99 protein-coding genes (1 of these 99 running past the window's edge) are annotated in these 112471 nt (G+C 44.4%); 45 read left to right on the plus strand and 54 right to left on the minus strand.

What is annotated here, in order from left to right; translation table 11 throughout:
* From OW491_RS08465 to OW491_RS08485, 5 genes are all read left to right on the plus strand, one after another.
* Window positions 1-906, plus strand: the final stretch of a protein-coding gene (locus OW491_RS08465; RefSeq protein ID WP_290035556.1) for an alpha/beta fold hydrolase. 921 nt of this gene lie to the left of the window's left edge; the window shows 906 of its 1827 coding nt (coding positions 922-1827); its start codon lies beyond the left edge, outside the window; it ends in the stop codon at window positions 904-906.
* 183 nt (window positions 907-1089) lie between these two features.
* Window positions 1090-1263: a hypothetical protein gene (locus OW491_RS08470; protein ID WP_170870329.1), complete on the plus strand. Its 174-nt coding sequence runs from the start codon at window positions 1090-1092 to the stop codon at window positions 1261-1263.
* A gap of 163 nt (window positions 1264-1426) precedes the next feature.
* Window positions 1427-2050, plus strand: coding sequence for a LysE family translocator (locus OW491_RS08475; RefSeq protein WP_075178894.1), 624 nt, complete (start codon window positions 1427-1429; stop codon window positions 2048-2050).
* Window positions 2051-2259: 209 nt separating this feature from the next.
* On the plus strand, window positions 2260-3549 hold the full coding sequence (locus OW491_RS08480) for an NAD(P)/FAD-dependent oxidoreductase (RefSeq protein WP_215151744.1): 1290 nt from the start codon (window positions 2260-2262) through the stop codon (window positions 3547-3549).
* A 36-nt stretch (window positions 3550-3585) separates the two neighbouring features.
* Window positions 3586-5421, plus strand: coding sequence for an ABC transporter ATP-binding protein (locus OW491_RS08485; RefSeq protein WP_075172203.1), 1836 nt, complete (start codon window positions 3586-3588; stop codon window positions 5419-5421).
* An 84-nt stretch (window positions 5422-5505) separates the two neighbouring features.
* Here the strand turns inward: OW491_RS08485 and OW491_RS08490 are convergent, their stop codons facing one another.
* The gene (locus OW491_RS08490) at window positions 5506-6105 is read right to left on the minus strand and encodes a DUF6515 family protein (RefSeq protein WP_290035558.1); all 600 of its coding nucleotides are present in this window, start codon (window positions 6103-6105) and stop codon (window positions 5506-5508) included.
* Between the two features lie 238 nt (window positions 6106-6343).
* Here OW491_RS08490 and OW491_RS08495 point away from each other — a divergent pair, with 238 nt between their 5' ends.
* A complete protein-coding gene (locus OW491_RS08495) occupies window positions 6344-8260 on the plus strand; it encodes a PhoX family phosphatase (protein WP_290035560.1) in 1917 nt (638 codons plus the stop codon).
* A 106-nt stretch (window positions 8261-8366) separates the two neighbouring features.
* Here the strand turns inward: OW491_RS08495 and cfa are convergent, their stop codons facing one another.
* Together cfa and metH are read right to left on the minus strand one after the other, a co-directional pair.
* Window positions 8367-9572, minus strand: coding sequence for a cyclopropane fatty acyl phospholipid synthase (gene cfa / locus OW491_RS08500; protein ID WP_215151741.1), 1206 nt, complete (start codon window positions 9570-9572; stop codon window positions 8367-8369).
* Window positions 9573-10126: 554 nt separating this feature from the next.
* The gene (gene metH, locus OW491_RS08505; protein WP_290035663.1) at window positions 10127-13825 is read right to left on the minus strand and encodes a methionine synthase; all 3699 of its coding nucleotides are present in this window, start codon (window positions 13823-13825) and stop codon (window positions 10127-10129) included.
* A 444-nt stretch (window positions 13826-14269) separates the two neighbouring features.
* Here metH and OW491_RS08510 point away from each other — a divergent pair, with 444 nt between their 5' ends.
* The 5 genes from OW491_RS08510 to ahpF all read left to right on the plus strand — a co-directional run bounded on the left by OW491_RS08510 (window position 14270) and on the right by ahpF (window position 22225).
* A complete protein-coding gene (locus OW491_RS08510; RefSeq protein ID WP_215151740.1) occupies window positions 14270-16162 on the plus strand; it encodes a propionyl-CoA synthetase in 1893 nt (630 codons plus the stop codon).
* A 196-nt stretch (window positions 16163-16358) separates the two neighbouring features.
* The gene (locus OW491_RS08515; protein WP_290035562.1) at window positions 16359-16955 is read left to right on the plus strand and encodes a hypothetical protein; all 597 of its coding nucleotides are present in this window, start codon (window positions 16359-16361) and stop codon (window positions 16953-16955) included.
* 80 nt (window positions 16956-17035) lie between these two features.
* Window positions 17036-19717: a M12 family metallo-peptidase gene (locus OW491_RS08520; protein WP_290035564.1), complete on the plus strand. Its 2682-nt coding sequence runs from the start codon at window positions 17036-17038 to the stop codon at window positions 19715-19717.
* A 248-nt stretch (window positions 19718-19965) separates the two neighbouring features.
* Window positions 19966-20523, plus strand: coding sequence for an alkyl hydroperoxide reductase subunit C (gene ahpC, locus OW491_RS08525; RefSeq protein ID WP_075172197.1), 558 nt, complete (start codon window positions 19966-19968; stop codon window positions 20521-20523).
* 124 nt (window positions 20524-20647) lie between these two features.
* Entirely contained in the window at window positions 20648-22225 is a 1578-nt protein-coding gene (gene ahpF / locus OW491_RS08530; protein ID WP_290035565.1) for an alkyl hydroperoxide reductase subunit F, read from the plus strand.
* 83 nt (window positions 22226-22308) lie between these two features.
* Here the strand turns inward: ahpF and OW491_RS08535 are convergent, their stop codons facing one another.
* The 7 genes from OW491_RS08535 to OW491_RS08565 form a co-directional block, all read right to left on the minus strand.
* The gene (locus OW491_RS08535) at window positions 22309-23073 is read right to left on the minus strand and encodes a DUF4197 domain-containing protein (protein WP_290035567.1); all 765 of its coding nucleotides are present in this window, start codon (window positions 23071-23073) and stop codon (window positions 22309-22311) included.
* A 207-nt stretch (window positions 23074-23280) separates the two neighbouring features.
* Window positions 23281-24645, minus strand: a complete 1365-nt coding sequence (purB, locus tag OW491_RS08540; protein ID WP_215151735.1) for an adenylosuccinate lyase — start codon at window positions 24643-24645, stop codon at window positions 23281-23283.
* 121 nt (window positions 24646-24766) lie between these two features.
* Entirely contained in the window at window positions 24767-27316 is a 2550-nt protein-coding gene (locus tag OW491_RS08545; protein WP_290035568.1) for an EAL domain-containing protein, read from the minus strand.
* Window positions 27317-27498: 182 nt separating this feature from the next.
* Window positions 27499-27966 carry a prepilin-type N-terminal cleavage/methylation domain-containing protein gene (locus OW491_RS08550; protein WP_075172192.1) on the minus strand — a complete coding sequence of 156 codons (468 nt, stop codon included), beginning with the start codon at window positions 27964-27966 and terminating at the stop codon, window positions 27499-27501.
* A 75-nt stretch (window positions 27967-28041) separates the two neighbouring features.
* A complete protein-coding gene (gene hflD, locus OW491_RS08555; protein ID WP_075172191.1) occupies window positions 28042-28704 on the minus strand; it encodes a high frequency lysogenization protein HflD in 663 nt (220 codons plus the stop codon).
* A gap of 3 nt (window positions 28705-28707) precedes the next feature.
* Window positions 28708-29811, minus strand: coding sequence for a tRNA 2-thiouridine(34) synthase MnmA (mnmA, locus tag OW491_RS08560; protein WP_290035570.1), 1104 nt, complete (start codon window positions 29809-29811; stop codon window positions 28708-28710).
* Window positions 29812-29838: 27 nt separating this feature from the next.
* On the minus strand, window positions 29839-30279 hold the full coding sequence (locus OW491_RS08565; RefSeq protein ID WP_290035571.1) for an NUDIX hydrolase: 441 nt from the start codon (window positions 30277-30279) through the stop codon (window positions 29839-29841).
* Between the two features lie 79 nt (window positions 30280-30358).
* On the opposite strand from OW491_RS08565, the gene OW491_RS08570 reads away from it, so the two are divergent.
* The gene (locus OW491_RS08570) at window positions 30359-30808 is read left to right on the plus strand and encodes a molybdenum cofactor biosynthesis protein MoaE (protein ID WP_075172188.1); all 450 of its coding nucleotides are present in this window, start codon (window positions 30359-30361) and stop codon (window positions 30806-30808) included.
* A gap of 16 nt (window positions 30809-30824) precedes the next feature.
* Here the strand turns inward: OW491_RS08570 and OW491_RS08575 are convergent, their stop codons facing one another.
* Window positions 30825-31493: a pseudouridine synthase gene (locus OW491_RS08575; protein WP_290035574.1), complete on the minus strand. Its 669-nt coding sequence runs from the start codon at window positions 31491-31493 to the stop codon at window positions 30825-30827.
* 230 nt (window positions 31494-31723) lie between these two features.
* Window positions 31724-31936 (minus strand): cold shock domain-containing protein, encoded by a 213-nt coding sequence (locus OW491_RS08580; RefSeq protein WP_075172186.1) that lies wholly within the window; start codon window positions 31934-31936, stop codon window positions 31724-31726.
* Window positions 31937-32160: 224 nt separating this feature from the next.
* Between OW491_RS08580 and clpS the strand changes: the two genes are divergently transcribed.
* Window positions 32161-32520, plus strand: coding sequence for an ATP-dependent Clp protease adapter ClpS (clpS, locus tag OW491_RS08585; protein ID WP_075178884.1), 360 nt, complete (start codon window positions 32161-32163; stop codon window positions 32518-32520).
* 13 nt (window positions 32521-32533) lie between these two features.
* Window positions 32534-34786, plus strand: a complete 2253-nt coding sequence (gene clpA, locus OW491_RS08590; RefSeq protein ID WP_290035576.1) for an ATP-dependent Clp protease ATP-binding subunit ClpA — start codon at window positions 32534-32536, stop codon at window positions 34784-34786.
* A gap of 54 nt (window positions 34787-34840) precedes the next feature.
* Here clpA and infA read toward each other — a convergent pair whose 3' ends face one another.
* The 4 genes from infA to trxB all read right to left on the minus strand — a co-directional run bounded on the left by infA (window position 34841) and on the right by trxB (window position 37687).
* The gene (gene infA / locus OW491_RS08595; protein WP_075172183.1) at window positions 34841-35059 is read right to left on the minus strand and encodes a translation initiation factor IF-1; all 219 of its coding nucleotides are present in this window, start codon (window positions 35057-35059) and stop codon (window positions 34841-34843) included.
* A gap of 106 nt (window positions 35060-35165) precedes the next feature.
* The gene (locus tag OW491_RS08600; RefSeq protein ID WP_075172182.1) at window positions 35166-35879 is read right to left on the minus strand and encodes an arginyltransferase; all 714 of its coding nucleotides are present in this window, start codon (window positions 35877-35879) and stop codon (window positions 35166-35168) included.
* A 27-nt stretch (window positions 35880-35906) separates the two neighbouring features.
* Window positions 35907-36599 (minus strand): leucyl/phenylalanyl-tRNA--protein transferase, encoded by a 693-nt coding sequence (gene aat, locus OW491_RS08605; protein WP_290035578.1) that lies wholly within the window; start codon window positions 36597-36599, stop codon window positions 35907-35909.
* A 131-nt stretch (window positions 36600-36730) separates the two neighbouring features.
* On the minus strand, window positions 36731-37687 hold the full coding sequence (trxB, locus tag OW491_RS08610; protein ID WP_075172180.1) for a thioredoxin-disulfide reductase: 957 nt from the start codon (window positions 37685-37687) through the stop codon (window positions 36731-36733).
* Window positions 37688-38079: 392 nt separating this feature from the next.
* On the opposite strand from trxB, the gene OW491_RS08615 reads away from it, so the two are divergent.
* The 8 genes from OW491_RS08615 to phaR all read left to right on the plus strand — a co-directional run bounded on the left by OW491_RS08615 (window position 38080) and on the right by phaR (window position 46704).
* Entirely contained in the window at window positions 38080-40773 is a 2694-nt protein-coding gene (locus OW491_RS08615; protein ID WP_290035664.1) for a DNA translocase FtsK, read from the plus strand.
* Between the two features lie 3 nt (window positions 40774-40776).
* Window positions 40777-41442 carry an outer membrane lipoprotein chaperone LolA gene (gene lolA / locus OW491_RS08620; protein WP_290035580.1) on the plus strand — a complete coding sequence of 222 codons (666 nt, stop codon included), beginning with the start codon at window positions 40777-40779 and terminating at the stop codon, window positions 41440-41442.
* Window positions 41442-42785, plus strand: coding sequence for a replication-associated recombination protein A (locus tag OW491_RS08625; protein ID WP_290035581.1), 1344 nt, complete (start codon window positions 41442-41444; stop codon window positions 42783-42785). The genes lolA and OW491_RS08625 overlap by 1 nt, the downstream gene beginning before the upstream one ends.
* Window positions 42786-42880: 95 nt before the next feature.
* Window positions 42881-43252 (plus strand): fluoride efflux transporter CrcB, encoded by a 372-nt coding sequence (crcB, locus tag OW491_RS08630; protein ID WP_075172177.1) that lies wholly within the window; start codon window positions 42881-42883, stop codon window positions 43250-43252.
* A gap of 18 nt (window positions 43253-43270) precedes the next feature.
* Window positions 43271-44545, plus strand: a complete 1275-nt coding sequence (serS, locus tag OW491_RS08635) for a serine--tRNA ligase (RefSeq protein WP_290035583.1) — start codon at window positions 43271-43273, stop codon at window positions 44543-44545.
* A 99-nt stretch (window positions 44546-44644) separates the two neighbouring features.
* A complete protein-coding gene (locus OW491_RS08640) occupies window positions 44645-45820 on the plus strand; it encodes an MFS transporter (RefSeq protein ID WP_290035584.1) in 1176 nt (391 codons plus the stop codon).
* A gap of 76 nt (window positions 45821-45896) precedes the next feature.
* Window positions 45897-46151 carry a DUF6489 family protein gene (locus OW491_RS08645; protein WP_075172175.1) on the plus strand — a complete coding sequence of 85 codons (255 nt, stop codon included), beginning with the start codon at window positions 45897-45899 and terminating at the stop codon, window positions 46149-46151.
* A gap of 28 nt (window positions 46152-46179) precedes the next feature.
* Window positions 46180-46704 (plus strand): polyhydroxyalkanoate synthesis repressor PhaR, encoded by a 525-nt coding sequence (gene phaR / locus OW491_RS08650; protein WP_290035586.1) that lies wholly within the window; start codon window positions 46180-46182, stop codon window positions 46702-46704.
* 58 nt (window positions 46705-46762) lie between these two features.
* Here phaR and phaC read toward each other — a convergent pair whose 3' ends face one another.
* The 10 genes from phaC to arsC all read right to left on the minus strand — a co-directional run bounded on the left by phaC (window position 46763) and on the right by arsC (window position 56243).
* Window positions 46763-47827: a class III poly(R)-hydroxyalkanoic acid synthase subunit PhaC gene (phaC, locus tag OW491_RS08655; RefSeq protein ID WP_290035587.1), complete on the minus strand. Its 1065-nt coding sequence runs from the start codon at window positions 47825-47827 to the stop codon at window positions 46763-46765.
* An 8-nt stretch (window positions 47828-47835) separates the two neighbouring features.
* Entirely contained in the window at window positions 47836-48756 is a 921-nt protein-coding gene (locus OW491_RS08660; RefSeq protein WP_290035589.1) for a poly(R)-hydroxyalkanoic acid synthase subunit PhaE, read from the minus strand.
* Window positions 48757-48839: 83 nt separating this feature from the next.
* On the minus strand, window positions 48840-49709 hold the full coding sequence (locus OW491_RS08665) for a LysR family transcriptional regulator (protein WP_290035590.1): 870 nt from the start codon (window positions 49707-49709) through the stop codon (window positions 48840-48842).
* Between the two features lie 54 nt (window positions 49710-49763).
* The gene (locus tag OW491_RS08670) at window positions 49764-50654 is read right to left on the minus strand and encodes a DMT family transporter (RefSeq protein WP_178968722.1); all 891 of its coding nucleotides are present in this window, start codon (window positions 50652-50654) and stop codon (window positions 49764-49766) included.
* A 31-nt stretch (window positions 50655-50685) separates the two neighbouring features.
* Window positions 50686-51885, minus strand: coding sequence for a YbfB/YjiJ family MFS transporter (locus OW491_RS08675; protein WP_075172170.1), 1200 nt, complete (start codon window positions 51883-51885; stop codon window positions 50686-50688).
* Between the two features lie 126 nt (window positions 51886-52011).
* Entirely contained in the window at window positions 52012-52962 is a 951-nt protein-coding gene (locus OW491_RS08680; protein ID WP_290035592.1) for a LysR family transcriptional regulator, read from the minus strand.
* 235 nt (window positions 52963-53197) lie between these two features.
* On the minus strand, window positions 53198-54895 hold the full coding sequence (locus tag OW491_RS08685) for a SufS family cysteine desulfurase (protein WP_290035593.1): 1698 nt from the start codon (window positions 54893-54895) through the stop codon (window positions 53198-53200).
* Between the two features lie 15 nt (window positions 54896-54910).
* The gene (locus OW491_RS08690; protein ID WP_290035595.1) at window positions 54911-55294 is read right to left on the minus strand and encodes a DUF2069 domain-containing protein; all 384 of its coding nucleotides are present in this window, start codon (window positions 55292-55294) and stop codon (window positions 54911-54913) included.
* Window positions 55291-55893: an NAD(P)H:quinone oxidoreductase gene (wrbA, locus tag OW491_RS08695; protein WP_290035596.1), complete on the minus strand. Its 603-nt coding sequence runs from the start codon at window positions 55891-55893 to the stop codon at window positions 55291-55293. Before wrbA ends, OW491_RS08690 begins: the two co-directional genes overlap by 4 nt.
* Window positions 55893-56243, minus strand: coding sequence for an arsenate reductase (glutaredoxin) (arsC, locus tag OW491_RS08700; RefSeq protein WP_075172165.1), 351 nt, complete (start codon window positions 56241-56243; stop codon window positions 55893-55895). The genes wrbA and arsC overlap by 1 nt, the downstream gene beginning before the upstream one ends.
* Before the next feature lie 132 nt (window positions 56244-56375).
* Here arsC and OW491_RS08705 point away from each other — a divergent pair, with 132 nt between their 5' ends.
* Window positions 56376-57599, plus strand: a complete 1224-nt coding sequence (locus OW491_RS08705) for a YihY family inner membrane protein (RefSeq protein WP_075172164.1) — start codon at window positions 56376-56378, stop codon at window positions 57597-57599.
* Between the two features lie 103 nt (window positions 57600-57702).
* On the opposite strand, the gene OW491_RS08710 is transcribed toward OW491_RS08705, so the two are convergent.
* Window positions 57703-59415, minus strand: a complete 1713-nt coding sequence (locus OW491_RS08710; protein ID WP_290035597.1) for a proline--tRNA ligase — start codon at window positions 59413-59415, stop codon at window positions 57703-57705.
* 261 nt (window positions 59416-59676) lie between these two features.
* Here OW491_RS08710 and OW491_RS08715 point away from each other — a divergent pair, with 261 nt between their 5' ends.
* Window positions 59677-60114 (plus strand): nucleoside deaminase, encoded by a 438-nt coding sequence (locus OW491_RS08715; protein WP_075178874.1) that lies wholly within the window; start codon window positions 59677-59679, stop codon window positions 60112-60114.
* A gap of 54 nt (window positions 60115-60168) precedes the next feature.
* A complete protein-coding gene (locus OW491_RS08720) occupies window positions 60169-61650 on the plus strand; it encodes an ATP-binding protein (RefSeq protein WP_290035599.1) in 1482 nt (493 codons plus the stop codon).
* Window positions 61651-61726: 76 nt separating this feature from the next.
* On the opposite strand, the gene OW491_RS08725 is transcribed toward OW491_RS08720, so the two are convergent.
* Entirely contained in the window at window positions 61727-62629 is a 903-nt protein-coding gene (locus OW491_RS08725) for a LysR family transcriptional regulator (RefSeq protein WP_290035601.1), read from the minus strand.
* 107 nt (window positions 62630-62736) lie between these two features.
* On the opposite strand from OW491_RS08725, the gene OW491_RS08730 reads away from it, so the two are divergent.
* The 10 genes from OW491_RS08730 (at window position 62737) to OW491_RS08775 (ending at window position 72898) form a co-directional block, all read left to right on the plus strand.
* The gene (locus tag OW491_RS08730; RefSeq protein WP_290035602.1) at window positions 62737-63855 is read left to right on the plus strand and encodes a muconate/chloromuconate family cycloisomerase; all 1119 of its coding nucleotides are present in this window, start codon (window positions 62737-62739) and stop codon (window positions 63853-63855) included.
* A gap of 54 nt (window positions 63856-63909) precedes the next feature.
* Window positions 63910-64200, plus strand: coding sequence for a muconolactone Delta-isomerase (catC, locus tag OW491_RS08735; protein ID WP_075172158.1), 291 nt, complete (start codon window positions 63910-63912; stop codon window positions 64198-64200).
* A gap of 122 nt (window positions 64201-64322) precedes the next feature.
* Window positions 64323-65255, plus strand: coding sequence for a catechol 1,2-dioxygenase (catA, locus tag OW491_RS08740; protein ID WP_075172157.1), 933 nt, complete (start codon window positions 64323-64325; stop codon window positions 65253-65255).
* Between the two features lie 140 nt (window positions 65256-65395).
* A complete protein-coding gene (locus tag OW491_RS08745) occupies window positions 65396-66772 on the plus strand; it encodes a Rieske 2Fe-2S domain-containing protein (protein WP_290035603.1) in 1377 nt (458 codons plus the stop codon).
* Entirely contained in the window at window positions 66769-67257 is a 489-nt protein-coding gene (gene benB, locus OW491_RS08750) for a benzoate 1,2-dioxygenase small subunit (RefSeq protein WP_290035604.1), read from the plus strand. Before OW491_RS08745 ends, benB begins: the two co-directional genes overlap by 4 nt.
* 19 nt (window positions 67258-67276) lie before the next feature.
* Complete coding sequence (gene benC, locus OW491_RS08755; protein ID WP_290035605.1) at window positions 67277-68302, plus strand: benzoate 1,2-dioxygenase electron transfer component BenC; 1026 nt, start codon at window positions 67277-67279, stop codon at window positions 68300-68302.
* The gene (gene benD / locus OW491_RS08760) at window positions 68299-69108 is read left to right on the plus strand and encodes a benzoate diol dehydrogenase BenD (protein ID WP_290035606.1); all 810 of its coding nucleotides are present in this window, start codon (window positions 68299-68301) and stop codon (window positions 69106-69108) included. Before benC ends, benD begins: the two co-directional genes overlap by 4 nt.
* A gap of 82 nt (window positions 69109-69190) precedes the next feature.
* The gene (locus tag OW491_RS08765) at window positions 69191-70531 is read left to right on the plus strand and encodes an MFS transporter (protein ID WP_290035607.1); all 1341 of its coding nucleotides are present in this window, start codon (window positions 69191-69193) and stop codon (window positions 70529-70531) included.
* A gap of 82 nt (window positions 70532-70613) precedes the next feature.
* Window positions 70614-71801 carry a benzoate/H(+) symporter BenE family transporter gene (locus OW491_RS08770; RefSeq protein WP_290035608.1) on the plus strand — a complete coding sequence of 396 codons (1188 nt, stop codon included), beginning with the start codon at window positions 70614-70616 and terminating at the stop codon, window positions 71799-71801.
* Between the two features lie 659 nt (window positions 71802-72460).
* Complete coding sequence (locus OW491_RS08775; RefSeq protein WP_290035609.1) at window positions 72461-72898, plus strand: hypothetical protein; 438 nt, start codon at window positions 72461-72463, stop codon at window positions 72896-72898.
* A 222-nt stretch (window positions 72899-73120) separates the two neighbouring features.
* Here the strand turns inward: OW491_RS08775 and madM are convergent, their stop codons facing one another.
* The 9 genes from madM to mdcA all read right to left on the minus strand — a co-directional run bounded on the left by madM (window position 73121) and on the right by mdcA (window position 80580).
* Window positions 73121-73885 carry a malonate transporter subunit MadM gene (madM, locus tag OW491_RS08780; RefSeq protein ID WP_290035610.1) on the minus strand — a complete coding sequence of 255 codons (765 nt, stop codon included), beginning with the start codon at window positions 73883-73885 and terminating at the stop codon, window positions 73121-73123.
* A gap of 5 nt (window positions 73886-73890) precedes the next feature.
* Window positions 73891-74316, minus strand: coding sequence for a malonate transporter subunit MadL (gene madL, locus OW491_RS08785; protein WP_075178865.1), 426 nt, complete (start codon window positions 74314-74316; stop codon window positions 73891-73893).
* 116 nt (window positions 74317-74432) lie between these two features.
* Window positions 74433-75350, minus strand: a complete 918-nt coding sequence (locus tag OW491_RS08790) for a malonate decarboxylase subunit epsilon (protein ID WP_290035612.1) — start codon at window positions 75348-75350, stop codon at window positions 74433-74435.
* Window positions 75351-76001, minus strand: coding sequence for a malonate decarboxylase holo-ACP synthase (locus OW491_RS08795; RefSeq protein ID WP_290035615.1), 651 nt, complete (start codon window positions 75999-76001; stop codon window positions 75351-75353).
* A 1-nt stretch (window position 76002) separates the two neighbouring features.
* The gene (mdcE, locus tag OW491_RS08800) at window positions 76003-76860 is read right to left on the minus strand and encodes a biotin-independent malonate decarboxylase subunit gamma (RefSeq protein ID WP_290035617.1); all 858 of its coding nucleotides are present in this window, start codon (window positions 76858-76860) and stop codon (window positions 76003-76005) included.
* Entirely contained in the window at window positions 76853-77710 is an 858-nt protein-coding gene (locus tag OW491_RS08805) for a biotin-independent malonate decarboxylase subunit beta (RefSeq protein WP_290035619.1), read from the minus strand. The genes mdcE and OW491_RS08805 overlap by 8 nt, the downstream gene beginning before the upstream one ends.
* Window positions 77703-78020, minus strand: coding sequence for a malonate decarboxylase acyl carrier protein (gene mdcC / locus OW491_RS08810; RefSeq protein WP_075178860.1), 318 nt, complete (start codon window positions 78018-78020; stop codon window positions 77703-77705). The genes OW491_RS08805 and mdcC overlap by 8 nt, the downstream gene beginning before the upstream one ends.
* A gap of 8 nt (window positions 78021-78028) precedes the next feature.
* Window positions 78029-78919: a triphosphoribosyl-dephospho-CoA synthase gene (locus OW491_RS08815; RefSeq protein WP_290035622.1), complete on the minus strand. Its 891-nt coding sequence runs from the start codon at window positions 78917-78919 to the stop codon at window positions 78029-78031.
* Complete coding sequence (gene mdcA / locus OW491_RS08820) at window positions 78919-80580, minus strand: malonate decarboxylase subunit alpha (protein WP_290035623.1); 1662 nt, start codon at window positions 80578-80580, stop codon at window positions 78919-78921. Before mdcA ends, OW491_RS08815 begins: the two co-directional genes overlap by 1 nt.
* Before the next feature lie 140 nt (window positions 80581-80720).
* Here mdcA and OW491_RS08825 point away from each other — a divergent pair, with 140 nt between their 5' ends.
* Window positions 80721-81626 (plus strand): LysR family transcriptional regulator, encoded by a 906-nt coding sequence (locus OW491_RS08825; RefSeq protein WP_178968701.1) that lies wholly within the window; start codon window positions 80721-80723, stop codon window positions 81624-81626.
* A gap of 50 nt (window positions 81627-81676) precedes the next feature.
* Here the strand turns inward: OW491_RS08825 and OW491_RS08830 are convergent, their stop codons facing one another.
* Together OW491_RS08830 and OW491_RS08835 are read right to left on the minus strand one after the other, a co-directional pair.
* Entirely contained in the window at window positions 81677-82216 is a 540-nt protein-coding gene (locus tag OW491_RS08830; RefSeq protein ID WP_290035626.1) for a redoxin domain-containing protein, read from the minus strand.
* 108 nt (window positions 82217-82324) lie between these two features.
* A complete protein-coding gene (locus OW491_RS08835; protein WP_290035628.1) occupies window positions 82325-83587 on the minus strand; it encodes a Y-family DNA polymerase in 1263 nt (420 codons plus the stop codon).
* Between the two features lie 165 nt (window positions 83588-83752).
* On the opposite strand from OW491_RS08835, the gene OW491_RS08840 reads away from it, so the two are divergent.
* Window positions 83753-85468 (plus strand): DUF4153 domain-containing protein, encoded by a 1716-nt coding sequence (locus OW491_RS08840; protein ID WP_290035629.1) that lies wholly within the window; start codon window positions 83753-83755, stop codon window positions 85466-85468.
* A gap of 69 nt (window positions 85469-85537) precedes the next feature.
* On the opposite strand, the gene OW491_RS08845 is transcribed toward OW491_RS08840, so the two are convergent.
* Window positions 85538-85945 carry a S24 family peptidase gene (locus OW491_RS08845; RefSeq protein WP_075172138.1) on the minus strand — a complete coding sequence of 136 codons (408 nt, stop codon included), beginning with the start codon at window positions 85943-85945 and terminating at the stop codon, window positions 85538-85540.
* A 555-nt stretch (window positions 85946-86500) separates the two neighbouring features.
* Here OW491_RS08845 and OW491_RS08850 point away from each other — a divergent pair.
* Entirely contained in the window at window positions 86501-87988 is a 1488-nt protein-coding gene (locus OW491_RS08850; RefSeq protein WP_075172137.1) for a SulP family inorganic anion transporter, read from the plus strand.
* A gap of 10 nt (window positions 87989-87998) precedes the next feature.
* On the plus strand, window positions 87999-88850 hold the full coding sequence (locus OW491_RS08855; RefSeq protein WP_075172136.1) for a universal stress protein: 852 nt from the start codon (window positions 87999-88001) through the stop codon (window positions 88848-88850).
* A gap of 66 nt (window positions 88851-88916) precedes the next feature.
* Here the strand turns inward: OW491_RS08855 and OW491_RS08860 are convergent, their stop codons facing one another.
* The 10 genes from OW491_RS08860 to OW491_RS08905 all read right to left on the minus strand — a co-directional run bounded on the left by OW491_RS08860 (window position 88917) and on the right by OW491_RS08905 (window position 98289).
* Window positions 88917-90143, minus strand: coding sequence for a site-specific integrase (locus OW491_RS08860; protein ID WP_290035630.1), 1227 nt, complete (start codon window positions 90141-90143; stop codon window positions 88917-88919).
* A 70-nt stretch (window positions 90144-90213) separates the two neighbouring features.
* Window positions 90214-90522, minus strand: coding sequence for a DUF1840 domain-containing protein (locus tag OW491_RS08865; RefSeq protein ID WP_290035631.1), 309 nt, complete (start codon window positions 90520-90522; stop codon window positions 90214-90216).
* Window positions 90523-91383: 861 nt separating this feature from the next.
* Window positions 91384-91662, minus strand: coding sequence for a hypothetical protein (locus OW491_RS08870; RefSeq protein WP_215151686.1), 279 nt, complete (start codon window positions 91660-91662; stop codon window positions 91384-91386).
* Window positions 91659-92321: a response regulator transcription factor gene (locus OW491_RS08875; protein ID WP_075172124.1), complete on the minus strand. Its 663-nt coding sequence runs from the start codon at window positions 92319-92321 to the stop codon at window positions 91659-91661. Before OW491_RS08875 ends, OW491_RS08870 begins: the two co-directional genes overlap by 4 nt.
* Window positions 92322-92370: 49 nt before the next feature.
* Window positions 92371-92814: a hypothetical protein gene (locus tag OW491_RS08880; protein WP_075172123.1), complete on the minus strand. Its 444-nt coding sequence runs from the start codon at window positions 92812-92814 to the stop codon at window positions 92371-92373.
* Between the two features lie 36 nt (window positions 92815-92850).
* On the minus strand, window positions 92851-93684 hold the full coding sequence (locus tag OW491_RS08885; RefSeq protein ID WP_290035634.1) for a DNA-binding protein: 834 nt from the start codon (window positions 93682-93684) through the stop codon (window positions 92851-92853).
* Between the two features lie 223 nt (window positions 93685-93907).
* Complete coding sequence (locus tag OW491_RS08890) at window positions 93908-95308, minus strand: APC family permease (RefSeq protein WP_290035636.1); 1401 nt, start codon at window positions 95306-95308, stop codon at window positions 93908-93910.
* A gap of 35 nt (window positions 95309-95343) precedes the next feature.
* Window positions 95344-96636 carry an FAD-binding oxidoreductase gene (locus OW491_RS08895; RefSeq protein ID WP_290035638.1) on the minus strand — a complete coding sequence of 431 codons (1293 nt, stop codon included), beginning with the start codon at window positions 96634-96636 and terminating at the stop codon, window positions 95344-95346.
* A gap of 17 nt (window positions 96637-96653) precedes the next feature.
* Window positions 96654-97079: a RidA family protein gene (locus OW491_RS08900; RefSeq protein WP_075178852.1), complete on the minus strand. Its 426-nt coding sequence runs from the start codon at window positions 97077-97079 to the stop codon at window positions 96654-96656.
* A gap of 70 nt (window positions 97080-97149) precedes the next feature.
* A complete protein-coding gene (locus tag OW491_RS08905) occupies window positions 97150-98289 on the minus strand; it encodes a tyramine oxidase subunit B (protein ID WP_290035641.1) in 1140 nt (379 codons plus the stop codon).
* A 293-nt stretch (window positions 98290-98582) separates the two neighbouring features.
* On the opposite strand from OW491_RS08905, the gene OW491_RS08910 reads away from it, so the two are divergent.
* Window positions 98583-99413: an AraC family transcriptional regulator gene (locus tag OW491_RS08910; protein ID WP_075173477.1), complete on the plus strand. Its 831-nt coding sequence runs from the start codon at window positions 98583-98585 to the stop codon at window positions 99411-99413.
* An 86-nt stretch (window positions 99414-99499) separates the two neighbouring features.
* Here OW491_RS08910 and OW491_RS08915 read toward each other — a convergent pair whose 3' ends face one another.
* Genes OW491_RS08915 through OW491_RS08925 form a run of 3 tightly spaced genes read right to left on the minus strand, consistent with a single transcriptional unit; the run spans window position 99500 to window position 104562 of the window.
* Complete coding sequence (locus tag OW491_RS08915; protein ID WP_290035642.1) at window positions 99500-102559, minus strand: SMC family ATPase; 3060 nt, start codon at window positions 102557-102559, stop codon at window positions 99500-99502.
* Between the two features lie 14 nt (window positions 102560-102573).
* On the minus strand, window positions 102574-103689 hold the full coding sequence (locus OW491_RS08920) for an exonuclease SbcCD subunit D (RefSeq protein ID WP_215151681.1): 1116 nt from the start codon (window positions 103687-103689) through the stop codon (window positions 102574-102576).
* A gap of 24 nt (window positions 103690-103713) precedes the next feature.
* Window positions 103714-104562: a hypothetical protein gene (locus OW491_RS08925; protein ID WP_290035644.1), complete on the minus strand. Its 849-nt coding sequence runs from the start codon at window positions 104560-104562 to the stop codon at window positions 103714-103716.
* Window positions 104563-104692: 130 nt separating this feature from the next.
* Between OW491_RS08925 and OW491_RS08930 the strand changes: the two genes are divergently transcribed.
* On the plus strand, window positions 104693-105568 hold the full coding sequence (locus OW491_RS08930; RefSeq protein ID WP_290035646.1) for an SDR family oxidoreductase: 876 nt from the start codon (window positions 104693-104695) through the stop codon (window positions 105566-105568).
* A gap of 108 nt (window positions 105569-105676) precedes the next feature.
* Window positions 105677-106069: a hypothetical protein gene (locus tag OW491_RS08935; protein ID WP_075172113.1), complete on the plus strand. Its 393-nt coding sequence runs from the start codon at window positions 105677-105679 to the stop codon at window positions 106067-106069.
* A gap of 44 nt (window positions 106070-106113) precedes the next feature.
* Here the strand turns inward: OW491_RS08935 and OW491_RS08940 are convergent, their stop codons facing one another.
* Window positions 106114-107808, minus strand: coding sequence for a GGDEF domain-containing protein (locus OW491_RS08940; protein WP_290035647.1), 1695 nt, complete (start codon window positions 107806-107808; stop codon window positions 106114-106116).
* 131 nt (window positions 107809-107939) lie between these two features.
* On the opposite strand from OW491_RS08940, the gene OW491_RS08945 reads away from it, so the two are divergent.
* From OW491_RS08945 to OW491_RS08955, 3 genes are all read left to right on the plus strand, one after another.
* Window positions 107940-108212, plus strand: coding sequence for an HlyU family transcriptional regulator (locus tag OW491_RS08945; protein ID WP_290035649.1), 273 nt, complete (start codon window positions 107940-107942; stop codon window positions 108210-108212).
* Window positions 108213-108278: 66 nt separating this feature from the next.
* The gene (locus tag OW491_RS08950; RefSeq protein ID WP_290035651.1) at window positions 108279-110081 is read left to right on the plus strand and encodes an autotransporter domain-containing protein; all 1803 of its coding nucleotides are present in this window, start codon (window positions 108279-108281) and stop codon (window positions 110079-110081) included.
* A 199-nt stretch (window positions 110082-110280) separates the two neighbouring features.
* Entirely contained in the window at window positions 110281-111651 is a 1371-nt protein-coding gene (locus tag OW491_RS08955) for a class II fumarate hydratase (protein WP_290035652.1), read from the plus strand.
* Window positions 111652-112471 lie beyond the last annotated feature (820 nt).

A 112471-nucleotide genomic window follows, 5' to 3' on the forward strand; every position in this document is an offset into this window, starting at 1 on the left:
CTTGAAATGATCGATTATCAAGAGCAAGGCGTCATGAAGGCGATTGATGCCATTAGCTCTCGATGCCCTGATACTAAAATTCATGCGGCCGGTTATTGTTTGGGGGGGACTTTGCTTTCTATTGCCGCCGCCACCATGGCACGAGATGGCGATGATCGACTTAAAAGCATGACGCATTTTGCTGCGCAAGTTGATTTTTCGGAGGCTGGCGAGCTTATGCTGTTTACCAACGAGAGTGAAATTTCCTATCTTGAGAAAATGATGTGGGACCAAGGCGTACTCGATGGCTCTCAAATGGCCGGAGCTTTTCAGATTTTAAGGTCTAACGATCTCATATGGTCAAGAATCGTGCACCAATATCTGTTAGGTGAACCATCGACCATGAATGACTTAATGGCATGGAATAGCGATTTAACGCGCATGCCTTATAAAATGCATTCCCAGTATCTTCGTCGGCTCTTCCTGAATAACGATCTGAGTTCTGGTCGCTATATTGTTGATGAAAAGCCGATCGCAATAAGTGATATTCATGTTCCAATCTTTTCCGTAGGTACGGAAAAAGATCATGTGGCGCCTTGGCAATCGGTTTATAAAATTCACTTAATCTCGGATAGCCCAGAAGTGACTTTTGTGCTGACGAGCGGGGGGCATAATGCGGGAATCGTTAGTGAACCAGGGCATAAGCATCGTCATTACCGCATTGCACGACAAAATGAAGCTGACAGGTATATCGACCCCGATTCTTGGATCAGCCAGAATAGTCCAGTTGAAGGCTCTTGGTGGCCGCGATGGCACACTTGGTTGGCAGAGCATTCCGCACCACAGCAAAACCATCAAAGTTTAAGCACTCAGTGGCACGACAGGGGGTTGTGTGATGCGCCAGGGACCTATGTCCTACAACGTTAAGGAGCACGACTGCATCAATTACCCTGTAAACAATGGGTACTAAAAAAGTACAAAATATCTATAAAAGATGTTGCGGCGCACAATAGACCTAAGTATAATACACTCATTGGCTTACTTGTGGGCCTGTTTGTAAACATTCCTTGATGTTGTTTGTACAACTCTCCGGGATTATTAGGTACTTTTATGGATTCGAAAATTCGTCAACCAGAAAACTGGTTGGAGCAGCAACAGTCTCTTTTAGATGCGTACATTGAGCGCGTATTCGAATCAGAGTCTATTGATGATTGGTTTGGGGCCGCGCATTGGTATGTCGACGCCATCTCAACACTGTTTGGTTCTAATCTTAAACGCACCTAGTTACCTCTCCATTTTGAACCTGCCAATTGGCAGGTTTTTTTTATTCAAAAAATAGCGTTCAAAGCAACGATGTATTGCTATTTCTTCAATGATTTAGGCTGACTTTGAGGTAGGGATTTGGTGTAAAGTAGCAGCCTATTAAATTCGGTATCGCGAGTAGGCCATGTTAGAAATATCCATATTAGCCGTTTTTATTCCAACATTTTTATTTGTATCGGCAACCCCAGGAATGTGTATGACACTGTCTATGACTATGGGTATGACGATTGGTGTTCGCCGCACAATGTGGATGATGCTAGGTGAACTGGTGGGTGTAGGACTAGTGGCAACATTAGCTGTCATAGGGGCCGCTGCCATGATGCTAAACTATCCATCAGTCTTTACAGTCTTTAAATACATTGGCGGTGCCTATTTATTTTATCTCGGTTACCAAATGTGGTGCTCACGAGGCAAAATGGCGATCCCTTCGGATATAGAGTCACAGCCACTGGTTAAGCGGTCCGCGTTGGTCTCGCAAGGGTTTATAACGGCCATTGCTAACCCCAAAGGCTGGGCATTTTTTATCTCGCTACTTCCACCGTTTATTAACCCAGATAAAGAAATGCCAACTCAGTTATTACTGTTAATTAGCCTAATACTGCTTATCGAATTTTTTTGTTTGCTAGGGTATGCCAGTGGTGGGCAAACATTACGTCGTTTTTTAATGAAGAGTGGGAATGTTCGTTTGATGAACCGAATAGCAGGTACGTTAATGATGGGTGTTGGTATTTGGTTGGCCTTTGGCTAAGAAAGAAGAAATACATATACATTCAGGACGAAAGTATTTATTGATTAAATAGGTTGTTTACTTGTTTTAAGCCATATAAGCCGTTAGTTTTCAGACATCGATCACATTATTAAAAGCGTTGAGGCAAACGTCTAATTCTTCTCAAATTTCTGTTTATAAATTGCTGAGACATGGATTGCGTTTTCCTGAATACATTTGAGGGTCAGATTATGGAAACCATCGTTGTTGTTGGCGGAGGAGCAGGCGGCTTAGAGCTTGTTACCAGCCTCAGTCACAAGTTAGGCAGGAAGAAAAAAGCTAAAATTATTTTGGTTGATAAGAATAGAACGCACATTTGGAAGCCTCTTTTACATGAAGTTGCCACTGGTGCTCTGGACACGAGTACCGACGAAGTTATTTATCGTGCTCATGCTAGTCGTCATCATTATGATTTTAAGCTAGGTACTATGACCTCAATGAATAATGAGGAAAAGTACATCACCTTAGCGCCTTTGGTTGATGAGAATAAAAAGCAAATTGTGGGCGAGCGTAAGCTCCACTTCGATAAGCTAGTACTCGCCGTTGGAAGTGTCAGTAACGATTTTGGCACGCCAGGCGTGTCTGATCATTGTTTTTTTCTTGATTCACAAAGCCAAGCTGAGAAGTTTCACAAAGCCTTATTGAACCAGTTTTTACGAATGGACCAAAGCCCTGACGATAGTTTGCTGCATTTAGCCATCGTAGGTGGTGGGGCAACAGGAGTAGAGTTAGCCGCAGAGATGTATCATGTGGCTGACTTGCTGAAAATTTATGGCTTACCGGCTATGACTAAACAACGCTTAAAGTTAACGCTTATCGAAGCCGGGCCTCGAATCCTTCCCGCATTACCAGAGCGCATTGCCGCTTCTGCTAAACAAGAGCTGGTTAAATTAGGCGTTAATGTACGAGAAAATACGAAAGTTACCAGTGCGACTGAACTGGGTTTTGCGGCAAATGAAGATGAGCATATTAATGCTGATATGATGGTATGGGCTGCAGGTGTTAAAGCGCCTGAATTCATAACCAAAATGGGTTTGTTTGAAACCAATAGAATGGGACAGATTCTAGTCAAACCAACGTTGCAAAGCACTATCAGCGATGATGTGTTTGTCATTGGTGATTGTTGTGGTTGCCAGCAAGCTGATGGAAAATGGGTCCCGCCACGGGCTCAATCAGCACATCAAATGGCAACCCAAGTACTCAAAAACTTAATTGCACAACAGCACAATAAACCGCTGAAAGACTATGTATATAAAGACCATGGCTCTTTGGTTAACTTAAGCCGTTACAGCACGGTTGGTAGCTTGATGGGCAATTTGAGTAAGGGGACTATGTTTGTTGAGGGGCGTTTAGCCCGTATTGTTTATGTCTCACTATACCGTATGCACCAATTTGCAGTTCATGGCTGGTTGCGTGCCTCTGCGATTATGTTGGCCCAAAAGATTGGCCGTACTGTTAAACCTAAAATGAAACTGCACTGATTGGCCCGTGTAGTAATTTTTTTGACTGAGTAATTTATGTTTTCATTTTTTGAGCGGTTAATTGCGCCGTTTCCTTCACACGAACCGACGCAACCGCCCAAAGGGCTGCTGGCTTTTTGTCGTCATTACACAAAAGGCGCAGAGCGTTACCTGATTTTAATGGCGTTGTTGTCTGGCGCTATCGCAATGACCGAAGTTGCATTATTTGGGTTTATGGGGGATTTGGTTGACTGGCTGATCGCTAAAAACCCGGATACGCTCTTGCAAGAAGAAAGCGGGCGTTTATGGGGAATGGCCTTTATGGTCATTATCTTCCTTCCAGCGCTTGTATTGCTTCATGGTTTGATCGTCCATCAGACGCTATTGGGCAATTACCCTATGCGGATCCGTTGGTTATCACACCGGTACTTATTGAAGCAAAGTGTTTCTTTTTACGGTAATGACTTTGCTGGCCGAATTTCTACCAAGGTCATGCAAACGTCGTTAGCTATCCGTGAAACCGTTATGAAATTGCTCGATGTACTGATGTTCATCGTGGTTTATTTTGTCTCTATTGTTTTTCTGGTAGCGCAATCTGACTGGCGATTAATCTTGCCAATGCTCCTTTGGTTAGTTTGCTATGTCTGTATCCAAGTTTACTTTGTGCCCAAGCTGCGCAAAGTCTCGACTGATCAAGCCGATGCTCGAAGCTTGATGACGGGGCGTATTGTAGATAGTTACACCAATATTCAAACGGTTAAGCTGTTTTCACATACTGATCGTGAATCTGACTATGCAGAAGAGGGGATGCGCGGCTTTCTAAAAACCGTTTACCATCAAATGCGGTTAGTAACCGGATTGAATTTCTTTGTTCAATTCATCAACTATTTATTAGCGTTTGTTGTTGCGGCCACCTCTGTATGGCTATGGACATTAAATGCAATAACGATTGGTGAAATAGCGGTAGCGATTAGTTTGGCGTTGCGTATTAATGGTATGGCGCAATGGATCATGTGGGAAATAAGTGCTTTGTTTGAAAATATAGGCACAGTAACGGATGGTATGGCTACGTTATCTAAGCCCCTAGAAGTACAAGATTTATCTGATGCTAAAACCTTACATGTGCAGCACGGCGCTGTAACCTTTGATCATGTTAAATTCCATTATGGAAAAGGTTCGGGTGTATTAGATAATTTAAACCTCTCTATAAAAGCCGGCGAAAAAATAGGCGTTGTTGGCCGCTCTGGTGCTGGTAAGTCAACATTGGTAAATCTGCTTATGCGTTTCTATGACGTTGAATCAGGCCGCATATTGATCGATGGGCAAGACATTAGCCAAATGTCACAAGAATCATTACGCCAGCAGATTGGTATGGTGACGCAAGACACGTCACTTTTACACCGATCAGTACGCGATAATATTTTATATGGCCGACCTGATGCCAATGAAGCGGATCTGCAAGATGCGTTGACACGAGCAGAAGCTGTTGATTTTGTGTCTACGCTGACAGACCCTCATGGTCGCGTAGGGCTGGACGCCCAAGTCGGTGAGCGCGGTGTTAAACTTTCGGGTGGCCAACGCCAACGAATAGCTATTGCACGTGTGCTTCTTAAAGACGCACCTATACTCGTACTCGACGAAGCGACCTCCGCTCTCGATTCTGAAGTAGAAGCCGCTATTCAGGCCAGTTTGTATCGTTTAATGGAAGGTAAAACGGTGATTGCTATTGCGCATCGACTATCGACCATCGCGGCTATGGACCGATTGATTGTAATGGATAAAGGACAAATTGTTGAGCAAGGCACGCACAGTGAATTGATCGCGAGTAAAGGGATATATGCTCAGCTTTGGGCACACCAAACCGGTGGCTTTTTAGGGTTAGACTCAGAGTAATGTGTCAAACAAATTAATGAACTCACCCTTATTAAAACGGCCCATGTGGGCCGTTTGTCGTTAGTGCGCGATCATTACATCACATTAATGTCTTTCCCCGTAAGATGAGTATTGACGGTTATCTTTTTGGAAGCCGCTTTTAGAGCGTGAGTCATTCCGGCCTTTCTCCTTGCGATCCTTGGCTGATTTTCCGTGGCCGTTCTTGCTGTTATTGTATGCATTTTTTTGGTGTTTATTCTTATCAGAATGATGTGCTTTCTGGTCTTTGAAGCCATTAGAGTCGCGTATTACGGTTTTGGTTGAATGGTTGATGACGCGATAGCCATTAGGGGTTTGTAAGTAGTAGACATTACCGTATTTAAAATGGTTTGCTTCTCGTTTATACCCTTTAGGCAGCACAGGTATCACGGCGCCGATTGGAGCTTCTACTAAGCGATAGCGTCCTTTGCCGGTAGGTCGGTAAAAGCTTCCCTCATAAAACCCATAAAGAAGATCACCTACCTGTATATTGACCATCGCGTTACTGAAAGGAATAGTAATGTTTGCTCCTACCTTGATGTCAGCCTTGGCAGTAGTGGCGGAAAAAGCGACAGCTAGTACGGAGGTAAAAGACAAGGCCAACATTGCCCGTTTGAGGGAAATCTTCTTCGTTTTTAATTGGCGGTTGGTTGTCATGTTAAACATAAGTAAGCCTCTCGAATCATGAAGTCGTCTATTCATAAACATTATGACCAGTAAAGAACTGATAAGTGCGTTACTGATGATTCCATCCTATTGAAGTAGGTCTTTTGCGACTAGGAGATCAAGGCAAAGTAATGTTAACAATTGTTAACTATCAAGTTTTTACAATCGGTTATTAGCGTGTAATTTTTTTGTCACCTAATTTGGGTAGGATTTGCGCAACTATAATGAGGTGATAGACATGAACCCAAATGACGTGAATGCGCAGCCAACAGATTCAATTGAAACAACCGATTTCGATACATTAGTCGATAAGGCTATTAGCCGTCGCAGCCTTCTGAAGGGTGCAATGGCAACAGGTATCGTTGGATTCTTTACTTTATCCCCAATGGCCAAAGCCGTAGCTGATACGATGGCTAGTAGTAAGCTTATTGGTTTTGAAGGCATACCGGCATCTACAGAAGATGCTATAAAGTTGCCGCAAGGTTACCGCCATACGGTGTTAATGGCTTGGGGTGATCCAGTATTGCCAGGAGCACCTGCTTTTGATCATTCGGGCAAGCAAACAGCTAAAGATCAAGCCATGCAGTTTGGTGATAACACCGACGGTATGACGTTGTTCCACTTAAAAGATGAAGCTGGCAATATTATCCCTGACCGTGCTGTGTTAGCGGTTAACAACGAATATACCAACAACAAGATTGTTATCTCGGCGGACGAAACAGGTTCGGCAGAAGACGTAGCCAAGTTGCAAGCTGCTCATGGTGTGACAATTGTCGAGCTTAAGCGTGATAGCAACCACCAATGGCACTATGTGAAAGACTCGAAAATGAACCGTCGTCTGCATGCCAACAGTGAGTTTGAGATCACAGGGCCCGCAGCTGGCCATGACTTGTTAAAAACGATGGCCGACAAAACAGGTACTAAAGCGCTCGGAACTATAAATAACTGTGCCAACGGTCAAACCCCTTGGGAAACGTACCTTACTTGTGAAGAGAACTTCCATAACTACTTTGGCGCCTCTGATGCAGAGAAACTACCCGCTGAGTTAGCCGAATTTTATGGCGCAAAAGCGGATGAAAGTAAAAACAAATGGTGGAAGTACGACGACCGCTTTGATTTGGCTAAGAACCCAAATGAAGCCAATCGCTTTGGCTGGGTGGTAGAAATAGATCCTTTTGATCCAACTTCAACACCTAAAAAGCGTACAGCTCTGGGCCGCATCAAGCATGAGAATGCTGAAGTTGTGGTCAACGGTGATGGCCATATTGTTGTATACATGGGTGATGATGAGCGCGGCGAACATATTTATCGCTTTGTTTCTAAGAACAAATATCAACCAAATAACCCGTCAGCTAATCGTGATTTATTAGACGAGGGTACATTATATGTAGCTAAGTTTAATGGTGAACTGGGTGAACATGACGGTAAAGGCGAATGGATCGCGTTAGTACATGGCCAGAACGGTCTGACTAAAGAAAATGGCTTTGCTGACCAAGCTTCTATCCTTGTGAATACGCGTAAAGCTGCAAAACATGTTAAAGCGACGACAATGGACCGTCCTGAGTGGATTACTCATAATCCTTCTACCGGACAAGTCTTCTGTACGTTAACTAACAACAAGCACCGTGGTAATAAAGAGAACCAGCCACTTAATGCGGCTAACCCTCGTCAAAGCAACCACTATGGTCAAATCATACGTTGGTCAGCTGCGGGTAATGATCATACAGCAGATACATTTGTATGGGATTTGTTCTTGCTTGCGGGTAACCCTACAGTTCATCCTGATACACTATATGCAGGCAGCAAAAATATCACAGCAGATAACATGTTCAATAGCCCTGATGGTATTGGCTTTGATAAAGGCGGCCGTTTATGGGTGCTTACTGATGGTGATATGAGCAATGAAGGTGATTTTGCTGGTCAAGGCAACAACCAAATGTTGTGTGCAGATCCTAGTACAGCTGAAATCAGACGCTTTTTGGTAGGGCCTGTTGGATGTGAGGTAACAGGTTTAACGTTTGCAGATGATAATCGAGCTATGTTTGTTGGCATTCAGCACCCAACAAAAGGTTTCCCAGATTACTTGGACGGCGGTAAGCCTCGTTCGAGTATCTTGGTGATCACACGTGAAGATGGCGGTGTTATTGGAGCTTAAGCACTTAAGCTTAAGCCATCATTGGCTTCATCTTAACGATGGTAACTAAGGGCAGAGCAATCTGCCCTTAGTTTTTTAAGGCTGCTAAAAGATCAGCGGTTTATCTCTAGCGTGGACTTTTATAGCGGTCCATTGGCGTTAAACGTTTACGAAGGACGACTTGGTATAACTGCAGAGATCGGCTGCGGAATGAGCCTGCACAGCATTTTAAGTAATAGCTCCACATCCGATAAAACCGATTATCATAAGCGGTAGATAGCATTGGCCAGGCGCGCTCAAAATTGTCATGCCACGCCATTAATGTACGGTCGTAATCCTGCCCAAAATTATGTACATCCTCGACGACAAAATAAGGCTCGCATGCTGCGCTTATCTGGCGTAATGAAGGTATGGCACCATTTCTAAAAATATATTTGTCGATCCAAGGATCTGTCCCTAAATCAGATTTATCTTTGCCAATTGTATGTAAAACAAAAATGCCCTCATCTTTCATTAGGCGATGAGCCGATCGCATATAGGTGTCGTAATTCTTTTGTCCAACATGTTCAAACATACCAATTGAAACAAGCTTGTCGTACAGGCCGTCATGGTGACGGTAATCTTGAAGCAATATGTCCACGGGCAGGTGGTTACATCGTTCATCGGCTAAACGTTTCTGTTCTTTCGATATGGTCAAGCCTGTTATTTTAGCTCCATAGCGGGTCGCTGCGAGTTCGGCGAAGCTTCCCCAACCGCATCCTATTTCTAAAACGGAATCATCCTGTTTGAGTTGAAGCTTTTGACAAACTAGATTTAATTTTGCCAGTTGCGCTTCATGCAAGCTGTTTGCTTCCTGCCAATAACCACATGAGTAGGCCATGGTTGGATCGAGCATGGCTGTATAAAGGTCGTTACCCGCATCATAGTGCTGTTCTCCAACTTGGAATGCACGTTTGATGGATTGACGGTTCATCAGGCGAGCAGCTAACCAGTGTTTAATGAACGTCCAGCGGCCTGTTAGCGTTTCATCAAGCTGTGCGGTCATGGCACGAGTCATGAGTTCATCAACTTGCTCGCAGTCCCACCAGCCATCCATATAGCTTTCGCCGATTCCTATCGAACCTTCGGATAGGACGCGATGAAAAACTTGTCGATTATGTATTTGTGGATCCCAAGGGTTTGAGCCGTTGAGAGTAATGCCCGCTTTATCCAGTTGTTTTGCTAACCAATATTCGGCCTTACGAGTGGAGTCTATAACCATTTCGCGATGGTTAGGAGTAGAGGGGCTGTTGGGCGAAAATTCCCGTGTTATACGATCAGCAGTCACTGCCATGGTAATCTCCTTGTTGTATCTGCATATCAAATACGTCTAAAAGAATAGGCTGGTATGCCGTTGGCAACCATATCAGTGCGCAGTGGTAAAGGATGGCTAAATGCTGGGCTTAAGCTCGTGTAAATAGCTGTATCAATGTCGGGGATTAATAAATAATCGGCATCTCCACTTATCACTGCAGTGAATGTTGTTGGTTTAGTCGCTTAAAAAAGCGTATTTAATGATCACATTTTTATCAAACTTATACACAAACATGATGAGTTTTGTGCGCTTGCGTAAACTTGTGATCCTTTAATTTACAACGAAGCCGGGAATAAATGCTGCTATGCAACAGATTGTTGCGCGTTTTTATAAAATTATTCCGTTGCTTTGACGTGGCGATTAGGTTGGGCTGTATTGAGAACGTGGATAAGTCCCCTCCGGTAAAAGAGGAGTGACTTGACGTAATAACTGCGGGGTAGTGGGCGATTGCAAATGCCCTTGGGTGGTTAGGTGTTTCATTAGCACCTCCTTGTGCTTAATGATGACCTTGTGTTGATGTGCCTAATGCTTAATTAGGTATCCTCTGGCTCGTACCCTAAGTTGGGAGCAAGCCATCGTTCAGCCTCTTGCTTATCCATCCCTGTTCGTTTGGCGTAACTATCTAGCTGGTCTTCGCCAATCTTAGCCACACCAAAATATTGCGCTTGCGGATGGCTAAAGTACCAACCGCTTACGGCAGCCGTTGGTAACATGGCGTATGATTCAGTAATTGTAATGCCGGTGCGGTTTTCAACATCCAGCAGCTTCCATAGTAACCCTTTTTCGGTGTGATCCGGGCAGGCTGGGTAGCCAGCAGCAGGACGAATGCCTTGATATTTTTCTTTTATCAGAGCTTGGTTATCTAGGTCTTCATCCGGTGCATATCCCCATGCTTCTTTACGAACAAAGCGGTGTAAATATTCTGCAAAAGCTTCGGCTAAACGATCCGCAAGCGCTTTAACCATAATGCTGTTGTAATCATCATGATCAGCTTCATACACGGCTACCAATTCATCAACACCGAGCCCAGCAGTTACAGCAAATGCGCCAAAGTAGTCTTTAACGCCTGAGTCTTTAGGGGCGATAAAATCCGTTAGACACATATTGGCTTTACCGGCGACTTTCTCTGTTTGCTGACGTAGGTGATGAAGCGTCATTAATACTTCGCTGCGAGACTCGTCGGTATATAGCTCTATGTCATCATGATCGACGCTATTAGCAGGGAATAAACCATACACGCCTTGGGCGCGGAGCTTCTTGTTTGAAATTAAGTCGTCTAGCATTTCTTGAGCATCTGCAAACAACTTAGTGGCTTCTTCGCCAACGACTTTGTCAGTGAGGATGCGTGGGTAGCTGCCTGCTAATTCCCAGGCGTGGAAAAAAGGACTCCAATCAATAAATTCACGCAGCAAATTAAGGTCTAGATTGTCAATAACCTGCACACCAAGTTGTGCAGGTTTAACCGGCGTGAAGTTATCCCAGTCGGCAACAAATTTATTAGTGCGAGCTGCTTCTAAACTGACGCGGCGCTTATCATTTTGACGAGCGGTGTGACGGTCACGTGCTTTCTGATAATCTTCTTGTATCTCTTTGATATAAATTGATTTTCTGTCTTTGGATAACAGGGCGGATGCAACGCCAACAGCACGTGAAGCGTTGGTTACGTGAACCACTTGATCTCGCTTGAAGGCCGGTTCTATTTTAACGGCTGTGTGAGCTTTGGATGTAGTAGCCCCACCAATCATTAACGGGATATCAAATCCTTGACGCTGCATTTCTTTGGCGACGTGTACCATCTCATCCAATGAAGGGGTAATCAATCCTGATAGGCCAATTAAATCCGCGTTTTCTTCTCTGGCAGTGGTAAGAATCTTCTCAGCTGGAACCATGACGCCTAGGTCTATTATTTCGAAGTTATTACATTGTAAAACTACGCCGACGATATTTTTTCCGATATCGTGAACGTCGCCTTTAACCGTGGCCATCACGACTTTACCGGCGGAGCTCGATTCATTTCCGCTTTTTTCTGCCTCAATAAATGGCATGAGGTAAGCTACTGCTTTTTTCATGACGCGAGCAGACTTAACCACTTGTGGAAGGAACATTTTACCCGAGCCGAATAAATCGCCCACAATACCCATGCCGTCCATGAGAGGACCTTCAATAACTTGTATAGGGCGCGGATAGTTTTGGCGGCATTCTTCTACATCGTCGTCGATAAATTCTGTTATCCCTTTTACAAGCGCATGTGATAAGCGTGCGTTGACTTCCCAGCTGCGCCATTCTTGAGCCTCTGGGGCGGCTTCAGCTGAGCCATCTCCACGGTAGCGCTCGGCTACGTCTAGCAATCGTTCGGTTGAGTCGTCGCGGCGGTTAAGGATGACATCTTCTACAAGATCTTTAAGTTCGGTTGGCAAATCGTCGTAAATGGCTAACTGGCCTGCGTTAACGATACCCATATCCATGCCTTGCTTGATGGCGTGGTATAAGAATACACAGTGGATGGCTTCACGCACTGGGTTGTTGCCACGAAACGAGAACGACACGTTAGATACACCGCCTGAGATTTTTGCATAAGGCAGGTTTTTCTTAATCCAGCCGGTAGCCTCAATAAAATCGACAGCGTAGTTGTTATGTTCTTCAATGCCTGTAGCTACAGCAAAAATGTTAGGGTCAAAGATGATGTCTTCAGGAGGGAAGCCAACTTCGTCTACTAAAATTCGGTAAGACTTTTCACATATTTCAATTTTGCGTTCACAGGTGTCTGCTTGGCCGATTTCATCGAATGCCATCACGATGACTGCTGCACCGTAACGGCGAACCAGTTTGGCTTGTTCGATAAACTTATCGACGCCTTCTTTCATGGAAATGGAGTTAACAATCCCTTTGCCTTGTATGCATTTAAGGCCGACCTCAATTACCTCCCACTTGGAGGAGTCGATCATAATTGGAACACGGGAAATATCCGGCTCAGAGGCGATGAGCTTTAAGAAACGCTCCATGGCAGCTTCAGCATCAAGCATGCCTTCATCCATGTTGATATCGATGATTTGTGCGCCGTTCTCTACCTGCTGGCGAGCAACATCTAAGGCTGTTTCGTAGTCACCTTCTTTAATAAGCCGCTTAAATGCCGCCGATCCTGTAACGTTAGTTCGTTCACCCACGTTAACGAACAAGGTATCTGCACCAATGTTCATCGGCTCTAAGCCCGCCAAACGCGCTTCTCGGGGAATATCAGGAACTACGCGAGGGGGAAATTTTTCAATAGCTTCACGTATAACGCGTATGTGCTCGGGTGTTGTTCCGCAGCAGCCACCTAGAATATTGAGATACCCTGACTCCGCCCATTCACTAATTTCGCGTGCCATTTCTTCTGGAGACTCATCGTATTCACCAAAAGCGTTAGGCAGACCGGCGTTAGGGTGCGCAGAGACAAAACAGTTAGCAACACGTGACAACTCTTGTACATATTGGCGCAGCTCTTTCGGGCCGAGTGCACAGTTTAAGCCAATGGAAATAGGGTTGGCATGACTAACTGAGTTCCAGAAAGCTTCGGTTGTTTGTCCAGATAGGGTCCGTCCAGAGGCATCCGTAATGGTGCCCGAAATCATAACGGGTAGCCGTACATTGTTCTCGTCAAAATATTTATCGACAGCAAAGATCGCGGCTTTTGCGTTGAGTGTGTCGAAAACAGTTTCGATAAGAATTAAATCGGAGCCTCCTTTTACTAAGCCATCAGTAGACTCGTAATAAGCATCGACAAGCTCATCAAAAGACACGTTTCGATAACCGGGATCATTGACGTCCGGTGATATCGAGCAGGTACGGTTAGTAGGGCCGAGAACGCCGGCCACAAAGCGCGGACGCTCAGGTGTTTGGGCGGTGATTTCGTCACAGGCTTGCCTGGCTAGCTGCGCCGCTACTAAGTTTATCTCATGGCTTAGCGATTCCATTTCGTAATCGGCCATGGCGATTTGCGTGGCATTAAAGGTATTGGTTTCTAAAATATCAGCACCGGCCAACAAGTAATTGCGGTGTATGTCTTTAATGATCTGCGGTTGAGAAAGTACTAAGAGGTCGTTGTTACCCTTTACATCGCATGGCCAGTCCGCAAAGCGCTCACCACGATAATCGGCTTCTTCAAGTTTGTAATCTTGAATCATAGTGCCCATACCGCCATCAAGGATCATGATGCGCTGTTTGAGGATGGAGTTTAGTTGATCGGTGATCATCTGAGACATGCAATTACTACCTGTTGGATGGCTAGCTAAATGGCGAAACGTAAAGGGGACATATAATAAAACATTTTAGGTATCAATTACCTGAGTTCATTTCAAGAATTGATGAAAAGCGTTCATTAAGTGAATAAAAGAGCGATTTTTGGGGAGTTGATATTTTTTTAGCGGTTATCACTTGTGCCGCTGTATTGAGTGAAAAAGGTCAATTCTACAATATTTAGGATTGATCCAAATCAGTAGATTGTCGACAATATTTTTGAGGCGGAGCTAGGATCTGCCTATTTTTGTCTAAAAAACGGCCTATTCGCCCAATGTCTTAGTTAAATTGTCGGCTAGTTTAGATACATTACTTAGGTACAGCGGGCCGACTGTCAACAATAATAATAAATCGGCTCACTTACGTAGTCCTGATAGATAACATAATAAAAGGGCCGTACGATGTCGTATCGAGCAGAATACTCACACTCAATAGAATCACCCGAAACTTTCTGGGAAGAGAAGTCAGAACTCATTCATTGGTTTAAAAAGCCAAAACAAGTGCTAAGTACGGATAGCAATGGTATCCACCGTTGGTTTGCTGATGGGGAGCTTAACACTGCCTACCTTGCATTAGATTATCACGTGGAAAATGGCCGGGCCGAACAAGACGCTATTATTTTTGACTCTCCGGTAACGGGAGTTAAGCGCCGCTATACCTATCAAGAACTGCGCGATGAGGTAGCTAAGTTTGCAGGTGTACTAAAAGAGCAAGGTGTAGAAAAAGGGGATAGGGTCGTTATTTATATGCCAATGGTTCCAGAGGCATTGATTGCCATGCTAGCCGTTGCGCGTTTGGGAGCTATTCATTCGGTTGTTTTTGGTGGCTTTGCACCAAAAGAGTTGGCTGTTCGTATTGATGATGCCGAGCCTAAAGTGGTGGTAACGGCTTCATGCGGCATCGAGATCAATCGGGTGATTGAATATAAACCTATGCTTGATGAAGCCATTGAACTGTCTGCGTTTAAGCCTGAGCGATGTATTGTATTGCAGCGGCCACAATGCACCGCAAGCATGGAGATAGGAAGAGATTTGGATTGGCAGCAAGCAATGGCAACAGCAGAGCCTGCAGGCTGTGTTGCCGTTAAAGGGACTGATCCGCTATATATATTGTATACCTCAGGTACAACCGGCAAACCAAAAGGGGTTGTGCGGGATAACGGTGGTCATGCTGTCGCATTAAAGTACAGTATGAAAGCTATCTACAATATGGAGCCGGGCGAAGTCTTTTGGGCTGCATCTGATGTCGGTTGGGTTGTAGGGCACTCCTATATTGTTTATGCGCCATTGTTAGCAGGTTGTACAACAGTGGTGTATGAAGGTAAGCCGATCAAAACGCCTGATGCCGGTGCTTTCTGGCGCGTATGTGATGAGTATAAAGTTAAAGCATTATTTGCAGCTCCCACAGCATTTAGGGCGATACGTAAAGAAGATCCTGATTCTGATTTATTAGCCCCTTATGATTTAAGCGCATTAGAGGCCGTGTTTATGGCAGGTGAACGCTTGGATCCCCCGACCTATGAATGGACAAGCCAAACGTTGGGCAAACCTGTTATTGATCATTGGTGGCAAACAGAAACCGGTTGGGCTATTTGTGGCAACCTAACGGGTATTGAAAGGATGGCACCTAAAGCTGGATCGTCAACGGTACCCATCCCAGGCTTTAATGTGCAAATTCTAGGCGCACAAGGCGAGGAGTTACCCGCCGGTTCACAAGGCATTATCGCGCTTAAGCAGCCATTACCTCCCAGTTGCTTACCAACAATTTGGGGTGATCATGAGCGTTTTAGGACGGGGTATCTTTCAGAGTTTCCTGGTTATTATTCAACAGGTGATGGCGGCTATAAAGACGAGGATGGTTACGTATTTGTGATGGGCCGTACAGATGATGTGATTAATGTAGCCGGCCATCGCTTATCAACAGGCGAAATGGAAGAGGTCGTTGCTAGCCATCCTGCAGTAGCTGAATGCTGTGTCATTGGGATTAACGATCCTCTAAAAGGCCAGCAACCTATTGGTTTAGTCCTTATTAAGAACGGTGTAGAGGTTGACGAAGAGCAGCTGGAAAAAGAACTGGTTGCGATGGTAAGAAAATCGATTGGTGCTGTCGCTTGTTTTAAAAAAGCGGTTGTTGTTCAGCGTTTACCAAAAACGCGATCAGGGAAAATACTGCGTAAATTGCTTCGCCAAGTTGCTGATGGACAAGCTTACAGCATCCCTTCTACGATTGATGATCCAGCGAGTTTGCCAGAAATCGAAGAAATATTGGACTCACGCGGGTTAGTCAGCCGTTAATTATTCGTGCGCCAAACCTGTCTTTAAAGCAGCCATTTAGGCTGCTTTTTTTGTTGCTTAATTAGATGGAACTAGCTCTGGTTAACTAACCTTTGTATAGTGCTGAATTAAATTAATAGATAGCGATATATTATTGTTTTTAAAGCTATTTATTTTTATTTTCTGTATCTTTTATGCAACATAAAGGTGAGTGCTGATGACAAAACAAGGTGGTGTGTCAAGGTGTGTACTAATTTTAGGCAGCGTAGCGCTTCTACTGCTGGCAGTAGTGCTCTTTATATTTTGGCAAACGATAAGCGTTAAAGAGTCCGGTGCTGATGTGCCTCCAATCATTGAATCACAGGTTGAGGACCGATTGATTAATCAACCGGCGACCAACCCGCTTACGGGTCGTAATGAACAGCTATCTGAGACTCGTCATTCCCACCTGAGTGATCCGCTGGCTGAGTCTGTATTTAGTCGCGACGCTGATATAGCAGTAAGCATTCCTACAGAACTGGGGCATGGTTTTGCGCTTCCTTTATTTGACGATGTGGACTTGGACATAACGTTTGAGACTGAACGTAAAATAGGTGAAAAGAAGCTTCTCTTACAGGGGCGCATTACTGGCGAGTCTCTGTCTACCGTCACGCTAACGTTAATAGGTGATGATTATCTAATGACCATTCAAGACATGGAAAATGGGAAGTCATACCGGTTACGAGGTAACCAAGCGAAACGACGCGCCACAGTTACCGAAGTAGATTTAGCCAAAATGCCGGCCCAAACCCATGAACATGTGTCAGTTCAATAATAGATTTTATATGTACAGTAACCGCTGTTTAGTAGTCCGTCGGTTTTATTCAAGCAAACCCTGCAAGCGATAGAGAGACCATGATGGCTCAAAAACTAAAAAAATCTACCCCCCCTTTAATTGTCTCGCCCAAACACGCCCATCAAGCGAAACGTGTTCCTATTTTAATGACTACTTCCCTAGCGGTGGCCTTAATCAGTTCACCTGTTTTTGCCGAAGAAATTGATGTCATGATGGTCTTTGATTCAACGGCTAAGGCCTGGGTCGATAATAATGGGGGGATGGAGCTGTTTTCATTGGATATTCAAAACCGAATGAATCAAGTGGCAAGCAATAGCGGGTTAGACCTGGAGTTCAATATTGTCCATAGTCTTGATATTGATTACACCACGCAAGCTACTACCAATAGCAGTAGTTTTTATAATGATTTAGTGGCTTTACGCCAAGGGCAAGGGGTGTTTAGTTCGGTTGCCGCTGCACGTGAAACGTACGGTGCAGATCTAGTAACTATGATGGTGGATCATGGCTCTGCATACGGTAATGTGGGCTTGGGGTATTCATTAATTTATTGGCAAGGGGATTCGAGTGCTGCGTTCTCGGTTGCCGCCATACGATCAGTTGATATATCCAACACCCTCGTACATGAGCTTGGGCATAATTTAGGCGCGGCGCACCCCAAAGCTTTAAGTAGTGGGGCGGGGCCAAATAGCTATCTAGATAATCAATATTCAGCGGGTTGGTTTTTCACAGGATCTAATGGCAAAGCTTACTCTACCGCTATGGGCTACAACTATAACGACGGAACCTATTACGCAGGCGCCCCTCTGTTCTCTACTCCCTACGTTAACTATCAAGGTGTCGCGGCGGGGGATCAGGCTGATGCTGATAATACGCGATTAATTAACGATACGATGTCGGTTGTTGCCTCCTATCGTGAATCGGTTTGCCAAGAAGAGCCTGTATCTGCATGGAATACTGTGACCGGTGAGCTAGCAGATTTTGATTCAATGTGTAATGTACAGGAGCCTTGGCAAGCTGGTTCACCGCCTGATAGCGATGGTGATGGGTTAGATGATGCTTATGAATTACGAAATGGTCTAGACCCTGATAACCCAAATGATGGCGGAGTAGCCGACCCAGCAATTGACGGAGATGCGGATGGTGACGGCACGCCAGATGAAATAGACAGTCATCCAGAAGACCCTACACGGCGAGGCAGTGATCTGCTTGTACTCAACACAAGCCATGAGTGGACAAGTGTTGTGCTGCCCTCTACCTATGACAATCCGGTCGTTATCGCAGGACCACCAAGCTTTAATAACAGCTCACCAGGTGTGGTTCGTATTAAAAATGTAACCCGTGATGGGTATGAAACGCGCTTCTCGGTTAACTTTAGCGAATGGGATTATTTAGATGGGGAGCACGCCAGCGAAACGATACCGCATGTGGTGTTAGAAAGTGGTCGATACACAATGCCAGATGGCTCTATTTGGGAAGTGGGAACCTTTACGTTAGATAAAACGCGTAACTTCCAAGCACAGACATTCAGCGCCAGCTTTGCGGCAGCCCCGCGGATCTTTTTAACGATGCAAACAGCCAATGAAGCACAAGCCGCTATACCCCGTGTTAAATCGGTAACCGCCACGGGTTTCAGTGCCGCTTTGTATGAGCAAGAAAGTTTGAACAATGGCCATGCCGCTGAAACAGTTGGGTATTTAGCCGTTTATAGCCCGCATGGCTCAGGAAAAGTCATATTGGGAGGCGAAGAAGTCACTTATTTAACTCAGCAGACGCTTGTTACCCATGAGTGGTTGCCTTTAATTAACTCATCCATCTTTGTTGAGGAAGAGCAATCGATCGATTCTGAGGTTGCTCATACAACGGAGACAATCGATGCGATATCTATTGGTGGGCAGCTTTTTGCGCAGGATGTCAGCACCCGAGGAGGCGATGCGTCTGCATTGCGCCAACAACCACAAATTGATGCTACGCCTGTTGAGTGGGGCTACTTACAAGGCATTACTGACCAGTGGACAACGGTTCCACTAGGCAAGGACTACAGCGCTCCTGTTGTAACAGCGTCGGTTGGTGAACTATCAAATGAGTTAGGTGCTCTTCAAATCCGCAACGTTACACCTACTAGTTTTGATATCCGCTTTTCAGGTTGGGATTATCAGGGCGGTACTCACGTTAACGGGGAAAAAATATTCTATCTTGTCGCTGACAGTGGTGAGTATCAATTAGGCGATTTAGTATTAAAAGCCGGCCGCTCGAATGTAGAGGTAACCGCATCCCAATCCGTGAATGTGTCTTACGGCTCAAGCTTTAGTGAACCTCCCGTTATTTTTACAAGCGTTAACAGTGTTAATGACGAGGACGTTGTAGTTGCTAGGGTGCTATCAAACTCGAATGCAGGCATACAGCTCGCGCTTCAAGAACAAGAAAGTTTAAGCAATGGTCATGCTAGCGAAGTGGTCGGTTGGATCGCGATAGAAAAAGGGAATACTGACATTGGCGGTCGGTCGATTGAAGTCACGACAGCGTACGGTGCCAATAAGGTGGTTAATTTCAACAAGCTTTCATCGAATAAGCACCCAGTTGTTGTGACGGCCCTAGCCAGTTTCCGGGGAGCTGATACCGCCTATGCCGCTCATCGAGCCTTATCATCTTCTAAAGTTTCCGCGTATGTGCAAGAAGAGCAATCTCGCGATAGTGAGCTGGGGCATACCAGTGAAACAATCAGCATTTTTATTGCGGATTAGTGACTGTTTCTCATCATTAAACAACGCTCCAAAAGCAGCCACTAGGCTGCTTTTTTGTTGTGCGAACATGGATTAGGTTAAGTAATGCTACTCGATTAACTTCTGCTATATACAAGGGGCCTTAATAGGAAAAACTAATCAACCTCTTAAAAACAATTAATTTCTACATATCAACCAATTTCCATAGACTAGCTCCTGTCGAATCAATACCTATTTGAATCAAACCCCGCTTTAACAGGAGCAACAAAATGATCAATACAGAAATCAAACCATTTAATGCATCAGCTTTTAAACAAGGCGAATTTATCGAAGTATCAGACGCTGATCTAAAAGGTAAATGGTCTATTGTTTTCTTTTACCCAGCTGATTTCACATTTGTTTGTCCAACCGAGCTAGGCGATATGGCAGACAGCTATGCTGAACTTCAAAGCATGGGTGTAGAAGTATATTCAGTGTCTACTGATACGCACTTTACTCATAAAGCATGGCACGACTCTTCTGAAACGATCGGCAAGATCCAATACACAATGATCGGCGATCCTACAGGCACGGTTACTCGCAACTTTGGTGTGATGCGTGAAAATCAAGGCCTTGCTGACCGTGCGACGTTTGTAATCGATCCTGAAGGTATTATCCAGTCAGTTGAAATTACTGCTGAAGGTATTGGTCGTGAGGCGGCAGACACCGTCCGTAAGGTAAAAGCAGCACAATACGTAGCGGCTCACCCAGGTGAAGTATGCCCGGCTAAATGGAAAGAAGGTGAAGCAACACTTGCTCCATCTTTGGATCTAGTTGGCAAAATCTAAAACGACGCTCCTCAACTGACTCCTGCTTGAGATCCACTCGCTAGTAGGAGCCAGTTGGCCGATTAGGCATCAGCTTTATTACGTAAGATAAGTCGAATTTTAAGACACTAGTCAGGTAACGATAATGTTAGATACAAACCTTAAGAAACAATTGGACACCTATTTGCAGAACATCGTTAATCCGATAGAACTGACTGTGTCCACCAACAACACTGCAAAATCTAAAGAGCTAGAAGAATTGGCCACCGAAATTTCGGCGCTCTCTTCAAAAATAGAATTAATTATTGATAACAACCCCGTTGGTCGAGCACCGCAAATGAGTATAGCGCCTAAAGGTAGCGCATCTCGTGTCGCTTTTGCTGGTATCCCAATGGGACATGAATTTACGTCACTTGTGCTGGCATTATTACAGGCAGGGGGGCATCCCTCTAAAGCCGAACCTGCATTAATCGAGCAGGCTGAACAGCTAACGGGTGATTATAACTTTGAAGTATACATTTCCCTGTCATGCCAAAACTGCCCTGAGGTTGTACAAGCACTCAACCTGATGGCGATTAAAAATCCAAATATACGTACAACCATGATCGATGGTGCTTTGTTTCAGGATGAAGTTAACGAGCGAAATATCATGGCAGTTCCATCTGTTTATTTGAATGGTGAGTTATTTGGTCAGGGGCGCATGTCTTTGGCAGAGATACTCAATAAAGTTGATAGCGGAGCGAGTGAGCGCCAAGCAGCGGCCTTAGCAGAAAAAGACCCATACGATGTACTGGTCGTTGGTGGCGGCCCCGCTGGTGCAGCATCAGCAATTTACGCCGCCCGTAAAGGTATCCGCACAGGTGTTGTGGCCGAACGTTTTGGCGGCCAAGTGATGGATACGATGGCCATTGAAAACTTTATCTCAGTAAAAGAAACAGAAGGTCCTAAATTAGTCGCTAACCTTGAGCAACACGTATTAGATTATGATGTTGATCTTGTAAACACGCAGCGTGCCAAGCGGCTAACTAAAGGTGACATGATCGAGGTTGAGCTAGAAAGTGGTGCGGTTCTAAAAAGTAAGTCTGTCATTTTAGCCACAGGTGCGCGCTGGAGAGAAATGAACGTACCGGGCGAGAAAGAATATCGTGGTAAAGGAGTGGCTTACTGCCCGCATTGTGATGGCCCGTTATTTAAAGGTAAAAAAGTTGCTGTGATTGGCGGTGGTAACTCAGGTATTGAAGCAGCAATCGATTTGGCTGGTATCGTTGAGCATGTCACCGTACTTGAATTTGGCAACACATTACGTGCCGATGAAGTCTTAGTGCGCAAAGCTAAATCGATGAAAAATATCACCATCATTAAAGAAGCGATGACCACAGAGGTTATCGGTGATGGCCAGCGAGTTATTGGTCTGAATTACACAGACCGTGCTACGGGTGATAAGCACTTAGTGGATGTTGCTGGGATATTTGTTCAGATAGGTTTAATTCCGAACACTGAATGGTTAAAAGATACGCTTGAACTATCAGATCGAGGCGAAATTGTAATCGATACAAAAGGGCAGACATCGATGCCAGGCGTTTTTGCTGCAGGCGATGTGACTACCGTCCCTTACAAGCAGATTATTATTGCAATGGGCGCTGGTGCAACAGCCGCTTTGGGCGCATTCGATCACTTAATACGTACGTCAGTGCCCGCAGAAGCAGGAAGCGAAGCGGCCTAACCTGACAGTCAGGCGATCCACCTGATAAAAAAAGCCCCCACCAGAACTCTTAGGTGGGGGCTTTTTTATGGGTAACGGCTACGCTATTTCCATAGCGTTTGCAGAAGCTCTGTTGTTCTAGCAGCAGGGTTTTCTCTAATCGCTTTTTCTTGCTCGGCTAGTTTTAAAAACAAGCCATCGAGCGCTTTGTTTGTTACATAGTCAGTCAAATCAGTGTCGATTGATTCTCCGACGACGGGTAGACTAGCCGCTTTTTTAGCGAGTTGATCGTACGAGCGGGTTGCATCAACACTAGATAAAGCCGTGCTGATTTCAGGTTTGAATAAAGCCGCAATCTTATCGCCTGACTTGTCCTTTAAATATTGGGTAGCTGCGTCATCGCCACCTGAGTATATAGTGCGCGCATCCTCAAAACTCATGTTGGTAATGGTTTCAGAAAGAATAGAGGCGGCTTTAGGTGCGGCTTTTTCTGCGGCACGGTTAATAGAGTTTTCAAACTCGTCGACCTGGTCGCTCATACCAAATTGGCGTAAAGCTCCCGACAGCTTATCTAAGCCGTTAGGCAAGGGGACTCGTATGTCAGCATCATTTAAGTAGCCGCCATTTGCAGAGACTATAGCTACCGCACGTTGGGTGCCGACTGATAACGATTCTTTTAACCCCTCTATGATGGTGGACGTCTCCAATGATGAGGACGAGCCTGTGTTGTTACCTGATGTGAGGGAGTCTTTGAGTACGCTACCACCTTCATCTTTGACCTTATCAACTAAATCCGACCATCCTGCGTTAACGTGAGGTACAAGTAAGCAAGAACTCATTAATATGGCCGGAGCCCATAATTTACGCATTATTCAATCCTTTTACGGTTAGTCGTTAGTAAGTCTGATGTATAGACTGCCACAGAGAAGATTTATTCCAGCTTTACACCAATTAAGCCGATAGATTACGCGAAAATAAAGAAGAAGGGGAAGCGAAGCGAAGAGACAAGATTTACCTAAGCGGCTTTTAATAATCTAAAGCCACTTAGGTATTGAGAGCTATATTAAAGAAAACACTTAGATTTTCTTAGCTTGCTCTACGGCGTTACCAATATAGTTATGCGGTGTCAGTGCTTTGAGCTCTGCTTTAGCAGCTTCTGGCATGTCCAGTGTGTCAACAAAAGCAAGAATTGTTGACTTGCTCATAGCTTGACCCCGTGTCAGCGCTTTTAGCTTTTCGTAAGGCTCTTCGATAGCGTAACGGCGCATCACCGTTTGGATAGGTTCCGCTAGCACTTCCCACGCATTTTCTAGATCTTCGTCTAAGCGCGCGGCGTTTAACTCTAATTTAGAAATACCTTTTAAGGTAGATTGGTAAGCAATGACGCTGTAGCCAAAACCTACGCCCATGTTACGAAGAACCGTTGAGTCGGTTAGATCGCGCTGCCAGCGGGAGATAGGTAATTTAGCGGCTAGGTGTTGCATGATGGCGTTTGCAATACCTAAGTTGCCTTCAGAGTTTTCGAAGTCAATTGGGTTAACTTTGTGCGGCATAGTAGAGGAGCCGACTTCGCCCGCAATCGTTTTTTGTTTGAAGTAACCCATGGAGATGTAACCCCAGATATCACGATCAAAGTCGATGATAATGGTGTTGAAACGACAAACAGCATCAAACAGCTCTGCTATGTAATCATGAGGTTCGATCTGAGTTGTGTATGGGTTCCAGCTAATGCCGAGACCTTCGATAAAGTCTTTAGCGTTGGCTTCCCAGTCGATATCGGCATAGGCAGATAGGTGAGCATTGTAGTTACCAACGGCACCGTTGATTTTGCCTAAGAACTCTACATTGTTGAGTTGTTTTATCTGACGTTGCAAACGATGAGCTACGTTTGCCATTTCTTTACCGACCGTTGTCGGAGAAGCCGTTTGCCCGTGTGTTCGAGACAGCATTGGTTGCGTAGCGTAATCGCGACCCATGCGAGCAATTTCATCAGCAATTTTTTGCATTTGTGGCTTTACAACGGCTAAGCCGTCACGAAGCATTAATGCATGAGACAAGTTGTTGATGTCTTCGGAAGTACAAGCAAAATGAACAAATTCGTTGATGGCCTGCAGCTCAGCGTTAGATTGGATCTTTTCTTTGATCAAATATTCTACGGCTTTAACGTCATGGTTTGTTGTGCGCTCAATTTCTTTTACGCGCTCTGCATCCGCTTCGCTAAAATTATCAACTATATCGTTAAGAAGTGCGTTTGCTTCATCGCTGAAAGCAGGAACTTCCTGAATCTGGGGGTGTGAGGCCAGTTTTTGTAACCAACGAATTTCAACCAAAACGCGGTTGCGGATTAAACCAAATTCACTGAAAACAGGGCGTAAGTCAGCAGTTTTACTGCCGTAACGGCCATCTACCGGAGAAACGGCGGTGAGTGCAGAAAGCTCCATGTATCGTCTCGCTGTAGCTATAGGGTTAAAAAGAAGGCGGGATTATAGCGGAAAATATAACGAAAATCTGTAGTTAGATTCAGCCTACACTCTGGACAAAGGATGAACTTGTGCGGTGTTTTTATAAGCAATGTGTTTCAAGGAACAGTGCCGCACCCTCAGCACTAAGCGGTTTGCTATAAAAGTACCCTTGTATGTAATCGCACTCCGCGGCTTGTAAAAAATTAAGGTGGCTTTCAATTTCAATGCCCTCAGCCGTAACATGCATACCTAAGTGCTTAGCCATACTAATTATGGATTGTAGAACACCTCTAAATTTTTCACCTTCATCTATTTGTACGATAAAAGCTCGGTCAATTTTTAGATGATCGATTGGCAGATTTGTAATGTATGCTAACGATGAATAACCCGTACCAAAATCATCCAATGCAATACTAATATGACGGTCATGGATTTTGCGTAAGAGTAACGCTGCTCCTTCTGGATCGTCAATTAAAACGCCTTCTGTAATTTCTAACTCTAAGTTGCGAGGATCAGCGCCTGTTTTTTCTAAATACAGGTCTAAATGGGCTAAAAAATGAGTATCAAATAGTTGAACTGGGGATACATTGACGGCCATTTTACCGGACCATAATCCTTGTTGCTCCCACGCTACCTGCTGTTTCAAGGCTTGATGTAGTACAAAATAACCCAGTTCTAATACTCGTCCTGTATCCTCAGCAACGGCAAATACATCGAAAGGGGATACAGAGCCTTTAGTTGGATGGCTAAAGCGTGAAAGAGCCTCGAAGCCGGAGATGGTCATGGTGTGTAAATCTAGCTTTGGTTGATAATAGACCGTTAATTGATTTTTATTCAGTATGTTGGCTACATACCGTTCCATATCGACGCGTTTAGTGAGCTGTTCACTGAGTTGTTTGTTGTAGAAACTACATTGCTCCCTGCCATTATCCTTGGCATTGTACATCGCTAAATCTGCGCATTGTAATAATTCATCAAAGCTCGTTGCATCATTAGGTGAAATACTTATGCCAATACTCGCACTGACAATCGCATGATAACCGCCGATAAAGTAGCTGTCAGACAGCGCAGTAATAATTGCTGTGGCGATGTTTTCAGCGTTGATGTTTGTTGAGTCTGGGATGAAAACAGTAAATTCGTCACCTCCAAATCGAGCACAGATAGCATTGCTGGGAATTGATTTAAGTAAGCGTATGGACGCCTCTTGTAATAATAAATCGCCAATATGATGGCCCAAGGTATCGTTAATGTTTTTGAATCGGTCAAGATCGATAAACATTAACAAGGATTCCTTACAGGGCGTAGCAAGGTTGTCCAAGCAGGCTGAAACTTGTTCTTGAAAGTACTTCCGGTTATGTAATTTCGTTAAACTATCTGTATTGGCTTGCGACTCTAAAAGTTTGTCTCTTTGTAGAGCATTTAACACAATTGAGCTGTGCTGAAAGTATTCGTTTGTGCGTGGATGATATGTTTTACGATCGTTAGCAACGATAAGGAAAACTCTCAGGTGCTGTTCGTTTGATAATTGAAACAAGGTGTAGCTGCTATCAATAGAGAGGTAAGGGGTTGTTATACGTGATTTTATTTGATCGTAAGAAAAACAAACACTTGTGCCGGGCTCTATATCGTCGAAGGCAATAGTTGGATCCTGCAGTATATGGTCCTTTACATGCAGCTTATTGTCTTTACAGTCAAATCGATAACTAGAATAACTGGTTTCGTTAATGGAATCGGATACATAAGCAAAGATGCTATGGGCGGCTGTTAAGAGTGGTATATTGCGAATGATCGATTCCATACATTCTGAAAACGCTGCTCTAGTTATCAGTTTTTCATCAATCTCTGTGAGCGCTGTGCTTATATCAGACTCTGATGATAGCTTGGTCGTCATTGTGTTGAATGAATTAGCTAAATCTTCATATTCGTCGTTTGTTTTAATAAGCACTTTATGTTGCAAATTGTTTTTGTAAATTTCCTGAGTACCTAACAGTAATGCATCAATTGGTTTTAGGTGCTTCTTTACAAGGAACAGAATTGCGTACGTTGTTAATAATAGGGCTAGTGCAATACCAAGGAAAAGTAAGTTTTGAAAGCTGTATAAGTCTTTGAAAATTATAGACTCTGGCTTGCTAGTGACTAAAATCCAGTCGCTGCTTTTAAATTGATGACCTAGGTATAGCTGCCAATGAGCAGAGAGCATTTCTTCCTGTTCTTCGTTCATCCACTGGATTAACTTGCTCTCTTTTTGATTTAATTGCGTGATAGCTGCGAAGTTTGGTGGGTTATTAGAGCAGTGAAGCAATAGTAGTTTTTTTGTGTATACACACAGCTCTTCATACGCATCTAAATAGGTGTCTGCCCATAAATATTCTTGGTTTAACTCAGCCGTGTATAAAGTTGCTTGTGGTCCATTGGTTTGAGTGACGTGAAAAGAGATCGACAGCTCGTCTCCGTTTTGGGTTACTTTTAGCGAAGGGTATTCAAAATTCCCTATGTTAGTGCCTTGGCTGACTTCTAACGGAGTTTTATCGATGCTTAAAAAATATTCAGATAATAATTCCTGATCGGAGTCGTCTAAATTATTATCCAAAGCTTGTGTTTCGATCACAAGTTTTAGGTGGCTTTGGGCATTATAGAGACGCTCGAACATGTCAAGCCCGTAGCTTTTGGTGCTTTCGCGAATAAGTGTGCTCTGACCTTGAATCAGTAGCTTTTTTATTTCGTGATTAGAGATAAGTGCTGTAAATAGTATAGGGACTATTACAATGGAGAAGCACAAAATAAAAAGCCGACGGGCTATTTTACTCTTAAATATTTCGAGCTCTATTTTCATTAATAATCAGAAGCTAAGCCGATATAGGAGCCGTCGTTGGCAACAATGATGTCATCTTGGCTTTTCTTAGCGTTAATAGGGCTGGTGGAATCTCCGTCTTTTCCTTTACTGTAAAGGTCGTACGCACCATTGATTGGCTTCAAGTTTTTATCTTTTCTGACTTTTCCATTACCTTTTACTGTTGATAAATTGAGGTAGACATAGTTGTTACCCCATGGATCTGTCTTTTGTTCATCGGATAAGCTGAGTTCGTCAAGGGAATTTGGGAAGCGATTGTTCACTGCGTTGAAAATCTCGATTTTATCAATTAGTACTTGCAGTTGAGATATAGCGACACCGTTATCTACTTTATCTTTATAAGCGCTGTAAGAAGGGTAGGCGAATGATACGATAATACCTAAAACAGCCACTGCAATAAGCAACTCCAGCAGGCTCAGTCCTTTACAGTATGCGTTCGAAATTGTCATTCACCCTCACTCTTAGAAAAACTGTAAGTCCTTACATGTTAAGTGTAGTAGGTTTCGACAAATTTACCTTTTTCTTTATCGGATTTTTTGTAGAGAAGGTCTAATTCGAGAGCGGAAAAACAACATGTGCCAGCGCTTACCACCTACTTGATTCCACAAAATGGCAGCACGAACACCAGCAAGTAATAGGGCACGAATTTTAGCGGCATTTTCTGCGTTTTGCAGATGTCGTGGGTCTCCAGAGACCTGTATTCTAAAATTAAAAGTGCTGATTGTGTCTTGGTATAGGTTAGCGATGTTGGCAATGATACTGGAATGCGTGAACGCTGATGGCTCGTCCATAGGGTTGGACACATCTGGGCTAAAATAGTGAGTCTTCTCTCTAATGTCGTCTAGTCGATCGCTAATTGTCTCAAGCATGCCAGGTGTTTTGCGCACCTTGGATTGAAGCATCATTAGGCTTAATACATAGTTGGTGATGTTGTTGTTTTTCACATCGCCTTTTTTTTCAACCAGGTCGCTTAACGTCTTGATGCCCATACCTAAATTGTTGGGTAAGCTACTAACCCCGCCAAATACATCTTCGGTAATATTGGGTGAATCAACAAATAAGCTATAAATAGAAGACTCAAGGCTGTGTTGAGGTACCATGCCTCGAGTGGCTATTTGATCGACTAAGGTCGCCACTTGAAACATGGCGGCTAAAGCTATGGTTTGTTCATCATGTTCACGAGACATTAATTACGCCTTTTTTCCAGTCGATTCGATAGCACCACCACCTAAACAAAGATCATCTTTATAAAAGACGACGGATTGCCCTGGGGTAATAGCGCGCTGCGCTTCGTTAAAGTGGACTATATAAGATCCATCTTCTTGTTTTTCAAGTACACAATCCTGATCTTCTTGACGATAACGGACTTTGGCTTTGCAGTGATAAGGGGTTTGTGGTGATTGCCCATTTATCCAAAACAAAGAGTCACTCGTTAGCCAATCAGTAAAGAGCAAGTCGTTTTCTATACCTTGAACGGCGATTAACACGTTACGCTCTAGGTCTTTACCTGCAACAAACCACGGTTCTTCTGGGTAGTTTTTGAGGCCGCCGATATGTAAGCCTTGACGTTGCCCTATGGTGTAATACATCAAACCTGAGTGTTCACCAATGACGTCTCCACTCTCTGTTTCTATTTTTCCAGGCTGAGCCGGTAGGTATTGCTGTAAAAAGTCTTTAAAGCGGCGCTCTCCAATAAAGCATATGCCAGTACTGTCTTTTTTGTTGTGAGTAATAAGGTCGTGTTCTTCTGCTATCCGGCGAACTTCAGGCTTTTCAAGCTCACCCACGGGGAATAAGGTCTTCTTAATTTCGTTTTCTCCCACTTGGTGGAGAAAGTAGCTCTGGTCTTTGTTGTTATCTAAGCCTTTTAGTAAGCACGTGTGTCCGTCTCTTTCACCGCGTCGTACGTAGTGACCTGTTGCAATAAAGTCAGCTCCTAATTCAATCGCGTACTCTAAAAATGCTTTAAATTTTATTTCCCGATTACACAAAATATCCGGGTTAGGAGTGCGGCCGGCTTTGTATTCCGCTAAAAAGTATTCAAATACATTATCCCAGTACTCAGCCGCAAAGTTGGCTTTATGGAGCACAATGCCTAGCTTGTCACAGACTGCTTGGGCATCGGCCATATCATCCATTGCTGTGCAATATTCAGTGCCGTCGTCTTCTTCCCAGTTCTTCATGAACAGGCCTTCTACTTGATAGCCTTGCTGCATTAGTAAAAGCGCAGAAACAGAAGAGTCGACACCGCCAGACATGCCGACGATAACTTTTGCAGTATGATTTTGGGTCATGAAATACTCGAACTAATTGGGTCAGTGTTAAATGTTGCGTACAAAATTTACGGGAAACCGCCGATTATCCAGATAATCGTCAATGCATGCCAGTACCAGGGGGCTTCGAATTTGATCGAATTGTGCAATTAACTCTTCACGTGACATCCATAGTGTTCTTACAATGTCATCATCAAGTTGATAGTTAGGTTCTGCTGATAAGATGGAGGCGGCATAGCATAAGCGGTGATACGTTACGCCATTACTACCTTCACACGTATACAAGCCGACAAGATCGGTAAGCGCTACATTAAGGCCTGTTTCTTCAAGTGTTTCACGAATGGCGGCTTGTTCGAATGTTTCACCTTCTTCTACATGGCCAGCAGGTTGGTTGAAAACATGTTGACCATTGTCGATTTCTTCCACCATCAAAAATAGACCTTTTTGCTCAATAATAACGGCAACGGTAGCATGCGGTGTCCAACTCATATGAATCTCCTAGGTAACTCGTGGAAATACTAGCATTAATGGTATGATTTTTCTTAAACAGTGATGACGCGGAAACGATATGGACTCAATTAGAATTGATGTGCAAACAGAAGACTTTAATATTGCACAGTTACATCATTGGTTATCATTGGGCAATGTATCATCTGGAGCTGTCGTTACCTTTACGGGCTTGGTTAGGGATCAGACCACCAATGATTTTGAAGGCTTGTTTTTAGAGCATTACCCAGGCATGACCGAAAAAGCATTGTTGGCTATTGCTAATCAAGCTTGTGAACGTTGGGACATTAACAAACTGCACATCGTGCACCGTGTGGGCCGTTTGCTGCTTGCTGACAATATTGTGTTTGTAGGGGTTTCGTGTCCGCATCGTGCGGAAGCTTTCGAAGCAGCCCAGTTCGTTATGGATTATCTAAAAAGGGACGCGCCGTTCTGGAAAAAAGAAATCGGCAAAAACCCTAAATGGGTAGAGCAAAAACAATCAGACCTAGACAAAGCGTCTCAGTGGTAAAAACGCTATATCCGCTTTAGCGTTTAGTTTTTAATAGCTTTGATCCCTTGGTTGGTTTTCTTGTAGAGGCTTTGCCACCTGTTTTTGCGGCGGTAGAGCGTTGGTTTTTTAGGGGGCGCTGCTTGTTTTTGGAAGGGATGGTAATATTTGCTTCCATATGGCGCTGTTCACCCGGCGCTAAGCCCTCAGTAGTCCACGCTCCAATAGCGTATCTAATAAGCCGTAGTGTAGGGTGGCCTACGGCGGCCGTCATTCTTCTTACTTGCCTGTTTTTCCCTTCGGTTATCTTTAATTCTATCCATGTGGTCGGGATATCCTTGCGCTCTCTAATAGGTGGGCGGCGCTCCCAAACATGCGGGGGGGCTATAACGCGGGCTTGGGCAGGACGCGTAAGGCCGTCTTTCAAAACCACCCCTTTTGCCAGCTGTTCAATTGCCACGTCAGATACCATGCCTTCTACTTGAGCCCAGTACGTTTTTTCCATTTTAAACTGTGGATGTGCTAAGTGATGCTGCAATGCGCCATCATCAGTTAAGATCATTAAGCCTTCGGAATCAAAGTCTAAACGGCCAGCAGGATAAAATCCCGGCGTTTTAATGAAACTAGCTAGTGTAGTTTTCTCACCAGATTCAGAAAATTGGCTTAAGACATGATAAGGCTTATTTAATAAAATGATGTTAGACATGAAAGGCCTAAAGCTAAGCTGGAAAGTGGGGCATAATTATACAAAGAAGATGCAATATGCGCATGCAAGATTGTATAACAGTGTATATAAAGTGAGACAGTACTATTTTGGGGCTGATGAAACAGTCTATTGCTAATTTAGCAACTTGTATAAAACCTGACCTTCTAACAGGCAAAACAACAGTAAACTGCTGCTTTGCCTGTAATCAGCAAATGAAGGTGATTAAAGAATTATGAAGCGATGGGGGTGATGTTAACCGCATGCAGCCCTTTGGGGCCTGGAGTTGTCTCAAACTCTACGGTTTGTCCTGCTTTAAGACTTTTATAACCTTCTGATTGTATTGCTGAATAATGGGCAAATAGATCTTCGGTGTAATTTTCATCTGGGATGATGAAGCCGAACCCTTTAGCATTATTGAACCACTTAACTTTCCCTGTCTGCATCACGTACTCCTAGTTAAAACTGTTTAAGGTCTACCTGCAGATAGCAGACCTATACCGCTCACTCCTGCTACACTCAAATGAAAGAGTTGTAACTAAGAGTGAATCTTCCATATTATTCTAACAGGGATATCAGAAATCCATCTCCTGTTACAATTAGTATAGCATTCTGTTAAGGCTGTGCTAATCATTGTATTTTTTTTAATAAAAATTTACAGAGTAAATTCATGTTTGAAGTAATAAAATCGGTTAAAACAAGATTATCGTCTGAGGATGAGGACAATAATAACGACCACGGTGGCTTGGTAACTCAAGAAGCAGCGCCTAAACTCAAAAGACCATCTATGTATCGGGTCGTTTTGATGAATGATGATTTCACTCCTATGGAGTTTGTAGTAGAAGTATTAATGATCTTTTTTAATATGAATCAGGAGAAGGCAACACAAGTAATGCTTTCGGTGCATACACAAGGAAAAGGCCTTTGTGGCGTTTTTTCTCGTGACGTCGCTGAAACTAAAGCAACACAAGTGAATCAATATGCTAGAGATAACAAACACCCGTTGTTGTCCGAAGTAGAAGCTGTATAGCGGAGGCGTGGCTATGTTAAATCGTGAACTTGAAGATACGTTAAGTGCAGCGTTTAAAGGAGCAAGAGAAAAACGTCATGAGTTTATGACGGTTGAACATCTATTGTTAGCATTGCTCGAAAACAGTGACGCGTCCAAGGTGCTTAATGCTTGCGGTGCGAATTTAGAAAATTTACGTCAAACCTTATCAGATTTCATTGATGAGACCACTCCACTCCTACCTGAAAATATACCTAATATGGAAACCCAGCCAACTTTAGGTTTCCAGCGTGTACTGCAGCGTGCTGTATTCCACGTGCAATCATCTGGCAAAAGCGAAGTTAGCGGCGCTAACGTTGTTGTCGCAATTTTTAGTGAGCAAGAAAGCCAAGCGGTTTACTCTCTTCAACAGCAAGGCGTTGAACGGTTAGATGTTGTTAACTTTATCTCTCATGGCATAGGTAAATCAGCTGATGATGAAGACGAAGCAGCGGCCGAAAATGATGATGAAGGCGCTCAAAGCAGCGCAACGGCACTAAGCAAGTATGCGGTAAACCTTAATCAGCAAGCGGCAGAGGGTCGAATTGATCCGCTCATTGGTCGCGCTGCCGAGGTTGAACGTGTTATCCAAATTTTGTCTCGCCGTCGTAAAAACAATCCGTTGTTAGTGGGTGAAGCTGGCGTGGGTAAAACTGCAATAGCTGAAGGTCTGGCTAAGCTGATTGTGGATGAAGAAGTCCCGGAAGTAATTCAAGGTAGTATTGTTTATTCCTTGGATTTAGGTGCCTTACTGGCGGGTACTAAGTACCGCGGTGATTTTGAAAAGCGCCTAAAAGCTCTGCTGGGAGAAATTAAAAAAGCAGACAAGTCGATTCTGTTCATCGATGAAATCCATACCATTATTGGGGCCGGTGCAGCTTCTGGCGGCTCAATGGATGCTTCTAATTTACTCAAGCCGCTACTTAGCTCTGGGGATTTGCGCTGTATTGGTTCAACAACGTTCCAAGAGTTCCGTGGAATATTTGAAAAGGATAGGGCGTTAGCGCGTCGTTTTCAAAAAATTGACGTGCTTGAGCCTAGCGTTGATGAAACATATGAAATTTTGCGCGGGTTGCGGAAAAAATTTGAGCAACACCATGAAATCGAGTACACCGATGAAGCATTAAAAGCGGCCTCTGAGTTAGCTGACCGATACATCAATGATAAGCATATGCCAGATAAAGCGATTGATGTCATCGACGAAGCTGGCGCATATCAACGTTTGCTAAGTGCCGATAAGCGAAGCCCTGTTATTGGTTTGCATGAAGTCGAAACCGTCGTGGCCAAGATCGCTCGCATTCCTCCTAAAACAGTGTCTGTATCGGATAAAGAGCAGCTTAAAAAGTTGGATAACAACCTCAAGATGGTTGTGCTGGGGCAAAATGAAGCCATTGATAGCCTGTCATCCGCTATTCGCTTGTCACGCGCAGGCCTTAATGATCCGCATAAACCCGTGGGTAACTTCTTGTTTGCTGGCCCAACAGGGGTGGGTAAAACAGAAGTAACTAGCCAACTTGCCCGCATTTTGGGTATTGAGCTAGTGCGTTTTGATATGTCTGAGTATATGGAGCGACATACAGTTTCGCGCTTGATAGGAGCGCCTCCGGGTTATGTTGGGTATGACCAAGGCGGGCTATTAACTGAAGCGATAACTAAAAGCCCTCACTGTGTACTGTTGTTGGATGAAATTGAGAAAGCGCATCCCGAAGTATTCAACATCCTGCTTCAGGTAATGGATAACGGATCGTTAACTGATAACAATGGCCGTAAAGCTGATTTTCGCAATGTCATACTGGTTATGACTACCAATGCGGGTGCTGAAGCGATGAGTAGACCATCTATTGGTTTTACGCATCAAGATCACTCGACAGATGGAATGGAAGCCATTAAGCGACTCTTTACGCCTGAATTTAGGAATCGTTTGGATGCGGTTATCCAATTTAAACCACTATCAACAGATATTATCATTGGCGTGGTGGATAAATTCTTAACAGAACTGCAAGCTCAACTGGACGAGAAGAAAGTGGTGCTTACGGTTGATGATGAGGCGCGTGCTTGGTTGGCCAGTCATGGATATGACGAGAAAATGGGGGCGCGTCCAATGAAGCGTTTGATTCAAGAGAAACTCAAAAAGCCACTTGCCGAAATGATCTTGTTTGGTGATTTAGCTAATGAGGGCGGGGAAGTACATATTTCTGTTGATGAAAAAGATGAACTTGCTCTAGAAACAATAGTGGCGACTGTTTAAGTCGCCACTAGCAAATCTTTGCGGGAAGTGCACCCAAGTGTGCACTTTACTGCACTAACGAGCGCGGTATACGATGCGACCTTTAGTCAAATCGTATGGTGTTAGTTCAACTTTAACCTTATCGCCAGTTAATATGCGGATGTAATTCTTACGCATTTTACCAGAGATATGTGCCGTTACTACGTGGCCGTTTTCGAGCTCTACGCGGAACATTGTGTTCGGCAGAGTGTCGATCACGGTACCTTCCATTTCAATGCTATCTTCTTTAGCCATTAATTACCTACCTGTGGAAAGGGCTGATTTCGAACGATGTCCTATTCTCAGAGCGGCGTATTTTGCCTTAATTACGCGGGGATATCAAAAGAAATACAGGAAAAACTCATCGAATAAGTATCCATTGGCCATCAATAAGGAATTCCATAGGCCTAAATCCTATTTTATATTTCATTTTTCTACACGATTGCACCCAATAACCAAGGTATAAATAATCGAGCCCTAATCGCTCACATTCTGCAATTTGCCATAAAATTGCAAAAGTCCCTAGGCTTCGCTTGCTAAATTCTGGGCTCGGATCGTAAAAAGTATAGGTGGCCGAGAGGCCGCGAGTAAGCGTGTCGGTCACAGAGACAGCTATAAGAGTATCTTCTAAGTAGTACTCGATAAACTCACAAGGTTGGTCTCCGTCGACTAGAAAGCTAACAAACTGCTCTCTCGTGGGAGGGTACATGTCGCCATCCGCATGACGCTCGTTGATGTAGCGTGTATATAGATCAAAATAATCGTCATTGCAGTGTGGGGTGGCATGTTTAATAACTAAGTCTTTGTTGCGGCTGATAATTCGGCGCTGGGTTTTGCTAGCCTTAAAAGTGGCTACGGGTATCCTGACAGATATACACGCTTGGCATTGCTCGCAGTGGGGACGATAAATATGCTTGCCGCTTCGACGAAAGCCTAGGTCTGATAATTGGCTAAACGCACCCACACTGATGCTTGTTTGAGGATCAACAAACAAAGTTTTTGCTTTATTGCCCTCAATATAACTGCAGTTATGCTCAGGGGTTGCAAAAAAGTGCAATTCTTTAAGGTCTGTCATCTAGCTAAAATCACCATTAACGATAGCTTAGCAGCTATGGTCAAATATCCATTGGTGTTCTGGTTCGCTGTCTATATGGTTATTAATATAGAGTAAAAATTCGTCCCGTGAAATCCCTATAGCCCCCAAACTTTCAAGATGGGGGTTATGCACTTGGCAGTCAATTAATGGGTAGCCCCATGTGTTAAGTTGGCGTGCTAATTTAATAAAAGCTACCTTCGACGCATTAGGTCTTAAACTAAACATGGATTCACCAAAGAACAACTTGCCCATAGCAAGACCATAAAGCCCCCCTATAAGCTCTCCATGCTCAGACCAGACCTCGACCGAGTGTGCGACACCTTGTTGGTGGAGCGATTGATAAGCGGTGATTATTTCGTCCGTAATCCAAGTACCCGATTCCTCTCGTAGCGCAGAACAGTGCTCAATAACGGAATTAAAAGCGTGGTCAAAGGTGACGTTCCAAGCATACTTCTTTATGTGCTTTTTCATGCTTTTAGAAATATAAATATCGCTTGGCTTAAGTACGCAACGAGGGTTAGGACTCCACCAAAGGATGGGTTCGTCTTCACTAAACCAAGGGAAAATGCCATGCCTATAAGCGTTAACTAAGCGTTGGGCGGACAAGTCGCCTCCCGCGGCTAGCAGTCCGTTGGGCTCTTGTAGTGCATCGTCGACTGGAGGGAAATCTAAATGAGTAGGGGATAACCAAGGTATCATTATTAGTCGGCTGTCGAATTATTTATACGGGCAAGTGTGGTAAGACGTTAAACCTGTTTCATGTGATGAGCAATAAAAAAGGAGGGTGATTTCCCTCCTTGTTGATATAACAGCGAAAAACTACTGCTTTATTACTTGGTTAGCCCATCAAGGAAGCGCTCAGCATCCAGCGCGGCCATGCAACCGAAGCCAGCAGATGTAATAGCCTGTCGATAAATATGATCGCAAACATCACCCGCCGCATAAACACCTGGTACGCTAGTTTGTGTCGCGTTACCGTCAAGTCCAGACTGGATTTTTAAATAGCCGTCTTTCATCTCCAATTGGCCTTCAAAAATATCTGTGTTTGGTTTGTGGCCAATCGCTACAAATACGCCAGATAAGTCTAGTTCTTGAGTAGAGCTGCCGTCTGTGCTTTTAATGCGTACACCAGTAACACCCATATCATCGCCAAGGACTTCATCTAGCTGATGGTTCCAAATGATATTAATGTTGCCATTTTCAGCGCGCTCAAACAGTTTGTCTTGCAAGATCTTTTCAGAACGCAAGCTATCGCGGCGATGAATTAGTGTAACTTCGGCTGCAATGTTTGATAAGTAAAGTGCTTCTTCTACTGCGGTGTTACCACCACCGATAACCGCTACTTTTTGGTTGCGATAGAAGAATCCATCGCATGTTGCACATGCGCTTACCCCTTTACCTTTGAAGGCTTCTTCTGATTCTAAACCTAGGTATTGCGCCGATGCGCCAGTTGCGATTATGAGGGCGTCGCAGGTGTAAGTTCCCATATCGCCGGTAAGAGTGAAAGGGCGGTTTTTTACATCTACTTTGTTGATATGATCAAAGAGAACTTGAGTGTCGAAACGTTCAGCATGAGCTTTCATACGTTCCATTAGCTCTGGGCCTTGAACGCCTTCTACATCACCAGGCCAGTTATCAACTTCGGTCGTGGTGGTTAATTGTCCACCTGCTTGCATACCCGTAATAACGACTGGGTTAAGGTTAGCACGTGCTGCGTAAACGGCTGCTGTATAGCCAGCAGGGCCGGAACCTAAAATAATTAGTTGATGGTGTTGTGTTTCGCTCATGATAGTAGCCTTAAATCCAACTCGTATTGATACAATATCTACATATGATGGGGCGCAGCCCTTAAAATGCAATGACATTGGTTTAAAAATCATTAAAAGCAGTAAAGTTGCCTTCAATAAAACTTTTCGCTACCTCAAGTTGCACTTGTTAGAAGCGGTTAAGTAAAGATGCAATATGATACACAGAAATTATTCGCAACGGCTAATAATGATTACTCTTAAGGATATAGCTTAGCCTGCGATAGGGCGCGTGTGTTACTTCGTAAATAGCATCACATTTATGGGAAACAATCATATTTTACGTTGTCTGTGCAGAGCAGAAAGTTAGCAATTGTGCTATTTTTGTCGGTTTGTTATCAGTGCTTCAAGTTTAAGGATATTGAGTGGATAAAATGCGATCAGCCAGCCCGCAAGCGTTTATGGATTTACTGGCACGCGTAAGTAAAAGTTTTGTGCTGTTAGTTATTGCAGCCCTGTGTCTTTTTTTATTACTGAGTTTATTGGGCTACCACCCCAAAGATCCGGGGTGGTCTCATCTTGGGTATCATCCTGAAGTTCAAAATTGGACCGGGAAAGGCGGGGCGCTTGTCTCAGATATTGCTTTTTCTTTTCTGGGAGTAGCGGCGTGGTTAATACCATTTGTTATTGGTATACCCATTATTCGTTTCATGATTCGAGGTGAAATTTCGTTATTAGATGGGCTCCCGTTTGTGATGCTGCGAGCATTGGGCGTGTTGCTTATTGTAACAACGCTTAGCACATTAGCGTCTATCCATGTCAGCAATGCCAGTTTAGGTTACAGCTTTACAAGTGGGGGGCTACTTGGCGAAGCAATATCGGATGTGATGGTTTCGTGGTTCAGCATTTTAGGAAGCAGTGTTCTTTTGCTCGCTACGCTTCTGATTGGATTGACGTTTTATCTCGAGTGCTCATGGGGACAAATGCTCGATGCCGTCGGTAATTCTGTGCTTAAAGTGGGCTCTATAGGTCAGTTATTTACGTTCAAGCCAAAGCCGACTAAAGGTCCAGAAACCTCGGTACAAGAGCGCGCTGAATCTTTACGCGAGCAATTTAAACAACGCTTCGAGCAGCCTAAAGCCAGACCGGTTGCACAAAGCGGTAATACAGCCGCTGCGACTCCAACTGCAACGCCATTAACGTCAACACCAGTCCGGGACAATACCGAGTATGACCTGGATAAAAGCCATTTGTCTTTGTCTGCGAATCGCTCGTTTGATGTTAATGAATCAACTGGCGAGCTATTGTCTCCTCCGGTACAAACCACTGAAGAGGTTGATATTCCTGTCGTCACTAACGTGGTGTCGTCTAGCACGAACCCTACCTTTGATGAAGGTACCAAGGCAGCGGCGCCTACGATTGCTGGTATACCCGTAGTGGACCCGGTTAACCCTAAGCCATCATCATTAACACCGACCGGTTCAGTAGGGCAGGGCAACCCACTCAGTACAGAACAGAAAAAAGCGCTCAAAATTGTACCTTTGGCTGAAACGCATCAGCCAATTAAAACGGAAGATGAAGTAGATCTAAACACGCCTGCTATGGATAGACGCCCAGCGCGATCTATACAAAAAATTCCTTCTATGGATCTACTTGACCCTCCTGAATTACATACGGAAACCGGCTATACCGACGAACAACTAGAGGACATGTCGCGTTTGCTAGAAAGCAAGCTGAAGGATTTTGGGGTTGTAGCCGAGGTGGTTGAAGTTAACCCTGGCCCTGTTATCACTCGCTTTGAGATACAGCCAGCACCGGGAGTAAAAGCCAGTAAAATTACTAATTTATCAAAAGATTTGGCTCGCTCATTAGCAGTGCTGAGTGTGCGTGTAGTGGAGGTTATCCCCGGTAAATCCGTCATGGGTATAGAAATACCCAACGAGACGCGACAAATGGTGCGCCTAAGCGAGGTCCTTAACTCAAAATCCTACAAAGAATCATCATCGCGCTTATCACTGGGCTTGGGTAACGATATAGCGGGGAACCCAGTGGTAACTAACCTTGCCAAGATGCCACATTTACTGGTCGCGGGTACTACAGGCTCGGGTAAGTCCGTTGGTGTTAACGCTATGCTACTGAGCTTGCTGTATAAAGCGACTCCTGAAGAAGTCCGCTTGATGATGGTTGACCCAAAGATGCTAGAGCTGTCTATTTACGAAGGCATACCGCATTTATTGACACCTGTTATCACTGATATGAAAGAGGCCGCAGGCGGTTTGCGTTGGTGTGTGGGGGAGATGGAGCGTCGCTATCGCTTAATGGCAAAAATGGGAGTGCGTAATCTAGCTGGATTTAACGATAAAGTTAAAGCAGCAGAACAGCGCAATGAGCCTATTCGGGATCCACTTTGGAAGGCAGAGGAGCACGGAGAACCAGAAGGTACACCCGCTCCTTATTTGGAATCACTTCCGTATATCGTCGTCGTTATTGATGAGTTTGCTGACATGATGATGATTGTCGGCAAAAAAGTAGAGGAATTAATCGCCCGGATCGCTCAAAAAGCCCGTGCCGCAGGGATTCATCTGATTTTGGCTACGCAGCGACCTTCTGTCGATGTCATTACTGGCTTGATAAAAGCCAACGTACCTACGCGTATTGCCTTTCAAGTATCTTCTAAGATTGATTCACGTACCATCCTTGATCAATCGGGCGCAGAGAACTTATTAGGTAACGGCGACATGCTGTATTTGCCCGCTGGAACAAGTGTCCCTAATCGAGTCCATGGCGCATTTGTGAGTGATGACGAAGTACATCGAGTAGTTGAAGCATGGAAACAATTAGGCTCTCCGGTTTACATCGATTCTATTCTGGATGAGAGCAGCGGCGATGCAACTATGGGCAGTGGCGGTGGTCTATTTGATGAGGAGCAAGACGCTCTTTATGATGAAGCCGTTGCTTTTGTAACAGAAACTCGCAAAGCCTCCATCTCCAGTGTGCAGCGCAAATTAAAGATTGGTTATAACCGTGCTGCACGCATGATAGAAACGATGGAAGCGGCGGGAGTGGTTACCGAAGCAGGAAGTAATGGTCAGCGCGAAGTATTAGCTCCGCCGCCAGTGAGGAATTAATGGATGAAATTAGTGCTTAATAAAAAAACATTCGTAACACACTGTTTAACCGCTTTATTGTGTGTGATGCCAGTGAGTGTGTTTGCCGATGAGACAGAAAAAGATCCCGCGCAAGCGCTAAGCAGTGTGCTAAAAAGTTACGAGCGCTTTAGTGCCGATTTCGAGCAAATTACTCGTTCTGATCAATCAAGTGAGTCAGAAATTAGCAAGGGTGAGATGCAGATAGAGCGCCCAGGAAAGTTTCGCTGGGAGACCAACACACCGTTCCCACAATTAATCGTAAGTGATGGTGAGAATGTTTGGATTTATGATCCTGATTTGGAGCAAGCAACGCGTAAACCCGTAAACCTAGAAGACACGAATGGGGCTGCACTCATCCTCAATGGCAACATCGAAGAGCTGCAAGAGAAGTTTGATATTAGCATGCCGGTCAGTGATGCCGGTTCGCAATTGTTTGACCTTCAACCCAAAGACAATCAAAGTAGTTTTCAGCGGATCCGCATTTATTTTTCGAATGGCGTGATGTCCGAGCTAATGCTTCAGGATGTATTGGGACAGCAAACGACAATCGTTCTTCATAACTCAAGCATTAACCCGGCATTTAGCGATACCCTGTTTGAATTTACACCACCTGAAGGTGTCGATGTGATTATCAGCGACCAGATGTAATGGATGATTTGTTTGGAGCTCCCTCGCCAGTGTATCAACCACTGGCGGCCAAAATGCGTCCCACCACGCTTGCCAACTACATAGGGCAATCTCATCTTCTAGGCGAGGGTAAACCGTTGCGTGCAGCAATAGAGCAAGGGATGCTGCATTCAATGATTTTATGGGGGCCGCCTGGTGTTGGGAAAACAACGTTAGCTAAAATAGTGGCTAATACGTGTGATGCTCATTTTATGACAATCTCGGCTGTCCTCTCAGGTGTCAAAGATATTCGTGCCGCTGTCGATGAAGCCAAGCAAATAGCTGTTTCTCGCCAGCAAAAAGTTATCTTGTTTGTTGATGAGGTGCACCGCTTTAACAAATCACAACAAGACGCATTTTTACCCTATATTGAAGACGGGACCTTCTTATTTATTGGTGCCACGACTGAAAATCCATCATTTGAGCTCAATAACGCCTTACTTTCTCGGGCGCGGGTTTATCTTTTAAAGAATCTTACAACCGAAGAGACTCAAGCGGTAATAAATCAAGCGCTTAAAGATGAAGCTCAGGGTTTAGGTAAAAGGCACCTCACCTTTGAAGAAGGGGCGTTGGCTCAGTTAGCATTGGCCGCAGATGGAGATGCAAGACGTGCATTAAATTTGCTGGAGATCGCCGCAGACTTTGCCGAAAAGCAAGAAGACGGTTCAGAAGCCATTCGATTAAGCGCGTTATCGCAAGTGCTAGCAGGCAATGTACGACGTTATGATAAGCAAGGTGATTTATTTTACGACATGATATCGGCTTTCCATAAGTCAGTGAGAGGGTCATCACCTGATGGTGCATTGTATTGGTGCTGCCGCATGCTAGAAGGAGGCTGTGATCCTTTATATATTGCTCGCCGATTAGTTGCTATCGCTTCAGAGGACATTGGTAATGCAGACCCTCGGGCCATGCAAGTAGCGTTATCCGCTTGGGATGCATTTGAGCGAGTAGGGCCAGCAGAAGGGGAACGTGCTATTGCGCAAGCGGCTGTGTATTGTGCCTCGGCCCCTAAAAGCAATGCTTTATACATGGCTTATAACCAATGCCGATCAGATGTGCGCCAAGACCCCGATTTCGAAGTGCCTGTTCATTTACGTAATGCGCCAACATCATTAATGAAAGACCTAGGTTACGGTGCAGAATATCGTTATGCGCACAATGAACCTAATGCTTACGCGGCAGGTGAAGTCTATCTTCCAGAAGAGATAGCACAGCGCCGATATTATCAGCCGAGCGATAGAGGGCTTGAGTCTAAGATTCGAGCTAAGTTTGAAAAGTTGAATGAGCTAGATCAGGCCAGCCCGCAAAAACGCTATACATAACTCTTATCTGAGTAAATCACTGCCCAAACTCTGCTACCTTTGGTAGGCTTTTCTTCAGATAAACACCCGTTTTTGGCTGCTAAGAGGAAAAATCAATGCAGATATTGTTAGCCGTAGGCTTTGGCGGTGCTTTAGGGGCGGTAAGTCGTTATTGGTTGGCGGGGATGCTTAATAGCAAAGCTGATAAGTTACCTTTAGGAACCTTGAGCTGTAATGTTATAGGATCGCTGGTAATGGGGATTCTGTTTGTCCTTATAATGGAAAAGGCCAAGTTATCACCTGAGTTACGCCCCATGTTAATGGTCGGTTTTTTAGGGGCATTTACTACCTTTTCATCTTTCTCATTAGAAACGGTGGCTCTCTTGCAGGAAGGGCATACCATGTCTGCTCTAATCTATGTATTATTAAGCGTCATTTTATGCATCATCGCGTTAAGCGTCGGTATTTGGTTCACTCGCTTGTTTTGATTAAGGTTTTTAAGAAATATGTTAGACACAAAAATTGTCCGTTCTAACCCTGAAGCTGTTGCGCAACAGCTGGCTAAGAAAAAATATGAATTTCCCTTGGATTTGTATAACGAGCTTGAAGCTAAGCGTCGTGATATACAGGTGCAAACTGAAAATCTTCAAAACGAGCGAAACACACGATCCAAAAGCATTGGTAAAGCCAAGGCTGCTGGAGAAGATATCAAACCCTTGTTGGCCGAAGTACAAGATTTAGGCGACCAGCTGGATGCAGCTAAGGCGCAACTAACCGCCGTTGCTGACGAGCTCGATAACTTATTGATGGGAATGCCTAACCTGCCTGACGCAAGTGTTCCTGAAGGCATGGACGAAGACGATAATGTTGAGGTCCGTCGCTGGGGAACTCCACGCGCGTTTGACTTTGAGCCTCTAGATCATGTGGCCCTGGGCGAACAAGATGGTGGTTTAGATTTTGAAACGGCAGCTAAGCTTACGGGTTCCCGCTTTGCTGTGATGACTGGAAAAATGGCGCGTTTACACAGAGCACTAATTCAATTCATGTTAGATGTTCAAACAAACGAACACGGTTATACCGAAGCTTACGTACCTTACTTGGTCAATGAAGATAGCTTGCGTGGTACTGGACAGCTACCAAAGTTTGGTGAAGATCTATTTAAAATACCATTCGGTGACCGCCAGTATTATTTGATCCCTACTGCAGAAGTGCCCGTTACTAATATGGTGCGCGATACTATCGTAGACGCCGATCGTTTGCCGCTTAAGTTTGCTGCTCATACACCGTGCTTCCGTTCCGAAGCTGGCGCGTCAGGCAAAGATACTCGCGGTATGATTCGCCAGCATCAGTTCGAAAAGGTCGAGATGGTACAAATTGTTGATCCTGCTACTTCTTGGGAAACGCTGGAAGAGATGACAGGACATGCCGAAGCCATTTTGCAAAAATTAGAATTACCTTACCGAGTTGTTGCGCTGTGTGGCGGTGATCTAGGCTTTGGTGCGGCTAAAACATACGATATAGAAGTATGGTTGCCTGGTCAGGATAAATACCGTGAAATATCGTCTATTTCCAATATGACTGACTTCCAAGCTCGCCGCATGCTGGCGCGTAGCCGAAACGCTGAGACGGGCAAACCAGAGCTGCTACATACGTTGAATGGATCTGGTTTGGCCATTGGTCGTACTTTGGTCGCGGTATTAGAAAATTACCAGCAAGCCGACGGCACGGTAATTATCCCTGAAGTGCTGCGTTCTTATATGGGTGGTATTAGCCAGCTGTAAGCCCACCGAAAACTCTACATCGCCACCGTTTTACCGGTGGTGTGTAATGCCCTAGTCCAATTAATGGAGTAGGGCATTACTTTTTATAGAAGGTCAAGGATGAGCAAACTGCCCTATAAACGACTCTCAGGCTTCTATTTTTTCTATTTCTCGCTGTTGGGCGCAATGATGCCCTACTGGTCGCTTTACTTAAAACAACTCAATTTTGATGCCAAAGCCATTGGTTTTCTTATGGCGACTTTGTACTGCTCTCGTATTTTTGCGCCTTCTTTATGGGGCTGGCTAGCCGATAAGACGGGTAAACGCATGTCAATTATCCGTTGGGGCGCCGCGGCTACTTGGCTATTATTTCTAGGCATATTTTGGCAAGAGAGTGCATGGGGTATAGGCCTCATTATGCTGGCCTACAGCTTCTTTTGGAATGCCGTTTTGCCACAGTTTGAGGTCGTTACACTCAATCATCTGGGCGATAAGCGGGAGCGATATAGTCAAATACGCGTATGGGGCTCTATTGGCTTTACTTTAACGGTAGTGGCTCTGGGTTATATCTTCGATTTTATTAGTGTCTCTTGGTTACCTGTCATCATGCTTCTTTTGATGATCATGATATGGCTCAATGCATGTTTGGTGCCGGCTGGCGATACTTCTACTGTTTTAGAATCAACCGAACATTCAAATGGTGGGATGTTCCTTAGCACATTATGCAGGCCTGCAGTCATCGCTTTCTTTACTGCAACATTCTTAGTTCAGTTATCACACGGCCCTTATTATACGTTTTTTAGTGTGATGCTAGAGGATCAAGGCTTTAACCGAAGTGAAATTGGTTACATGTGGTCCTTAGGTGTTCTGGCTGAAGTAGTGGCGTTTATTTTTATGCACAAAATGATAGGCCGCTTTGGAGTGCGAGGGGTGATGTTGTTTAGCTTGTTAATGGCGGTGGTACGCTGGGCTGTGATTGCTTTGTACCCAACGAATATCGTCTTACTATTGATGAGCCAATTGTTGCATGCATTTACTTTTGGGGCTTTGCATTCAACTGGGGTAGCTTTAGTCCATAATTTTTTTGATGCAAATACACAAGGTCGAGGTCAGGCGTTGTTTTCCAGCGTTGGCTTTGGTTTAGGTGGGACTCTGGGAGCTGTGCTCTCGGGAATGTTTTGGCAATCCCATGGTTCTATGGTGAGTTTTCTGATGGCGTCTATCATTTGTGCGGTTGCGCTTATTTTAACTTATACTTGGGTCTATCCTATTGATAAAGCAGGGGCTAAAAATTGATTTTTGCACTGCGGTAATTATCGCTATATAGTGAACTTCGTCCTGTTTTATAAACTAATAATAAAGGGTTCTATTTATGAACTTTAAAATTGATGTGGACATGACACCAGAAGAGTTTCGTAAAGTAATGGGCTTACCGGATGTAGCCTCATTACAAGACGAAATGATCAGCAAAATTAAAGAACAAATGGAAGCGGGTGTTGAAGGCTATGACCCGTTAACATTACTCAAACCCTATTTAACAAATAGCGTGGGCTCGGTTGAAGCCTTTCAAAAAATGATGCTGGGTATGATGAGCCAATACAACTCATCGAGTAACGACAAAAAATAATCCAGCTCGACACATTTAAGGGTTTATGGTGACAGAGAGAGAACCAGAAGTGCGTATTCTTCGTAAATATACAAATCGCCGCTTATATGATACTTCGCGTAGTTGTTATGTAACGCTTGAAGATGTAAAAGAACTCGTTTTAAATTCTGAGCCCTTCCAAGTACTGGACTCAAAAACAGGCAATGACTTAACACGTAACATTTTATTGCAGATCATCAGCGAGCAAGAAGGGGAAGGGCACGGAACGCTTCTGACTAATCAAGTGCTGCAGCAACTTATCCGTTTCTATGGTGACAGCATGCAAGGAATGATGAGCCAATACCTTGAGCAAAGCATAGCGGCGTTTTTAGAGCATCAAGAAAGGATTCGTGAGCAGATGCAAAGTATGATTGGTGCAGCTAACCCGTTAACCATGATGAACAAAATTGCCGATCAAAATATGGCTGTTTGGAATATGTTTCAACCTGGGGCAAGCAGAACAGGGTCAGCTGACAGTAGCGCAAAAGCTGATGATTCTGATGCAAAGCCAACAGAGAAAGATAGCGATAAATAAAGCGCGATAACAAATATTAAGAAAGGCTGCTGACTTTGGTTTGCGGCCTTTTTTATTGTTACTCTGCAAGCCATTTAACAATGGTATCGGGCACAAGTTTATGGGCTTTTCGGCTTACGAAAACACCAATATGCCCAGCTTTAACTAAGAGTTCGGAATACTGACTGTGAGGGCACACGGCTTTTAACGCGAGCGATGAATCAGCTGGAACCAAGTGATCATGCTGACCATAGATATTTAAGATAGGATGCCTGATTTCAGATAAGTTAACGTCAGTTCCTCCTATGGTTAAACCACCGTTTACAAATCGGTTTTCTCTAAAGAATAGGGTTATAAACTCTTTAAATGCCTCTCCTACTTGGTCCGGGCAGTCGTATAACCATTTTTCCATGCGAAGGTAGCTCAGAGCTGATTCCGTTGTTGTTAGATGTTTTGGAAGATTCAAGTTCTTTTGTATGCCCAATCGCATTGGCATAAGTGAGCTATAAACATGGTTAAGAAAAGAGCCCGGTATATTACCGTAGGTTTTAACAGCCAAATCAATATCTGTATGCTGTGACAGTTTTTGTAACATATTGTCAGGCGTCTGAAAATTAACCGGTGTAACGGCGGTGATAAGTTTGCGAACTTTCTTCGAGTGTAAAGCCGTGTAACACAAGCTAAAAGTGCCGCCTTGGCAGATCCCCATTAAATCCAACTCAGTAGAACCTGAATGTGCTAAGGCTTGGTCAATGCAATCATCTAGGTAGTCGTTGATATAATCATCTAGATCAAGAAAACGATCAGCTTTGTCAGGGTAGCCCCAATCTAAAACATAGACATCTAGACCTCTTGCTAATAGCGATCTTAGCAATGAACGCTCGGGGTCTAAATCAATCATGTACCATCGGTTGACTAGGGCATAGCAAATAAAAATGGGATGAGATGCGCGATCTTCTTTAGGCTGCGTGCTTTCAAAATACAATAACGACAATTTGTCGCGCTTATATATACAGTGACTGGGCGTGGAAGCCACATCGATGTCTGGTAAGCTATTCAGCGTTAACTGACTTTTTCTTAAGTTCTGAGTGAGCTCTGTTAGTTCGTCCTGAACTTGTTGGGCGTCCAGTTTCAGGTTTTTCATTTTAGTATTTATTCTTGTGTCGCCTGAGAGGTTTTTGGTAGCAGGTTACCACCTATTTGTTCAAATTGTTGGCTTAATTCTATAAGAGAGTGTGTCAATTGTTCATTAAGCAACCGTTGCTCCTCTAGTTGCTTTTTGACTGCTTTCATTTCTTTATGCAGCGCTTTTTGCTGCTGTAGAGTGCTATCTAATCCCTTGTGCGTGGCTAAGCCTTGTTGCTCATACGCGCTTAGTTGCATGTCCTGTTGGAAAGCGACTAGGGCCATATAGCAATTGGTAATGTTTCCATATGCTTGCTGGTAGGTATCTTGCCTGATCGCTTCTGCATAGGCATCTTCGTAGCAACAAACCCACAGCTCGTGTAATTGGTTTAAAGACTCTATTGGCTGCTCATTATGCTCAAGCGCGTGCTTTAAGCGGTTAACCGCACTCTCTGTTATTTGGGTGCTCTGCTGTATATAGGTGTGTAAAGCTGCTTGGTAGTTGGCTAAATGTTCACAACCCGCTTTAATTCGTTCTTCATGCATTGCATGAAACTCAGGACAGGTAAAAAGGAGAGTGTGGCGCCATGTGTTGAATAAAGCATTGGGATTTTGCGTGGCACTTTTTTCGATAGCCGCCTGAAATTGATGAGGTATTTGCCACTGTTTAAAAATGCTATCTAATGAGTGTTGTTGTGTTTGTTCGCTTAATTGACGAATGAGTGAGTCTATAAGGCCTTTGTCCAGTGCTTTGGCTTTAAGCTGCTCTAGGAGTTGGGTGCTTTGTTTAAGGAACCCCGCCGTTTTAGATGCCATCATGGCAGCGGCTTTCATTTGATCATTACTCATGGTCTGAATTGCTTCAGGGGATGGCGTCAACCATTGAGTAAAAAGCGCCTGCTGTTGCTCAAAAAAAGCGTGTAGTTGGGCATGAAAATCAGCTTGCACTCAAAAGTCCTCTAATACTGCTTGTTGTGCATCATCATAGAATGCAGTGTAATGGAGTAGAGGTCGTAATTGAATACTCGGTTCTACTCGGTGTTCGTCAGCATACTAACAAGCGCGCTTGCAGCATTCGATAACGTGCGATCTCTATGATAAATATAGCCCAGCTCCCGAACAATAGGTTCAGCGTTGGGGTGTAATATGGTTAATGATTCGTCAATCATCGTTTCTGGCAATAAGCTCCAACCTAGGCCAATACTGACCATCATTCGGATGGTGTCTAGGTAATTGGTCGACATCATCACATTGAGTGCTAGGTCATTACGCTGGAACTGATCCGCTACAATTTGATGTGTAAAAGTACTTTCCGATGGCAATATCGCCGCATGGCCAGTTAGCTCACTTAAGCTGACTTGTGGCTGTTTTGCCAAGGGATGATCTTTAGCAACGACGTATTGTAACCTATCTTCCCAAATGGGATATGAACAGATCATAGGATCGGGGTGAGGGGATAGTGTGATTAGAGCGAGCTCAAGATCCCCATGTTGCACGCCGTTATACGCTATTTCTGATTCATGAAAGCGCAGATCTAGCGTGACTTGAGGGTATCGGCGTGTAAAAGACCGTAATATAGGCGGTAACCGGTGCAGGCTAATGTGATGGCTAGCGGCCAAAGACAAGATTCCACTGACTTCGCCGGATAAATTACCCATGGCTCGGGTGGCATCTTTTATTTCATTTAAAATGTTTTTGGCTCGCGGTAATAGTGCATCACCCGCTTCTGTTAAAGAAACTTTGCGGCCGATTCGGTCAAATAGTCGTTGATCTAACTGCTCCTCTAATAAAGCAATGCGCTTGCTCACGGCCGACTGAGTAATAAAAAGTTGTTCGGCGGCTTGGGAGAAAGATTGAGTGTCTGCTACAGCCAGAAAAGCAGTGAGTGTATGGGTATCCATTAAGCTCGTCCTTGAATTTAAGTAGGGAGCATATCGTATATAAATACGGTATGCCTACTTCGCTTTATATCGAGTGAGCGCCACGCCACTAAAAATAATACCAATCGCCACTAAAGAGATTGCTGTTGCGCTCTCTCCTAGAATGGTAACGCCCAGTACATAGGCCACAACAGGTACCATAAAGTTCATATTGGCAAGAAAGCTAGGACCGGCTTTCTGGATAATATTAAAATAAATGAGCGATGCAACCCCTGTCGATAAAGCCCCCAGCCATAAAATGCTCAAAAAACTTGCGGTCATTAGGTTCGCCATAGAAAGCTGATCTAAACCCTGGCTAATGAAGAAGGGAAATGCAATTAAACTGGAAGCGATGAGCATGCCAGCGCCACCAACCATAGGGTGATGTTTAGATAATCGTCTTACCAACACAGCATTCAGTGCATAACAACTAGCAGCACCTAAAATGCAGAGTTGATGTACGAGTAGTCCGGTATTAGCTAAGGACGGATTTAAAAGAATAGCGACACCTATGAAGGCCGTTGCGGCGCCAGCCAACTTATAGCGGCTTAGCGTTTCGCCTACAACGGTAAAATGAGCGATCAGCATAGTCATAATGGGCATGATAGCCATTAAAACGCCGGCTAGCCCCGAAGGCACGCTTTGTTGGCCCCACGCAATTAAAAAGAAGGGGGCTGCATTACCCACTAACCCCAACACAAAGAACGTTCCCCAATCTTTTAACGTAAAGGGCAAGCGTAAATGTTTAATATAGACCAAGCAGGTTAATACAGCGGCACCACATACCAACCTAAAAAATGTGATAAAAAGTGGTGAGAATGTTTCTAAACCAATAGAGGTAAAAAGAAAAGAGGTTCCCCATATTAAGGCTAATGCCAGCAAAAGAACCCAACTTCCATAGCTTACGTGTGTCGATTGATTCGACATGAACATTCCTTAGTAATTATAAAGCCTGCGATTAAGCGTCTAGTGCCTTTAGATCATGACGCTCTGTATAGATGAGAATTAGTAATAAAATAGTACCCAGCACCATCATAATTGCTGCCATAAAGAGTGCGGCGCTGTACTGGCCTGTTTGGGCCGCCATATAGCCCGCAATGGCAGGGGCTATAATCTGAGCAACACCATAAGAAAGTGTTAATTTACCCATTAACTTAGCAGGCTTAGTCGGATAAAAGCGTCCAGCCATAGTGAGGACTAAACCAACGATACCAATAAAGGTTGCGCCATAAAGCATGCCGCTAACAATAGCTGCTGTCAGAGTCTGCGAAAATAAGGGTAATACTATGCCAATGATATGTATTAAGTAGCAAATCAATAAGGTGTATAAGGTGCCTATTCGTCGGGCTAGTTTATCCCAATAAATGACAGCAGGTATTGCGGTAAGCCCTAGCAGTAACCACACTAGCTGGCCTTCACCCGCTAACCCAGGTAGACGCTCAACCATGGCAACAGTAAAAGTCGCACTGATAACATAGCCAAATCCTGCGCAAAAATATGACATGACCATCAACCAAAAAAAGCGTGCGCTTGGAGGTTTGTCTTTTAACACCTGACCGGAGCTATGCACAGTGCCATTATGTGGTCGAGGTAGCCATCGCCAAGCAGGGATACTTAATAAGGCCGCACATACGCCTAGCACTATCCATTGTGTTGACCATGTTAGTTGGTTAACCATCAATTCGCAGGCGATAGCGGTAAACACAATGCCTAAGCCCATCCCCATAAAGTGGATACCAAGCTCGCTTCGGTAGTTGTTTCTAATCAACCAATTAAGCACTAAACCTGATCCAATTAAGAGGCCTGCCGCACTGCTTAACCCTGACATAAAGCGCAAAAAAGCCCACAAATATACATTGTCGGTGAATGCCATTGCGAGAGTGGTGATAATCGCTGTTATCAGGCCTGCCCGATATAGCTTATCCTTGAGCATTAGATCGCCGATTGTGGCAGCTAACACTGCGCCACATAAATAACCGGCATAGTTAATAGTAGCGAGCCACCCGGCACTGATATCAGACATGACAGAGGCACTAATCATTACTGGAATAAGCGGGGTGTAAGCAAACCGAGCGATACCGAGTAACACAACTAAGCTGATAACACCGGCGGCTAAGACGTAATATTTCTGATGCTGTATTTTATTATTGTTTGTCATGAGGCTATCAAATAGGCAAAGAGCAAGGTTAAGGTTATAACAAGCTCGATGACTATTTGATAGTAATAGCGAAAGGAACGGACTGTCCTGTTTTGCAAGGCTTATTCTTTAGTCGATACACTTCGCTTAATGATGTTCTAGCGTGGTCTCCGGGCTTTGCCCTGGTAATTCTGAAGCCGGTGTAATCATCATTTCAGTTACCCAAGGATGGTCAACGATCATTTCCATCATATGATCAATAAACAACCTTACTTTGGGGTTTAAATGACGGCGGCTTGGGTAAATTGCATTAATCTCTATAAGAGGGCATTTATAATCCGTTAAAATTTCTACCAATTCACCAGCTTGTACGCAGTTACGGCAATATACGCGGGGTAAGCGGGCAATACCGTGCCCTTGCATCACCATTTCTTTTGCAAAGGCTATGCTGTTTACTTTTAAGTGTCCTTTGACTTCTACCGCCGTTGGCCAGTCTTCAAACTCCCAATATTCATGAGCTTTAAGCTGCCCAAAGCACTCGTACTTTTCTAAATCATCTGGTGTTTTTGGAGTGCCCATACGTTTGAGATAATCAGGAGACGCATAGAGCGCACGGGACACATGTGCTACACGACGTGCAATAAGGCTTGAGTCGGCTAGTTCACCTACGCGTATCGCTAAATCGACGCCTTCTTCAATTAAGTCTACTAGGCGGGTACTGAGCTCAACTTCTAGGTTGATTTTTGGGTAACGCTGCATAAAAGTAGAGACGACATCATTCATCATGAATACGCCTAGCTCAGACGGCATTGTAATGCGTAAGCGGCCACGTGGATCTTCTTGTGTGGCTGATAATTGATCGCGGGCCGTTTCTAACTCATTAATTAAGGGCTGGCAACGAGAGAACAGCTCTTCACCATCATCAGTAAGCTTGAGCTTGCGCGTGGTTCGTTGCAGCAACCGGACGCCTAAATCATCTTCTAACTGGGCGATACGACGGCTGATCGTTGATTTTTGTATTCCAAGACTTTCAGCAGCAGAAGTAAAGCTGCCGGTTTCAACAATCCGTATAAATAGGCTGACGTCATTTAAGTTCATGTGGTCATCGCTTGTTTGGTCGAAAATAAATGCGCTTTGAAACGCAAAGAGTGAATATTCTAGAGTTGATCGGCAAGTAAAGACGAGGGCCGAATCTGTTTCGCATATGAAAAGGGGCTGCTATACACGAATATTGAATATTCTAGATATATCGAATCTTCGACTATTGAGGCTTAAAGATCAAGCGATTGCAGCCTTCTAATTTGTTGTTCGCCAGGCCCTGGGGAGGTAGTTACTAGCGAGTGTACGCTTTAATTGTCTCGACAATCGCGTGCAATCCGTTAGTGCGGGAAGGGCTGATAAATCGGTGCAAGCCCCGAGAATGCAGGGCCTCCGTAACATCGAAGCATTGAATCTCTGAAGCCGTCTTACCTTGTAGAAAGCTTAAAACCCATAGCGATAAGCCTTGCATAATTTTGGCATTAGAGTTGACCGCAAAGTTAAAAAAAAGCTCTCCATGAACCTCAAGCTTCTGGCAAACCAGCCAAACATCAGACTCACATCCGCTAATGCGGTTTTGGTCACAATGGTATGATTGGGGTAACAGGCTTGGGTGATCAGCTTGGGATAGCAAGAGAGCTAGCTTATTTTGCTGTGCCTCAGCTGCAAGACGTTGATCGAGTTCAACTAGCTGGTTGGCGTCAGGGAAGCTAATGGCCGGTAAGGTGGCTTCAATTGTTTGGTCACTGTTTGGTTTAATCAGTTGGTTACTTGCCATTGTAGAAGACAATAAATCGATAATATGTGCGACAAATGTCTCGGCTTCCTCTCGTGTATTGTATAAGGCAAAAGAAGCACGCAAAGTGCCTTGAATTGAAAGAGACTCCATTAGAGGCATGGCACAATGGTGTCCAGTCCTGACCGCTATGCCGTGTTCATCTAATAGAAAAGCGGCATCCTGATGATGCAGCCCGCTGATGCTAAGCGAAACAATGCCTACGTTCTCTGCAAATGGGGCATATACCTTGATAGCCGGGTATTGTTGTAGGGAGTCGACAACAAACCGACGCAGTGCCGATTCATGCGCCTGCACGGCTTGTCTATCTAGCGTTGATAAGTACTCAAGCGCAGCCGCTAAACCCAATACACTCGCTATTGGAGGAGTTCCCGCTTCGAACTTAAAGGGAAGGTCATTAAACTCGGTGTGATCAAAACTGACGTGCTTGATCATTTCTCCGCCACATTGCCACACCGGCATGGCTTTTAGTAAGTCTTCTTTGCCCCAAAGCACACCAACACCACCGGGTGCATAACATTTGTGCCCTGAAAAAAAGTAAAAATCACATCCTAATTGCTTAACATCCACCGAGAGATGGGCAATAGCTTGAGAGCCGTCAATAACGGTTGTTGCATGATATTGTTTAGCCAAATGACAACACTGCTCGACAGGATTGATGACCCCTAGTGCATTTGATACGTGAGTTAATGCAACAATTTTAGGGCGATGCTTTTTTAATAGGGACTCATAAGCAGATATGTCTAGCGTTTGTTCATCTGTTAGCGGGACAGGAACAAGGGTAGCCCCCTTGCGCAGAGCAGTCTGCTGCCAAGGTACAAGGTTAGCGTGATGCTCCATCGTCGAAACCAGAATCACATCTTCTGGCTTAATTAACAAATCACCTAACGAATAAGCTAATAGGTTAGCCGCTTCCGTAGCCCCCTTTGTCCAAATAACATGGGCAGGATCGGGAGAACCAATAAAGCTAGCGGCTATTTTCCTAGCATTCTCGAATTCTGTGGTTGCGGCATTGGACAAGGTATGTGAGCCACGGTGTACGTTACTATTTTGCAGTTTATAAAAACGAGCAACACTGTCCATAACAACACGAGGCTTATGTGTTGTGGCGGCGTTATCAAGATATACCAGTGGTTTCCCGTTGACACGTGATGACAGTATTGGGAAATCTCGGCGTATTCTTGATACATCAAACATGTTAATGCTAGTCCTTTATTGGGCAGGAAGGTTTTGGCGAGCTAATTGGCTAGCCCAGCGCGCATACATCATCGCGGCTGTGAATAATACAACCACAAGCAAAGCGTAAATCAAGCCGAATACTCTTGTTTCAGGGTTGGTTGCTGCGGCTAATATGGCTTCATTAAAATACAGTAATAACATAAAGCATAACCACGCGTGGCTGCGAGGATTACCGCTTTTAATACTAGGGAAAAAGCAGGCCAAAGGGAGAAAATGAATCAGCCAAATTACCCAAGGGTTGGCCGTATCAACAGGGTGAATAAAGACATACCATGCAGTAAAGAGTATCAGCAGCCCCGCATAACACGACACAGTGAGAAAGCGTGTTAACCGAACCTTGGTCTGTAGAGTGCTCATTGACTAGCTCCCAATTTAACGGCAATGCTCGCCAAATGCTTACCTTGAGCTTGGCACAGTGAAATTTCGTCTGAGTCCAAGGCACGTTTACTATCCTGACCTGCTACATGCGTTGCACCATAGGGAGTGCCTCCGCTTTGGGTGGTAAGTAAAGCGGTTTCGCTATAAGGAATACCGGTAATGACCATTCCATGGTGCATAAGCGGTAACATCATACTAAGCAGAGTGGTTTCTTGCCCGCCATGTAGGCTGGACGTGGAGCTAAAGACGGTCGCAGGTTTACCAATCAGCGCGCCAGACATCCACAAGCTGCTAGTTGAGTCGATAAAATACTTGAGCGCTGCTGCCATATTACCGAAACGCGTAGGGCTACCGAGCGCTAAGCCTGCGCAATCCCGAAGGTCTGCTTCTGTGCAATAAATATCGCCATCATTAGGAATTGTCGGAGCCGTTGCTTCACATACGCTTGAAACCGGCGGCACTGTGCGTATCCGTGCCTCTATGCCGCATTGCTCAACACCACGGGCGATGTGCTTAGCCATGTTTGCTGTAGAACCGTGACTACTGTAATAAAGCACTAATATATAAGGGGCGCTCATTATAGAATCTCAAGTACTGATTCAGGAGGGCGGCCAATGCGAGCTTTATTTCCGGTTACTACAATAGGGCGTTCTATGAGTTTTGGGTTAGCAAGCATAATATCGATAATGGCTTCGTCGCTTAAGGAAAGGTCATCAGCGCCAGCTGTTTTATATTCGGCTTCTTTTTTGCGCAGCAAGTCACGTGGGCTTATCTGTAATGCAGATATGACGGCCTTCAGCTCATCCTTACTCGGTACATTTTTTAGGTATTCAACGATAGTTGGTTCGATACCTTTATCAGTCAACAGTGCGAGTGTTTCACGAGATTTAGAACAACGTGGGTTATGGAAAATAGTTACTTGGCTCATATCAATTCCTTGTCAGACGATTCTAAAGCACTGATTCTAATGCATGGGTTGTAAAAGAATCGCGAAGCTGCAAAGCTGGTATTGTATATGCCAAGCTCTGTGCAACAAAGTTACAGAAAGGAATTTCTCTTCATGAAAGCAATTTTGGATTCAACCTTTGTCGGTTTTGTCCGGTATCTCATTAAACAGTTTATTAACAATGGTGGGATAATTAATGCCTCGGCACTGACATACACCACATTATTTGCTGTAGTGCCTTTAATGACGGTCACTTATGTCATGATCTCGGCCATCCCTTCCATCAATGGTTATGGAGATGAAATACAAGGATGGATCTTTGCAAATTTTGTCCCCACCACAGGGGAGGTGATGCAAGAATACCTACGAGAATTTACAGGTCAGGCTAAGAGCCTAACCGGGGTTGGTGTCGGCTTTCTTGCGGTGACTTCCATCATGATGATGCGCAATATAGAGGTAGCATTTAACCGAATTTGGCGTGTGAGTGATCAACGAAAAGGCGTTTCTAGTTTTCTGCTATATTGGGCGGTGCTAAGTTTAGGGCCTATTCTAATTGGTCTAGGGTTAATAGTTACCTCTTATATAGCCAGTCTTCCTTTTATATCTGACGCAACAGAGCTGGTAGGAAAGGGCAGATTGCTCTTGTTTTTGCCTGTTATTTTGTCATCTGTCGCTTTTACCTTGCTGTATGTCGCGGTCCCAAACTGTAAAGTGCCGATTCGTAATGCATTTATTGGCGGTGTGGTTGTAGCCATCTTATTTGAGTCGGCTAAACGTGGCTTTGCTTTCTATGCTACGCAGTTTCCATCATATGAACTGATCTACGGTGCTTTTGCAGCTGTACCTTTGTTTCTTGTTTGGATATTCATTAGTTGGGTCATCATCCTCTTGGGCGCTGAGTTAACACGAGCCCTTACTGTCTATAAAACGCTAGACCGCACGCGCGAGTTTTCCCACTTACATACAATCATGGGAGTGTTACATGCCCTATGGGTTGCACAGCAAAGTGGGACAACTTTATCGGATGATGAGCTATTACAAAATGTTCCAGGCTTAGATCAAAGTGGCTGGGATAGCTATGTGCAGATCCTGATGGAGCAGAAAATTATACGCCGTGCAGATCAGGGCGAATATTTATTAAGTCGAGACCTAAGTACACTGACTCTGAGTGAATTATGCGATCGTTTACCTTGGCCACTGCCTAGTCCAATGAACAATGCAATAATGAATAAAGGCTGGCCTATAGCGTTGGATACCCACTTAGACAGAGTGAAAAAGATTCAAAAGGGTGAGCTGGACGTATCACTTGACCTTTTGTTTAAAGACCCTGCCAGTTAATTGATTGGCCAAGTTAAGCAAAGAGAATTTTCCATAACGACACTATAAAAAAAGCGGCTACTAGTGATAGTAACCGCTTTTTTATTGAGCCTATATTTACCAATTAAAGCTGAGCTTTAAGAAACTCAATAACACCTTCTGCGTTCACATCTTGCTTATCATCATCGCGACGGCCTTTATATTCGTAAGCACCGGCTTTAATACCGCGATCAGAAATGACGAGGCGATGAGGAATACCCATTAGCTCAGCATCAGCAAATTTAACACCGGGCCGCTCTTTACGGTCATCCATGATAACTTCGATGCCTGCCGCTTTTAAATCACTATAAATGGCGTCTGCAACCTGTTGAACTTCTTCAGATTTATCATAATTTAAAGGGATAAGGGCGACCTGAAATGGAGCCAGCGAAGCCGGCCAAATAATACCGTTTTCGTCATGGTTTTGTTCGATAGCCGCCGCTACAACACGCGTAACACCGATGCCGTAGCAGCCCATATCCATAGCGACAGCTTTACCATTCACATCTAACACGGTTGCGTTCATCGCTTCAGAATACTTAGTGCCTAATTGGAAAATATGGCCCACTTCAATACCACGTTTAATTTGTAACGTGCCTTGACCACATGGGCTTGGATCACCTTCCACAACATTGCGTAGATCAGCGACTTTTGGTGTTGGCATATCACGATCCCAGTTAATACCGAAAAAGTGCTTCCCTTCGATATTCGCTCCAGCACCAAAGTCTGACATTTTTTCAACAGCACGATCGATAACACACGGAATTGTTAAATTAACAGGACCGATTGAGCCTGGCCCTGCATCCATAAAGCCGCGGATTTCTTCTTCTGTAGCCATGCGCAAAGGAGACTCTACTTCTGGCAGTTTCTCAGCTTTAATTTCGTTAAGCTCGTGATCGCCACGCACCAGTAAAGCAATAAATGAGTGATCAGACTCATCAGAGGCAGCTACGATCAACGTTTTAACTGTCTTCTCGATCGCTAGGTTATGCTGCTCAACCAACTGTGCAATAGTTTTTGCGTTGGGTGTATCAACTAACGTCATTTCCATAGTTGGCTCAGCGCGCTCACCAGCAGGTGATAGTGCTTCAGCTAGCTCAACATTGGCTGCATAGTCGCTGCTATCAGAAAACGCGATGTCGTCCTCACCAGAATCAGCTAACACATGGAACTCATGAGAGCTGCTGCCACCAATCGATCCTGTATCTGCTAAAACCGGACGGAAGTCTAAGCCAAGTCGCGTAAAAATGTTCGTATAAGCTTGATGCATAATCTCATAAGTATTTTGCAGAGACTCACGATCAGCATGGAAAGAGTAGGCGTCTTTCATAATAAATTCGCGCGAGCGCATCACGCCAAAGCGAGGTCGAATCTCGTCACGGAACTTAGTCTGAATTTGATAAAAATTTGCCGGTAATTGCTTATAACTTTTAAGCTCGCGACGCACCAAGTCTGTGATGACTTCTTCGTGTGTAGGCCCCATGCAAAAAGCACGGCCATGACGATCGCTCAAGCGCAGTAGTTCTGGTCCGTATTGCTCCCAACGGCCAGATTCTTCCCACAGCTCAGCCGGTTGTACTGTCGGCATCAATACTTCTTGAGCGCCAGCATTTTCCATTTCTTCACGGACAATTCGCTCAACCTTTCTCAATGTCCTTAAACCCATGGGCAACCATGAGTAGAGGCCGGAAGCTTCTTTACGGATCATACCAGCACGTAGCATGAGTTGATGGCTAATAACTTCAGCATCGGATGGTGTTTCTTTTAGGGTAGCAATTAAAAATTGACTAGCGCGCATGTCGTGAAGACCCTTACAGTTCGTATGAAAAATCGCTTTATTCTAGGGCGTAGCTCTCTTGGTAACAAGCCAGACCGCACAGAAGCTCAGGAAACAGTCATATTAGGCAAAAAAATACCTTCAAGATTATCAATTTAAACAGATAATCGATATATTAACTGCCTGTAAGAGTACATCTATTGATTTCACTACATCGCTAAGAAACTTGCTCCCAATATGCAACACGAGCCAGTTATTTCTTTTGTCATCAGGAGAAGCGCTATGGATAAGTTTATGAAAGCCGCAATCGATGAAGCCAAAAAAGGACTGGCGGCAGGTGGTATACCCATAGGTTCTGTTTTAGTTATTGATGATCGAATTGTTGCCGCTGGACATAACCAGCGGGTTCAACGAGGCAGTGCTATTTTGCACGCAGAAATGGACTGTTTGGAAAAAGCCGGACGTTTAAAAGCCGCAGACTATCAACGAGCAACACTGTACTCGACCTTATCTCCATGTGATATGTGCAGTGGGACCGTGTTGTTATACGGTATTGGTAAAGTCATTGTTGGCGAGAACAAAACCTTTCAAGGGCCTGAGGCTTATCTAAAAGAACGTGGAGTTCAGGTTACCGTGCTAAATGATCCTGAATGCATTTCTATCATGGAACAATTTATTGCAGATAAGCCTGAGCTCTGGAACGAAGATATTGGTGTATAGCCCTTGTTAACGGGTTATTTATGCAGGTCTAGCGTCGATTTTAAGGAATTCTAATTGCGTTATTTAGTCATTTTTTCGTTATTGCTGCCTAGCTTTGCTCAAGCTGCAATAGTGTCATACTTTAAATATGAAGATGGTCGTACCAATTGGCAGTATGTTGCTAACTTCTCAAGCAGCATTCTTATTATTTTGTTGTCATTGGTAATTTTGGGGCTTTTCATTGCGCGCCGCCGGTTGTTTAAAGCCCATAGAGAACTGCACGCCATACGTGATGATCTTGAGGTGCGAGTTAAAGAGCGTACAGCAACGCTTAATGAATCAAATACCAAGTTGCTTGCCAGTAACGAAGCACTAGAGCAAGAAATAGCACAACATATATTAACAACAAAGCGGCTCATGACATCGGAAGCGTATATCACCGATATTCTGACATCGATGCCGCTAATGTTAGTGTGTTTAGATAAAGATGGACGTATTACTCACTGGAACCGCCGTACCGAGGAAGTCTCAGGAATTTCTGCAGAACGCGCTTTAGGTAAATCATTGTGGGAAGCTTACCCAACGGCCACGGTTTCTCCTGATCAAATTCAGCAGGCGATTAAAAACCAAGACACAGTCCACATTAAGCAAAGCCTGCGCAGTATGTCCCATTTTGACATCACAATTTACCCGTTACGTGAAAACAGTGACGGTGGTGTCGTTTTGTTGATTGATGACATTAGTAAAGAGACCATGGCAGAAAATATGCTCATTCATAACGACAAGATGTCGTTTATGGGGGAGATGGCCTCTACCATGGCGCATGATATCAATACACCTTTACAAGGCATTCTGCTTGATCTTCGAAGTTTTCAACGTGCGTTGCGTGCAAATGCCGATTCTGATGATGCGCAACAAAACGCCAAACGTGCTGAGCGCTTAGATGAAATAGCCAATCAGATGTCGTTAAAAGGCGATCAGGTAAACACCATTATTAACAACTTGCTTGCATTTGCCCGCAGCCGGCAAGAGAAAAAGCAAATGGTTAATATGGTCGATGTGATGGAAAACACATTGCGTTTGGCTGGAGATATTCTGTCTGTATCTGAACGATTGCCTTTTCATCGTATCAAAATCGAACGCCACTTTGATGAAAACTTGCCACTCACGCCATGCTACATCACCGAAATGCAGCAGGTATTCTTAAGCTTGTTACGTAATGCGTGTCATTCATTAGATGAGAAGCTAGCAAGTGAAGTGGTAACAACCAACAGCGATAAGCCGTTTATCCCAACCATTAAGCTATTGCTAGCAGAGTGCTACGGTAACCTATGGATTAAGGTCCAGCATAACGGCAAAGGCTTATCTAACGAAGAGCAAATGTATTTGTTCGAGCCTTTCTTTAGCAATCAAGAACCAGAGAAAAGTGTCGACGCGGGGCAACGCTTGTCGTTTTCGTATTACATCATCACTGAACAGCATCAAGGCCACATGGCTGTGACATCTGATGAGGAGTCTGGATCTACCTTCCACATGCAACTGCCGCTTCAGGCTTAATTCTGGATCACGCTCATCTACTTACATAGTGGATGAGTGTGCAAATGCGCTGACTGATTACCTCGCATCCCGCCCATTATGGATACCTGCCAGTTAAACGGTTTTCAACCAGCTCAGCCAAAATGGTATTTGCTAAACGCATTACAGAGTTAGGTGCCTCACCACGGCGGCGAGACGCAATAGCCGGTACAGAAATGCTGTCTCCTGTAATTTCCACGAAGCTTACGTTTTCGCGGATTAAGCGTTTTACCTGATCAGGCACTAACGTAAACCCCATTTCAGAAGCCACCAGCGATAACGCTGTTTGCACATCATTGACTTGCTGAACTACATTAATGCTTAAACCACGGCTATGAAAAAGAGACTGCGATATATCGGAAAAATTAGGCCCATTCCCGGCAGGAAAAGTGATCATGGGGACTTCAGATAAAGCCGCCATGGTAGGGTTCGATTTAGAAATCACATGTGAGGTAGGCACAGCGGCTAGTACGGGCTCATTAAATAGCAGCTCTTGCTCTATATCTGGATCATCGATACTCAGACGGCCAAAACCGATATCTATTTTCCCTGTTTTAAGGGCATCGATTTGCTCGCGTGTTTTTAATTCGTAAAGCATTATTTCTAAGTTCTTATTCTTTCTAAGCCGTCTGACCATCAAGGGTAGCTGTCCGTAGAAAATGGAGGGGACAAACCCGATGGAAAACACCGTTTTTCCATGCTCCGCAATACGCCGCGTATCCACAATCGTGGTATCCACCTTATTCAGTATTTGCCTCGCCTGATCTTTAAAGTACAAACCCGCTTGGGTTAGCTCTAACCCTCTAGGTTTTCGTATAAAAAGCGCTGCGCCTATTTCTTCTTCTATCTGTTTTATCTGGCGTGTTAGCGGTGGCTGAGCGATGAATAACTTTTCGGCGGCTCTGGTTAAATTAAGCTCTTCGGCAACAACGCAAAAATATCGTAAATGTCTTAATTCCATCCATACCTCCAAGGTATTGCTCACTACTTATTCAATATTGGTTAGTCTTACAAAAAGTCCGTAATTTATCGACTAAACAAGAACAAAAAATAAGTCACGGAGTTTTCATGTCGACAACGATCCATTCAATAGACGCTATTCTGGTCGATATACCTACCATTCGTCCACACAAGCTATCCATGACAACCATGGGTGTTCAAACCATGGTGATTGTTCGTATAAAAGATTCTAACGGGCTTGAAGGCTTAGGAGAAGCAACAACAATTGGCGGTTTAAGTTATGGGCCAGAAAGCCCTGAAAGCATAAAGCTGACTATCGATAGTTATTTGGCCCCGCTGTTACTTAATCAGCCTTCCAATAATATCAATACCTTGAAAGTAAGGCTGAATGCCAATATCCGTGCAAATCATTTGGCAAAATCTGCCATCGAAACCGCACTACTTGATCTAAAGGGAAAGCAACAAGGTTTATCGGTTTCTCAACTGCTTGGTGGAGCGATTCACCAGCACCTTCCCGTATTGTGGGTGCTAGCCAGCGGAGATACCGCTAAAGATATCGATGAAGCTCAATCCATGATCGCAGCGAAACGCCATTGTGTCTTTAAGTTAAAGATTGGCTCTCGCCCTGTAATGGAGGACGTAAAGCACGTTGCTGCAATTAAAGCTGCTTTAGGAGATTCTGTGAGTATTCGCGTTGATGTCAACCAAGCCTGGGATGAATCTACCGCAACTAAAGGTATGCAAGCCCTGCAATCGGCAGGGATTGACTGGGTAGAGCAACCAACCCCAACTAAAGATTTTGCTTCGCTAGTAAGGCTTTCAAAAAAATTCACTATTCCCATCTTAGCGGACGAATCCATTAATGATGCAACGGATGGTTTTCAGCTCGCGGCAGCAGGGTTTAGCGGGTCTTATGCGCTGAAAATTGCTAAATCCGCAGGGCCTATCGGTGCACTCAAGCTGGCATCAGTAGCGCAAGCATCTGGGATCGGCCTCTATGGCGGCACCATGCTTGAGGGAACCATCGGTACTGTTGCTTCATTGCATGCATGGTCAACCCTTGAAAAATTGCATGTAGGCACCGAAATGTTTGGCCCCTTGTTGATGAAGGACGACATTGTAGTTAATCCGCTCAACTACTCAAACTTCGGGGTCGAGATTCCCACGACACCCGGCTTAGGGGTTGAGATCGATGAAGACAAGTTAGCATTTTACCGTCGTAAATAGACGGGAAATAGTCCTGAGCAAAAAGCACAAAAGACATAAAAATAAGGAGTTCACATGCTTTTTAAAGTCGAAATGAAAGTGAATATACCCACTGATATGCCAGAGGCGATGGTAGCCGATATCAAGGCTCGCGAAAAAGCCTATTCACAAGATCTACAAGGCCAAGGTAAATGGCGTCATTTATGGCGTATCAGCGGTAGTTACGAAAACGTTAGTATTTTTGATGTCGACAGTAATGTCGAATTGCACGACATAATTACAGGACTTCCCTTGTTTCCTTATATGGATATTGCAGTGACACCCTTATGCCGTCACCCATCCTCAATAAACGAAGATGATCGTTAAAAGCTTTAATAACAGATATTTATATAAAAAAATAAAAGTAAATAGTTACTCCTTAACGGGTATTCCCAATCAGTTAAGACAAAAATCCGATATAACAAAAACAACAGATGAGGACCAACGTCATGTCAGTTAAAACAATGAACACTGCACAAGTACAATCTCTGCTTAAAAAAGTAGCCGGTATGGATAAAGAAGGCGGTGACGAACGGTTTAAGCATATCGTTCACCGCGTCGTTCGTGATCTTTACCAAGCGATTGAAGACTTTGATGTCACGCCAGAAGAGTTTTGGAGTGCGGTTTATTACATTAATGATTTAGGTAAAAACGGTGAAGCTGCACTACTGGCACCCGGCTTAGGCTTTGACCATTATCTCGATATCCGCATGGATGCCGAAGATGAACAAGCGGGCCTAACAGGCGGGACTCCACGGACAATCGAAGGGCCCTTGTATGTCGCCGGCGCTCCGCTATCTGAAGGCTTTGCCCGTATGGATGATGGTAGCGTTGAAGGTGAAACCATGATTTTCACCGGTGTAGTGACTGATGAGCAAGGTCAACCGATCGAGGATGCCATAGTTGATATTTGGCATGCCGATGTAAAAGGTCGTTATTCGTACTTCGATCCCTCTCAAAGCGATTACAACTTACGTCGTCGCATAAAAACGGGAGCCGATGGTCGCTATACTGTTCGTAGTTACTTACCGTCTGGTTACGGTTGCCCACCCGATGGATCAACTCAATTATTGCTTGATAACTTAGGCCGCCACGGCCAACGCCCTGCACACATCCACTTCTTTGTGACCAAGCCAGGGTTTCGTCATCTCACATCGCAAATCAATGTGGCAGGTGATAAATACACATACGACGACTTTGCCTTTGCAACGAAGGATGAATTAGTTGTTGAAGCGAAAACAGTCTCTGCTAGCCCTAACCCTTGGGATATTGAAGGCGACTATAAAAAGTTGGAATTCAATATCACGTTATTGAACGCACCAAACGAAACGGCACAAGAGCGTCATGCCCGAGTACGAGCGCTAGAAGCTGACGCTGCATAACTTTCGGTAGTAACTTCCGGCATTAGTTTGCCGAATCAATAGAACACGATGATTTCTGTCTGCTGGCTCTAAAGAGGCGGCCTGGCTAACGTCGGCCTAAATCTAGACCTCAGACACGAAATCGAGGGTAAGTGACTGTTATGACTAAACGATTAGATCAACTACAAGACAAGATAAACAGCGCAGTCATTGCGCATCCGGAAACGGGCCGTTACCAATGTGACCGTAGTGTTTTTACTGATAAAGAACTCTTCGATTTAGAGATGAAATATATTTTCGAAGGTAACTGGGTATTTTTAGCACATGAAAGCCAAATCCCTGAAATAGGCGATTACTTTACCGTCACAGTGGGTCGCCAGCCTGTTGTTATTACCCGCGACAAGTCCGGAGAGCTAAATGCCATTCTCAATACGTGCTCACATCGGGGGGCAACTTTATGCCGTCGTAAGCGTGGTAATAAAACCTCATTTACTTGCCCATTCCATGGGTGGTCGTTCAAAAACGATGGCAAATTTCAAAAAGCTAGGGACCAGAAAAAGGGTGGGTATCCTGAACAGTTCAACACGGATGGTTCGCATGACCTCAAAAAAATGGCACGTTTTGAAAACTATCGTGGTTTTTTATTTGGCAGCTTAAGCGATGACGTTATTCCGTTATCCGAGCATCTTGGTGAAACCACTAAAATCATCGATAACATTGTTGATCAGTCGGAAGATGGTATTGAAGTATTGCGCGGAACATCTTCCTATACCTACGAGGGCAACTGGAAATTAACCGCTGAAAATGGTGCGGATGGCTATCACGTAGGAACGGTCCATTGGAACTACTTGTCTACAATGGGCCATCGCAACTATGAAAAGGGCGGCACAGAAGCGGTCGATGCCCGTTCATGGTCTGCCGATGGGGGGTTCTATTCTTTTGAACATGGCCACATGATGCTTTGGACACGGTTACTCAACCCCGAAGCCCGCCCCATATTTAACCAACTAGAGCGATTAGAGAAAACCTTTGGAGAAGCACGAGCTGATTCAATTGTACGTACCACTAAAAACTTGTGTTTGTACCCGAACGTTTACTTAATGGACCAGTTTTCTACACAAATTCGGGTAACTCGCCCAATTGATGTTAACAAAACAGAAGTGACCATTTTTGCCTTCGCGCCTAAAAACGAACCCGCCGAACTCCGTGCTAAGCGTATCCGTCAATATGAAGACTTTTTTAATGTTAGTGGCATGGGAACTCCCGATGATTTGGAAGAGTTCCGAGCTTGCCAGCAAGGTTACGAAGCGTCCGGTATGAAGTGGAATGATATGAGCCGAGGCGCGGCACACTGGATCAATGGCCCAGACGATCATGCCAATCAAATTGATATGAAACCTACGTTGAGCGGAGTAAAGCCGGAAGATGAAGGGCTGTACGTTAATCATCACCTTCACTGGGTCAACGAAATGACCCGCGCTATCAAAAATGAACGCAAACAACTCATAGCCGTATCGAACGTAGGAGAAGTGTCATGAATGCTAGCTACCAAGATATCCGTGCATTTATCTATCGCGAAGTACGTTTATTAGATGATCGCCAGTGGGACGAATGGCTCACCTGCTACAGCGAAGACGCCGTTTACTGGATGCCTGCCTGGGACGATTGTGATGAGTTAACCGACGATCCTCAAAGCGAGATCTCATTAATCTATTACCCGAATAGGGATGGGTTAGAAGACCGTGTATATCGCATCAAAACAGAGCGCTCAGGTGCCAGCATGCCAGAACCGAGAACCACCCATTTTATCGCTAATCTAGAGGTTCTCTCGGCAACCGATACAGAGGTGAAAGTTCGTTACAACTGGCACACCTTGAGCCATCGCTATAAAGAGACGACACAGTTTTTTGGTACCAATTTCTGCACGATCGCTACAAGTGGCGAGCAGTTTGTTATCACGCATAAAAAAGTCGTTCTGAACAATGACTACATCAATCAAGTGATTGATGTGTATCACCTATAACCCGAGGGAGTGAATGATTATGCCGTACAACATAGCCCTAAATTTTGAAGATGGTGTAACGCGCTTCATTACCTGTAATGATGATGAAACCGTGCTAGATGCCGCTTATCGCGCTCACATTCGCCTACCCATGGACTGCTCTGATGGTGTGTGCGGAACCTGTAAAGGCGCATGCCACCAAGGCAAGTTTGACCTTGGAGATGAATACATTGACGACGCATTATCAGACGAAGAGCTTGAAGCCGGAAAAGTATTAACTTGCCAAATGGTGCCGGCTAGCGACTGTGTTGTTGAAATACCGATTGCCTCCTCGTTATGCAAAGCGGGACCAACCGAGTTAACTGCAGTTGTCGATGAAGTGAATCTAGTATCTCCAACGGCTATTGAACTCAAAATCACAGCCCAATCACCGGTTGAGTTTTTAGCAGGGCAGTACGTGAATATTCAGGTGCCTGGTACTCAAGAAACGCGTGCTTATTCGTTTAGCTCTCAACCCGGCAGTGATCAATTAAGCTTTCTTATCCGCAATGTATCAGGCGGTTTGATGAGTACCTGGTTAGTCGGTAAAGCACGTACTGGCGATTCGCTTTCATTAAATGGGCCTATGGGTAGCTTTTATCTAAGACCCGTTGAGCGTCCTGTACTCATGTTAGCCGGTGGCACTGGCTTGGCACCTTTTTTGGCAATGCTCGAATATCTAAAAGTGCAAGCTGTAGAGCATCCTATCCATCTTATCTATGGTGTAACGAATGAAGATGACCTTGTCGGTTTGGCGGCATTAGAAGCATTTGCCGACATTATCCCGTCGTTCAGTTACAAGACAGTTGTAGCCAACCCTGAAAGTCAGCATCCGCTTACAGGTTATGTAACACATCACATGGAAGATGCAGCTTTAGATCAAGCGACTGATGTATATCTGTGTGGGCCACCGCCAATGGTCGATGCCGTGCTGGGTTATTTCCGTGATAACACTATCAAACCTCACTCATTTCATTACGAAAAGTTTGCGCCAAGCCTGGTGAGCACAAAGGAAAAAGTCGCATGAGCACAGTAGATAAGTCTTATCCAACGAGCTTGTCACGCTTTAGTCATAAAGTGGTCGTGGTCACGGGTGCTGCTCAGGGTATTGGAAAGCGGGTAGCGCAACGGGTTGGGGACGAAGGAGCAAAAGTGGTTATCGTTGATATTGCGGATTATATCCACGATGTTGCGAAGGAGCTGCAAGCGCTAGATATTGACGTTTTGGCGCTACAGGCAGACCTAGAAACGTGGGTTGGTGCAGAGCAAGTTATGGAAAAAGCCAACGCCCATTTTGGCCGCATCGACATCCTCATTAATAACGTGGGGGGCACCATCTGGGCGCAGCCTTTTGAGCATTACACACCTGAGCAAATTCAAAAAGAAATCCAGCGTTCGCTATTCCCCACATTATGGGGCTGTCGAGCGGTTTTACCTGCCTTTTTAGAACAGGGTGCAGGTGTGATTGTTAACGTATCGTCTGTTGCAACGCGGGGACTGATGCGTGTGCCATATGGCGCCGCAAAAGGCGGTGTGAATGCGATGACCGTGAATTTGGCTTATGAATATGCCGAACACAATATTCGTGTTAATGCCACAGCACCGGGTGGCACTGAAGCACCACCACGATTAACGCCAAGAAACTCGAAGCCTCAAACAGAGCAAGAAGCTGCCTGGTATCAGACGCTAATTGATCAAACAGTCAGTAACAGCCTAATGCATCGCTATGGTTCATTGGATGAGCAGGTTGATCCTATTTTATTTCTGGCATCGGATGCTGCCAGTTACATCACAGGCACCATCTTACCGGTGGCAGGAGGCGATCTCGGCTAATCAAAAATAATCACGTGAACACATCTACATGAGCACTGACTTGAGTAAGGTTGGCTCACAATAAAAATAAGAGGGTAGATCAATGAAAACAATCGACGTACAAGACGTCATCGATAATGCAACGTTTAATCCTTTCCACTGGAAAGTACTCTTTTGGTGTACTTTGGTTATCATTTTTGATGGTTACGACTTAGTCATTTACGGTGTTGTGCTTCCTATTCTAATGGAGCAATGGCAACTCGACCCATACGTGGCGGGGCTACTAGGCAGCAGTGCGTTGTTTGGCATGATGTTTGGCGCCATCGGGTTTGGCATGATGTCCGATAAGGTTGGACGTAAAAAAACGATTTTAGCCTGTGTTATTCTTTTTAGCTTAACCACAGTCGTCAATGGCTTTGCTACAGATCCTTGGGTATTTGGCATATTACGCTTTATTGCGGGTTTAGGCATCGGTGGTGTCATGCCCAATGTGGTTTCGTTAATGAGCGAATACTCACCAAAGCGTCGTCGTAGCACTATGGTCGCTTTGATGTTTAGTGGCTATGCCGTCGGTGGCATGATGTCCGCAGGCTTAGGAATTTGGATCGTACCAACGTACGGCTGGGAGGTTATGTTTTATTTAGCGGTAATTCCGTTGCTGCTAGTGCCTTTTATGATTAAGTTTTTGCCCGAATCGGCAAGCTTTATGATGTCGCAAGGCCTCAAGGATCAAACGCGTCATGTGTTGATTAAGATTGCACCAGAACGTCAGATCGCTGAATCAGATGAACTCACCATTCCGGCTGCTCACGTCAGCAAAGCCTCGGTAGCTGAATTATTTCGGGATAATCGTGCGCTATCAACCATGATGTTTTGGATCGCCTTTTTTTGCTGCCTATTAATGGTATACGCGTTAGGTTCATGGTTACCCAAACTCATGTCATTGGCCGGTTACCCTTTAAGCTCTAGCCTTATGTTCTTAATGGTACTTAATATTGGCGCTATTATTGGTGCAGTAGGGGGCGGGCGTTTAGCCGATAAGTTTTCATTACGTTCGGTACTTATCAGCTTCTTTATTCTTGGTACAACGGCACTCATCACCCTAGGTTATGAGAACCCTATGTGGGTCTTATACTTATTAATGGGAATAGCTGGAGCTACAACAATTGGTTCGCAAATCCTACTTTACGCCTATGTTGCTCAATACTATCCGACTAACATTCGTTCAACAGGGTTAGGCTGGGCTTCAGGTATCGGGCGAAATGGCGCATTATTAGGGCCTATGTTAGGCGGTGTATTAATGGCGATGGCATTACCACATCATATAAACTTCCTTGCGTTAGCTGTCCCTGGAGCGATTGCTACCATCGCGGTTGCTTTTGTAGGCCGTAATCCCGTTAAAAAAGATAGTCTTGGATCATTCAGTGGAAGCACGGCTCAGTAAGAGTCAGATATCCATTTATTATCCTATCGAAAGCTCTGGCGTTTATGCGTCAGAGCTTTTTTACATGTAACGGGAGGAAGATATGCCAACGTTAATTAAAGATTTTTCTGTCTCTGCTTTAGTGGCTGGGTTGCTGGCTGTCTTAGTCTCCTATTCCGGTCCGTTAGCTATCGTATTTCAGGCGGGTAACAAAGCGGGCATTGATCATGACATGATGACGTCATGGGTATGGAGTATTTCAATCGGGGCAGGCATTACCAGTATTGTGCTCAGTACAGTCTTAAGAGTGCCGGTGGTGACCGCATGGTCGGCACCCGGTACTGCTTTATTAGTCGGTTTGTTCCCTGATTTATCACTCAATGAAATGGTCGCAGCTTACGTAACAGCCGCCGTTATCCAGCTGATTATTGGTGTCAGTGGCGCCTTCGATTACCTAGTTAAACTGATTCCACCCGGCATAGCCGCGGGTATGATGGCCGGTATACTCTTCCAATTTAGTCTAGGCGCCTTTCTGGCTATTGAAACCACGCCTGTATTAACGCTGGGTATGCTAATGTCCTACGTAGTTGCTCGCCGTTGGCTGACTAAATACACACTGGTGTGTCTGTTAGGTGCTGGAATAGTGTTGGCTATTTTTAGTGAAGGTACATCGCTATCTCACGTAGGCTTAGAGCTAGCGCATCCTCAATGGATTACCCCGCATTGGACCATAGCATCAGTATTGAGTGTCGCACTCCCGATTGTGTTGGTCAGTTTAAGTGGGCAATTTCTACCTGGCATGGCGATTCTACAGGGAGCCGGGTACAAGGTCAGTGCCAAACCAATCATTACGTTTACCAGTTTAGTGTCAATCCCATTGGCATTCACAGGCGGAATAAGCACCGTTGTAGCCGCCATAACCGCTGCTATCTGCACCGGAAAAGACGCACACGAAGATCCAAGTAAACGGTACGTATCGGGTATTTTTAACGGTATTTTCTATTTAGCCGGCGCGGTATTCGCAGGAACGATCGTGTCACTCTTTACAGCCTTGCCCGCCGCATTCATTGCCGTACTCGCTGGGTTAGCCCTATTAGCTCCCATCGCTAACAACCTTGCAGGCGCAATGGCGGACGCTGCGCATCGAGAAGTATCGCTGATCGCTTTTATCATCACGGCATCAGGGCTCTCGGTTTACGGGCTTTTATCGGCATTCTGGGGAGTCGTGATTAGCTTGGCGTGTTATTGGATTTTGAATATAAAAACAATAACAAAGGTAGATACAGAATGAGTGATATGGAACAGGTATATCAATACTGGGGACTTAATCGTATGTTCCTTAGTTTAGGTCGCCTTTTTTTCTGCCTATTGATAGCACATTCCCTAGGCTCATGGTTACACAAACTAATGTCATTAAGCGGTTATCTTTTAAGCTTGAGTTTTATGTTCCTAGTGATACTCAATTTTAGTGCCATTACCGGCACAGCAGAGCGGCGTTTATCATGGAAGCAGCTGGGGTTGTCTCGTTAGCGTCCACTGCGAATAACCTTGCCGGAGTAGTTATAGATGTCTTACTGATGGCGAGTGTTTAGTATAAGAAGGTTGTATTATCCTTAATAAGTAGATATGTTGCTAATGCAAAGAAGAATCCATATCATTTTCAATAACTGATATTCAAGGAATGAATTTATATCGAATAAATACGAGATTGTAATTAATGAATTCTCCGGTTTGACAGGCCATACAAACATGAGTGTGTATGCTAACGGAGAATTACTTGGAACTTACGGCTCTAATCTAGGCGATCCCGATTTCAATATATTTAACGGTTTATCAGGGGGGTTATGTAGAGGCGTTAGAAGAACTTGTACGTGAAGAAATAACAGACCTTGCTGACTGGCTACAAGTTGCCGTTGGTGCTATTTACTTTACAGCAGACTTGGAGGTTGCATGAAATATTTAGTAAAATTTACGATAATCACTTCTACATTATTTTTATCGACTGTAACTAGTTCACAACCGACTATAAAAGAAAAATCAGTAGATGTAGAGGAAATTTTAAGTGGGAATTCCATACTAATTACAAATAAATTTACACCAGCATTATTTCAATTCGATTCTAATTATGAATTCAGAGGCTATAACCCTAACGGCGACATAGTTGATATAGGCGTTTGGCGTGCTAATGGAAACTCCCTATGTTCGACTGTTACTTATCAACCACTTAGATCGCCAACTAAAATTCAAAAGCCAAAAGAATTTTGCATGGTTATCCCTTCATCGAAAACATCCTGGAGCTCAGTAGACCTAAAAAATGGTGTCATAAAATATTTAATATTAGATGGCAAACCTTCTATCGATGAAGCTATTAAAATTATAAAAAAATGAGATATTGCCACCAAGCCACTTGGTGGCAATATCTTGGATTGTTGTGGAAGTGGATATAAATATCAACTGCAGTGTTAACGAAGCTATAAAATCTTGTAAAAAATCTTTTTTTATATATGGGATTTTAGTTTGTTTACTAATTTTCTTATGCTCATTGATGTAAATAAAAAGGCCTTATTCGAACCACTATAGGACAAGAATAAGGCTGAAGGCGTGATTTTTTTAAGCAAACATACCGCGCATAAGTATGAACAGAAGCGATGGGCCTAGTAGGCAGCCAAGTGCGGTATAAAAAGCAGCGGTTAAGCAGCCGTAAGGGACGAGTTTAGGGTCGGTAGCTGCTAAGCCTGCGGCCACACCACTGGACGTTCCCATTAATCCACCAAATATAACGGCTGAGCGTGAGTTGTTTAGACCTATGTAGGGCGCAACAAAAGGTGTCAATATCATCACTAAAATCGACTTAACCAAGCCCGCGGCAATCGACAAGGCCATGACTTCTGAGCTAGCACCAATAGCAGCCCCGGTTACGGGTCCAACAATGTAAGTTACAGCACCCGCACCAATAGTGGTTAAGCTCACCGCATCGGTGTATCCAAATGCTAATGCGATGGAAACACCTGCTACGAAGGATGAAAAAATCCCCATAAATAAGGCAATAACACCCGCTTTACCTGCGCGTTTCAGCTCATCAATATCCACACCAAAGCCAGTTGCCACAATAGCAAAGTCTCGTAACATGGAGCCGCCTAAAATGCCGATACCCGATAACAAAGGAAGATCGACAATTCCTTTTTCACCACCGGTAAATACACCGCCTAAATAGGCTAAAAACAACCCTAGTATGATAGCGATAGCTGAGCCGTGAACACGGCCTTTAGTAAAGCGGCCTGACGCCCAATAAGATAACCACATGGTTAATCCAATAACGGCAAAACCCATGACCAAGCTGTATTTATTACTTACTACTAATAAAGATTCGTACATAATGATCACCGCACAGAGCTAGAGGTTGTAGTCGATGGCGTTTCTACTGAAACGGCCTTTGTTGTCTCTGAGCTTTCGTCGTTCCCGATTCGGCTCAATACCGGTACTAACAAAAATCCACAAACAACCGCAAAAATACCGGCTGTAATTGCCATAGGTCCCCCAGTTAGGGCACCCATTACATTTTGCTTTGCCGCCATAGCAACAACGATTGGGATATAAATGGCACTCCAAAACTCGACGCCTTGCTCAGTTTTTATGTTGAGTAAGTCGCGCTTTTTAAGATATGTACCGGCTAAGATAAGTAGGATCATTGCAATTCCTACACCTCCGACATTGGCAGGGACGCCAATTAGTTTGCCTAACATTTGCCCAATAGCGATGCCCGTTAAGGTGCAAACGGACAGCAGAGCAACTCCGTAGATGATCATAATTTTTCTCCAGTTGTTATTTCTATTATTTCTGGCTGTATAATTTTGTGTTGTTAATGCGAGTGGTTTTTAGTGTTTAATCTCCTCAAATAGGCATATAGATTAAGTTGAAAGATTTATAGGTGCTGATAAAGCAAAGTGTCGAGGCGCGTGCTTTGAGCAGCAAAGCATTGCCCTTGAGTAAATACCCGGCGGCATAGACCTGTTAGTGTCGAACCGGGTGGTATTTCAATAACCCGTCCCACACCACGCTCCAGCAACAATTGGCTGCTATCATGCCAATGTACTTGGTTTGCCATGTTGTGAGAAAGGTCTATACGAATATCGTCTATATTATTGATTAACCTTGATTTTGATGCGCTAATGTAGCGGATTTTAGGACGATTGATTATTGTTTTTTCTAATTTGCTCAACAAGTACTCTGATTGGTCTTTTAATAAGGAGCAATGGGACGGAACCGCAACCTCTAATAAGCGAGAAGTACATCGGGTTTTCGATTTGATGACGGCAGCGGTCTCCAATAGGGCGGGTTTATAACCGGCCAGAACAAACTGGTCTTCGGCGTTAATGTTCGCTAAATAAACGCGCTTACCCTCTATCACCTGTTGTTCTAACACGGATTCTACTACCGTGCGGTTTACATTAAGCAGCGCTAGCATTCCGTAGTCTTGCGGGAAAGCAGTCTGCATTAATCGACCTCGTAAGGATACCAATTGAAGAGCATCTTCAAATGACAAGCAACCAGCAAGGACCGCCGCAGGATAAGCGCCCACGGATAACCCCATGACATAATCCGGTACGCACCCTTTATCCATTAGGTATTTACCCCAAATAACTCCGCTAATAAGTAATGCCAATTGGACATTAACGGTTTCTTTTAAGGCACTTTCGGAGTCAATACTTGTTATGGTTTGGCCTAAAGCGCTTTCTGCATGACTCAAGTAGCTGTGTGTGGTTGGATCATCGGGTAGGTTCTCCCTTAACATACCGGGAAACTGTGAGCCTTGCCCCGGAAAAGTAAATGCCGTTAACATTTATGCGCTCTCCTTGGCTAAGCCCCACGGGTCGCTAACAAGGGAGGGGCCATGATTACTTTTTACCAACACGTGATTATCACGTAAGGCCCACTCAGCCAATGCAACGGCCCCCATTGGGGTTTCTAACTGTATATCCAAGCGACAACCCTTTACGCTCCAAGACGCTAACCATCGTGACGCATCAGCTTTAGACCACAATGTTTGCCCATCGATAATTAAATCCAGATCGCTACGTGGCGTTAGTTGCGGGATTCCTGTCGCTAGCTCGTAGCCACAGCTTCCGGTGATCCCCCATGGACGACCGAGCGACTCAAGAAGTGGTATTAATGAATCCAACGCTTTAAAAACCGAATGTTCTGTTGTCAGTGGGTGATTAGCCCAGAGCTTACGTTTTACAATCTCGTATGGGCTGATAGATTGTAGGATGTAGTGTGTTGGTACATAAGCGGCACAACGTTCTGCTTTGCCGCCTCCGCGTACTCCTACAGGAATGTATTTAATACTCTGTTTAACTATGGGCATCGCACGACGAACCACTACAGGGCCGGTACTTGTAAGTACCCAATCCGGTATGGGTTGATGGTTTTCAGCAAGCATCAATTCAGCTTTGCTTGTTATCCATACTAAGTCGTGCGCATGCCAGCTCATGTTATGCTCCTGTCCATTGCGCTTTTAACAGATCTTTCACCTGGCGCGATGCTTGTCGATGCTCACCACTAAGCCGACGAGATATACCTGTATCCGTAGGTTGAATGTCCAAAAGAGCGTCCGTTATGGCTTGCTCTACACTATGTTTATCGCTTGGTGTTGGCTGGGTAGCCGATTCAACTTGTAAGAGATTATCAATGAGCCCCAATGACGCGTAGCTTTTAAGATCGTAAGCCATAGGTGGGTTTTCGGCGGCAAGCTGGTCGAGCTCGGCTTCTGTACGCTGAGTAACGCGCGCGGCGGCAGCCTTACCCATGGCATGCACCATGACACCTTCATCCGATAAAGCAATGATGCGGTTGGCTTGATAGCCATGCGCTAAATACGCCCCTGACATTGCTTTACCGACGAGTAGGGCGATGATTGGATGGCCGTTTTGACGAGCATTAGCGTACGCACTCACAGCGGATGCCAATGCTTGATGTATGCCTAATGTTTCTTCTCTTCGGCCATAGGCTTGGCTGGGAACATCCACGATAAGAACAAGTGCCCGTTTGGTTTCAGAGTGCGCATCGGCTTCTACCACGGCGTTGACTTCACGTGCGAGCGCCATACTTTCTAAAAGTCCAACCTCACCATTAACAGCACGAGGAAAATGATTGTTAAGGTCTGGCACAACTGCGATCAGCCGACAGGCGCGGTTTTCATACTCACCGTCTGCCACAAGGACGGAGGGAACAATAGCGTTTTGCTTAGTAAAACCATGGCTGAGCAACGCAAACCATTGCGCGCCTCGATGACTGGAAGGGTTATCATGTATTGCTTTCATTTCAGGTATTGTCTGAACAGAATTATTCATGGCTAGCCACTCCTTCTAATAGCACTTGCTGAGCATCATGTGGCGCTATGTGATCTTGTGTATCAAGACGTAAAAATGCTTCTAACAAATCGCTGTATTTTTCACTTCGGTGTATTGTGGTGACACCTTGATTTAAATACTGCTCTACAGCTTTGCGAGCGCTGCTTTGGCTATCGCTGATGTAGCTATCCACCAAGCCACTTTCAAACCGCTGCTTACCACCAATCACACTCCAAATAAAAGGGCGGTCGCTCGCGTTATACTCGGCAATTCCGGCTTCTTGTTCTATCACTAGGGGGCCATTTAATCCTAAGCGACCTTCGCGTGTCATGATGATGTAGCTACACAATGCGGCACTGATCGACATCCCGCCAAAGCAGCCCACGGGGCCTGTCACTAAGGCAACCACCGGGCGATATCTTCGTAAGGCAACAATCGCGGATTGAATTTCTGCAATAGCGGCCAAACCTAAGTTAGCTTCTTGTAATCGAACGCCCCCCGTTTCTAGAATTAATACAGCCGACATTGGGTTACCGTTTTCATTTTCTTCAACCGCTAGCTCAAGCGCCCCCGCTATTTTTGCACCACTGACTTCACCTAAACTGCCGCCCTGAAAGCTTCCTTCAATTGCTGCAACAACGGTTTGTTCTCCGTTGATGGCGCCTCGCGCTATAACAACACCATCGTCAAACTGAGAGACAATCCCTTGCTTAGCCAACCAAGGTGACGTTATTCGGTCAAATGGGCTAATAAGCTCACGCATGGTTCCTTCGTCCAGCACGTTCTTTACACGTTGGCGAGCGCTTTGTTCGATAAAACTGCTGTCTTTTGCCGTCACTGTGCTATTCATGATGGCTACCTCCTAACGACATGGCTTGCTCTAATGCTTGTTCGATACGTAGGCGAATAACGCCTGGCGTGGCTGCAAAGTCATGTATATCCATGCGCATAGCGGGTAAAGGGATGACAGGCGTAATTTGGTCAATGATCTGTTGCCAACGGACTTCACTGCCAGCGGTAGACGTTTGAATATGAATTTCTGCACATTCACCGTGGCTTGGCTCTATCATGACTTCTAAGTCACCCGAGCCAACATACCCAACCAATGACGGTTGTACCTGACTCGCTGAAGCAGGTCGTTGAAAATATAAAGTCTCCATCGTGACTCCTACTGTTGATACTTATTATTAGAGGTACTGCTTACAAATAAGCGGTCTATAAATAGGGTGGCCGCTAGCAAATCAGCTGCCCCTCCTGCGGAGGCGTTTAACACGAGAAGCTCGCGCTCTAGTTGGCGTAATGCTTGCCGGCCTGTAAAAGTATTGCAGCCACCCGCATTGAGTACTTCAGCCGCCCCCGCCTGCATAGTGACTAAGCCTGAGATGCCCGACCGAGATAGCACACAGGTATCATCCAGTGTGGCCATAATGGCCAATAAAGCATTTAGTCGAGCGGATGATTCAGCATCACCACGCGCGCGACTTTCCCACAGTGTTGGCAACGCCTGTTGTTGAATGTGCGGAAAGCCTTGTTGAGCTTGTTCTCGTGCACCTGCTACTTGATACTCGCGGCATGCTTGCTGTCCTTTGCTTAACGCCTGCGTCGTCTTTAATGCGGGGTCTTCAATTGAGGCGATAGCGGCCGCTCGGGAAAGGAGGCTCTCAATAGTGGCATCGTGTGTTGTGGCCGCCACAATCAAAAGCCCCAATGCCCATATAGCTCCTCTGTGAGTATTCACGCCTTGCGTTGTTTGCAGCATGGCTTTTTCTGCTTCGCGGCCAATTAACCCTATTTGGGTGCGTAACTTTGTATCGTTTGATTCGAATGCAGCGGTTTGGGCCATGCGCAAAAAATAAGGCTCTAAGGTGTTAGCAGAAGCTAGCATGAGTGCTAAGTGCATATCTTTATGCGCCCCTGAGCCTCGGCTATCGACCAGCGCGGGTTTAGGGCTAAGCCGTGCTTCTTGTTCTAACGCCCATGTCACGGATTGTGAGAGATATCTCAGCGAAAACCGTTTCTGATCACGTTGTGTAATAGGCGAATTAATAGTTGTCATCATTACCAGCTCCTAAACTTAGCTGGTGGTTGATACAACCCGTCGGACCAATCTTGTAATTCTGCAATGCTTTTTGCTGATAGCAAGTCTCGTGTGGCGTCACTGCGACGGATCCCAAGGTCTTCTGGGTAGACGACCAACCCAGCGGCTCGTAAATTGGCCGTTACCTCTGGATCACGTTTTAGCCCTATAGGCGTTACACCGGCAACCGCAGCAATCATGGCGCGGCGCTGTTCTAACGACTCGGCTTTGTATAGATAAGCAATCCCTTCTTCAGTGAGTACATGAGTGACATCACTGGCATAAATCATGACGGGTGCAAGTGGCATTTTATAATCACGTGCCATGGCTAATGCATCCAGCTCCTCAACCAACGTTGGGCTAGTACTGTTCTGGAATGTTTCAACCATTTGAACAACGAGCTTACGCCCCTTAGTAAGCAGATGGTCATCACTTCGCATATCCAACCAGGCAGGCGATGAATGACGGCGGCCACCCGGGTCATGCCCCATATTCGGCGCTCCGCCAAAACCCGCTAATCGTCCGCGTGTCACGGTAGAGGAGTTGCCATCACCGTCAACTTGCAGTGTGGAACCGATAAACATATCTACAGCGTACTGGCCCGCCAGTTGGCAAAAAGCTCGGTTAGACCGCATCGAACCATCTTGGCCCGTAAAGAAAACATCAGACCTCGCTGCTACATAGTTTTCCATACCCAGTTCAGTACCAAAGCAGTGAACGCTTTCTACCCATCCCGATTCAATAGCAGGGATAAGAGTAGGGTGAGGGTTTAACGTCCAATTGCGGCAAATTTTGCCTTTTAAGCCCAGAGCTTCGCCGTAAGTAGGTAGTAGCAGCTCGATAGCGGCCGTATTAAAGCCAATACCATGGTTAAGCGACTGCACATTGTGTCGTTCATAAATACCACGAATAGCCATCATGCCCATGAGCACATGCACGTCTGTAATTAAACGCGGGTCACGTGTAAACAAAGGCTCAATAAAGAAGGGTTGATCGGCTTGTACAATATAATCCACCCAAGAGGCGGGGATATCCACACGCGGCAGGTCTGTTACATCATCGACAATTTCATTAACCTGTACGATAACAATCCCATCTCTAAACGTGGTTGCCTCAACTAATGCCGGCGTATCTTCAGTACTGGGTCCTGTATAGATGTTGCCCGCTCGGTCGGCTTTAAATCCTGCCAGCAACGCAACGCTGGGTGTGAGATCAACATATAATCGAGCGTATAACTCGATATACGTATGAATTGCGCCTACTTCGAGTAAACCGTCTTCCATGAGTTGACCAATACGCAAACTTTGCTGGCCAGAAAAAGAGAAATCCAACTTACGAGCAATGCCGTTTTCGAATAAATCTAAGTGCTCAGGGCGTCCAACACTAGGCATAATCATATGCAAGTGGTTAACAACGTCTGGATTAATAGTGGATAGCGAGCGAGATAAAAAGTCAGCTTGTTTCTGGTTATTACCTTCTAAGACGACTTTATCACCGGATTTGATCAGGCTTTCTAAGGCTGTGTTGATCTGTTGAGTTGGAATGACCTTGCCGTTGACGATGGATGACACAGTGCCCATTCGGCGGCGTTTTTCGTCTCGGCGCGTTGACCAATTAATAGTCGGTTTGGAGATGGCATTCATGATGCGATCCTTTTTTTTGTATTATTTTTTCTTAAAAAGTAATCCTCCTAACGCTGCCCATCAATCAAGCAAGTTGATAAACCGTTACTCTTAGAGTAATAATCAACCCTCCCTATATATAACAATAAAAAGAGAGAGCCATGTTTGACGATGTTTTGACACTCAAAAAGCTCGAGATTTTTCTCGCTTTCATTAAAACGGGGACTTTATCCGAAGCCGCTGCGGATCTGAACATGAGTACCGTGAGCATCCATCGTGCTATTCATTCGTTGGAAGAAGGGTTGAAGTGTCCTTTGTTTCGTCAAGAAGGCCGTCTGTTGGTCCCTTTGCCATCAGCGCGGGTGTTAGAAGAACGAGCAGAAAAAATAATGGCTGATATCAACGAAGCTGTTGCATCTACTCGTGAAGCGGCCGGCTTATTTTCTAGTGAATTTAATTTAGGCGCGCTGTATTCCTTAACCTTAAACACAGTTCCCCGTTTGATTGCCGGATTAAAGCTGAGGAAAGGTGACCTAAACATACAACTGACATTAGACTCCAATGCGGTTTTATTTAATAAACTCAATAACTTACAGCTAGATGTTATTCTGGTTTCTTTAGAACAGCAATTTAATAACCCAGATTACATCTCGCTTCCGCTTTTTAGTGACGATGTTCTCCTCGCCGTACCTGCTGATAGTGAGTTAGCCAGCGCAGAGGATATTGACTTAACCTCATTAAAAGACGAAACATTCGTGACGCTAACACAACAGTTTGCAACCCACAGAGATAGCCTCTTAGCGTTTGATAGAGCGGGGTTTCAGCCCAATGTTGTGATGCAAGTTACTGATATATTCTCACTCATTAGTATGGTCAGTGCCGGAATGGGGTACGCTATTTTGCCGCGGCGTGTAGAGTCGGTTTTTGAAAATAAGATTAAGCTTATTAAACTCAAGGGGTTAGAAGATATTAAGCAGAATATCTCTATGGTTTGCTTGGCTAGCAGAGAGCGTGATCCAAGAATACTCAGCTGTATAGCAGAATGTCGGACAAATGATTATTTGTGAAAGGAGTGGTGCTTATTATCACTCAAATAAGCACCACAATGTTTGCTGTATTAATACTCGACAGTGCCGCGTATTGGGTAAGTTTCTTGGCTTCTCACAAACGTTAATCCATGAACCACAATTTCTAATTCAGGACGTAATGATGGGGCATTTGATATATCAACGCTCTGCAGCGTTCCGGCTTCATTAATAATAAACATACCCGGCTCAGCAAAGTTATGATCGGTTTCTTGCTCATGCCGAGGCATCGAAACATATAGCCCCAGCTGTTTCATTTGGACTTCGGTTAAACCGTACGCGATAGGGAAGCTAACATTCAGTTTCTGAATATGTTCTTCTAATTGACCTTTTGAATCAGCAGAAACCGCCATAACATCGACACCGATATCAGCGAGCTTCGTCTTATATTCTTCTAATAAGTTTAAATAACGTGTACATAACGGGCAATGCTTTCCACGATACACCACAACCATGTGCCACGTGGCGCCTTCAGTTATCGTTTGGCCTAATTGAACAGTCGATCCATCTAGCAGATTGGCTTTAATCGTTGGAAAAGTATCACCTGCTACTAGTTTAAAAGAGGTTGTCATTGCGTACTCCGAATATGATTCATATAGCTTTTCTTTCTTATATAATATTGTATTACATATAATAAGGCCATATTGAAATCTACAACAATGCTATCCATGATCCGTCCATTAAAAGCACCGTATTTTAGGTAAGCCCTCGAATCGGGTTGTATACTGAGGCGACAAAAAAGCACGCTTCATCGCATATTGGGGCGTAATACCTTGGCCTGCAATATGTACCGTGTTACGGCCATAGCGAGCATTGATGCTATCCATACACTGCATAAGGGAAGGGTTGTCGTTCGAGGTAGAAAATAAATCGGCTTGGTATTGGCTAGCATCCACTATTTCGATTAAGCCCACACCACATTTATAAAAATGTACGCCTGATTTATACAGACCGTCCACTAAACCACTCACCGCATGAGCTATCACGGTTGTATCACTGGTCGGAGTCAAAAACTGATAGGTAAATGATTTACGATAAAACGGCTCGCCATCATGCGGTGAATTACTGGCAAACACCTGCAGAGTACTCGCCAACCCTTGCTGACGACGTAGTTTACTAGCCGCAATACCAACATGAGATAACAACGCTTGGCGCAAAACGGATTTATCCGTAACACGTGCCCCAAAAGACCGGGTGGAGTAAATTTGTTGTTTGGGTGCACGCACATCATCCCATGATAATTTAGGGATACCATTGAGCTCATGTACGGTACTCTCAACCAATATACTAAAATGCTTACGCATCAGCGCAGGCTTGGATTGTGCCAATTGCCACGCGCTCTCGATACCCATCTCATTTAATCGACGTGCTAATCGACGACCAATACCCCAAATATCACGCACCGACATCTGCTTTAAGACGCGACGGCGCACCGCTTCATTATCAATCACCGCCACACCATTAAAGCCGGCAATGTGCTTGGAAGCATGGTTAGCGGCCTTCGCTAGGGTTGGCGTAGGGCCTATGCCCACGCCTATCGGTAAACGCACCTCTTTCCAGACGGTACGCCGAATATCGCGAGCATGCGCTTCCCAACCTATATCGGGAACATAAGAGCCAAAGTATAAAAAGCATTCATCAATGCTATAAACATGATGGTCAGGCGCAAAGCGCGCACAGGTATCCATTAAACGCTGGGACAGATCAGCATAGAGTTCATAATTAGAACTACGCACGACAGCGCCAGCGGCCGCCAACTCATTCTTGACGGTAAAGTAGGGCACAAAGCTTTTACCAATGCCCATCTTGCGTGCCACAGGGCAAGTGGCACAAATGCACCCATCATTATTCGTTAACACCACCACGGGCTTTTTACGGATGCTCGGGTCAAACACCTTTTCGCAACTGGCATACATCGCACTGACATCACATAACGCATACATATCACACAACACTCAAATAACTGTTTATATATACAGCATATTAGAGTGATGTACTGATAAATCAATAAAAGACTTTATGTGCCAGTTTCCTCACTCTCTTAGGTATAGGTTATTCAAAGAATTGAAAATTCAATGCTAAACTGGCTTTTTTACAAGGATGTAATTATGCAAATGACTGATATAAACCAGCGTTTAACGCTATTGTGCATTGCTTTATTCCAAGGCTTAGCCTTGCTTGTGCTGCATCAATCAATCGAGCAAAGCTTCTGGCCTTCGTATAACTTACCTTGGTTGTTTGGACTTTATAGCTTCACACTAGTCACTCCAACCATTTTGCTATTAGCCTTAAATAACAAAGCAAACGGAATGCTTTACGCCTTCGCTATGTTAGCGGGGAGCGTGGCGCTTTTGCTAGGTTATTACACAGGAACGCAAGTCAGCCCCTTCCAGCCCCAAGACAGTTACGGCGAACTCATCCCTGTTTTAGTTGGCACCCTCTCCATCGCAACGTTTAAGGGGCTGATGTACATACAGCATTTTACCGTACCAGGAAGAGGAGAAGAGCCCACTTACAGCCGTTTATTTAAATTATCTTGGCGCAACTTTTTAACATTCGGTGCCGCGCTTGTATTTATGCTGTGCTTCTGGGGTATTTTAAAGCTGTGGGGGGCATTATTTGACGCTATTGATATCACCTTCTTCGAAACGCTATTTGAACAGCCTCACTTCTATTATCCGATACTTTCTTTGGCGAATGGGGTAGGCATTGCCATATTCCGTCAGCAGTCCGGCATCATTGATACACTAACCAGAATTCAACAAGCGTTGATGAAGTTTTTATTGGTTGTCTTAATTTTTGTATCGATTATTTTTTTACTCTCATTGCCATTTACAGGGCTAACGCCTTTATGGGAATCGGGGGGCAGTCTATTAATCTTATGGATGCAGGCTATTCTCCTGTTTTTTACTAATGCCGTTTATCAAGATGATCCTAACCAGCGGCCTTATCCAACGGCTATTCATCGCTTCATCTATATTGGTTTAGCCTTATTGCCCATTTATAGCATCATCAGTGCTTATGGACTTTATGTGCGTATCGAGCAATACGGTTGGAGTGTAGACCGCTGCTGGGCTTGGCTACTGTGGAGTCTACTAACCTTATTTTCGTGCGGCTATTCGTGGAGCATTGTGTCGAAACGGGATAATTGGCTATACCGCCTTAATTGGATAAACATTCGCATGGGCGTTGTTGTACTTGGCTCTATGTTACTTGTTAATACTCCTATTCTTGATTTTCGAAAAATATCGGCACATAGCCAAATTAACCTGCTTAGTCATGATGATTTAGTACTGGAGGAGGTTGATTTTTATTACCTCAGATATAACTTAGCCAAGCCCGGTTATGATGCGCTTAACGCATTAAAAGCAAAGCATCCAGATAATCTCAAGCTAACCATCAAGATAGATGCTTTATTTACTGAACGAGGCAAAGCGGCAGCGGTCGAGCAAGACACCCTCATCGCTACGATCAACGTATTGAACGGAGAACTACCTGAATCTCTGGAAAAGCCTATCTACGACATGATGGTTAATAATGTCTGGTTGTTTAGGCAACTGAGCGCTACCTATTTACAGCCAATAGACTTAAATAAAGATCAACAAACCGACTATTTACTCATTACGGAACAAGAGGGTAATCGAATTCAGATATACCTTTTTTATTTTGCGGATGATCAGTGGAAGCATTCCTCGTTTGGTCGTCATGAGGGGCTTAGCGAATCGCAAATAATAGACGATATTAGACATAACAAAATGGAGGTTAAGCCGCCTGTCTGGAATATTTTAAAGATAGGTGATCACGAGCTACAGCTACGCCAATAAATGATCAGGGATGGCGTGTGGCAAAACGCGCTAAGTTCGCGAAAGCACTCAGGCATTAAATTGGTTTTTTTACACTAACCCACGTTTAAAAGGCCGGTGCATACGAATTGAGCGCGTTACAACCCCCTCAACTAGAAACTCATCGCCGTCATTTAATTGGTAAGTTTTAAAGCCTTTGGCTGAGGACAGTAGCCGCATATTTTTAGTATCGGCAATTTTACACACAAAATTACCGTTTAACGTGGCGACAATGACATCGCCAGAGATAACTTTTTCTGCTCGTGAGACTACCAAAATATCGTGAGGAAAAATCCCTACCCCCGTCATCGATTCGCCCTCAACAACTCCCAAATAGGTAGCTGAAGGGTGGTCAATTAAGATTTGATCTAAGGTTAAGGATAATTGCGTGTACTCGGCAGCAGGGGACTCGAACCCTGCGATACCCGCTTGAGCTTTAAGAGGAATAAATCGAAGCATGACACAATCCTGCACTGTATATAATTACAGTATTTTAGCGTAATCCGACAGCAAAGCAATGAGTCCTTAATGGGTTAGTGCCTACACTCTGCTTGTAAGCGCTTTTTCAACCTGCCGTTAACGCACTGGATACACGGTAAAGATGAACCATAGGGATGATATTGATTTGGGCAAAACTAACAGAGTACTAAATAAAGCCTAGACGGCAGGTTGTTATTTTCTTACATGGTAAATTATTGTAAAATTCGGCCAATCATTAAATGGATATAAGGTAAGCATTTTGCTGATCACGCCACCTTAGGCAACCTCTCCTCAAACAGTCATCGTTTTCGGATGACACCCTAATACCGCGTCTGCGGTGGGTACGTTTGGAATCAGAACTTATAACCGCGCGTTTGTCATCAAAGGATAAACGATGTGTGCTATCTGTTAGCAACCGCAGTTTTAAAAGTATCGCAACTATCAAAAACGTAGAATCTGCACAGCAGCTAAAGAGCAATCGCTTGAAGCTGAGCGCCGAGACAGCGTTGTTTTAAACACATGACAAGGTTTACTATGCTTGAAAAAATGAAACTAGAATGGCTCTCTAATATTCGGGGCGACTTACTGGCCGGCACTGTAGTGGCGTTGGCCTTAATCCCTGAAGCAATCGCTTTTTCTATTATTGCAGGCGTTGACCCTAAAGTAGGTTTGTATGCCTCATTCTGTATCGCAGTTATCATCGCGATAGTGGGTGGCCGCCCTGGCATGATATCGGCCGCTACTGGCGCGATGGCTTTGCTGATGGTCACTTTAGTCAAAGACCACGGCCTTGAATACCTTTTAGCAGCAACGCTACTCACGGGTGTTATTCAGATAATAGCCGGCTATCTAAAGTTAGGTAGCTTAATGCGGTTTGTATCGCGCTCTGTAGTTACTGGTTTTGTTAATGCGCTGGCTATTTTAATCTTTATGGCACAGCTGCCCGAGCTTACCAACGTGACTTGGCATGTTTACGCAATGACGGCCGCAGGCTTGGGGATCATTTATTTGTTTCCATACGTGCCGGTTGTAGGCAAATCGATTCCATCGCCTTTGGTATGTATTATCGTATTAACGGCCGTTGCCATGATGATTGGGCTCGATATTCGTACTGTAGGAGACATGGGTGAGTTACCTGATACCTTACCTATCTTTTTATGGCCTGATGTACCACTTAACCTAGAAACCTTGTATATCATCCTTCCTTACTCTGTCGGTTTAGCTATTGTTGGTTTGTTAGAATCCATGATGACAGCCACTATTGTCGATGATTTAACCGATACAAAAAGTGACCGTAACAAAGAATGTAAAGGCCAAGGCATCGCTAATATTGGTGCTGGTTTAATGGGTGGTATGGCCGGTTGCGCAATGATTGGTCAATCAATCATCAACGTAAAATCTGGTGGTCGTGGACGGCTATCGACCTTCGTAGCCGGTACATTGCTGATCATCATGGTTGTCTTTTTAGATGAGTGGATTAAACAAATCCCTATGGCGGCACTCGTCGCGGTAATGATTATGGTATCCATTGGTACTTTCTCATGGAGCTCTATTACCGACCTTAAAAAACACCCTCTATCAACCAATATTGTAATGATTGCAACGGTGATCGTTGTTGTGGCTACTCATAACTTAGCGTTGGGTGTATTTGTTGGTGTGTTGCTGGCTACATTGTTCTTTGCGAACAAGATCGGCCGCTTTATGGTCGTTAAATCAGAACAAGCAACAAACGGCGTGCGTAACTACCAGGTGATTGGTCAGGTATTTTTTGCATCGTCTGAGCAGTTCATTGAGTCATTTGACTTCAAGGAAGTGGTTGATAAAGTGGTTATCGACCTAACGCATGCGCATTTTTGGGACATCACAGCGGTATCATCGCTTGATAAAGTCGTTATCAAATTCAAACGCGAAGGCGCAGAGGTCGAAGTCGTTGGCATGAGTGCAGCAACAGAAACGATTGTCGATAAGTTTGGCGTCCTAAACGATCCCAAAGAAGTTGAAAAACTGATGGCAGGTCACTGAGGAGATAACAATGAATAAAATTATTACTTGTTTAGACGGCTCAGCTTTTTCCAATGCCGTGTGTAGTGCTGGCATTTGGGCCGCTAACAAACTCAGTAAACCTCTGTTATTGCTGCATGCTATCGAAAAAGAGAACGTGGCGGCTGCTGAAGACCTGAGTGGGGCAATTGGTTTAGGCGCGCGCTCTTCTTTATTAAAAGAAATGGCAGCGCTGGATGAGCAACGGAGTAAAGTCGCGCTTGAAATGGGTAAAGAGATGCTTGCTAATGCCCAAACAATTGCCGAACAGCAAGGCTGTGCTCAAATCGAACAGACCCAGCGCCATAGTGACATTGTAGAAGCTATTTGCGATTTAGAATCAGATGCACGTTTAATTGTGATAGGCCGCTCAGGGCAAGGCAACAAACCTGATTTTAATGCAATTGGCTCCCATATTGAGCAGGTGATCCGCCAAGTTCATACCCCGGTATTGATTGCTAATAAAGACTTTTCCGCTCCTAAGAGCTTTATGTTGGCTTACGACGGACGAGAGACGGCAGATAAAGCGGTTAAGCGAATTATCGAAGGCGGACTCTTGCATGGCATGACGTGCCATTTGGTCACGGTAAAAAACAAGCAAAGCGGCTTAATGGAGAAATTTAAAGCCACAGAAAAAATGTTGCGCGATAGCGGCTTTGATGTGAAAGCCAGCTTTTTAGAAGATGCCATCTTTGCCGGATTAATGGATTACAAAACCAATAATGAGGTGGATATGCTGGTGATGGGAGCTTTCTCGCACTCCAAGCTAGCTCAGGCATTTTTGGGGAGCAACACGTTAAAGATGATCGAGAATACGCACCTTCCTATGTTGATACTGCGCTAAAAGCTTCACATTAAGAACACAAGGCAGCGAGGGCAAAACTCCGCTGCCTTTTTTATTGTTTACCGCTTAGACCTCTTGCCCTTTAGCACTGGATGCCCGCTCCATATTGTCCGAATCAACGTATAACTCATCCGTAGTTCGAATGCTCCCGTGTCCTAAATCAGCTTGAACATGAGCTAAGTTTCTCCCCGCGGCTACCTCCATAGAAGCGCCAGTATGTCGCAACCAATGCGTGGTTGCCGCACGTAGCTCTGTTGCTTCAACAATAAAGCCATCACTAACTAACGCGTCGCATCCTTCATTTAAAGCCAATTCAACGATATTTCGTAACTGACGGCTCCCCAAGCCGCGATTATCCGCACGCGATTCTATGAGCGGCTCGGACGAGTCTTTAGAGGGCAGGGGAGATAAGCCACGATACTCACGGTAACGGATTAAAAACTGAATATATTCATTAGAGATAGACACATCGCGCTCTTTGGAGCCTTTTCCAAATGCTCTAAACCACCAGTTACCTTCGTGATCGCGATGGAAATGCGACATCACAGGCAACCAATTAGGCCGTTCAGATAACTCAGAAATACGCAACTTTAACGACTTTAACGTGGCTATAACAAAAAGCGTCCTTTCGTGTAACGGCTCTTTATCTGCCATGGATTGGGCGGAGCTTAGCAGGTACTCCCATTGCAATTCGGACAAACGACGGACCGTATTAATCCCCGATTGCTGTATCAGGTAGGGGCAGTTTTTCTTAACGATCGGGATTTGATTACCCAGTGCATAATCTTCTGCCATCAAGTAATTGAAATACACACTCAAGTTAGAAAACAAACCCTGCCATGATTTAGTGTTCAAACGCCCTTTGCCAGCGCCCGCCAAGCGAAACGGCCGCCACCGAGGATTCGGTTCACGCAGACCATTTTTACGGGTAAAACGCCTTTCCACGGATTCTGACTGCCAACTAGGATCGGGTTTTGCTACAAAGTCGGTGTATTCTTCTAAATCTCGCCTACGCAACATCGACACAGACTTACGCTTCACCAACCAAGACCACAGCAACAAACGCTCCGCATCGCCTCTAAACTTATCGTACGTATCTTGGCTTTTCTTGCTGTAGCTTAATAAAAAATCCTTTGTGTATCGGAAGTCATCCAGCGCCCCCTCAACAGACAGGCCTAACACAAATATCTCTACCGCAGGCGAGGCATCAGGAAAGACTGAATTCCTCGGTATTTGATTAAAATACGTAGCCGAATCAAACAACGGCATACCAGGGAAAGAACGAGTAGACACAGCAAATACGCCTTAGTAAGAAATTGTTTATGAATCAGCATTAAATTACTAATTATAAAAAGGTTTTCTATTATTCCCACATAACATCAGTCTTTTTTTCGGCAGCGGCATTCAGCAAGTTTGTCAAGGGTAAAGCGCGTTTGGCCAAGCTAACAGCAGGCTCTGATTCATCTTTGTTAGATGTACTGTTTGGGTCAGCTTGCTGTTCTTTAAGAGCCTCGATAGCCGTTGTTAGTTTAGCCAAAGCAGCAGGGACGTCATCCGCCATAATCGCACCGGGCACAGTACCACTGTGGCCCATTTTTTTAAGCAAAGAGACGGCAACATCACCAAACATTGTCATATCGCCAAAAGCATCGGTTGAGAAAGTAACTATCATAGTCTGTCCTTGATCGGTTGATTATAGAAGGCTATTTGTAACATGCCTTGGCAACTCCACACATATATTTCGTCAATGACATGTTTCTACATAGGCTTTGCTGGGTAAAACAATTTGAAGGAATCCTAACAACTCAAAGCCCTATATTACCAGTAGTGTCTACTACTGGTAATATAGAGTGCTCCTGTACCTCCTCATACCAGGTATTTAAAATGCGACTGCATGTGCAGCTAAGTATCAACTTATTGTTATTCTGAAAACCTACAAAGTACTTCGCAGTAAACTCACGCATATCAATGCATTCCCCCAGCGAAAACTAAACCTGTCCTTTTTTATATGACCTCACAGTTTTGAGATTCCCTGCTCTATAAGCCGCGAAAGAGCCAAGCATTCATTAATAGCAGCAGAGGAGGTGAGGTTACACTAAAGCAGGTAGCTATAAGGTTGTACTGTTCATTCATTTAAACAATACAAAATATGTATTATTCGTACAGAATAGAATCAACACTCAAATATAATCAAAACATATTACCGTGCGCTACGTGCTTAGAGTGGGAGTTTACCCGCAAAAAATAAATCTTAACGCCTGTGCGCATTACAACGGCTTAAATTGAATTATTAAGCAACAAATCGATATGTGATGAACTACTAATGGTTACAGCTCCAATAAAGAGGATAAGGATAAGAGGAATAATTAGCTGAACCTCTGTTTTACTAAAAAGCATATGTCTTCTTCACATCATAGGAGTAAGATAATATACAATTTAACATAATATACATTACACGAAGTTGTATTTATCGGTAAAGATACGCTATAACGGCATTTCCGTTACGGTGATTACCTACTTCAAAAAATTGGTTTTAGTTTATAGATGGCCGCTGCGGATTAAGAATGTAATCGTCGATCATGAATGGATGGATAAAAACTAATTGGCCTGTAATGTCAGACTCAACAATAAAAGCCATATTGCAGCTATCAGTTTCTATTTTAGAAAGGACTTGATAAGGACGACCACGGCGCAGAACAAGCTCGTGATCTACAAAATAATCTACCTCAATGATGATTTGATCACCTTCGAGGATGCTATACCAAAAAAACTCAGAATCTAATAATGGGTTTTCGGCTTCTTGAATCCTCAAGGTTGAACGATTCCTTCTCGAATGGCTAAGTGGACTAATTCAGAATTATTAGAAAGTTTAAGCTTGCGTAATATATTGGAGCGATGGGCATGAACCGTTTTAGTACTCAAAAACATTGATTCAGCAATAAAGGCTGCAGACTGGCCTTTGGCTAGCAAACCAAATATCTGCATCTCTCGTTTAGTTAATTGCGACAGCGGGCTTTCTTCGCCTTCTGAGCCGTTAATTATGGCTTTGATGCTTTCTGAGAAATGCTCACCACCTTTGTAAACGGTTAATACGGCTTGAACTAACTCATCAGGCGCACAGCGCTTAGTTAGGTAGCCTTTAACACCTGCTTTAACAAGATTAGCGGGATAAGGGTTAGATTCCCAAACCGTTAACACAATGACTTTAGCATTGGTGTCGAAGCTCATAATCTTACTAATGGCTTCTATGCCACCTTGGGCTGTGGTGGCTTCTACAGAATCCGCATCGCTGGGCATAGACAGATCCATTATCACCACATCAGGCTTGGCTAACTTGTAGATTTCAAAGGCTTTTTGGCTGTTATTGGCTTGAGCAATAATCTCGATTTGCGGATGCATATCCAGTAATTGCTGAAACCCTGCACGAACGATATCGTGGTCGTCCACTAACAAAACTTTAGCTTTTTGCATACTTTGGTTGATTCTCTTATAGCACTTTGAACTTGCGAAGGTTAATTCATTACTCAACCCACGTCGAATCTGAATCAGCACCCGTATAAACGCCCTGTGTATCCACATCTAGAGCATATACAGAGGCCTGACTCAAATCCTTGCACCGAGCAGGGTAAGCAACAAGTTCATCACTATAGCCTACTAAACGAACACCTTCCTGCTTACAATGCCTTAATACTTTTTCCAATGCACGGATTACAGCTTGCTGTCGATCGCTAAACTCGCCCTCCTCTACATCGCTGCGTCGCTTACCGGTCACTTGGCGTATCACATAGCCATCGCTATCAATTAGCTGAATGCTCACACCCGTTATTTTCTCTTTTACCAATAACAACTTAGCTTTAGAGAAAACCGTCTCAGATTGGCAGGCAATAGATTCACCCGCTGATAATTCTTGCAATGCTGTTCGTATAGTTTCTAAATCAGCGTTAACGGGTAGAACTGTATCCATGTTTTTTCCTGATAGACCGACCATTATACATACGTGCTAATTGTTATCTTTAACCTGAGCAAGTTCAAGCCTGCAATGATTCAGGGAATTAACCACATCTTCATAGCGAGCGTCTTGCTGCGCCAAAACCAATTCTAGCCTATGTTGCTGTTGTAATGCTTCTTTTTCCTGGGAGGCCAACTGTCGTATTAGCTGCTCGTTCTCAGTAGACTTGATGGCAAGTAAGTCGTTTAACTCTTTGATTTTGTTTGAGAGAACTTTGTTTTCAACGCGAAGCTCAATCATCTTTTCTTGATGCTGACTATCAGCTTTGGCTCCCCCCTTTGAAGCGTTAGTCTGATCTTTATCAAATAGTCGCTCCAATTGCTTCACTTTACGGCTCAAGTCATCGCGCTCTGACGTTAGCCGAATAACTTGAGTCTCAAGTGATGACGCTCTTACTTGTTCAGCTTTTGATGCTCGAAATGCTTCATCTAATTCAGACCGCAGGTTGGCATTACTGTATTGTAGGCGATCAACTAACTGTCTGAGGTTGTTAAGCTCTTCGTTGGACTGCTTTTTAATATCGCCCAGTGTTTGCTGCAACTCGGCTCGTTGCTGATTTAGGTTATGATGAGCGTAAGCAAGGGCTTGATCCCAAAGCTGGTTCGCAGCAGTCAGAACAGGTTCTGGTAGCTCGGGGTGTTCATTTTTACGAGCGACCCTATCAGCCAAGCTTGCCCACCAATCATTAAGGGCGGCATTGATAGTGCTGATGCTTCCTGTTCCAATGAGATCGCGAATACTTTGTTGGGTAGGCTTTGCCCCTTGCTGCAATAGTTGATCAGCTGCAGCGAAGACTTTTTCTCGGGTATCAGATTTTCTAGGCATATAGTACACAATACGTATTATTTGATACGTATCATTTTAAGATAGTAACTTTTGGATAGCAATCTAATCGAGATAACGAGAGAAAGGAGGCCATTGTGCCTTTAATAGCGAGGACTAACTTCGAATGCAAAGCCTAAATATAAAAATAGACAGGCGTGCTGCCCGTCTATTTTTTAGTACGACTGCTCATTGAGTCAGATTTAAGCCTTAGCTCTACCCTACTTTATGTCATATCTGGCTGAAAAAGATTGCGTTTCATATAGAACTTAACCCACAGCGCAGCAATCACACCAACAACAGCTAACATCCCCCCGGCAATGCTAAATATCATGGATGTCATTTCAGGCGCCGGTGAATTGTTGATGATGACATACACCATCGCAATAATTCCAACTATTTGCGGCAGCGGGTAAAACGGTGTGCGATACGGGCGATTCAATTCGGGGTGTCGTTGGCGCAAAACAATCACATCGATATGGGAAATGATATAAGCCAACAGATAACTGGTTGTTGCCGCTATAACAAGAACAATCAATGAGTCGATGCCTAATGTAATAAATGGAATTGATGTAAATACAGCCATCATCAGAATACCAACCCATGGCGTGTTAAATCGATTGAGCGATTTAAGCTGTGGAAAGGCCTGCTTTTGCTCGGCCATGCCATGCAGCATTGAAGGTAAGGCTGCCAATATAGTATTTACCGTACTGCAGGTGGCGGCCAAAGCCATTACCGTAGCGATAAATAAACCCGCCTGACCAAATACCGCATTGGCATAGTTAAGGTATGGGATTGGCGCAGTCAGAAGCGTCTCGGTGTCCATATATAAGCTAGCGCCAAACACGAATGCTAGAAATATCCCAAAAATGGCAAACAATGACATCTGCATAGCGCGTGGGATATTTTTAACAGGGTCTTTTACCTCATTGATCATTGGGCATATGTATTCGGAGCCAACAAACAACCACATGGCCAAGGCTATCAGACCAATAAAACTGCCATCTACCACCCCGCTAAATCCCCAATCTACTGGCGTACCAGTTATAACAGGGTGCGGTTTATCAGCATCCGTTATCGCCATTAATCCTAACAAAATCATTACACTTACAAGTATAAATGCAATAAAATTCTGAACTTTAGAGAACACATTCTTACCCACTAAATTGGTCACAGTTAGTGCAATTAAAATAAGTATGGGGACTACCTTTTCAGGGAAAACGCCGGGCAGTAGCTCTGCCAGCATTGCGTCGACTAAAAACATCTCCACGGGCACCGCTAGGCTCGCAACAATGACATAGCCAGCAAACACAGAAACAATAGCAGGAAAGTGACCAATAGCTTTTTGCGTATAGGTCGCCAATGTCCCCTCTTGAGGAAACATAAGCGACAGTTCTGCAAAGCTCATCGCATTGAATTGCGAAATAATTAGCGCGGCAATCATGGCAAAGACAAAGGTCATTCCTCCCATGCCAATACCTTGCATAGCGGATATCATAGCCCCTTGCACAATAACGAGACCTATACAGATCGCCATCATTGTTAGTAAGCCCATTTTTTTACTATTGCTTGCAATGACGGGTGAACTCGCCATTTTTAAACTTTCAGTCGTTGATATGTAGCTCATTGTTATGCTCCTTATGGAATAACAGTGTTATCAGTTTAAAAACGATCGAACCGGTAAGGGTCGGGATTAACCAGTAAGGTATCGTTCAAAACAATGTCCGCCGCTAGCTGCCCAGCGGCTGGCCCTGTACCAAAACCGTGACCAGAAAACCCGGTCGCAACAGTTAAGCCTGGTATTGCTTTGACACGATCAATTACAGGAGTGGAGTCGGGCGTTACATCGATCAGTCCTGCCCAAGATTCTTCTATTTCAGCTTGCTCAAACTGAGGCCATGCTTGATGCGTGTTTTGGAGCGCATCTTGTAAAAGTTGATGATTAATTGCGGGATTTTTAACCCGCTCCGCCTCAAACGGTGTTGGCTTATTTGCTGACCAGCGCCTTGGCATTATCAGATCTTTAAAGAAGGGAGTTCCCAATGAAATGTTAAGTGCGTCTTTTCCAAATCTCAGTTGATCTTTAAACTGCAGGCCTATTTTGAGGTGGTCTAACGTAATCGGCGCATCAACTTTACCGCGTTGCATAATGATGAACCCACCATCCTTATGCTTACGAAAAGAGAAATCGGGTCCACCAACTGCTATTTCAGTGGGGCCTTCCATCGGTTTGGTGCGCAACACTGATGCAACAACAGGTAGGGTTGGTAAAGAAACACCCATATTGCCCAAAAAGCGTCTCGACCAAGCCCCACCCGCTAGTAGCACTTGATCGCACTCAATTTCTCCCTGCTCTGTTATGACGCCACTGACTTTCCCTGCCGATCTAGAAAGATCACGCACAGCACAGTTTTGTATCAAAATAGCCCCCGCATTCATTGCGGCTTTGGCTAATGCGCTAGTCGCAATAGCCGGTTCAGCTCGGCCGTCCGAAGGTGTATACACTCCCCCCTTCCACATCCCTCTGCCGCCGGGTACATGCTTGTCAATCTCTTTAGGGCTTAGTAATTGAGACCCCAGATTCAGATCACTAACGGATGATAGCCAGCTCTCGTGAATCGACATTTGCTCAGCAGTTTTAGCTAAAAACATAATGCCAGATTGTCGATAACCAACATCAGCACCAACACGCTCAGCCATCTTGGCCCATATACGGTCAGCGGCTTGAGCAAGAGGAACATCATTAGCATGACGACTTGTCTTACGGATCCAGCCCAAGTTTCGCGATGATTGCTCAGCCGCTATTTGCCCTTTTTCAAGCAACACCACTGGAATGTTTTTTTCTGCTAAAGAGAGTGCAGCAGAGACTCCGACAATTCCTCCGCCAATAATGACAACTGATGTGGATTGGGGTATCGCTGTTTGCGTCGATATAGGGATAAGCTTGCTAGTCATAATGCGTATCCTATCGATTATGTTGAGGCTAGATTAATACGAGTAACAGACCGCTTTGATGCGTTACGATAAGCCGTCACCTCCAATTCAACTTTGTAAATCGTTGATCCTAAAGGAGGGCAAGTAACAGTAGTAGCAGGGTCAATACCACGAAACTTACTACCAACCACTTCCATTACAGTCGCTGTATCATCTGGGTTTTGAATAAACACGCGCGACATAACAACATCAGCTAGGCTGGAATCAACACTGGCAAGTGCTCGCTCAATATTTGAAAACACTTGGTTGGTTTGCTGAATGATGTCCTCATTGATTTCTTTTGTATCTGGGTTACGGCCTGCCGTATTAGATACATAAATCCAATCATCAACAGCGACTAACCGTGAATAGCTACCCATATCCTCAAACGGAGAACCGGTCTTAACTTTGATAATATTGCTCATGACTTTTCCTATGAATTGGGCTAGCGATGCCAAACTGCATCGCTTAATGATCGTTACCTGCTATGGGGCATCAACGGAGCGCGGGGGTATCCCACAAATTCAACTTCACTCCAATGTCTTGCTTGATTGCGTTTTGGTAGATTTTTGTTGCCCAAGCGACATCTTCTGTTGGTAAGCCACCGACAGATAGCACGATAATTTCTTCATCATTTTTTCGCCCTGGCGCTTCACCTGCCGCGATCGCACCTAGATCTTCAAGCTGATCTTTACTCATGAGCCCTTCGTCAATCATGTCCATAAAGCGGCAACCGATAATAGGGATGTACATATGGCTGGGCTTAGGCGCTTCTTCATACCAAGCTTCATAAAGACCAATGTTGTCCATGACTTTTCGAACATCGTCTTTTTCAAGATCGGCATCGAATCGGCAATAAGCAGGCATAGATATATAAGCGCCCGGTTTTACCCACTCCCGCTTCACAATAGGGTATGTGGACACGTCGCCGGTTTCGCCGGAGTTGCAGTAGGTCACTATGTCAGCATCCCGTACGACATCTTCTAACGTATCAACAACCTGCACATTAGTGATTTGAGGAAAGGTTTGGTTAACCCACGTAAGAAAAGTATCTAAACTTTTTTGGCCCCGGCCTTTAACTTTTAGCGTATCAATATCAGGGCAGGCAGCCATAAATGCAGCAATGGAGGTTTTACCCATGACGCCTGGCCCCAACAGACCCACAACCTTTGAATCTTTCCGCGCCAAATGACGAGCGCCAACACCAGGGACTGCGCCAGTACGGTATGCCGACAACAAATTTGCAGACATATGAGCCAAAGGCGCCCCTGTATCAGCATCATTGAGGGTAAACATCAAAATAGAGCGTGGCAGGCCTTTTTCACGATTCGCTATGTTTGAGCCATACCATTTAACGCCACATGTTTTGTAGTCACCCCCTAAATAAGCCGGCATTGCCATCAGACGACGGTCCGGTGTATGCCTTGGCATGGTAGGAATTTCAGGCTCCTCAGGAAACGTCACCATGGCTCCATGTGAATCATTGTTTGGCCCTGCCATGCGATAGTCGCCTTTGTGAAGCAAGGCAAACATATCTTCCATAGTATCAACGCAGCTATGCATGTCAGTGACACCCGCTTTAATCATGTCGGGCTCAGAAAGATAGATAAAATCAATTTTGGTATTGTCAGACATAACATTCCCCTACTCTTGTGAGCGATTGAATACGCCACTACCTTGCTTGCAACGTCAGCTATTAGCGGTGAAAACGTCTAGATAGTGATCAGGTGCTTTTTATCCTAGGGAGGTAGATTTGAGGCGTATTGTAAATTTGCGACATGCTCAAAAAGAGCGCAAAAGCGTGCATCCAGGTAGACATGTACATATTGACGCTTGGCGTATGCGCAAAAAAACGAATCGGTAAAATCATGTGTATTGGCATCTATCTTGCTCTGAGCCTCAACATATTCAACGTTGGGGATGCCTCCATGCCTAAGCAAACAATCGTTAATCATTTAGCAAGAATTCGGTCTAAACAGCCTTGGATGGTCATGAGTGCGGCCGATGAATTTTGTTTAGCAGGGTCCGATCACCCCACTATTTCTCACTATTATGGTTTTGAGGCAGGGCATTCGGCAGAGCCTATTTTCGCTATACCGGACGGATGTGTTGATATCTTATTTGACTGCGATACAACTTCGCCTAAAGCGGAAGTATATGGAACTCCAATGGAGGCCATGCAAATAGAGTTGATTCCTAAACATCGATATTTCGGTGTTCGATTTGCATCAGGGATCATGCCTGATTGGCTTGACGTTTCTGCCAAGGATTTAATAGAGCAACATGTCAGTTTTTTGAGTGTTGCAACCGAGGCAGAACAAGTGTTTGAGGCAATAGTCAGAGAGCCCGATTTTTTATCACAAGTGGCTTCATTTAAGGACTATTTTAACGGTAAAAAAGCACGGCATTTTTCACCGCTAACCATCGCCGCCTTACAATACATATTTGACCACAATGGAAACGTGCGAATTGATGAATTAGAAGTGATAACAGGCTACACAACACGAACCATTCAGCGTCAATTCTTATCGGATTTAGGTTTTTCACCCAAAGTGTTTTGCCGAATTGTACGCTGCCAATCCGCCGTTTACGCCATCAACCATAAAGAAATCACCTTCTCAGATATGGCTTGTGATTTAGGTTTTACCGACCAGTCTCATTTTCTAAAAGAATTCAAAAAACTGGTAAGCGCTACCCCGCTCGCTTATCAAGATCGAGTAAAACAGCATACATATTTAGACAAAATCCACTATTGCTAACTCAATTTAGTTGATCATTAATAGCGCACAGGCCTTAAATTTGCGCTAAAAAGCGGCAAAAAACAGACAATTTTTAACTAAAAGCATTACAGATCAGCCATTGCTATACGGCTGCCTAGCCTGCTGGTTTCTATATCAATGCGCAAAGGCATTTGCTCTTTAAGCTCGGCGACATGGGAAATAATTCCGATCATCCGGCCGCCTTGCTGTAAATCCATTAGGGTTTGAATCGCTAAATCTAACGATTCCGGATCTAAGCTACCAAAACCTTCATCAATAAAGAGCACATCTAATCGAATGCCTCCTGCATAAGCCTGCACGACCTCCGATAAACCTAATGCCAACGCCAAAGCAGCCATAAACCCTTCGCCACCCGATAGGGTTTCAACGGCGCGTACTCGTCCTGAATAGGTGTCTTCTACTTCTAAATCAAGACCAGAAGCAACATTACCTGCTGAGCGCTCTTCTTTGCGAAGCAGGTTGTACCGCCCTTTACTCATTAACAATAAACGATGGCTGGCTTCGAGTAATACATCATCCAACAGCACACTGAGTACAAATCGCTGCAAGCTAACTCGGCTGGATGTTTGCCCATTGGCAACCTGACTCAATGTCCCAACTACCGCATACGCTTTATCAAGCTCTTGCGCTTTTAAAGCAATGGCATCTAATCGTTCTTGGGTTTTGAGTAAGTCAGATACCTGATGATCTGCAGCAACCCAATGCTTGTTAGCTTCGGTTTTGGCATGCTGATAACTGTTAAGATCATCCGATAACCGATTGATATCTGGACGTTCTTGAGATCCAATTTGTTCTTTTAATTGATCAATAGCGGCGTTGTTCGCAGTAACCGCATTATCGTATTGAAGCAAACGCTCCTGAAGGGAGCTAGCCGAATCAATAGCTTGATAGGCTTCTTTAAAAACTTCTTCATTATCAAATGAGCTCGCCTTTAGTGCTTGAGTAAACTCATCGCGAGCCTGTAGCGCTTGGGTTTCAACAACGGGCAGCTCTTCTGAAATCGCCTGCTCCACTGCACTTTGACTTTGCAATGAGGTGTAAGCGGCTTGTATGGCGTTTGTAATATCTTCAATAGCTTTGTTGTCATTCGCTAAAGCGGTTCTACTGTTTACGAGTGCCTGCTCAACCACAGAAGAATCCCGGTATTCCTCAGGTAAATCAGCGGACAGCTTGCCAGCATTGGCTGCCGCCACCTCTTTGGCAGCTCGAAAACGACTGACCTCTTGCTCAAGCAACTCCAATTCAGCACGCAGAGCACTAATTTGCTGATTCAGCTTATCAATCTGTTCACCGGCTGCACGTCGCTCTATATCAGCCTGTTGGCCTGCTTGGTGTTGTTTTTCGGCTTCACTTAATTTCGATTCAATATCTTTGAGGCTGAGCACCGCATTATCTTTTAACTTTTTTTCACATTCAGACAAGTCGTTAATACATTTATCTAACTCTTTATTTATAAAACGATAGTTGGATCTTTCCTGTGTGAGGTTCTGATCTTTTAAAGAGAGCTGCAAACGGGCTTCTTTTATTTGCTCCTGCGTCGGAACCTCAATAGTAGAAGGCTGAGGAGATGGATGATCTTGACTGCCACATACCGGGCAAGGCTCCCCTGGTGTGAGTGATTTAGAAAGTATGGCTGCTTGTCCTAAGTGCCAATCTCGTTCTAATCGAGTTGCTGTACTTTCGCATTCATCAAACTCGGCCTTAAAACGTAACCCAGCGGATCTAGATTCGTCTAATCGAGCTTTGCAGTCGTTCCGCTGCTTTTCGAGTATATCCCTCTTCTGAGCCAACTCTACAGCGGCTGTTAACTCAAAAACCCGCTGCTGGGCTGCTGACAATCCCTCTGTTAACTGACTTTGTTGCTTTTGGTATGCCACCCATTGATCAAGACTTTCAACGCTACTGGTTAACGAAGCTCGTTTTTGTTCACGCTGGGTAGACGCTTCCGCAAATTGCAGGGAGGATTCCTGATAAAGGCTTTGCGCACTCTGAAAATCATTGACCAATCCTGAATAACGCTCTAGCTTCTGGATTTGCTCCTGCGTTAAACGCACCCGATCCTGCAAAGCTGGTATGTCAGCTTGTCGTGTTTGAGCACGCTGGTACTCAATCGTCGCCTGCTCTGTATGAGTTTTAGCTTTTGCCAGACGCTCTCGAATAGCCGCTAACGATGCTTGCGCTGATACTTGATGCTGATAAACCGCGGCAATACTTTTCGCCCGCTCTATAGCATTGAGCTTAATTTTATCTTGTTCGATAAGGCTGGATTGCTCATTAAGTGCTTCTCTTTTAGTTATCAGCGTATCCAGTTGAGCATAAGTAGCTGCTAATTGTTCTGCTCTAGTGAGTACCTTTTCAGCTGATGAAAAAGCTGCTTGGGCATAAAGGTTAGCCAGATGCATTTGGTGACGGTGCGAATCTGCAGAGTCTAATGCAACGCCTAGCGCGGTCGTATGCTCAAGATCATGCTGCCTTAACAAGGCTTGTCGCGAATCGTTAATCGATTCTAGCTCACGATTCAACTCTAAAGCTTGGCGCTTTAGCGCCTCTTCAAGCTTTGCATAAATACCCGTTTGGAAAAGCTGGCTAAAGATTTTTTCGCGCTCGGCTGACCCCGCCGTTAATAACTTTCTAAACTGGCCTTGAGGCAAAACCATCACCTGCCGGAATTGATCAACACTCAAACCCAGTAACTGCTGCATGGCATGGTTGGCTTGCGTAACCTTGCTGCTAACTAATAATTTTTGAGGCTCACCTTGTTCATCTAACTGCCACAGTTGTGCCTCCGACGATTGTTGAGTAAAGCCTTCGCCACGAGCTTTGGGTCGGGGCTGATCTGGGACACGCCGAATCCGGTAACTGGCATTTCCTATATGAAAACTAAAAACAACTTCTGTCAGTGTATCAGCCGCTGCTAAGTCACATCGCATTTGATCACCACCACGCTCATCACCCGTGGTTTTGCCATAAAGCGCGAAGCACATAGCATCTAAGATTGTTGTTTTACCTGCCCCGGTTGGGCCGTTAATCAAAAATAGAGGGTTCTTCCCTAAGCTTTTGAAATTAATCACTTCATTTTTAGGAAACGGACCAAACGCAGTAAAGCTTAGCTGTATAGGTGTCATAGTATAAGTGGTACTTATTCCAGTAAAGATTGGAGCGTTTTATGCAAACAGGTCTGCTGCTCTTTGGTCATCGGCTGACCCATCACTTGCGAAAAAAAGTCACTAAACATTCGCTCTTCGCTTTGTTGCTTACGCTGTTTATTGAGCGCGCGAGTGTCGTTACTTTTCATTAGTCCTGGCCGCTCAACATGAAGCACATTGGGATAAACGTCCCGCAGTTTACTCATTACATCCATAATCGCATGGGTGTCTGTTAATGCGACATACAAATAATCGTCACGAGCGCTATCATTAACACCGGATTCCAGCACCTGCTGTAACTCACCTTCTAAACGTCGCATGTCTCGCTTGGGTATTAATGGGATTTGCTCAAACGAAAAAGACGATGGTGTTAGCTCTACCACCGTAAATGATTTGATTTGCTTTGTTTCTGAGAAGGAATATTTAAGGGGTGACCCTGAATAGCGTATGTGCTCGCTGCCTTTATACTGACGCCCGTGTAAATGGCCTAGCGCCGTGTAAGAAAAAGGCATAAAGTGCTGATAACTTACACAATCAGCGCCGCCCAATGATAATGGCCGCTCCGAGTCAGAAGGCTCCCCTCCATCTATAAAGCAATGAGCTATGACAACGGTTGCCAAGGAAGGATCAGCAATATCGGTGATCCTCTGTGTTAAATATGCCATGGCCTCATCATGTGTATTTACCTCCACGCCAAAAGCATGGCGGACACTAACAGGGTCGGCAAATGGGATACCATAAAAAGCGACCTCATCATTGACCACTATTGGCTCACAGAATTTAGACAGATCACTTAATATATGCACACCTTGCGATGCCATGACTCCAGCCGCAAACCCTAATCGTTCGGCCCCATCATGATTGCCGGAGGTGATAATAACGATAATCCCGGCTTGATGTAGCTGACTTATAACCTCACTCATCACACTGACTGCATTAGCGGGCGGGACAGAACGATCGTAAATATCCCCGGCGATGATCACAACATCAACGCCCGAGCTAACGGCATAATCAATTATTTGCTGTAATACATGACGCTGATCATCGAGCAAGGAAACATTGTGAAACTGTCTCCCGAGATGCCAATCAGATGTGTGAAGTATTTTCATAGATAAGCAAGATAACTCTTTGTTTTATTTGATACCGCATGTGCTTACAAAGAGTTGTTTAAATAAATCAAACTCTTGCAAGTCCAAGGTGCCTGGCGGTTTGATAAACTCATCTAACAAGGCATCGAAGCATGCTTGATAAGGGTTAGCAGCCGTCGGTTTGAGGCCCGTAATAAACGATAGGCTTTTAAGGGCTTCTCTGCTATCAATGAGGTTGTATGTTTTGGTAACGGTACCGATGCAGTGAGACTCGTTATTATCCAACTGGTCTTTGGGTTTGAGACTCAGGCTAGCAATATCATCACTGGCTTGGCCTGCTTTGCCTAAAGGTAATTCGGGAGCAGCCAACTTCATTAACGTTGCCGAATTAACGTTGAGATCGACTTCTAAAATAGCTTCAGAAATTAAGCGAGCCCCTTGGATGCTTCCATTACATCGCGTGCCGGCTTCATCAATGCTTGTGATGTATTCCCTATATAACGGAGAAAACCCAGGTAACCTGGCCATGACGAGTACACGCGCATGTATTGCTTTTTCGGGTTGCTTATCATGGTACAAAACAAGTTCAAGGGCCTCGTCCAGTGTACCAATTGGCTCATACACCACATAGCCTGCCGTTAGTGCCGACTCGCCTTCCCGGGCTGGGCGTTTTGCATACAAACCACCATCAGGTGTGTGTTTAACCGGTATATCTTTAAACTCTTCAGCACAAGCCGCCATGTCGTAAGCTCCACCGTCATCTTCGTGTGCCATCAAAGGCTCAAAGCACAAAGGATGAAATAAAGGCACTGACTCGGCTCCCTCATAAGAAGCGGCCATAGTGGCTACTGGAAATGAGAGCAAACTAACTAGTAAAAAAGGAACGCAACGCATCAACTATGCCTTCAGATATAAATTTTTGATAATCATAACAAAATCAAACCGATCTGGGTCGAGCTAATATTCTATATGCTATACAGCTGTGTTAATTTTGTAGCCCAACTTATCAATTTTTAAGGCTAACATGTCTTCCATTGACACTCACACCTCTCCTGCCAGCCAATCTATTTTAATTACCGGTTGCTCGTCGGGAATAGGCAAGCATGTTGCACTTGCGTTGCATGAAAAAGGCTATGCGGTTTATGCGACCGCCCGCAATAGCGAAGATGTGATGGCCTTGCGCTCCTACGGCTTACAAGCTTGTGAGCTGGATTTAGACTCATCTGAGTCTATTCAGCAGGCGGTTACTTGGGTGCTTGAACAAACTAATGGGCACCTCTACGCTTTGTTTAATAATGGCGCATACGGTCAACCTGGGGCCGTTGAGGATTTATCTCGGGATGTACTCCGCCAGCAATTTGAAACCAATGTATTCGGCTGGCATGAGTTAACCAATCTTGTGATACCTATCATGCGCAAGCAAGGTTATGGCCGCATCATACACAATAGCTCTGTATTAGGCTTAGTAGCGATGCAGTACCGTGGGGCCTATAACGCCAGTAAGTTTGCACTTGAGGGACTCACTGATACTCTTCGTCAAGAACTAGACGGCTCTGGCATCTATATATCCTTGATTGAACCTGGTCCAATTACTAGTCAGTTTCGCGTTAATGCATTCGCAAAATTTAAAACGAATATTAAAACTCAGGGCAGCCCCCACCAAACCATTTACGAGCAAGTAGAAAAGCGATTGGCGAGTGCCAGCGACAAAGATGCGCCTTTTACACTAGGCCCAGAGGCTGTTTTACAGAAAGTAGAACATATTTTAATCAGCAAGCGACCTAAAATACGATACTATGTTACTTTCCCTACTTATTTGTTCGGCTACTTAAAACGCCTATTACCGGCACGCTGGCTCGACTTACTGCTTTTAGCTATCTCTCGTCGTGAGAATCGCTAAACGGCATAAAATAAGCCCATCCAAATCTTCATAAAAAATTCACATCAATGTTATAGTGTTTTTGACAAAATCTGCTTGTTTCCAATCACAGACGGTTCAAGGATAATTATGAAAATCAAAAAGAGCGATGTAGCCATGGCAGTTCAATGGATAGAGGTTCAAATCGCTCGCGAGGACAGCTTTCCGTTTGATCAAACTAATGAAAAGGCCGCCAAGAAAAACTTAAAAGCTTTAAAAGATTGGCGCAAGTGCACTTCATCCGTGCAGGACATAAGAGAATGGGCCGATGAATGGTTAACTGCAGACAACAAAAAACGGTTTCAAGAAGCTATCGTAGCCGCGCGCTCATACAAGGCAGATAGCCCAATTAATCTAACCAAAGATGCTTTGAAATGTTTAGAGCAAGCGGCTGAGGCAGCGGAGCTGTCTCCTTCTGAGCTGATTATTGCGCATTTTTCTCTGCCAGCACTGGATTCTGGTTCAACAGAGAGTGGTGAGTAAATAGTGTAAACCCTAATCGTCAGCTTCATCATCAAGCTGACGATTTATTGCAGTACGAACTTTCCCACATACCGCCTGATGCAATTACGGCCTGCATCTTTTGCCTCATAAAGCAGTTGATCGCTACGCTTAAACAAGTCGTTTATAGATTGATCCTCATCACTGAGTTCTGTGACACCTAAACTAATCGTGTATTGCAGCGAATGCCCATCAACCAAAACGCAATTGCTTTGGTTGGCACGTAATATTCTTTCGGCTAACGCCATGGCTTCCGATTCCAAGGTATTGGGCAATAAAATAACAAACTCTTCCCCACCATAACGAGCCATCTGATCACTCCCTCGGAGCAAGCCACTGGTTACGTTAGCTAACGATTTGAGCACTTCATCACCGGCAAGATGACCAAATTTGTCATTAATTTCTTTAAAAAAGTCAATATCTATCATTACTAACGAAAAAGGTTGTTTATAACGACGAGCTCTTTCAAATTCATGAGAAAAGTTCCGCTGAAAAGCATAGCGGTTATCCAAACCCGTTAACGCATCACGCTCGGCTTGAATCTTCAGCGTCGCTTCCGCCTCTCGCCGGCGTGCTATTTCTTTCCTTAATCGGCGTGTTAGCGAGTATAAATATGCACTTATAATCAAACTAATAATAAGTGGTAAAACTAGGAGCTTTACCCACTTAATATAGCCGGATAAAGGATGGTTTGCGGGAGGGATATAAAGGAGCGATTCGATATCATATTCGCGAATTAGGCCTAGGGATTGATAGGTTTTCGCAATTTTTTCCCATCGAAGTGGATTCATGTAACCCACTTCAATGACATCAGGGTTAATTAACTTCTTAATTTCAGCAGACTCATAGATTAAAAACTCAAGGTCATAATTCTCGTTACGAGTACGATATTCTTTATGGATAAGCGATACAATTTCTGCTGGATGTTCAAGAGCGTACTTCCACCCTTGTAGGCTAGCATCGCGAAATGATTTAACAATGTCTGGCTGCTGCTCGATCATTTTAACACTGGTGAAAATGAGGTCTCCGTAAAAGTCGATCCCATAATCTTCAGGGCTAATAATCAACGGAGTGCGCCCTTCTTTCTCAACAAAAAATGGACCATCTGTCACATAGGCGGGCATTAGTTCTGTTGTGCCATTGAGTAAATCCTCTATCTTCCACGTAGGAAAACGATTATTCAACCAAGCAGGCTCAACATGAGCGACTTTCAAAGCAGCCATAGCTTCAGCATCATTGCGTCCATCGCTGACCGAAGGCAAATTTAACGTGACCGGTCGATTAAGACCTATCTCCTCTAGACTAGAGAAACCGTAGTCCTTTAGCGTCATGAATACATAGGGAGAGTGTTGCATTACGTTGGCAATCACAGCAACAGGAAGGCCCTGACTATGGTTTATGAGCAAATCAGTTCGCGTTATACCAAATTGAGCTCGATTAAAAACCACCTCAGCTTCAGGTATAATTGCATTCCCTTTAGCGTCGTAGCCCCCATCTTTGATGGTGACATCTAGCCCGGCAGCCTCATAAAAACCTTTGTGTAGCGCGGCGTAATAACCTGCAAATTGAAATTGATGATACCACTGCAGTTGCAATGTGACAGGAGTTAAGTATTTGTCATTATTATCAGACGCTTTTGCTGCCTCAAATACAAATATTCCCCCAAGCGCCATCAGCGCCACGCTGTTCCAAAATGAAACTTTATAGTCTTTAGTTGCCATCCATGAACCATAATCTGAATATAAGCTTAACTAAAGAATAGCAGAAAATTTTGCATTGCATTAAAACTTCAAACCTTTTTAAAAAACCTTTATAGTTTGCAGCTTTAAACGACCGAAATAGTCATAAAATCATGTCAATAATTAATATCCTTACCTCATTGTTTTCTACTAAAGAAAGTAGAGAAAAAACTTACCAAACAGAACAATACAAAGGATATGTCATTACGGCTCAACCGTTATCAGAAAATGGCCAATACAGAATAAACGGAACCGTCACCAAAGATGAGTTATCACATAACTTTATCCGTGCCGACCAATTCCCCAGTGAGGCGCTATGCCAACAAGAAACCTTTCGTAAGGCTAAGTTGCTAATCGACCAACAAGGAGACTCTTTATTTAATTAATTCATTAAATAGAGAAAATCCGCTAATTATTTTAATAACACAGTTTAAGGATGAATGATGAAGACCATGGATAAGGTTTGTTGTCTTGTCGCTGCATTGTCTGTACAGACAGCAGCGGCGGATTACAGCGACATGTTTTTTTTTGGCGATAGCCTCTCCGATTCGGGTACCTACTTACCTTTTTTACTCTCAACCAACCCAAATTATACGGGAGAAGGCAAGTTTACTACTTCGCCTGGAAACGTTTGGGCCGAAAACATCGCAGAACGATATGGGTTTAATGCCTCCCCGGTTAACCAAGGTGGGAATAACTACGCTCAAGGCGGTGCTCGCATACAAGGAGAAGGCTACTCATTTACCACTGCGATGTCTCTAGTTGATCAAGTCGATACCTATTTAGGCAGTGTAAATGGTCAAGCAGACCACAACGCTTTGTACTCTTTATGGGCTGGTGGCAATGATTTTCTATGGATGTTAGAAGGTAATGTGGCAGCGGCCGATGTTCCCGCTTATTTAGGCGGCATGGTCGCCAATAACATGGGAGCCATCACTAGGCTAGAAGGCGCAGGTGCTCAGTATATTTTACTACCAAGCATCCCAGATATAACTAATACACCCACTGCTAGCAGCTTAAGCGCTGAACAAATCGCGCAAATCTCGACGCTCACCAAGTCATATAATCAGCAACTTTTCACCCAAGCCGCAGCATTTGGGGTTACCGTTATCCCGATGGATATTGATCGACTGTTCACTGAGCTGCAAGCTAATCCAACGCAGTATGGATTACTCAATACAACCACGGCGTTGTGCCCCACGGTTGAATCAGCTCTATTTTGCATCGAAGGCGAAACTTATACTGCCGGTGATGAATGGCTGTATGCCTTTGCCGATTTTGCACACCCCACTGTCGCTGGCCATCAATTGATCAGCGATTATGTATACAGCATGCTTAATGGATCGGCCTTGGCCAATGCTGCTAATCAACTAACAATTAATGAAAGTGCTACTGTTCAGCAGAATTTACATACCATGCTGAGGAATACTCACATTGCAGAGAGCGCCGATAACTTATGGATTGATGCCAACATCAGTAGCTCCGACCCTTATGACAAGGTTCCTTTACGGTTTTCAGCCGGTATATTAATCCCAACCAACGAAACGTCCGCTACAGGCTTTGCCATCCATTTGAATGAAGCTAATCTTGAAAACTCCAGCGGCGATGTGGATTACCAAAGCGTGGGGCTCAGCCTTTTTCACCACAGAGAGTATGACCAATTACACATAAACACCTCTATGATGGTAACGGCAGGCAAAACCGACCTAGATCGTCAGGTGGATCTACTGAGTGCGACCCGCACCATGCATAGCGATGCTGATAGTTTATCGTTCAATATCCAAGGCGAATTAAATTATTACACGAGCTATAAAGCATTAGAGCATGGCCCGATATTAGGGGCCCGCTACCAATATGTATCCTTTGATAGCTTAGAGGAGAAAAGCTCAGACGGCACGACATCGACCAGCCTGATGATTGATGACCACACACAGCAAAGCACACTCTTGTATGCTGGTTGGCACTTTGCCGCTATAAACGACATTAATAGCAACTTTTCTCCCTATTTGGACATCACTTGGCATTATCGAACCAATGAAGATGATGATGCGCTAGTGCTGGCACTTGTCGATTATGAAAACAATCAATTTTCTACACCTACCCAAAAAACCGATAAATCTTATGGGCTGATTGAAACAGGCGCCAGTTGGAAGTTAAGCGATAAGGTGGCGCTGCAAGGGCGTTTAAGCTATCGCTCAGGTGATAGCCAACAAGAAAACGTAAGCGCCGGTTTATCTGCTTTAATCAGCTTTTAAACCTTACCGCCCTACCTTGCTCTGATTCAGAAGCCGACCTAGCAGGCTTCTGAATCAGCATTTTTTCAGGTCGTGTTACATAAACGCCATCACTCATAGATTTAAAGACATCTAATCCCAACCATTAAAAACCAAACCTTAGTTTCTTTTTATTGTCTGTTAATAAACAGCAGATCATTTCATTCATAAGGAGCTAACAATGTCATCCACGCGCGTTGAACACGACAGTATGGGCGAACTCAATGTACCATCTGATGCATTATATGCTGCACAAACACAACGAGCCGTTGAAAACTTCCCTATTAGCGGCCAACCAATGCCCGAGCCTTTTATACGAGCGCTAATTTTGGTTAAAGCGGCTGCGGCGGCCGCAAATAAAGAGCTCGATCAAATCACCCCTGTAATAGGCGATGCAATCATTCACGTTGCGCACAACCTATTAGCCAAACCGGATCTAATGCATCATTTCCCAGTGGATATCTACCAAACAGGGTCCGGCACCAGTACAAACATGAATGCCAATGAAGTGATCGCTACTCTTGCCTCGCTTCAAGCTGGTTGTGAAGTGAAACCAAATGATCACGTTAACGCAGGTCAGAGCAGTAATGACGTAATCCCTACAGCCATTCATGTCAGCGCAGCGCTTGAGATATCCAACCATTTACTGCCTGCCCTTGAGCACCTTTCGCAAGTTATAAAAATGAAAGCCAGCCAAGTCGATCACTATGTAAAAACAGGAAGAACTCATTTAATGGACGCCATGCCGATTCGTATGAGTCAAAGCATGAGCGCCTGGGCAACACAAATAGATCAGAATATTGATCAGATCTCCTTCTTAGCATCTGGTTTAACCAAACTAGCTCAAGGAGGGACAGCCGTCGGCACGGGGATAAATGCTCACCCTAAATTCCCTGAGCACTTTACAACGGCTTTATCGAAAGAAACCGGATTAACGTTTAAACCTGCTGACAACTTTTTTGCGGCCATTAGCTCACAAGATACCGCTGTCGCCGTGTCAGGACAGTTAAAAACACTGGCTGTCAGCATCCTTAAAATAGCCAATGATTTACGCTGGATGAATTCAGGGCCGCTCGCAGGACTAGGGGAAATTGAGCTTGAAGCATTGCAACCTGGATCATCAATTATGCCCGGCAAGGTTAACCCTGTCATACCAGAAGCCGCCGCTATGGTTTCAGCGCAAGTAATTGGCAACGACACAACGATAACAATCGCGGGACAGTCTGGTAATTTTGAACTCAACGTAATGCTACCTGTCATTGCCAGTAACTTGCTCGAAAGCATACACTTGCTAGGAAACACCAGCCGCATATTAGCCGATAAAGCTATCGCCACCTTTGTCGTTAACAACGAAAACCTAAAAGAGGCTTTAGCTAAAAACCCTATATTAGTGACCGCATTAAACCCTATCATTGGGTATGAGAAAGCGGCCGAAATAGCGAAAAAAGCTTACAAAGAGCGCCGCCCCATTATAGAAGTGGCACACGAAAATACCGACTTGCCATTACCCAAATTAGAAGAAATATTAGACCCTTTAACATTAACTAAATAGATTTTTTGCATAGCACAATCTTTCACTAAAGCTTTTAACCTTATAAAAAATAGACAGCATAAGCTAAGCTAAAGAGCCTTAGCTTATGCTAAAAATCTAATTTCCACTTACAAAAAAGCAATTATTTAATTTTAAAAAACTCTGCTTATGGCATAAAAACATACTACCTTAGTACCTATCCTATTCCCCTAAGAAAGCTCCTCAACATTTTAGACAATAGTATATATCTTACTGATATACATGGATTTTATCGTTTTAAGCGGCATAAGTGTCTAAGATTTATTCGCTATTAAAAATCCATTTTTAATAACTTTTAACTCATGTAAATTGATTATTTTGCTCATACGACTATTGTAGAAACGACTAAAGCATAAGGGCTTTAAACACCCACTATGACTGGTTTTCACGTTATAGATAACAATTATTGGCTTGTAGTTTATTTACAAAAAGTTAAATCATTGTTTCTCATTAAAATTACCTCTTTGTTGCTATGCACAATTTTCTTTTGACTCTAATCCGGAATACACCGATTATTTAGATCATCCAAGGTAAGGAGCTTATTTACTCCCCGTAAATACGCACTTTGATATTCAATGTAGTGTAAAGGTTTTTGGCTATAACCGTCGCTCTTCATAAACGGTTTAGCCTATACAAGTAGAAATGAAAGCAACTGTTATTAATTGGTTAATACACTAACCAAAATTCCAGTTCCTATTTTGTAACATAGCGAAGGACTAACCATGTCAAATTTCACAAATGATATCGATGCAATCGCAACACTCCGCGCTCAACAAGGCGCCGCGTGGGAAGCCATCAACCC

The organism is Neptunomonas sp. CHC150 (genome assembly GCF_030397555.1).
GTDB lineage: Bacteria > Pseudomonadota > Gammaproteobacteria > Pseudomonadales > Balneatricaceae > Neptunomonas > Neptunomonas phycophila.

Excerpts from the sequence above, each read along its gene's own strand:
- OW491_RS08470 (WP_170870329.1), top strand. The coding sequence starts at position 1,090 with ATGGATTCGAAAATTCGTCAACCAGAAAACTGGTTGGAGCAGCAACAG.
- OW491_RS08475 (WP_075178894.1), top strand. The coding sequence starts at position 1,427 with ATGTTAGAAATATCCATATTAGCCGTTTTTATTCCAACATTTTTATTT.
- OW491_RS08480 (WP_215151744.1), top strand. The coding sequence starts at position 2,260 with ATGGAAACCATCGTTGTTGTTGGCGGAGGAGCAGGCGGCTTAGAGCTT.
- OW491_RS08485 (WP_075172203.1), top strand. The coding sequence starts at position 3,586 with ATGTTTTCATTTTTTGAGCGGTTAATTGCGCCGTTTCCTTCACACGAA.
- OW491_RS08490 (WP_290035558.1), bottom strand. The coding sequence starts at position 6,105 with ATGTTTAACATGACAACCAACCGCCAATTAAAAACGAAGAAGATTTCC.
- OW491_RS08495 (WP_290035560.1), top strand. The coding sequence starts at position 6,344 with ATGAACCCAAATGACGTGAATGCGCAGCCAACAGATTCAATTGAAACA.
- cfa (WP_215151741.1), bottom strand. The coding sequence starts at position 9,572 with ATGGCAGTGACTGCTGATCGTATAACACGGGAATTTTCGCCCAACAGC.
- metH (WP_290035663.1), bottom strand. The coding sequence starts at position 13,825 with ATGATCACCGATCAACTAAACTCCATCCTCAAACAGCGCATCATGATC.
- OW491_RS08510 (WP_215151740.1), top strand. The coding sequence starts at position 14,270 with ATGTCGTATCGAGCAGAATACTCACACTCAATAGAATCACCCGAAACT.
- OW491_RS08515 (WP_290035562.1), top strand. The coding sequence starts at position 16,359 with ATGACAAAACAAGGTGGTGTGTCAAGGTGTGTACTAATTTTAGGCAGC.
- OW491_RS08520 (WP_290035564.1), top strand. The coding sequence starts at position 17,036 with ATGATGGCTCAAAAACTAAAAAAATCTACCCCCCCTTTAATTGTCTCG.
- ahpC (WP_075172197.1), top strand. The coding sequence starts at position 19,966 with ATGATCAATACAGAAATCAAACCATTTAATGCATCAGCTTTTAAACAA.
- ahpF (WP_290035565.1), top strand. The coding sequence starts at position 20,648 with ATGTTAGATACAAACCTTAAGAAACAATTGGACACCTATTTGCAGAAC.
- OW491_RS08535 (WP_290035567.1), bottom strand. The coding sequence starts at position 23,073 with ATGCGTAAATTATGGGCTCCGGCCATATTAATGAGTTCTTGCTTACTT.
- purB (WP_215151735.1), bottom strand. The coding sequence starts at position 24,645 with ATGGAGCTTTCTGCACTCACCGCCGTTTCTCCGGTAGATGGCCGTTAC.
- OW491_RS08545 (WP_290035568.1), bottom strand. The coding sequence starts at position 27,316 with ATGTTCGAGCGTCTCTATAATGCCCAAAGCCACCTAAAACTTGTGATC.
- OW491_RS08550 (WP_075172192.1), bottom strand. The coding sequence starts at position 27,966 with ATGACAATTTCGAACGCATACTGTAAAGGACTGAGCCTGCTGGAGTTG.
- hflD (WP_075172191.1), bottom strand. The coding sequence starts at position 28,704 with ATGTCTCGTGAACATGATGAACAAACCATAGCTTTAGCCGCCATGTTT.
- mnmA (WP_290035570.1), bottom strand. The coding sequence starts at position 29,811 with ATGACCCAAAATCATACTGCAAAAGTTATCGTCGGCATGTCTGGCGGT.
- OW491_RS08565 (WP_290035571.1), bottom strand. The coding sequence starts at position 30,279 with ATGAGTTGGACACCGCATGCTACCGTTGCCGTTATTATTGAGCAAAAA.
- OW491_RS08570 (WP_075172188.1), top strand. The coding sequence starts at position 30,359 with ATGGACTCAATTAGAATTGATGTGCAAACAGAAGACTTTAATATTGCA.
- OW491_RS08575 (WP_290035574.1), bottom strand. The coding sequence starts at position 31,493 with ATGTCTAACATCATTTTATTAAATAAGCCTTATCATGTCTTAAGCCAA.
- OW491_RS08580 (WP_075172186.1), bottom strand. The coding sequence starts at position 31,936 with ATGCAGACAGGGAAAGTTAAGTGGTTCAATAATGCTAAAGGGTTCGGC.
- clpS (WP_075178884.1), top strand. The coding sequence starts at position 32,161 with ATGTTTGAAGTAATAAAATCGGTTAAAACAAGATTATCGTCTGAGGAT.
- clpA (WP_290035576.1), top strand. The coding sequence starts at position 32,534 with ATGTTAAATCGTGAACTTGAAGATACGTTAAGTGCAGCGTTTAAAGGA.
- infA (WP_075172183.1), bottom strand. The coding sequence starts at position 35,059 with ATGGCTAAAGAAGATAGCATTGAAATGGAAGGTACCGTGATCGACACT.
- OW491_RS08600 (WP_075172182.1), bottom strand. The coding sequence starts at position 35,879 with ATGACAGACCTTAAAGAATTGCACTTTTTTGCAACCCCTGAGCATAAC.
- aat (WP_290035578.1), bottom strand. The coding sequence starts at position 36,599 with ATGATACCTTGGTTATCCCCTACTCATTTAGATTTCCCTCCAGTCGAC.
- trxB (WP_075172180.1), bottom strand. The coding sequence starts at position 37,687 with ATGAGCGAAACACAACACCATCAACTAATTATTTTAGGTTCCGGCCCT.
- OW491_RS08615 (WP_290035664.1), top strand. The coding sequence starts at position 38,080 with ATGCGATCAGCCAGCCCGCAAGCGTTTATGGATTTACTGGCACGCGTA.
- lolA (WP_290035580.1), top strand. The coding sequence starts at position 40,777 with ATGAAATTAGTGCTTAATAAAAAAACATTCGTAACACACTGTTTAACC.
- OW491_RS08625 (WP_290035581.1), top strand. The coding sequence starts at position 41,442 with ATGGATGATTTGTTTGGAGCTCCCTCGCCAGTGTATCAACCACTGGCG.
- crcB (WP_075172177.1), top strand. The coding sequence starts at position 42,881 with ATGCAGATATTGTTAGCCGTAGGCTTTGGCGGTGCTTTAGGGGCGGTA.
- serS (WP_290035583.1), top strand. The coding sequence starts at position 43,271 with ATGTTAGACACAAAAATTGTCCGTTCTAACCCTGAAGCTGTTGCGCAA.
- OW491_RS08640 (WP_290035584.1), top strand. The coding sequence starts at position 44,645 with ATGAGCAAACTGCCCTATAAACGACTCTCAGGCTTCTATTTTTTCTAT.
- OW491_RS08645 (WP_075172175.1), top strand. The coding sequence starts at position 45,897 with ATGAACTTTAAAATTGATGTGGACATGACACCAGAAGAGTTTCGTAAA.
- phaC (WP_290035587.1), bottom strand. The coding sequence starts at position 47,827 with ATGAAAAACCTGAAACTGGACGCCCAACAAGTTCAGGACGAACTAACA.
- OW491_RS08665 (WP_290035590.1), bottom strand. The coding sequence starts at position 49,709 with ATGGATACCCATACACTCACTGCTTTTCTGGCTGTAGCAGACACTCAA.
- OW491_RS08670 (WP_178968722.1), bottom strand. The coding sequence starts at position 50,654 with ATGTCGAATCAATCGACACACGTAAGCTATGGAAGTTGGGTTCTTTTG.
- OW491_RS08675 (WP_075172170.1), bottom strand. The coding sequence starts at position 51,885 with ATGACAAACAATAATAAAATACAGCATCAGAAATATTACGTCTTAGCC.
- OW491_RS08680 (WP_290035592.1), bottom strand. The coding sequence starts at position 52,962 with ATGAACTTAAATGACGTCAGCCTATTTATACGGATTGTTGAAACCGGC.
- OW491_RS08685 (WP_290035593.1), bottom strand. The coding sequence starts at position 54,895 with ATGTTTGATGTATCAAGAATACGCCGAGATTTCCCAATACTGTCATCA.
- OW491_RS08690 (WP_290035595.1), bottom strand. The coding sequence starts at position 55,294 with ATGAGCACTCTACAGACCAAGGTTCGGTTAACACGCTTTCTCACTGTG.
- wrbA (WP_290035596.1), bottom strand. The coding sequence starts at position 55,893 with ATGAGCGCCCCTTATATATTAGTGCTTTATTACAGTAGTCACGGTTCT.
- arsC (WP_075172165.1), bottom strand. The coding sequence starts at position 56,243 with ATGAGCCAAGTAACTATTTTCCATAACCCACGTTGTTCTAAATCTCGT.
- OW491_RS08705 (WP_075172164.1), top strand. The coding sequence starts at position 56,376 with ATGAAAGCAATTTTGGATTCAACCTTTGTCGGTTTTGTCCGGTATCTC.
- OW491_RS08710 (WP_290035597.1), bottom strand. The coding sequence starts at position 59,415 with ATGCGCGCTAGTCAATTTTTAATTGCTACCCTAAAAGAAACACCATCC.
- OW491_RS08715 (WP_075178874.1), top strand. The coding sequence starts at position 59,677 with ATGGATAAGTTTATGAAAGCCGCAATCGATGAAGCCAAAAAAGGACTG.
- OW491_RS08725 (WP_290035601.1), bottom strand. The coding sequence starts at position 62,629 with ATGGAATTAAGACATTTACGATATTTTTGCGTTGTTGCCGAAGAGCTT.
- OW491_RS08730 (WP_290035602.1), top strand. The coding sequence starts at position 62,737 with ATGTCGACAACGATCCATTCAATAGACGCTATTCTGGTCGATATACCT.
- catC (WP_075172158.1), top strand. The coding sequence starts at position 63,910 with ATGCTTTTTAAAGTCGAAATGAAAGTGAATATACCCACTGATATGCCA.
- catA (WP_075172157.1), top strand. The coding sequence starts at position 64,323 with ATGTCAGTTAAAACAATGAACACTGCACAAGTACAATCTCTGCTTAAA.
- OW491_RS08745 (WP_290035603.1), top strand. The coding sequence starts at position 65,396 with ATGACTAAACGATTAGATCAACTACAAGACAAGATAAACAGCGCAGTC.
- benB (WP_290035604.1), top strand. The coding sequence starts at position 66,769 with ATGAATGCTAGCTACCAAGATATCCGTGCATTTATCTATCGCGAAGTA.
- benC (WP_290035605.1), top strand. The coding sequence starts at position 67,277 with ATGCCGTACAACATAGCCCTAAATTTTGAAGATGGTGTAACGCGCTTC.
- benD (WP_290035606.1), top strand. The coding sequence starts at position 68,299 with ATGAGCACAGTAGATAAGTCTTATCCAACGAGCTTGTCACGCTTTAGT.
- OW491_RS08765 (WP_290035607.1), top strand. The coding sequence starts at position 69,191 with ATGAAAACAATCGACGTACAAGACGTCATCGATAATGCAACGTTTAAT.
- OW491_RS08770 (WP_290035608.1), top strand. The coding sequence starts at position 70,614 with ATGCCAACGTTAATTAAAGATTTTTCTGTCTCTGCTTTAGTGGCTGGG.
- OW491_RS08775 (WP_290035609.1), top strand. The coding sequence starts at position 72,461 with ATGAAATATTTAGTAAAATTTACGATAATCACTTCTACATTATTTTTA.
- madM (WP_290035610.1), bottom strand. The coding sequence starts at position 73,885 with ATGTACGAATCTTTATTAGTAGTAAGTAATAAATACAGCTTGGTCATG.
- madL (WP_075178865.1), bottom strand. The coding sequence starts at position 74,316 with ATGATCATCTACGGAGTTGCTCTGCTGTCCGTTTGCACCTTAACGGGC.
- OW491_RS08790 (WP_290035612.1), bottom strand. The coding sequence starts at position 75,350 with ATGTTAACGGCATTTACTTTTCCGGGGCAAGGCTCACAGTTTCCCGGT.
- OW491_RS08795 (WP_290035615.1), bottom strand. The coding sequence starts at position 76,001 with ATGAGCTGGCATGCGCACGACTTAGTATGGATAACAAGCAAAGCTGAA.
- mdcE (WP_290035617.1), bottom strand. The coding sequence starts at position 76,860 with ATGAATAATTCTGTTCAGACAATACCTGAAATGAAAGCAATACATGAT.
- OW491_RS08805 (WP_290035619.1), bottom strand. The coding sequence starts at position 77,710 with ATGAATAGCACAGTGACGGCAAAAGACAGCAGTTTTATCGAACAAAGC.
- mdcC (WP_075178860.1), bottom strand. The coding sequence starts at position 78,020 with ATGGAGACTTTATATTTTCAACGACCTGCTTCAGCGAGTCAGGTACAA.
- OW491_RS08815 (WP_290035622.1), bottom strand. The coding sequence starts at position 78,919 with ATGATGACAACTATTAATTCGCCTATTACACAACGTGATCAGAAACGG.
- mdcA (WP_290035623.1), bottom strand. The coding sequence starts at position 80,580 with ATGAATGCCATCTCCAAACCGACTATTAATTGGTCAACGCGCCGAGAC.
- OW491_RS08825 (WP_178968701.1), top strand. The coding sequence starts at position 80,721 with ATGTTTGACGATGTTTTGACACTCAAAAAGCTCGAGATTTTTCTCGCT.
- OW491_RS08830 (WP_290035626.1), bottom strand. The coding sequence starts at position 82,216 with ATGACAACCTCTTTTAAACTAGTAGCAGGTGATACTTTTCCAACGATT.
- OW491_RS08835 (WP_290035628.1), bottom strand. The coding sequence starts at position 83,587 with ATGTATGCGTTATGTGATGTCAGTGCGATGTATGCCAGTTGCGAAAAG.
- OW491_RS08840 (WP_290035629.1), top strand. The coding sequence starts at position 83,753 with ATGCAAATGACTGATATAAACCAGCGTTTAACGCTATTGTGCATTGCT.
- OW491_RS08845 (WP_075172138.1), bottom strand. The coding sequence starts at position 85,945 with ATGCTTCGATTTATTCCTCTTAAAGCTCAAGCGGGTATCGCAGGGTTC.
- OW491_RS08850 (WP_075172137.1), top strand. The coding sequence starts at position 86,501 with ATGCTTGAAAAAATGAAACTAGAATGGCTCTCTAATATTCGGGGCGAC.
- OW491_RS08855 (WP_075172136.1), top strand. The coding sequence starts at position 87,999 with ATGAATAAAATTATTACTTGTTTAGACGGCTCAGCTTTTTCCAATGCC.
- OW491_RS08865 (WP_290035631.1), bottom strand. The coding sequence starts at position 90,522 with ATGATAGTTACTTTCTCAACCGATGCTTTTGGCGATATGACAATGTTT.
- OW491_RS08875 (WP_075172124.1), bottom strand. The coding sequence starts at position 92,321 with ATGCAAAAAGCTAAAGTTTTGTTAGTGGACGACCACGATATCGTTCGT.
- OW491_RS08880 (WP_075172123.1), bottom strand. The coding sequence starts at position 92,814 with ATGGATACAGTTCTACCCGTTAACGCTGATTTAGAAACTATACGAACA.
- OW491_RS08885 (WP_290035634.1), bottom strand. The coding sequence starts at position 93,684 with ATGCCTAGAAAATCTGATACCCGAGAAAAAGTCTTCGCTGCAGCTGAT.
- OW491_RS08890 (WP_290035636.1), bottom strand. The coding sequence starts at position 95,308 with ATGAGCTACATATCAACGACTGAAAGTTTAAAAATGGCGAGTTCACCC.
- OW491_RS08895 (WP_290035638.1), bottom strand. The coding sequence starts at position 96,636 with ATGACTAGCAAGCTTATCCCTATATCGACGCAAACAGCGATACCCCAA.
- OW491_RS08900 (WP_075178852.1), bottom strand. The coding sequence starts at position 97,079 with ATGAGCAATATTATCAAAGTTAAGACCGGTTCTCCGTTTGAGGATATG.
- OW491_RS08905 (WP_290035641.1), bottom strand. The coding sequence starts at position 98,289 with ATGTCTGACAATACCAAAATTGATTTTATCTATCTTTCTGAGCCCGAC.
- OW491_RS08910 (WP_075173477.1), top strand. The coding sequence starts at position 98,583 with ATGCCTAAGCAAACAATCGTTAATCATTTAGCAAGAATTCGGTCTAAA.
- OW491_RS08915 (WP_290035642.1), bottom strand. The coding sequence starts at position 102,559 with ATGACACCTATACAGCTAAGCTTTACTGCGTTTGGTCCGTTTCCTAAA.
- OW491_RS08920 (WP_215151681.1), bottom strand. The coding sequence starts at position 103,689 with ATGAAAATACTTCACACATCTGATTGGCATCTCGGGAGACAGTTTCAC.
- OW491_RS08925 (WP_290035644.1), bottom strand. The coding sequence starts at position 104,562 with ATGCGTTGCGTTCCTTTTTTACTAGTTAGTTTGCTCTCATTTCCAGTA.
- OW491_RS08930 (WP_290035646.1), top strand. The coding sequence starts at position 104,693 with ATGTCTTCCATTGACACTCACACCTCTCCTGCCAGCCAATCTATTTTA.
- OW491_RS08935 (WP_075172113.1), top strand. The coding sequence starts at position 105,677 with ATGAAAATCAAAAAGAGCGATGTAGCCATGGCAGTTCAATGGATAGAG.
- OW491_RS08940 (WP_290035647.1), bottom strand. The coding sequence starts at position 107,808 with ATGGCAACTAAAGACTATAAAGTTTCATTTTGGAACAGCGTGGCGCTG.
- OW491_RS08945 (WP_290035649.1), top strand. The coding sequence starts at position 107,940 with ATGTCAATAATTAATATCCTTACCTCATTGTTTTCTACTAAAGAAAGT.
- OW491_RS08950 (WP_290035651.1), top strand. The coding sequence starts at position 108,279 with ATGGATAAGGTTTGTTGTCTTGTCGCTGCATTGTCTGTACAGACAGCA.
- OW491_RS08955 (WP_290035652.1), top strand. The coding sequence starts at position 110,281 with ATGTCATCCACGCGCGTTGAACACGACAGTATGGGCGAACTCAATGTA.